Below are 115,343 nucleotides of genomic sequence, written 5' to 3'. Positions count from 1 at the left end.
GGACAGGGTGATCCGGGCACCGCCGGGCTGGGTGCGCGCGGCGACCGCGGTGCGGGTGCTGAGTGCCGCGTCCACCAGGGCGCGGGCGCCGGGCTGGTCGATCCGGTCCAGGTCGGGGACGCGTGCCGTCTCCTCCGCCGCGGCGGTGCGGCGGCGCCACTCGGCGTAGTGCACGGCGTGCGCGAGGGCGCGCACGGCCCGCTCGGGCGCCCCGTAGGCCGGGATCCCACCCGGGCGCAGCCGGGTCGGCAGGTCGGTCAGGGCCAGGTGGGCCAGCACCAGGGGCTTGCCCAACTCCCGCGCCCGCTCGCCCGCTTCGAGCAGGGCGGTGGCGATCTCCGGGTCGTCCGAGCCCATCTCGGGGTCGTCCGGGCCGGTCAGCCGGCCGCCCATGAAGGCGTGCGCGGAGGTGCCGATCGGCGGGATGGCGACGGCGATCACCGCGTCCACGGCCGGGTCGCTGAGCGCGACGTCCAGGGCGATCCGGAAGTTCTCCCCGGTCGCGGCGGTGGTGAGGTCGACCGGCGTGCGCGGCCGCAGCCCGGCGCTCAGGCAGGTGTCGTAGGTGAGCAGGCCCAGCGAGTCGGAGTTGCCGACCACGGCGACCCGGTCGCCCGGCGGCAGCGGCTGCTGGGCGAGCAGCTCGCCGGTGTCGAACAGCTCGGTGATGGTCGCCACCCTGGTGACCCCGGCCTGTTCGAACAGCGCGTCCACGGTGGCGTCCTGCAGGCCGGTGGCGGTGGCCGGGACGGCGTGGCCGGGCGGCAGGCTGCCGGTGTGGCGGGCACCCTTGACCACCACCACCGGCTTGGCCGTGGCCAGCCGGCGCGCGATCCGGGTGAACTTGCGCGGGTTGCCGAAGGACTCCAGGTAGAGCAGCACCACCTCGGTGGCCTCGTCCTCGGCCCAGTACTGCAGGAAGTCGTTGCCGGAGACGTCCGAGCGGTTGCCGACCGAGGCGAAGGAGGAGACGCCGAGGCCGCGCCGGTGGGCGGACTCCAGCAGGGCCACGCCGATCGCCCCGGACTGGCAGAAGATCCCGAAGCCGCCGCGGTCCGGCAGGTGCGGGGCGAGCGAGGCGTTCAGCGGGCGGTCGGGGTCGGTGTTGATCAGGCCGAAGGCGTTCGGGCCGACCACCCGCATGCCCGCCGCGCGGGCCTGGCGGACCAGGGCGCGCTGGCGGTCGCGGCCCTCCGGGCCGGTCTCGGCGTAGCCGGCGGTGACCACCACCAGGCCCTGCACGCCGTGCGCGCCGCACTCGGCGACGGCCGCCGGGACGACGCTCTCGGGGACGGCGATCACCGCGAGGTCGACCGGCCCGGGAATGTCCAGAATCGAGCGGTGCACCGGGACGCCGTCCAGTTCGGTGCCGGGCGGGGCGCTGCGGTTGACCGCGTAGACGGTGCGCGGGGCGTCCTTGGACTCGTACCGGCTCTCGAACTCGGTGTCGAAGCTGCCGAGCAGGTCGCGCAGCAGGGCCCGGCCGACGGTCTGCGGATTGCGGGAGACGCCGATCACGGCCACCGAGCGCGGGGTGAGCAGCCGCTGCACCGAGCGGGCCTCGGCGCGGTGCTCGCGGGCTCGCATCACGGCGAGTGAGCGGTCGGTCTGTTCGAGGTCGAACTCCAGGTGCACCACGCCGTCGGCGAAGCTGCGGTGCTGGGTGTAGCCGGCGTCGGTGAAGACCTTCACCATCTTGCGGTTCTCCGGCAGCACCTCGGCCTGGAAGCGGCGGATGCCCCGCTCCTGGGCCACCGCCGCGATGTGCTCCAGCAGCGCGGAGGCCACGCCGCGGCCCTGGTGGGCATCCTGGACCAGGAAGGCGACCTCGGCGTCGGTGCCGTCGTCGGAGGGGCGGCCGTCGGCGTCGATCCGGTCGTAGCGGACGGTCGCGATGAAGTGGTCCCGGACCACCACGGCGAGGCCGACCCGGTTCACGAAGTCGTGGTGGGTGAAGCGGCGGACGTCCTTGTCGGAGAGCCGCGGGTAGGGGGCGAAGAAGCGGAAGTACTTGGACTGGTCGGAGACCTGTTCGTAGAACTCCACCAGCCGCCCGGCGTCGCCGGGGGTGATCGGCCGGATCCGGGCCGTGCCGCCGTCGCGCAGCAGGATGTCGGCTTCCCAGTGCTGCGGATAGTCGGGTTGCGCGGGGTTCGCCACCGCGGGGTCTTCCACATTCGTCAGGTTATCCGGCGGCGGGCCGAATGGCGCCGGGCGCGCGCTCACGGCAGGGTGGACAGGGCCACTGGCCGGGCCTTATGCCCCGAAAAGAAACAATCACAAGTCCCGAACGCGGCGCCTCGCCGGGGTTGCCTGCGTGCAACACTGGTCTAGACAACACGGTCGTTCCCCCCGCTCGCCCGAGCACGGCCGTGACCAGCTTCACCGGAAAGGCACGTCTCATGGCTGAGCGCCGCGTCACCATCGGTTGGGCCGAGGGCCTGCACGCCCGTCCCGCCTCCGTCTTCGTCCGGGCCGTCACGGCCACCGGCGTGCCGATCACCATCGCCAAGCCTGGCGGCAACCCCGTGAACGCCGCCTCCATGCTCGGCCTGCTCGCCCTGGGTGCCCAGAGCGGCGACGAGGTCATCCTGGCCTCCGACGCCCCCGGCGCCGACGAGGCCCTCGACCGCCTCGCCAAGCTGGTCTCCGAAGGCCTCGACGAGCTCCCGGCCGCCGCCTGAGCCCCCGCGCGCCACGCGTGACCTGACCGAGGCCCCCGGGATCGCCCCCGGGGGCTTCGGCCGTTTGTCAGCCCTTCACGCAGATCACCTGCTTGAGGTGCGCGACCACCTCGACCAGGTCCTTCTGCTGCTCGATGACCTTCTCGATGTTCTTGTACGCGCCCGGGATCTCGTCCACCACTCCACTGTCCTTGCGGCACTCCACGCCCTTGGTCTGCTCGGCCAGGTCGCGCGTGGTGAACCGCTTCTTCGCCGCGGTGCGGCTCATCTTGCGGCCGGCGCCGTGCGAGGCGGAGTTGAACGACGCCGCGTTGCCCAGGCCGCGGACGATGTAGGAGCCCGTCCCCATCGAACCCGGGATGATCCCGAGGTCACCGGAGCCGGCCCTGATCGCGCCCTTGCGGGTCACCAGCAGGTCGACGCCGTCGTACCGCTCCTCCGAGACGTAGTTGTGGTGGCAGCTGATCACCTCGTCGAAGGTGACCTGCGCCTTGTCGAACTCGCGGCGGACGACGTCCTGGAGGAGCGCCATCATCAGGGCGCGGTTGTGCTTCGCGTACTCCTGCGCCCAGAAGAGGTCCTGGCGGTAGTCGGCCATCTCCGGCGTCTTCGCGAGGAAGACCGCGAGATCCCGGTCGACCAGCCCCTGGTTGTGCGGCTGGGCGCGGGCGACGCTCATGTGGTGCTCGGCCAGCTCCTTACCGATGTTGCGGGAGCCGGAGTGCAGCATCAGCCAGACCGCATCGGTCGTATCGACACACAGTTCGATGAAGTGATTTCCTCCACCGAGCGTCGCCATCTGCTGCATCGCCCGCTCGCGGCGCCACTTGACGTCCTCCGCGATGCCGTCGAAGCGCTGCCAGAAGTCGTCCCAGCCCTCCGCGCGGAAGCCGGGCAGCGTGGCCGGGTCGACCGGGTCGGTGTGCAGGCCGCGGCCGACCGGGATGGCCTGCTCGATCTTGGAGCGCAGGGCGGAGAGGTCGTCCGGGAGGTCCTCGGCGGTGAGGGAGGTCTTCACCGCGCTCATCCCGCAGCCGATGTCGACGCCGACCGCCGCCGGGCAGACCGCGTCCTTCATAGCGATGACGGAACCGACCGTCGCGCCCTTGCCCAGGTGGACGTCCGGCATCACGGCGAGGCCGTGCAGCCACGGCAGGGAGCTGATGTTGCGCAGCTGCTGGAGGGCCGCGCCCTCGACCGTCGCCGGGTCGGTCCACATCCGGATCGGGACGCGGATGCCGGGTACTTCGGTGTACGACATGGGTGAACGACCTCCAGAGGTCGGGTGGTTCGGGAAAGGTATGCCGCGCGAAAGAGGATCCCGGCGCGGCTCGGGGAAGTTCAGGGGGCGACTGCGCTCAGGCGGCCAGGGCGGAGCAGGGGAGATACGGCCTCGGGGAGCGCCGTCGTATGGCTTGCTCGACCCGCATGGTGACCGCCTCCCTTCGCTGCTCGCAGTTCGCACGTGTTGTGCGTCGGGGAACATCTATCCACGGAACGGGCCGGGCCCGCAACGGATTTAAGAACGCGTCCGGCCCGGCGGAGCGAAGGCGCTCCACCGGGCCGGAGGGGACAGCGGAAGGCGTCAGCTGACGACGGTGACCTCGCCGATCCCGAGCGCCCGCACGTCCGCCTCGATCGCGGCGGCGTCGCCGACCAGGACGGTGACCAGGCGGTCCGGCGGGAAGGCCGCGACCACGGCCTCGGTGGCCGCTGCGGTGGGCAGTTCGGCCAGCTGCCGGTAGACCTCGGCCTGGTAGTCGTCGGGGAGGTACTGCTCGACCTGGTCGGCCAGGGTGCCGGCGACCGAGCCCGCGGTCTCGTACTTGAGCGGCGCGACGCCGACCAGGAACTGCACGGCCTCGTCGCGCTCGGCGTCGGTGAGGCCCTCGGCGGCGAGGGTGCGCAGGATGGTCCAGGTGTCGGCGAGCGCGGGGGCGGTGGAGGCGGTGTCCACCGAGCCGCTGATGGCGAGCAGCGAGCGCCCGCTGCCGTCGGCGGCGGAGCGCAGCGGCTGGGCGAAGGCCCGGACGCCGTAGGTGTAGCCCTTCTCCTCGCGCAGGACGCGGTCGAGGCGGGAGGTGAGGGTGCCGCCGAGGCAGTAGGTGCCGAGGATCTGGGCGGCCCAGACCGGGTCGTGGCGGTCGGGGCCGATCCGGCCGATCAGCAGCTGGGTCTGGACGGAGCCGGGGCGGTCGACGATGAGGACGCGGCCGCGGTCGTCCCCGGTGACCGGGGCGTGGGTGGAGGGCTCCGCCGCGGTGCCGGTCCAGGTGCCGAGGGTGCTCTCCAGCAGGGCGGGGAGGTCGACGCCGGTGAGGTCGCCGACCACCACGACGGTGGTGGTGGCGGGGCGCACGTGGGCGTCGTAGAAGGCCTTGACGGCCGCGCGGTCGATCGACTTGACGGTGTCGGCGGTGCCGCTGCGGGGCCGGGAGAGGCGGTCCGCGGCCTCGAAGAGCTCGGCGTAGAGGGCCTTGGCGGCGCGCCGGGCGGGGTTGGCCTGCTCGTGGACGATCTCGTCGAGGCGGTTGGCGACGAGGCGCTCGATCTCCTCGGCCGGGAGGGCGGGGGCGCGCAGGGCGTCGGAGAGCAGGGTGAGGCCGCGCTGGAGCCGGGAGGCGGGGACTTCGAGGGCGACCCGGATGCAGGGGTGGTCGGCGTGGGCGTCGAGGGTGGCCCCGGCGCGCTCCAGCTCGCCGGCGAACTCCTCGGCGGTGAGGGTGTCGGTGCCCTCGTTGAGGGCGCGGGCGAGGATGGCGGCGACGCCGTCGAGGCCCTCGGGCTCGGCGGCGAGCGGGGCGTCGAGGAGGACCTCGACGGCGACCAGCTGCTGGCCGGGCCGGTGGCAGTGCAGCACGGTGATGCCGTTGCCGAGGGCGGTCCGCTCGGGGGCGGGGAAGGCCCAGGGGCCGGGGGTGCCGGGCTGGGGCTGGGGGTGGAAGGTCATCGCGGGGACGTAGTCGGTGCTCATACGGCGGCACCCTCCTCTTCGGAAGCGGCGTCGGAAGCGTCGTCGGCGGCGGTCGCGGTCGGCTCGTAGACGAGGACGGCCCGGTTGTCGGGGTGGAGCCGGGCCTTGGCGACGGCCTGGACCTCTTCGGCGGTGACGTCGAGGACCTTGGGGAGGGCGTCGTTCAGCAGCTTGGGGTCGCCGAACAGGACGGCGTAGCGGCAGAGTTCGTCGGCGCGGCCGGCGACGGTGGTGAGCCGGTCGAGCCACTCGCGCTCGATCTGGGCCTGGGCGCGCTCGAGTTCCTCGGGGGTGGGGCCCTCGGCGGCGAATCGGGCGAGCTCCTCGTCGACGGCGGCGTCGATCTGGGCGATGGTGGCGTCGCCGGAGGTCTTGACGTCGAGCCAGCCGAGGCTGGGGGCGCCGGCGAGGCGCAGCAGGCCGAAGCCGGCGGCGACGGCGGTGCGGTCGCGGCGGACGAGCCGGTTGTAGAGGCGGCTGGACTCGCCGCTGCCGAGGATGGTGAGCGCGAGGTCGGCGGCGTCGGCCTCGCGGGTGCCGTCGTGCGGCAGGCGGTAGGCGGCCATCAGGGCGCGGGAGGGGACGTCCTCGGCGAGTTCCTGGCGCAGTTCGCGGCCGATGGTGTCGGGGAGTTCGCCGGAGCGCGGGGGCTGCTTGCCGTCGTGCGCGGGGATGGAGCCGAAGTACTTCTCGACCCAGGCGATGGTCTGCTCCGGGTCGATGTCGCCGACCACGGAGAGCACCGCGTTGTTGGGCGCGTAGTAGGTGCGGAAGAACGCGCGGGCGTCCTCCAGGGTGGCGGCGTCGAGGTCGGCCATGGAGCCGATCGGGGTGTGGTGGTACGGGTGGCCCTCGGGGTAGGAGAGCGCGGTGAGCTTCTCGAAGGCGGTGCCGTACGGGACGTTGTCGTAGCGCTGGCGGCGCTCGTTCTTGACGACGGCGCGCTGGTTCTCCATGGACGTCTCGTCGAGGGCGGCGAGCAGCGAGCCCATCCGGTCGGCCTCCAGCCAGAGGGCGAGCTCCAGCTGGTGGGCGGGCATGGTCTCGTAGTAGTTGGTGCGCTCGAAGCTGGTGGTGCCGTTGAGCGAGCCGCCGGCGCCCTGGACGAGCTCGAAGTGCCCGTTGTTGGAGACGTTGGCGGAGCCCTGGAACATCAGGTGCTCGAAGAGGTGGGCGAGGCCGGTGCGGCCCTTGACCTCGTGGCGGGAGCCGACGTCGTACCAGAGGCAGACCGCGGCGACCGGGGTGAGGCGGTCCTCGGAGAGGACGACGCGCAGGCCGTTGGCCAGGCGGTGCTCGGTGATGGCGATGCCTCGGCTGGAGGCGGGGGCCGGGTTGGCCATGCGCTCGGGTCCTTCCCGTCGTCGATGTCGGGGTTCGTGTGGCGTCCCCCATTGTGGTGCAACGCGTGGGGGGCGTGTTTGTGTCCGCGCGGAAGCGGCGTTCGCCAGGGGCGGAAGAGGGCCGCTGACCGGGAGTGTCGGCGCGAGGGTCCACAATGGGGGCGCCGTGCCCTGTCGGTCGCACCCGGTTGACGGGTCGCGGCGGCAGGACGGTGAATCAGGGAGCCGGGGCGGCGAAGCCCGTCCGGTGACCGGACCGGACGGCCGACGTCCGGCCGACGACACAGCCAGCGACACGTAAGGGAGCCCCGCCGCGATGGCCCGCCGCAGTTCGCAGACCCCGCCGCCCGGAGACTTCGAGGAGCGGATCCTCGACGTCGACGTCGTGGACGAGATGCAGGGCTCCTTCCTGGAGTACGCCTACTCGGTGATCTACTCGCGTGCGCTGCCCGACGCGCGGGACGGTCTCAAGCCGGTGCACCGCCGGATCCTGTACCAGGCCAACGAGATGGGCCTGCGTCCGGACCGGGCGCACGTCAAGTGCGCGCGCGTGGTGGGCGAGGTGATGGGCCGGCTGCACCCGCACGGCGACCAGTCGATCTACGACTCGGTGGTGCGCATGGCGCAGCCGTTCTCGATGCGGCTGCCGCTGATCGACGGGCACGGCAACTTCGGTTCGCTGGGCAACGACGACCCGCCGGCGGCGATGCGGTACACCGAGTCGCGGCTGACGGCGGCCTCGATGGCGATGGTGGAGTCGATCCACGAGGACACCGTCGACTTCGGGCCGAACTACGACGGCAGCGAGCAGGAGCCGCTGGCGCTGCCGGCCGCGTTCCCGAACCTGCTGGTGAACGGCGCGACCGGCATCGCGGTGGGCATGGCGACGAACATGCCGCCGCACAACCTGTCCGAGGTGGTGGCGGCGGCCCGGCACCTGATCAAGCACCCGAGCGCGGACCTGGACACGCTGATGCGGTTCGTGCCCGGTCCGGACCTGCCGACGGGCGGGCGGATCGTGGGCCTGTCGGGCATCCGGGACGCCTACGAGTCGGGCCGCGGCACGTTCAGGATCCGGGCCACCACGACGATCGAGAACGTCACGGCGCGCCGCAAGGGCATCGTGGTGACCGAGCTGCCGTACAACGTCGGCCCGGAGAAGGTCATCTCGAAGATCAAGGACCTGGTCAACGCGAAGAAGCTGCAGGGCATCGCGGACGTCAAGGACCTGACCGACCGCGAGCACGGGCTGCGGCTGGTGATCGAGGTGAAGAACGGCTTCGTGCCGGAGGCGCTGCTGGAGCAGCTCTACAAGCTGACGCCGTTGGAGGAGACCTTCGGCATCAACAACGTGGCGCTGGTGGACGGGCAGCCGCTGACGCTGGGCCTCAAGGAGCTGCTGGAGGTCTACGTCGACCACCGCTTCACGGTGGTGCGCCGGCGCAGCGACTTCCGCCGCCGCAAGCGGGAGGAGCGGCTGCACCTGGTCGAGGGCCTGCTGGTGGCCCTGGTGGACATCGACGAGGTCATCGCGGTCATCCGGTCGAGTGACAACGCCCAGCAGGCGAAGGAGCGCCTGATGGAGCGCTTCTCTCTGTCGGAGACGCAGACCGGCTACATCCTGGACACCCCGCTGCGCCGGCTGACCAGGTTCGACCGGGTGGAGCTGGAGCAGGAGAAGGAGAAGCTGAACGCGGAGATCGCGGAGCTGACCGAGATCCTGGAGTCGGATCCCCGGCTGCGCAGCGTGGTGTCGTCCGAACTGGGCGCGGTGTCCAAGCAGTTCGGGACGGAGCGGCGCACGGTGCTGCTGGAGGCGGGGGCGGCTCCGTCGGCGGCGCTGACGGTGCCGCTGGAGGTGGCGGACGACCCGTGCCGGGTGCTGCTGTCCTCGACGGGGCTGCTGGCGCGGACGGCGGACGGCGAGCCGTTCGAGCTGTCGGAGAAGCGGGCGAAGCACGACGTGATCGTGTCGGCGGTGCCGGCCACGGCGCGGGCGGACGTGGGTGTGGTGACGTCCGCGGGCCGGGTGCTGCGGCTGCCGGTGATCGACCTGCCGGCGCTGCCGCCGATGCCCTCGCCGACGCTGGCGGGCGGGGCCGCGGTGGAGGAGTTCCTGCGGCTGGAGGCGGGCGAGCGGGTGCTGGCGCTGACCACGCTGGACGAGTCCTCGCCGGGGCTGGCGCTGGGCACGGTGCAGGGTGTGGTGAAGCGGGTGGTGCCGGAGTGGCCGGCGAACAAGGACGAGTTCGAGGTGATCGCCCTCAAGGACGGCGACGAGCTGGTGGGCGCGGTCGAACTGCGCACCGGCGAGGAGGACCTGGTCTTCATCACCTCGGACGCCCAGCTGCTGCGCTACCCGGCGGGGCAGGTCCGTCCGCAGGGCCGTCCGGCGGGCGGCATGGCGGGCATCAAGCTGTCGGACGGCGCCCGGGTGCTGTCGTTCACGGCGGTGGACCCGGGTGCGGACGCGGTGGTGGTCTCGGTGGCGGGCGCCTCGGGCACGCTGTCGGGTGAAGAGCAGACGTCCTGGAAGGTCACCCCGTTCGAGCAGTACCCGCGCAAGGGCCGGGCGACCGGCGGTGTGCGCTGCCAGCGCTTCCTGCGCGGCGAGGACGGCCTGGTGTTCGCCTGGGCGGGTGCCGCCCCGGCCCGGGCCGCCGGTGCCAAGGGCGTGCCGGTCGACCTGCCGGAGCGGGACCCGCGCCGGGACGGTTCGGGCACCCCGGTGACGGCGCCGATCACGGTGGTGGCCGGCCCGGCATGACGGCCGGCCCCGTGCCGGCCCCGTGCCGGCCCCGTGCCGACTCCGTGCCGACCCCCGTGCTGACGGGAGCGGAGGGCGGGGTGCCTGCGGGCGCCCCGCCCTCCGGCGTGTCCGCGGCCGTCCCGCCCTCGGGTGGGAGGGCTCCGGGCCTGGTCGCGGGCGCTCCGCGACCCCCGGGCCGGGCCGCCGCCGGGGGTAGCCTTGCCCGGGTGAGCACCTGTGCGACCCTCTCGCGTGAACTTTCGGAGCCGTTGACCGCGACGGCGGCGGTGGCGACCACCTGGCTGCTGTTGGAGCAGAACGGCCCCTGGGGCGCGAAGGCCCTGGGCGAGAGCCACCTGGACGGGGCGGTCGGCCGCGCGCTGGAGGCCGCCGCCGCGGGTACCGGCGTACGGGTCGCCCTGATCCGGCGGCCCGGCCGGCACGCGGACTGCCTGCCGACGGCGCGGCACGAGGTGGTGGTGGCGCACGCGGTGCCGGGCCGGGGCTGGGTGCGCCGGGCGCAGGTGGCGGATCCGGCGGAGCTGCTGGAGCTGGACTTCGCGGCGCTGGGCGTCGGTGACCACAAGGGTTTCGGGCTGGAGCACGTCGGCGGCCCGCTGGCGCTGGTGTGCACCAACGGACGCCGGGACCGCTGCTGCGCGTTGCTGGGCCGTCCGCTGGCGGCGGAGCTGGCGGCGGCCGGGCACAGCGAGGTGTGGGAGGTCACCCACCTGGGCGGGCACCGCTTCGCCCCCACGATGCTGGTGCTGCCGTACGGCTACGCGTACGGGCGGCTGACGCCGGAGAGCGCCAAGGAGGTGCTGGCCGCGACGGCGGCCGGGCACATGGTGCCGGAGTGGTCGCGGGGCTGCTCGGGCTGGGAGCGGCCGGGCCAGGCGGCCGAGCACGCGGTGCGGCTGGCGATCGGCGAGACCGGGGTGGACGCGCTGACCGTGACGCAGCGGCCGGACGGCCCGGGCCGCTGGCTGGTGGGGGTGATCCACCGGGACGGCCGGGCCTGGGAGGTGGACGTGATCGAGTCGGTGAGCGAACCGGCGCGTCCGGAGAGCTGCGGCAAGGCGGCGGGGACGCCGTCGCGGATGGACGTGCTCTCCGTACGGGGGATCTGAGCAGCACGGCGGCCCCGCGCCCGTGGGGGTGGGCGCGGGACCGCCGCGGGCGGTGGGATCAGCCGGCCGCCTTGCCGACGAACTCCGTGGTGTACGTCCTGGACAGGTCGATCGTCCCCTCCTTGCCCTTGACGTCCGGGTGGAAGGCGGCGAGCACCGCGAGCACGGTCCTGGGCCCGTCGGCGGGCATCACCCCGTCGGTGGTGAACATCGGCAGGGTGGACTTGATGGCCGCCGCGTACTGCTCGGCGCCGCCCTGCGCGTAGTCGGCGGGCATCTTCGCGGCGATCTCCTCGGGGCTGTGGGTGGACATCCACTTGAGGGTCTTCACGAAGGCGTTGGTGAGCTTCTGGGTGGTGTCCTTGTTCTTCTCGACCCACTCGGTGCTCATGTAGAGCGAGGAGGACGGGTAGAGCCCGCCGAGTGCCTGGCGCGAGCCCTCGGGGGTGCGCATGTCGTAGAGGATCTTGCCGAGGCCCTTGTCCAGGACGGTGGCGACGGTCGGGTCGGTGGTCATCCCGGCGTCGATGCTGCCCTGCTGGAGGGCGGCGATGAAGGTCTGGCCGGCGCCGACCGCGATCGGGCTGAAGTCGCTGACGGAGGCACCGTTCTTGACCGCGAGGTACTTGGTGAGGAAGTCGGTGGAGGAGCCGATGCTGGTGACGCCGAGCTTCCTGCCCTTGAAGTCGGCGCCGGACCTGATGGCATCGGCCTGCTTGGTGGAGACCAGTTCGACCTCACCGGAGGCCTGGGCGAACTGGACCACGGACTCGACGTGCTTGCCCTTGGCCTGGAGGTCGATGGTGTGGTCGTAGAAGCCGACGGCGCCCTGGACGTCGCCGGCCAGCAGTGCGGTGGTGGCGTTGACGCCGGCCGGTTCGGTGAGCAGTTCGACGTTGACACCGGCCTCGGCGAAGTAGCCGAGCCGCTGGGCGAGCATCGCGGGCAGGTAGATGACCTTGTCCAGGCCGCCGACCATGATCTTGACCTTGGGGCCGTCGACCTGCTGCCCGGCCGGGGCGGCGCCGTGGGCGGAGGTGGCGGCGTCGTTGGCACAGGCGGTGAGCGGGAGCAGCAGGGCGGCAGCGGCGAGGGCGGCGGCAACGGATCTGCGCATCGTGGGGGAACCTCTCGGTACGTACGGGCGGGGGGAGTTCAGCGGCCGTCGCCCGCGTCGGCGGGCTTCCAGCGGAAGAGCCGCTTCTCGGCGAAGGTCAGCAGCCCCTCGGTGAGCAGCGCGACGACGGCGAGGATGGTCATGGCGGCGTACACCCCGGCCGCGTTGAAGGTGCCCTGGGCGGCGGCGACCAGCAGGCCGAGGCCCTTGGTGGCGCCGATGTACTCGCCGACGATCGCGCCGATCAGCGCGAAGCCGAAGCTGACGTGGAGGCTGGTGAAGATCCAGGTGGTGGCGGCGGGGATGACCACCTGGAGGGTGACCTTGCGGTTGTCGGCGCCCAGGATGCGGGCGTTGGCGACCAGGTTGCGGTCGACCTCGCGGGCGCCCTGGAAGGCGTTGAAGAACACCGGGAAGAACACCAGGACCACCGCGGAGGCGACCTTGGAGGCCGGGCCGAGGCCGAACCAGATCAGGAAGATCGGGGCGAGCACGATCCGCGGGATGGCGTTGAGGACCTTGATGTACGGCCCGAACACGTCGGCCAGGAAGCGGATCCGGCCGAGCGCGATGCCCAGCAGCACACCGCCGACCACGCCGATCACCCAGCCGGTGAGGGCCTCGTACAGGGTGTAGCCGATCTGCTCGCCGAGCGAGCCCTGGGCGGTGCCGTGGGTGGTCCACTGCCAGATCTGGTCCCAGATCCTGGACGGCTGCGAGAAGTTGAACGGGTCGATGACCTCGGTGCGGGCGCACACCTCCCACAGGCCGAGGAAGGCGACCAGCACCCCGATCCTGGCCGCGTAGACGGTCAACTTCCGGTTGCGGGCGGCCCGTTCGCGGGCCTCGGTCCTGGTGGTGGCGGCCGGGGGCGTCCCGGCGGCGGTCGAAGCGGTCTCGGACGCGGTCTCAAGCGGCACGACCCGCTCCTCTCTCCCGGGTGATGCGCACCTCTTCGCCGAGCGAGGCCCAGATCTCGCGGTACAGCTCGACGAACCTCGGTTCCAGCCGGACGGCCTCCACGGTGCGCGGTCGTGGCAGGTCGACGGTGAAGACCTCCTTGACGGTGGCCGGGCCGGCCGTCATCACGACGACCCGGTCGGCGAGCGCGATGGCCTCGTCCAGGTCGTGGGTGACGAACACGACCGAGGAGCCCGTACCGGCCCACAGCTCCAGCAGCTGGTCGGACATCAGGGCGCGGGTCTGCACGTCCAGCGCCGAGAACGGCTCGTCCATCAGCAGGATGGCCGGGTCGTTGACGAAGGTCTGGGCGAGCGCGACGCGCTTGCGCATGCCGCCGGACAGCTGGTGCGGGTAGCGGTCCTCGAAGGCGGCCAGGCCCACCCGGCCCAGCCAGTCCCGGGCCCGCTCCTTCGCCTCGGCGGCGGGCACGCCGCGGAAGCGCGGCCCGGCCATCACGTTGGACAGCACGGTGCGCCAGGGGAAGACGGCGTCCTGCTGGAAGACGAACCCGACCTGGGGGTCGATCCCGCGCACGGGCTCGCCGTACACCCGGACCTCGCCCTCGGTGGGCTCCTCCAGGCCGCTGACCAGGGTCAGCGTGGTGGACTTGCCGCAGCCGGTGGGGCCGACGACGGCGACGAACTCGCCCTGGGCGACGGTCAGATCGAGATCACGGACGGCGGTGTGCAGCGCACCGGAGGGGGTGCGGAAGCGTTTCGTCGCGCCGGTCAGCTCGATCGCCGGGGTATCGGTCATTCATTCCTCCCGGGTCAGTGCTTGCCCCGGAAAGGTAGGAGCGGGCCCGGCCCCGACGGGAGCCTTCTCCGCGTAGTGCGACTTCTCCGCATTGAGGGGTGTTCTGCTCCTTTTGCTTCCGCTACAACTGCGGGGACGTGGCTGACAGAAACACGTCGGAAACATAAGGTGTCCCGACCGCGCCCCTGCCGGACCCCGCCCCCGTGTCCGCGGGCCCCGTCACACCCAGCCGCCGAGAGGAGGCCCGGATGAAGCTCCCCCACTGGCCCCGCCGGGTCTTCGCCCAGCTCCTGCTGAGCCAGACCGTCGTCACCGTCGGCGTCACCGCCCTGACCGCCGGGCTGTTCCTGGCCCCGGTCAGCAGCGAACTGGACCACGACGCCATGCAGCGGGCGCTGTCCATCGCCCAGGCCACCGCCACCGACGAGGCCATCGCCCGGGCCGCCGACACCCGCGACGTCGTCACCGCGCAGCGCAACGCCGAGCAGATCCGGCTCGCCACCGGCGCCAGCTTCGTCGTGGTCACCGACCTGGACGGCATCCGCCTCTCGCACACCGACCCGGGCCGGATCGGCCAGCGGGTCAGCACCGACCCGGAGCCGGCGCTGGCCGGCCGCAGCGTCACCGCGATCCAGCAGGGCACCCTGGGCCGCACCGCCCGCGGCAAGGTGCCGCTGCGGACGGCGGACGGCCGGATCGTCGGCGAGGTGTCGGTCGGCATCAGCGACGACTCGATCCGCCGCCGGCTGCTCAAGATGCTCACCGGCATCCTGCTGTGCGCCGCCGCCGGCCTGAGCGCCGGCACCGTCGCCACCCTGGTCCTGGCCCGCCGGCTCAAGCGCCGCACCCACAACATCGCGCTGGCCGACATCTCCGCCCTGCTGGTCGAGCGCGAGGCGATGCTGCACGGCATCCGCGAGGGCCTGGTCGCGCTGGACGAACGGGGCCGGATCCGGCTGGCCAACGACGAGGCCCTGCGGCTGCTCGACCTGCCCGAGGACTGCACCGGCCACCCGATCGCCGCGGTGCTGCCGCCGGGCCGGCTGGCCGACGTACTGACCGGGCGGATCACCGGCACCGACCTGCCGGCCGTCCGGGACGACCGGGTGCTGGTGGTGAACCGGACGACCACCGCCGAGGGCGCCGTGGTGACGCTGCGCGACCGCACCGAGCTGGAGTCGCTGGTCCGGGAGCTGGACACCACCCGCAGCCTCACCGAGGCGCTGCGCGCCCAGGACCACGAGCACGCCAACCGGATGCACACCCTGCTCGGCCTGCTCGAACTCAGCCGCCACGAGCAGGCGATGGCCTTCATCTCGGAGCAGTCCGGTTCGCACGCCGTGGTCGCCGCACGGATCGCCGAACAGGTGCAGGACCCGCACGTGGCTGCGCTGCTGGCGGGCAAGACGGCGGTGGCCGGCGAACGCGGGGTGCGGCTGGTGCTCGCCCCGGCGGCGCACCTGCCGGACGCGGTGGTGGACGCCCGGGCGCTGGTGACGGTGCTCGGCAACCTGATCGACAACGCGGTGGACGCCCTGGTGCCCGGCGGGGGCGGGCGGCTGGAGGTGACGCTGGCGGCGGCCGGCTCCACCCTGCTGCTCCAGGTCGCGGACAGCGGCCCGGGCGTGCCGGAGGAACTGCGCGAGCAGGTCTTCGAGGAGGGGTGGACCAGCAAGGACGCGCCCGCGCACCGTCCGCGCGGGCTGGGCCTGGCGATGGTGCGGCGGCTGGTCGAACGGACCGGCGGCCGGATCGTGCTCGACACCGGCCCGCTCGGCGGCGCCCGGTTCACCGTCGAGCTGCCCGAGGCCCTGCTCACCACTCAGCTCGTGGAGGCCTGATGATCGACGTACTCGTGGTGGACGACGACTTCCGGGTCGCGGACGTGCACGCCGCCTACGTGGCCAAGGTGCCGGGCTTTCGGGTCACCGGCACCGCCCACTCGGCCGGGGAGGCCCTGGCCGCGCTGGAGCGCCGCCCGGTGGACCTCCTGCTGCTCGACCACCACCTGCCGGACGAGACCGGCCTGGCGCTGGTCCGCCGGCTGCGGGACCGCCAGGTGGCCTGCGACGTGATGATGGTGACCGCCGCCCGGGACGTCTCCACCGTGCACGCCGCGATGCAGCACGGCGCCCTGCAGTACCTGGTCAAGCCGTTCACCTTCGCCGGGCTGCGGGACAAGCTGGTCTCCTACGCCCAGCTGCGGCACGCGCTGGCCGCCCCGGCCCGGGAGGCCGGCCAGGACGAGGTGGACCGGCTGTTCGCCACCCTGCGCAGCGCCGCCGCGCCCGCCGGGACGCTGCCGAAGGGCCACTCGGCGCCCACCACCGACCTGGTGCTGGGCGTCCTGCGCCGGGCGGGGCGGCCGCTGTCCGCCCAGGAGGTCGCGGACGCCACCGGGCTGAGCCGCTCGACCGCCCAGCGCTACCTCAAGCAGCTGGAACGGGACAGCCGGCTGCGGCTGACCCTGCGCTACGGCGACACCGGCCGCCCCGAGCACCGCTACGGGCTGGCCGTCCGGGCCTGACCGCACCGGGGCGCCTCCAAGGGCTTGGCAAACGACGGACCCCCGACCGGCCCGGGAACGGCGGAACCCCGGCGGGCCCAGGTCCGCCGGGGTTCCCTCTGGTCACGGCGGCTACGCCGCCCCCGCACCGGTGAGGGCCCGCACCTCCAGCTCGGCGAAGCGGTCCGGGTCCGCCGGTTCGGGAGAGGTGAGCGTCCCGATCCAGCCCGCCAGGAAGCCGAGCGGGATGGAGACGATCCCGGGGTTCTCCAGCGGGAACCAGTGGAAGTCGACACCGGGGAACAGCGCCACCTTCGATCCGGAGACCACCGGCGAGAAGAACACCAGCACGATCGCCGGAACGAGCCCGCCGTACACCGACCAGACCGCCCCCCGGGCGGTGAACCGCGACCAGAACAGGCTGTACAGCAGCACCGGCAGATTCGAGGAGGCGGCCACCGCGAAGGCCAGGCCGACCAGGAAGGCGACGTTCAGCTGCTGGGCGTAGAGGCTGATCACGATCGCCGCCGCGCCGATCCCGCCGGCCGCGAACCGGGCCACCACCACCTCCTGCTGCTCGCTCGGCTTCTCCGCGGTGCGCTCCGTGCCGCGCCGGCCCGGCCGGTTCCGCCAGGCACCGGCCCAGATGTCGTGGGCGAAGGCAGCGGAGGAGGCCAGGGTCAGCCCGGCGACCACGGCGAGGATGGTGGCGAAGGCGATCGCCGAGATCAGCGCGAACAGCACCACCCCGCCGGTGCTGCCGTTGCCGCCGCCGAGCACCAGGGCGAGCAGCGGGACGGCGGTGTTCCCGGCCGCGTTGGCGTGCCGCACCTCCGCGGAGCCGACCAGCGCGGTGGCGCCCAGGCCGAGCGCGATGGCCATCAGGTAGAAGCCGCCGACCAGGCCGATCGCCCACATCGTGGAGCGGCGGGCGGCCCGTGCGGTGGGCACCGTGTAGAAGCGGGACAGGATGTGCGGCAGCCCGGCGGTGCCGAGCACCAGGGCCAGTCCCAGGCTGAAGAAGTCCAGCCGGCTGGTGAAGGTGGCGCCGTACTTGAGCCCGGGTTCGAGGTAGCGCTGACCGGCGCCGCTGTGCCGGGCGGCCTGGCGCATCAGCTCGAACAGGTCGCCGTGGAAGCGGACCACCAGCAGCACGGTGAGCAGCACCGATCCGGCGATCAGCAGGAAGGCCTTGACGATCTGGATCCAGGTGGTGGCCCGCATCCCGCCGATGGTGACGTAGACGATCATCAGCGCGCCGACCGCGATGATCGTCCAGGTCCGGGCCTGAGCGCTGTTGGTACCGAGCAGCAGGGCGACCAGCGAGCCCGCGCCGACCATCTGGGCGACCAGGTAGAGCAGGGTGACCACGACGCTGGCGCCACCGGCCGCCGCCCGTACCCGGCGGCGGCGCAGCCGCAGCGCGAGCACGTCGGCGAGGGTGTACCGGCCCGCGTTGCGGACGAGTTCGGCGACCAGCATCAGCACGACCAGCCAGGCGACCAGGAAGCCGATGCTGTAGAGCACGCCGTCGTAGCCGTACAGGGCGATCAGCCCGGCGACGCCGAGGAAGGAGGCGGCGGACAGGTAGTCGCCGGAGAGCGCGAAGCCGTTCTGCAGCGGGGTGAAGTCGCGTCCGCCGGCGTAGAAGTCCTCGGCGGCGCTGCCCTGGCGGCCGACCCAGAGGGTGATCCCCAGGGTGACCAGGACGATCACGGCGAACAGCACGATCGCCAGGCCGTGGTGCTGACCGGCCGGGGCGACGGGGGGCGGGGTGGCGGTGGTCAGCACGCCGGTGGTGGCGGTCATCGCAGCTGGTCCTGGGTGTCCCAGCGCAGGCCCAGGGCGGCGCGGTCGCGCTTGGTCCGGGCGTTGCGGGCGTAGAGCCAGGTGAGCAGGAAGGTAGAAGCGAACTGGAGCAGGCCCAGCACCCAGGCCACGTTGAGCGGGCCGGCCACCGGGCTGCGCATCACGCCGGGCGCGGCGGCCTCGGCGGCGACGTACATCAGGTACCAGCCGAGGAAGGCGCCGCTGGTCGGGAAGACGAACGAGCGGTAGCTGCGGCGGATGTCCTGGAAGGCCGCACTGGCCTGGACGCTCCGGTAGACCTCGGTGCTGTCGGTGGTGCTCACGGCCACTGCCGGCGCCTGCGGCACCACGGGCGGGGCCGACGGCGCGGCCACGGCCGGTACCAGCGGCGGTACGGCGGGTGGCGCGACCGGCCGCGCGGCGCGGGGCGGGGCGGGCGGCGCGGCCACCGGCTCGGGCGCGGCGGCCGACCGGGCGGCGGCCGGACGGGTGGGAACCGGCTGGCCCGGTACGGCCGTTCGGCGGGGGGCGGCAGTCGGCTCGGACGCAGTGGCGGCGGCCGCCGGAGCGGCCCACCAGTCGAATCGCTGCCCCTGGCCGGGACTGCTGGTCTGCTGCTGTGGCACTGCTGCTCCTGGGCGCGGGCCGGGCGTTCTGACCCGAACCATCATGGAGCCCGCCGGACACCGTCCCTGACCATCGCAGATACGTTCACTCAATGAGGTGATCGATCATCTGACGGACACTCATCCGACTACTGCTGCGTACCGGTGATTCCGTGCCGGAAGGCGTACGCGACCGCCTGCGCGCGGTCCCGCACCGCGGTCTTGGCGAACAGGTTGTTGATGTGCGTCTTCACCGTCGCCTGGCTGACGAACAGCCGCTGGGCGATCTCCGCGTTGGAGAGCCCCTCGGCGATCAGCGCGAGCACCTCGGCCTCCCGCACCGTCAACCCGTCCGGCAGCTCGCCGCCCCTGGCGGCCGACCGCTCCGGGCTCGGCGCGCTCGGCGTCGCGGACTTCGCCGGGCCCTCCGAAAGCCGCTCCAGCAGACGGAGTTGGACCTGCGGGGAGAGTCCGGCCGCACCCGCGCGGACGTCCGCGATGGCCTTGGCGATCTGCTCGCCCCCGGCGTCCTTGGTGAGGTAGCCGCGCGCCCCGGCCTGCAGCGCCGGGAACAGCGACTCGTCGTCGGCGTAGGTGGTGAGCACCACGACCTCGGTCCCCGGGTGGGCGGCCCGGATCCGCCGGGTCGCCTCGACGCCGTCCATCCGCGGCATCCGCAGATCCATCAGCACCACGTCCGGGTGGTGCCGCTCCACCAGGGTGACGGCCTCCTCCCCGTCCGCCGCCGCGCCGACCACCTCGATGCCGGGCAGCAGGCCCAGCAGCATCACGATGCCCTCGCGCACCACCGTCTGGTCGTCCGCCACCAGCACCCTGATGGCCCCGCCGTTCATGCCGGCACCCGCAGCAACACCCGCCACCCTCCGTCCTCCGGACCCGCCAGCAGGGCGCCGCCGAGCAGTTCCGCGCGTTCGCGCATCCCCAGCAGACCGTACCCGCTGCCGCTCTCGGCCAGTTCACCGTCGGCCAGCTCACCGTCGGACAGCTCACCCGTCGACTGGCCGCGCGGTGCCCGGGTGTTGCGTACCTCCAGCTCCACCACGCCGTCCAGGTAGCGCAGTTCGACCGAGCAGCGGGCGCCCGGCGCGTGCTTGCGGACGTTGGTCACCGCCTCCTGTGCCGTACGCCGCACCGCCAGCCCGGCCTCGGCGGCCAGCGGCCGGGGCGTCCCGGTCACGGTGAGCGCGGCCCGCTCGCGCTCGGCCAGCTCCACCAGGAACTCCCCGACCGGGGTGAGCTCCCCGCGCAGCGCCGACAGCGCCTGCCGGGTCTCGACCAGCCCGTCCTGGGCCATCCGCCGGGCGGCCACGACCCGTTCACGGACCTGCGCGCGGTCCGCGCCGGCGTCCAGCATCAGCCGGGCCGCCTCCAGGTGGACCAGCTGCGCGGAGAGGCTGTGGGCCAGCACGTCGTGGATCTCCCGGGCGATCCGGGCCCGTTCGGCGAGCGCCGCGCTCTCCGCCTCGGCGGCCCGCACGGCGCGCTCCTGGACCAGCAGCCGACGGGCGGTGCCGCGGGCCTCGATGTCCAGCCGCAGCAGGAAGCCGACCAGCAGCGAACCCCCGACGGTGGCGGCCACGCTGAGCCAACTCGCCGGGGAGGCCGCCGTGTACGAGGCCAGCGCGGCCGCCGCGGTGAGCAGTGCGGGCGCGGGCGGCAGCCGGATCAGGGCTGTGACGGCCAGCCCGATCCAGAGGAAGTCGGCCAGCGTGTAGGCCAGTCCCCGGTTGGCGAGCCAGCCGGCGCCGATCAGGGCCGCGCTCAGCAGATAGGAGGCCGCCGGGTGCTGTTCCCGGGTGGCCCGCAGGTACACCGCGCAGAGGGCGACGGCCGCGACCAGCCCGGCCGCCGCGGCCGCCACCGCCCAGCCGGCGTACTTGCCGCCGGAGAAGGTCCCCCAGCCGATGACGACCACCAGGACGACCCGGCCGAACAGGGTGAGGACCCGCCGCGGTCGGCTCTCGGCCTCGCGCTCCAGCCCCTCCCGGGACTGCCAGCGGGTCCAGTACCACCCGGGCAAGACTGCCTCCTCGGTGCTCACGGCGGCGGATCAGTTCAGTACGGCGGTGGCCCGCGCGGGCTCCAGCGACCGGGCCCTCCAGTTGACCACGAGCGAGCGGACCAGCAGCAGGACCGCCATGCCGAGCATCAGCGAGCTGCCCGCCTGGTGGACGCCCAGGGCCGAGCCGGCCGCGTACAGGCCGATCCGGACGACGATCATGCCGCCCCAGGCGGCCAGGGTGGCCTTGGTGCCCTTGACCATGACGTTGCCGTCGGCGGCCCGCCAGATCCGGACGGTCCAGCCCCAGACCGTCCCCATCGCGAGGGTGGTGACCAGCCCGGCGGCGAGCAGGACGCCCGACAGCACGGTGTGCTGGTGGTCGATGACCTGCGGGTCGCGCAGCGCGAGCACGCCCAGGACCAGCGGGAGCAGCCAGAAGCGGCGTTCGGTGTCCAGTCGCTGGACGCGCATCTGGCGTCCGACGACCAGAACCACCACCGCGGCGATCACGAGGAGGTTGGCGAGGGATCCCATCGGATTCTCCGTCCCGGGAGAGGCGTGTTGCTGACCTCTCCGACGCTACGGATCCGGCGCTCCCCGCTGATCGGAGCCGGGGTGGACCCCGGGTGGAACCGACGGTGCGGGGGCCCTCCACCCGTGGGTGGAGGGCCCCCGTCGTCCGGCCGCGTCAGGCGTCGATGCGCGAGCGGTCCAGAGTGGCCGCCGAGTCCACGATGAACTCCTTGCGCGGGGCGACGTCGTTGCCCATCAGCAGGTCGAAGATCTTCTCGGCCTGCTCCAGGTCGCCCAGGTTGATCCGGCGCAGGGTGCGGTGGCGCGGGTCCATGGTGGTCTCGGCCAGCTGGTCGGCGTCCATCTCGCCCAGACCCTTGTACCGCTGCACCGGCTCCTTCCACCGCTGCCCCTTGCGCTGGAACTCCAGCAGGGTGGAGCGCAGCTCGGCGTCGGAGTAGGTGTAGTGGTACTTCTCCTGGCCGCGCTTGGGGTTGGTGAGCTCGATCCGGTGCAGCGGCGGGACGGCGGCGAAGACCCGGCCCTGCTCGACCATCGGCCGCATGTAGCGGTGGAAGAGGGTCAGCAGCAGGGTGCGGATGTGCGAGCCGTCGACGTCGGCGTCGGCCATGAAGATCACCCGGCCGTACCGGGCCTGGTCGATGTCGAAGGTGCGGCCCGAGCCGGCCCCTATCACCTGGATGATCGCGGCGCACTCGGCGTTCTTGAGCATGTCGCTCACCGAGGCCTTCTGCACGTTGAGGATCTTGCCGCGGATCGGCAGCAGCGCCTGGAACTCGGAGTTGCGGGCGAGCTTGGCGGTGCCGAGGGCGGAGTCGCCCTCGACGATGAACAGTTCGCTGCGGTCGACGTCGTCGCTGCGGCAGTCGGCCAGCTTGGCGGGCAGCGAACTGGTCTCCAGCGCGGTCTTGCGGCGCTGGGCCTCCTTGTGCTGCCGGGCGGCGACCCGGGTGCGGGCGGCGGCGACGACCTTCTCCAGCACGGCCCGGGCCTGCTGCTTCTGGTCCTTCTTGGCCGAGGTGAGGAAGGCCTTGAGCTCCTTGGCGACGACGGCCGCGACGATCCGGTTGGCCGCCGAGGTGCCGAGCACCTCCTTGGTCTGGCCCTCGAACTGCGGCTCGGCGAGCCGGACGGTGACCACGGCGGTGAGGCCCTCGGTGGCGTCGTCCTTGGTGATGTCGTCCTCGGCGACGCGCAGCAGCTTGGCGCCGCGCAGCGCCTCGTTGACGGTCTTGGCCAGCGAGCGCTCGAACCCGGTGACGTGGGTGCCGCCCTTGGGGGTGGCGATGATGTTGACGAAGGAGCGCAGGGTGGTGTCGTAGCCGGTGCCCCAGCGCAGCGCGATGTCCACGCCGAGGTGGCGGGTCACCTCGGTGGGGGTCATGTGGCCGAGCTCGTCCAGGACCGGCACGGTCTCCTTGAAGGTGCCCTCGCCCTGCAGGCGCACCACGTCGCTGACCGGCTTGTCGGGGGCCAGGAACTCGCAGAACTCGGCGATGCCGCCGTCGTAGTGGAAGACCGACTCCTCGACCTGCTCGCTCTCGGTGAGCCGCTCGTCACGCACGACGATGGTCAGGCCGGGGACGAGGAAGGCCGTCTGCCGGGCGCGGTTGTGCAGGTTCTCCAGGGAGAGCTTGGCGTCCTTGAGGAAGATCTGCCGGTCGGCCCAGTAGCGGATCCGGGTGCCGGTGCGGGTCTTGGGCACCTTGCGGGTCCTGGTGGTGCCGTTGGCGGGCTCGAAGGGCGCGTCCGGGCTGGCCTCGGTGAAGATGCCGGGAGTACCGCGGCGGAAGCTGATCGCGTGGGTGTGGCCGCCGCGGTCGACCTCGACGTCCAGCCGCGCGGAGAGCGCGTTGACGACCGAGGCGCCGACGCCGTGCAGACCGCCGGAGGCCGCGTACGAGCCGCCGCCGAACTTGCCGCCTGCGTGCAGCTTGGTCATCACGACCTCGACGCCGGACAGCCCGGTCTTGGGCTCGACGTCCACCGGGATGCCGCGGCCGTTGTCGCGGACCTCCACCGAGGAGTCCGGGTGCAGCAGCACCTCGATCCGGTCGCAGTAGCCGCCCAGCGCCTCGTCCACCGAGTTGTCGATGATCTCCCAGAGGCAGTGCATCAGGCCGCGGCTGTCGGTGGAGCCGATGTACATGCCGGGTCGCTTGCGGACGGCCTCCAGGCCCTCCAGGACGAGCAGGTGCCGCGCGGTGTAGTTGGAACCGTCGTCGCCGGCCAGCAGCGCGGACGGCACGGTCGTTTCGGCACTCACGCGGCACTCTCCTCGGTGAAGTTCTGTCTCATCGGTCACATCCGGACGCATCCGGACCAACCGCCAGTGCAGCACGCCGCACCGACAGTCGTCGCTCTGTGTGCTCGCGCCCCTGCGACGGGTGCACAGCACGGCGGGCCGGCCCCGCGCAGCTTGTACGCGCTGCGCGAACAAGGATCGCGCCCGGGCGTGGGTCCCGGGGGCGCCATCTCCTCCCGGTACCACCGGTCCTGGCGGATCGTGGGGTCCGGCACAGGCTCCGGAACTGCCGTTATGCAGGCTACCCGGGCCCGGGACGGGGCTTATGCTCCAACCCGGCAGAGGATTATGCTACGCGGACCTCGAACCCCGTCCCGATCGGACGTTCGAGCGCAGGGCGGATCCCGGGATTCGGCACGCATGAACCACCGACGCCCGGGGCACCTCCTCATCAACACAGCAGAATCCTCAGAGAAGAAAAGCCACGAGCGGGAACGTTTTCGGCCTGGTTGGATGTTGACCCTGGTACGACAGCTCGTCGAGCTAGAGAAGAGGCGACGTGACTACTGTTCTGACACCTGCGAGCCCGCTCACCGCGGCTGACCGCTGCGACCGATGCGGCGCCCAGGCCTACCTGCGCGTCGTACTCGCCAGCGGCGGAGAGCTGCTCTTCTGCGCCCACCACGGCCGGAAGTTCGAGCCCGAGCTCAAGAAGATCGCCGTGGAGATACAGGACGAGAGCGGCCGTCTCAGCACCGGCACCACCGCGGCGGCCACCGACGAGGAGCGCTGATCCCAGGCGCCACCATCAGCAGCCAGCGTCGAGCTGTGTCCGGCCGCGCACCGCGCGCGACCGGGGAGCCGGGTGGTCGACCCCTTCGGGGGCCGACCACCCGGCTTCGCTGTTCTCCCGACCGTTCCCCCTCGTTCGCCGCCGCCCGGACCACGGGGCGCCCCGGCCCCGGCCGAAACGGCGTCAGAACGTCACCGCCCCATCACCCTCGGCGATGATCAGAGCGCGGAGCGCACCGCGTCCGTGACCGAGGACACCCTGGTGTAGACCCCGGGGTGGGCCGCCTCGGCGCAGCCCGTCCCCCAGGAGACCAGCCCGACCAGTCGGCCGGCCACGATCAGCGGGCCGCCGCTGTCGCCCTGGCAGGCGTCCTTGCCACCCTTCTCCTCCCCCGCGCAGACCATCCCGCGGGCGTCGAACTTGCCCTCCGGCCCGCCCGGGTAGGCGTGGGCGCAGGTCTGGTCGGCGACGATCGGCACGTCCACCCGGCGCAGCACCGGCGAGTAGTCGCCGCGCCCGCTGGTGTCGCCCCAGCCGTAGACCTGCGCCGCCGTCCCGGCCGCGTACGGCGCGCTCTCGCCCTGGCCGACCAGCTCGACCACCGGCCGGGAGCCCTGCGACGTGTCCAGGGTGAGCACCGCGACGTCGTTCATGTTCGCGGCGAAGTTGTAGTCGGGGTGGATCCAGATCCGCTGGACGGCCACCTCGTGGCCGGCCGAGCCGCGCATGTCGTCCCGGCCGACGATCACCTTGAGCCCCGGGCGGTCGACCCGGCCCTTGGCCTCGTCGTAGAAGCAGTGCGCGGCCGTCACCACCTTGGTCGGGGTGACCAGCGCGCCCCCGCAGAACTGGCCGGAGCGCCCGCTGCCGAACTGCTGGCGGCTGGCCAGCGCCACGATCCACGGGTGGTCGGCGGTGCTCACGGTGGCGCCCCCGACGACCCGGCGCTGCGCCTCCGCCGGGCCGGCCGCACCGAGCGCCGACAGCGGCACCGGAACGGCGGCGAGCAGCGCCAGCAGCGCGCCCCGTCGCCGCAGGCGGCGGCCGGTCCGGGCGGCGGCCGGGACGGCGGCCGGAACTGCGGCCGGGGCGACGGCCCGGTCGCTCCGGCGCGGGACGGGGGTCGGCAGATCGGCTCGGTCCGGGACGGTCAGCACCGTGACTCCACAAGGCTCGGCAGCAGGCAACCGGCACAGCGTAGGTGATCGACTACACTGGGCGACCACTTCCCGACGTGCCGCCACCCGGACGAGCGACAAGCGCCACCCGGACGCTGACGCACCGCCCCCGAACGGCCCGAAGGCCCGGAACCGTGGGGTTCCGGGCCTTCGTCACGTACTGCCGCCAGCCGGGCCTGCCGACCGGTCGTTGCCGCCGATCAGTCCAGGTAGTCGCGCAGCACCTGGGAGCGGGACGGGTGGCGCAGCTTCGACATGGTCTTCGACTCGATCTGGCGGATGCGCTCACGGGTGACCCCGTACACCTTGCCGATCTCGTCGAGCGTCTTCGGCTGGCCGTCGGTCAGGCCGAAGCGCATCGAGACCACGCCGGCCTCGCGCTCGGACAGGGTGTCCAGCACCGAGTGCAGCTGCTCCTGGAGCAGGGTGAAGGAGACCGCGTCGGCCGGGACGACCGCCTCGGAGTCCTCGATCAGGTCACCGAACTCGCTGTCGCCGTCCTCGCCGAGCGGGGTGTGCAGCGAGATCGGCTCGCGGCCGTACTTCTGGACCTCGATGACCTTCTCGGGGGTCATGTCGAGTTCCTTGGCCAGCTCCTCCGGGGTGGGCTCGCGGCCCAGGTCCTGGAGCATCTGGCGCTGGACGCGGGCCAGCTTGTTGATGACCTCGACCATGTGCACCGGGATGCGGATGGTGCGGGCCTGGTCGGCCATGGCGCGGGTGATCGCCTGGCGGATCCACCAGGTGGCGTAGGTCGAGAACTTGTAGCCCTTGGTGTAGTCGAACTTCTCGACCGCACGGATCAGACCGAGGTTGCCCTCCTGGATCAGGTCCAGGAACAGCATGCCGCGACCGGTGTAGCGCTTGGCCAGCGAGACCACCAGGCGGAGGTTGGCCTCCAGCAGGTGATTCTTGGCCCGGCGGCCGTCCTCGGCGATGATCTCCAGCTCGCGCTTGAGCTTGGGGGCGAGCTTGTCGGCAGCCGAGAGCTTGTCCTCGGCGAACAGGCCGGCCTCGATGCGCTTGGCGAGCTCGACCTCCTGCTCGGCGTTGAGCAGCGGGACCTTGCCGATCTGCTTGAGGTAGTCCTTGACCGGGTCGGCGGTGGCACCGGCGACGGCGACCTGCTGGGCCGGCGCGTCGTCCTCGTCGTCGTCGGAGAGGACGAAGCCCTGCGACTCCTCCTCGGGCTCCGCCTCCTCGCCCGCCTTGTCGCCGGGCAGCGCGACGTCCTCGAGCAGCTCCTCCTCGCCGATGAGCTCCTCGTCGCCCTTGCCGGCCTTGGCGCTGGTGGTCTTCTTGGCGGCGGTCTTCTTGGCGGGCGCGGCGGTCTTCTTGGCCGCGGCCTTCTTGGCCGGTGCGGCCTTCTTCGCCGCAACGGCCTTCACCTCGGTGACGACCGTGGTCGTCTCCACGACGGTGATGTCGGCGGACACGGTGGGGGCGGGCGCCGCGGCGGCGGCGACGGCCGGAGCCGCGACGGGAGCGCCGGGGGCGATCCGCACGGGCGGCTTGGTCGGGGCCGACGGAGCGGCCGGGGTCCGGGTGGTGACAGCCTTGGTGGCGGTGCGCTTGGTGGGGCTCTTGGCGGCAACGCTCTTGCGCTTGGCGCCGGCCGGCTCGGCCGCGCTGACCATGAGGTCCACGCCCTCCTCAATCAGCACCTGATTGAGGCTGCGCATGACGTTCTTCCACTTGGTGACCGGGATCTGGTCCGCCTCGAACGCCTGGCGCACGTCGTCACCGGCGATCTGCCCCTGGGCCTTGCCCCGCTCGATGAGCGCCAGCAGAGCCGCGGACTCGGCGATCTCGGGGGGAAGCGAACGGGATGTGCTGGCCGACACGAACAACCTCTCGGACGATGAGTGGACTCGAACCCGTACCGGCCGCCCGAGCGGGCGGGGAAGGAGATCGCGCGTCGGACGCGCGGTGTCGATTCCGACCGACTCGGGCTTGAGGACTGGGTTTGCAGGACGGCAGCAGCGCCGCGGACCAACACAGCATTCTGACATGTTGGAGTATTCCGGAGCTGCTTCCGCTCAGGACACATCGCTGCTACTCGTCAAGTGTTACGCATGGCCTTGGTGTCGCGGGTCACACCGTTCGGTGCCCTCGACCCCGGGCCGGTCATCCATCATCGCGCACTCGCGCCGGAGTTGATTGTCATGCTCGGGGCAGTGGCGGTGCACGGGCAGAACTCGGGCGGCGCACGGGCAGAACACGGGCGGCGCACGGGCGTCCACGCGAAGGCCCTCCGGTTGCGCCGCGTGGTGCGGCGGCCGGAGGGCCCTGGCGGAGCGGCCCGCACCCGGCGGGCCCGCTCGCGGAGAACAGCCCGCTCAGTGCTCCCGGGGAGCGGGGACGGAGGGCTCCAGCTCGGGGTGGACGGTGAGCAGCGCGCGCATCGCGGCCTCACCCGCGGTGCCGTCGCCGGTGCCCAGCGCGTCCACCAGCCGGGCGTGCAGGTTGACCGAGGACTCGGAGGGCCGCTCACAGGAGATGGTCGGACCGCCCGAGACCTGCAGCGCGCAGGAGACGATCCCGGACAGGTGCTCCAGCATCCGGTTGCCGGCCATCTGCAGGACCAGCCCGTGCAGCTCGGCGTCGGCCCGGGTGTAGGTGGACAGGTCGGCCTGGGCGGCGGCGTGGCCCATGATCTCGACCAGCTCGACCAGCCGCTGCTGGACGTCCTCCCGGCCGTGGCCGGCGGCGAGCCGGGCGGCCAGCGGCTCGATCGCCCAGCGGAGCTCGAACAGCTCCCGGCGCTGCTCGTCCCGCTGCGGCCCGAAGGCCCGCCACTCGATGATGTCCGGGTCCAGCAGGTTCCAGTCGCTGACCGGGCGGACCCGGGTGCCGACGTTCGGGCGGGCGCTGACCAGGCCCTTGGCCTCCAGCACGCGCAGCGACTCGCGGACGACGGTCCGGGACACCTCGAACCGCTGGCCGATCTCCTCGGGCACGAGCGGACGGTCGGCGCCGAGGTCGCCGGAGACGATCATCTGGCCGAGCTGCTGGACCAGCTGGCCGTGCAGGCCGCGACCACGGCTGCTGGTGGTCTTGCGGCCGACCCGGCCGATGTCGGACTCGGCGCCCTCCCAACGGGGCGCCGGCGGCGTCGGCCGGTCGGCGTACGAGAAGCGGTCCAGGTCGCCGGGGCCGTGGATCGGCCCGTCGGCGGAACGGGCGGGGGTCATGGTGGGGTGCGCAAGGGTACTCACGCCTCCTTTGTCGGCGATCGGCAGGCGCAGCTTGAGAATTCTCGTGAAAAGCACACGAAAGGGTGATCGACCGTGACTGGATAATTGACTTCTTATCAGGAAGAACCGCGCATTGCGGTCACTGCTGGTCGATCTTGGTGGTTCGGGACGGCGCACCACCCCGGGACGGGCGGTGCCGGTCCACGGGGTGGGGCATCGGGGTGGGGCATTGGGGTGGGCGCCGGGTGGGTCAGAGCGCGCGGCGGCGGGCCTGGACGAGCAGGGCGGCCAGCAGCAGGGCCCCCGCAGGGGCTGCGACCGCCGCGAGCAGCGCCGGGTCCGTCAACGCCCCGCCCCCGGCCGCCGCCTCGCGCGTTCCGCCGTACACCCAGCCGTAGGCCCACTCGACGCCGGACTGGAAGGGCAGCAGCTCCGCCGCCCGGGTCGGCCACGGACGGCCGGTGCGCCGCAGCAGCAGGGCGACACCGGACTCCAGCAGCGGCGGCAGCGCGCACAGCAGCAGCACCCCGGCGGCGGCGCTGCGGGTCAGCGAGGCGGTCAGCACACCGGTCCAGGCGGCCACCACGGTCAGCAGGACGAAGGCCAGCAGCGCGGCCGGCACCCCGTGCCCGATCGCCGGGGCCAGCGGGGCGAACAGGCCCGGCAGGCCGGCCGGCCCGCCCAGCCCGACGGCGCCCAGCGCCGCGGACGCGCCGCCGGACAGCGCGCCCGGATCGGTCCGGGCCGCCACCGTCACGCCGTCCGGCAGCGCGAGGTGCACGGCCACCAGGTCGACCAGCAGGGTGGCCAGCGCCAGCAGCGCCGCCACCGGGCCGACCACCAGCAGCTTGGCCAGCAGCAGCCGCACCCGGCGCCCGTACGCCACCTGCGAGGCCGCCAGCCCCGGGTGACGCACCTCGTGGCCGTACGAGAGCGCGCCCAGCACACCGGCGCCGAGCGCCGCGAAGGGCAGCAGGATCAGCGGGACGGCGGCGGTCAGCAGTCGCACCCCGGCCGGGCCGCCCAGCGGGCCGGGCGGGGCCTGGCTCGCCAGGACGGCGGCCACGACCGCGTCGCAGAGCAGGACGGCGGCGAGCAGCAGCCAGGTGGAACGCAGGCCGCGCAGGCGGCGCAGCTCGTAGGCCAGGACACGCACGGTTCACTCGCTCCGGTGGTCGTCGGGGGTGGCGGGGGCCGCAGGGGTCGCGGGGGCGGCGGAGGCGGCGGGGCTGTTGCCGGGGGTGACCCGGCCGAGGCGGACGGTGTCGTCGGTGAGCAGGTCGGCGCCGCTCCCGATGGCGGGCCGCGGCTCGGGCGTGCGCACGGTCACGGGCTCGGTCTGGGTCACTGCCTCGGCCACGGAGGCGGTCGCGGCCGCGGAGGCGGAGGCGGTGCGGACCGGCTCGGCGAGGGGCTCGGGGGCCTGGGCGGGCCGGTCGCGGAAGAGCCGCTCCACGGCGACGGTGGGGGCGGACGCGGGGGTCGGCTTCCGGGTGGTGGCGGCGAGGACGGGCAGGGCGGCCGTCACGGCGGCGACCGGGAGCGCCCTGGTGCTCCGGACCGCGTCCTCGCGGGAACGGCCCTCCGAGGCGGGCTCCGGCACAGCGGCTCCGGGGAGCACGGGCTCGCCCGGGGTGGGGTCGGCGGCGGTGGGGTCGGCGGCGGGCCGATGGACCGGGCCGGGGCCGGGCTCGGGGCCGGGCTCGGGGCTCGACGCAGGGCTCGACTCGGGGCCGGGTCGCGGGGCCTCGGCGCCGGTCCCCGCCTCCGGCTGGAGAAGGAGCCGACCCGAGCGGCCGGAGGCCGTCGGCAGGGCGGCGCGGGGCACCGGCTGCTCGACCACCCGGTCGGCCAGCTCGTGCAACAGGATCCCGTGGCGGTAGGCGAGTTCACCGATCTCGGTGCGGTCGATGCCCGCCACCGCGATCCCCGCGCCGCCGTCCCGGCGAACCTCGGCGCCCTGACTGACCAACAGATCCGCGAGCCGTGCCATCTGCGGCCCCCGGACGGCCACTTCGGGGCTCAGCCTGGTCCGGCAGAACTCCGCCACCGGCTGGTCGGCCAGCATCCGGCCGCGGTCCAGGGTCACCACCCGGTCCGCCAGGTGGGCCGCCTCCTGCGGGGTGCGGGTGGTCACCAGCACGGTTCCGCCCGCGACGGCGAAGGAGCGCAGGAAGGAGTGGAACCACTCGACGTTGCGCGGGGACAGGCCCTCAGTCGGCGCGTCCAGCAGCAAGGTGCCGGGATCGCCGAGCAACGCGGCCGCCAGCGAGAGGCGGCGGTGCATCCCCGGGGAGAAGGTGCGCAGCCGCTGTCCGGCGACGGCGGCCAGCCGGGTCTGCTCCAGCAGCTCGTCGACCCGACGGGTCGGGACGCCGACCGCCGCGGCCAGCATCCGCAGGTGCCCGCGCGCCTTGCGGCCCGGGTTCCCGGCCACCGCCGCGGCCCCTTCCCCGGGGCCCGGCAGCAGCACACCGATCTCGCGCTCGGGGCGGCGGATCCGGCGGTAGGTGCGGCCCTCGAAGAGCGTGATGCCCTGGCCCCGTTCGAGTTCGAGCATCAGCCGCAGCGCCGTGGACTTGCCCGCCCCCTCGTCGCCGAGCAGTGCGGTCACCATCCCGGGCCGGGCGTCGAAGGTCAGATCGAGCACCGCGGGCGGGGCGCCCTTGCGATGGACCTTGGTCAGTCCGGTGATCTGGATCATCGCTGGCTGCTCCCATGCCCTCGGTCGACCTGCTCGACGCCAGCACATTAGGGGTCAGCGCCGCCGATTCCGGGCATTACCGAACCGCCACGGGCCCACCGACTGCCCACCTCACCCGATCAGGGGACAATCCGATCCTGCGATTCACCGGGGCGGCGGCTACGACGGGCCGCCGGCTTTGCCCCTTCCCGGGTCGGCGGCCGGAGCATCGGTGGTCAGGAATTCCGCGGCACCGGGCGGCAGTGGCTGGCCGACGCACTCCCCCTGGTACTCCTCGACGGCGGTCTTGCCCGCGACGGCGATCTGGGCCAGCTGCTCCTGCTCCGCGCTCAGCCGCTCCTCCGCGGAGGCGATGGCCTGCGGGTCGGCGTGAGCGGCCTTGAGGGCGGCCAGCTGCTTCTCGGTGCGGTCGGTAGCGGCGGTGAGGTTCTTGAACTCCTCCACGCGGCTCTCGATGATGCGTCGCTGCCGGGCACAGTCGTCGATGGCCATCAGGGGGCTCCCACGGTTCGAAGGCCTCCGGTCCGGTGCCCGGAGCGTCCACGGCCACTGTGCGCCGGTGGCGCCGCACCGGCCTCCGGGCCTGGGCCGTTCGGCGACCGCGGAAGGAAGCGGGGCGGGGCGGGGGCAGGGGTGAGCCGGGTCCGGGGGGAGCCGGGTCCGGAGTGGCCGGTCGGGGTCGTCGGGGCTCAGGAATCGGGGCGGAGCATCGGCGGGTTGAGGACGGTCGCCCCGCCGGCGGTGAAGAGCTGCGCCGGGCGACCGCCCTGACGAGTGGTCGTGCCCCCGGAGGGAAGGAGGAAACCGGGAGTGCCGGTGACCTTGCGGTGGAAGTTGCGCGGGTCGAGGGCGACGCCCCAGACGGCCTCGTAGACGCGGCGCAGCTCGCCCACGGTGAACTCGGTCGGGCAGAAGGCGGTGGCCAGGGAGGAGTACTCGATCTTGGAGCGGGCGCGCTCCACACCGTCGGCGAGGATCAGGCCGTGGTCGAAGGCCAGCGGAACTCCGTCGGCCGGGCTCCCGCCGAGGAGTTCGCCGACCGGCGCCCAGCGGGCGCTGCTGGCGTCACCGCCGGCCCGGGGGGTCGGGAGGTCGGGGGCGAGCACCAGGTAGGCGACGCTGACCACGCGCATCCGGGGGTCGCGCTGCGGGTGGCCGTAGGTGGCGAGCTGCTCCAGGTGGGCACCGGCCGCGCCGGGGCCGACCGCCTCGTGGCCGGGGGCGGAGTGGGCGCGCAGGCCGGTCTCCTCGGCCAGCTCGCGGGAGGCCGCCTCGGCCAGGCCCTCGTCCGGCCGGACGAAGCCGCCGGGCAGCGCCCAGTACCCCTGGTAGGGCGGCTCACCCCGTCTGACCAGCAGGGCGCAGAGCGAGTGGTCGCGCACCGTCAGAACCACCAGGTCAACCGTGACAGCGAACGGGGGGAAGGCCGACGGATCGTAGCGCGACATGGCGACGATCATAGTCGTCTCTCTGACGATAAGCACAGGCCCGTGCGCGGAGCGCACAGCCACCGCACCCCCGGTCGTCCGACACGGTTCGCGCACGGGCGGACCCGGCGAACGGGCCCAGCGGGTGGTGGCAGGGGCTGGTGTCAGCGGGCGACCAGTTGCAGGTGCGCGGAAGCCTCCTCCACCATCGCCACTCCGATCCGGCTCACCCGCACCGAGAAGGGCTCCCCCGCCACCCGCAGGCCGGTCAGTTCGAGTTCGCCGAGCGGGGCGGTGCTGGCCGGGCGGACCAGGACCCGGCCGCCGGGGACGTCCGGCCGGACTCCGGCGAGTGCGAACACCGCGTGAACGGCTCCGGCCGCGGAGACCGCCGCCGGGCGGCAGGCGGCCGGGTGCGGCACCGGTGGGCAGCCGGGGGTGCGCTGCTCGCCCGCGTACATCTCCGGTAGCCGTCCCTCGAAGTGGGCGGAGGCGGCGAGCAGGCCCTCCAGGAGGGCGCCGGCCTCGTTCTCGTGGCCGGCCTCAGCGAGCCCGGCGATCGCCAGCGCGGTCTCGTGGATCCGCACCGCGCCGCCGCGGTGGCCCAGCGGGTTGAAGCGGGGCGACTTGGCACTGAGGGTACGCAGGCCCCAGCCGCTGTCCAGCTCGGGCGCGACCAGCCGCTGGGCGAGCAGCCGGGTGTGCTCGCGGTCCAGCAGGCTCTCGTGCCGGCCGCCGTCGGCGGCGAGCCCGGTGTCGAGCAGGTGCACCAGGGAGGCGGCGACGGCGGGCAGCGGCTGGCCGCCCGGGGCCAGCCCGGCGGCGGGGCGGCCGCCGGAGAGGTCGTCGATCCAGAACCGCTCGCGGAAGCGTCCGCGCAGTTCGGCGGCCCAGGCCCGCCATTCCCCGGCGCCCGGCCTGCCGAAGGCCTCCAGCAGCTCGGCGCCGTGCAGGGCGGCGCGGTGGGCCTGCGCCTGCACCTCGGCGCGGGCGGCGACCGGCTGGGCGGCGCGGTCCTCCGCCGGGCGGCCGAGGTCGGTGACGAAGCCGTCGACCAGGCCCTCGCGCAGGGCGGCCAGGGCCCGCTCGGCGGACGGGAGCAGCTCGACCACCTCCGCCCGGGGCAGCCCCCAGCGCCAGGCCTCGGCCAGCACCGTGACGAACAGCAGGGTGGCCTCGGTGGCCGTGCAGGTGGGCGGCAGCTCGGGGCCGCCGTGCCGCAGGGCCCCGGGGAACAGGCCCTCGGTGCGTCCGGGGGCGGGGGCGAGCTGCTGGCGGCGGGCCAGCGCGCGCAGGGTGCCGGCCGCGAGCCGGGTGCCGAGCGGGAGGGTCAGCCGGGCGGCCCAGAGCGCGTCGGCCGGGGCGAGTCCGAAGCGCCAGGGCGCGCCGGAGGCCGGGTAGAGGTCGGTCGGGCGGTCCGGGTCGGCGAACAGCAGCCCGCCGAGGGCGTCCAGGGAACGGTCGACCAGCAGCGTGGCGCGCGGGTCGTCGCTGCGCACCTCCGGTTCGGCCCAGGGCAGCGGGACGCCGGTGCCGCGCCCGCCCGGCGGGCGCGGGCCGCCGGGGACGCTCTCCAGTTCGGCCCGCAGCTCGACCGACCAGCGGGCGCCGGGCTGGACCTCCAAGTCCCAGCGGAGCACCCCGGCCCCGGCGAGGACGGCGTGCGGCGAGGGCTTGGCCCCGACCACGGCGCTGTGCACCGGGCCGGACCAGCGCAGCCCGGCGGACTGCACCTGGCCGGGCAGGTCGGGCGGGCGGTGCCCGGCGGCGATCTCGGCGACCGGGCCCAGGTCGGTGCCGAGGGCGATCTCCAGCGGCAGCCGGGCGGGCCGGGCTCCGGTGTTGCGCACCGTGACGGTCTCCACGCCGTCCGCGTGGCGCAGCCGCTCGACCGTGAGCGCTGGGTCCGGGTCGAGATCGCCGGGGAGGCGGACCGCGCCGAGGAAGCGGGCCTGGGCGGCGCTGGTCAGGGTGCCCTGGAGTGGCAGCGGCTCCATCCCTCCCAGCCGCAGCTCCATCCGGGCCAGCACCCGGACGCCGTTGCGGTAGAAGCCGTGCAGACCGTGGCCGCGCAGCTGGCCGTCCGGCCCGGAGGCGGCCATCGCCGGGGCGTTGACGCAGAGCAGCACGTGGTGGACGGCCGGGGGCTGGGGGCGCGGCGGGGCCGCCGGCCGGCCGGAGCCGACGGGTGCGCCTGCGGGCCCGGCCGCCGGGAACTGGTCGGGACGGCCGACCGGTCTGGGCGCGCCGACCACGCTCTCGGCCGGCATGGCCTGCAGTGGCCTCATGGCGGTCACCGGACTCTCCTCCCCTCGGCGGTCCGGTGGCTGTCAGGCCGGTGGGCCGCGAGCATGCTCGATCACCTGCTGGTGGTGCCCGGCCGACGGGCTCGCTCCCGTCGGCGGTGGTGCCGTGTCTGGCCGTACCCGACGGTGGGCCGTGCCATGCGGCGTGCGGTACCGGTCCGGTACCGGCGCTCCGCGCCGTTCGCGTCGGGCGCCCCCGGTCGTGCCCGGTACGCCGTCACCTCCGGGCCCCCGGGCTGCCGGTGACGCCCCGCCCGTGCCACCCCGTCTCCGCGACCGCCGGACGCAGGGCCCCCGGGGGGTGAACGCCGCGCACCGCCGCCAGGTCACGCCCGCCGGGGCTGCCGCTGGTCGCGCCCGGCCGCCGGACGGTCGCGCCGCCCCTGCCGGGCCGTCACCGGAGGACTTCCCAGGGACTCGGAGCCGCCCCCGGCCCGAGCCGCACTCCGGGGCCGGGGCGCCGCAGGCCGACCGGTCCGGTGGGCGGAGGCGGTCGAACCGGTGCTCGACCGCGGTCAGGATACGGTGCGGGGGTCGCGGCGCCCGTAGCCGGTGACCCCGTGAACCGCGACGCAACCGCTGTGACCAGCAGAGACCGAGGAGTTGCATGTCCACCGTCAGCCGACTGCCCGGGATTGTCACGACCGACCACGTCTTCGAGGTCCCGCTCGACCACGCCTCCCCGGAGGGCGAGCAGATCGAGGTCTACGCCCGCGAGGTGGTGGCCTCCGGCCGCGAGCGGGACGACCTGCCCTGGCTGCTGTTCCTCCAGGGCGGCCCCGGCGGCAAGGCCGCCCGCCCGCTCGGCCGGGACGCCTGGCTGGAGCGTGCCCTGGACGACTACCGGGTGCTGCTGCTCGACCAGCGCGGCACCGGCAGGTCCACCCCCGCGACCCGGCAGACCCTCGCCCGGCGTGGCGGCCCGCAGGAGCAGGCGGACTACCTCGCTCACTTCCGCGCGGACGCCATCGTCCGGGACGCCGAGCTGATCCGCCACCGGCTGCTCGGCGCCGACCGGCGCTGGAGCGTGCTCGGCCAGAGCTTCGGCGGCTTCTGCACCCTCACCTACCTCTCCTTCGCTCCCGAAGGCCTGACGGAGGCCTTCATCACCGGCGGCCTCTCCGGCCTCGGCAGTTCGGCGGACGACGTCTACCGCGCCGCCTACCCGCGCGTCGTCCGCAAGAACGAGGACCACTACGCCCGCTTCCCGCAGGACGTCGAGGCCGTCCGGCGGATCGCCGCCCACCTGGCCGACTCCCCCGCCACGCTGCCCGACGGCGGACTGCTCACCGTCGAGGCCTTCCAGGTGCTCGGGATGATGCTCGGCGGCGGCAGCGGCTCCGGAGCCCTGCACTACCTCCTGGAGGAGGCCTGGGTGGAGGGCCCGGCCGGGGCCGAGCTCTCCGACACCTTCCTGGCCGGCGTCCAGGCCCGGCTCTCCTTCGCCGAGGGCCCGCTGTACGCCGTGCTGCACGAGTCGATCTACGGCCAGCGCTCGGTGGACCAGGGCGGCACCGCCTGGTCGGCGGAGCGGGTCCGCAAGGAGTTCCCGCAGTTCGACGCCCGGGCAGCGCTGGCGGGCGACGCCCCGGTGCTGTTCACCGGGGAGATGATCTACCCCTGGATGTTCGACACCGATCCGGCGCTGCGCCCGCTCAAGGAGACCGCGGACCTGCTCGCCGCCCGCACCGACTGGCCCGACCTCTACGACCCGGCGCGGCTGGCCGCCAACACCGTGCCCGTCGTGGCGGCGGTGTACCACGACGACATGTACGTGGACACCGCCGACTCGCTGGAGACCGCCCGCGCGGTGCGCGGCCTGCGGACCTGGATCACCAACGAGTGGGAGCACGACGGCCTGCGGGTGAGCGGCGGCAAGGTGCTGGACCGGCTGATCAAGATGGCGCACGGGGAGGCGTAGCACCCTCCCGACCGGTGGGGCGGCGGGCGGTTCAGTGCGCACGGCGGGCTCCTCTCACCGCCTGTCGGGCACCGCGGCAGCGGTGCAGGCCGGTACCGGACCGGACGGCGGCGGAGGCGCAGGCCCCGACCCGGCCGAGGCGCACGCCCCGGGTGGGCCGTGCCCCGGCCGCCGGCCCGCAGCCCGGGGCCGGGAGCAGGGCGACCGAGCCCCGGGGCCGACCGGCCGACCCCGGCTCGCCGGACCGGTCGGGACCGCCCGGGCCCTGATCGTCCGGGGCCGGCGTCGGGGTCGAGGTCGGGGCGGCGGCCGCGGAACCGCCCTTCCGCCGCCCGCCCCGGCGCCGTCGGCGCGCCCCGCCCGTCGGACCGGAGCGCGGCCCGGGCTCGCCGTCCGGGGCGCGCTCGGCGCCCGGCGGTGCCCCCGGCCCGTCGTCGGTCGCGGGCCCGGAGCCGACCCCGCGCCGCGCCGCCGCCGTGCGCTCCTCGCGCCGCCGTCGCTGGGCCTCGACGGCGGACAGCAGCGCCCCGGGCGACATGCCGTCGTTCATCGACTCGTACAGCAGCTCGGCCAGCAGGTAGCCCGGCGAGAGCCGCAGCACGTGGCCGAGCACCACCCGGGAGGTGGCCGTGTCCCCCGCGACCCAGGACGCCCAGGCCAGCAGGGTGAGCGGGGCCACCGCGCAGCCCTCGTACGGCGGGACGGCCCGCCGGGCGAGGAAGCGCCAGAGCCGCTCGGCGGGGGCGAGCTCGGCCGGCCGGACGAACTCGACGCCGCGGTCCCGGGTGAGGCGGTCCCGCAGGGCGAACAGCAGCCGGGCCGCCCGCTCCTCGTCGAGCTCCCGGGCACCGGCCGCGAACTCGGCGAAAGCCTGCTCCAGCAGTGCGAGGCCCTGCTCCCGGGAGACCGACCCGGCGAGCGACTCGGCGCGGGCGAGCGCCCCGCGCTGCGCGGCGTCCGCCGGCGGGCCGACCGGGGCCAGCGCGCCGACGATCGCCTTCCGGCTGCCGCGCGGCACCAGGCCGGCCACCGTCGCGGCGGCGGCCGCCGGGCCCGGATCGGGCCCGCGCCGCACCGGGTTGCCCGCCGGATCGCAGCAGCCCTCCCGGCGACAGAGGAAGGACCACCAGCGGCCGTCCGAGACGCACAGCGACTCCTTGACGGCCACTCCCCGGCGCCCGAAGGCCGCGCGCAGTTGGTCGGCCAGCGGCCGCAGTTCGCCCACCGCGGGCGGGGCGTGCGCCGTGACCCGATCCTGGCAGAGGTAGAGGAGCACCTCGAACGGCCGGCTGCCGTGCCGCTCGGAGAGGGCGACCAGCAGGGCGGCCGTCTCCTCGGCCGCCGCCGGCCAGTCCGCGGGCGAGGCCGGGAGGTCCGCCCGGATGACCCCGCCCTGGTGGAGGTCGGGGCCCTGGAGACCCACCGCGACGATGCTGTCGTCGGGGTAGAACCCCAGGAGGTAGGGCAACAGCTCGGCCATGTCGGCCGGACCGCGCATGAGGACGGGCCGCTGCTCGGAAGCCGGGCCCAGGGACAGGGTGACGTGTTCGTTGTTCATCTCGTTCATGGCCGCAAGCGTGGCCGCAATGCGAGAACGACTCCGACACTTTCTCTTTTCCTGTGGATAACTCGGCCCCCGAATTTTCCTTCGCTCGATCGGAGCACACGACGGCCACTCCGGAGAGTGAATTTCAGCGGCCGTTCAGCGGATCAACGGATGAAATACACCCGGCCTTCCCCTCCGCCGTCCCACCCGCATTCGCCCCTTGTCGGCGGCATGGGGTTACATCGAGGCCATGCAGCAGCCCGAGTTCCACACCACCGCCACCGCCGACCGCGCCGAGGTCCGGGCGCGGGCCGAGGCCGTCCTGCGCGAGCTGGCCGGCCCCGCCGCCAGCCTGCGCGAGGACCAGTGGACGGCGATCGAGGCCCTCGTGGTCGACCACCGCCGCGCACTGGTCGTCCAGCGCACCGGCTGGGGGAAGTCCGCGGTCTACTTCATCTCCACCGCCCTGCTCCGGGCCCGCGGCGCCGGGCCGACGGTGATCGTCTCCCCGCTGCTCGCCCTGATGCGCAACCAGGTCGAGTCGGCGGCCCGGGCCGGGATCCACGCCCGCACCATCAACTCGGCCAACACCGAGGAGTGGGAGGAGGTCCAGGCCGAGGTCGCCGCCGGGAAGGTCGACGTCCTCCTGGTCAGCCCCGAGCGGCTGAACAACCCGGACTTCCGCGACCAGGTACTGCCGAAGCTCGCCGCCTCCACCGGCCTGCTGGTGGTCGACGAGGCCCACTGCATCTCCGACTGGGGCCACGACTTCCGCCCGGACTACCGCCGGCTGCGCACCATGCTGGCCGACCTGCCGCCCGGCGTCCCGGTACTGGCCACCACCGCCACCGCCAACGCCCGGGTCACCGCCGACGTCGCCGAGCAGCTCGGCACCGGCAGCACCGACGAGCACGCCCTGGTGCTGCGCGGCCCGCTCGACCGGGAGAGCCTCACGCTGGGCGTGCTCGCGCTGGCCGACCCGGCGCACCGGCTCGCCTGGCTGGCCGACCACCTCGACCGGCTCCCCGGCTCGGGCATCGTCTACACCCTGACGGTGGCCGCCGCCGAGGAGGTGACGGCCTTCCTGCGCGAGCGCGGCTTCCCTGTGGCCTCCTACTCCGGCCGCACCGAGGACGCCGAACGCCGGACCGCCGAGGCCGACCTGCTGGCCAACCGGGTCAAGGCGCTGGTCGCCACCTCCGCGCTCGGCATGGGCTTCGACAAGCCCGACCTCGGCTTCGTCGTCCACCTGGGCTCGCCCAGCTCCCCGATCGCCTACTACCAGCAGGTCGGCCGGGCCGGCCGCGGAGTGGACCGGGCCGAGGTGCTGCTGCTGCCCGGGCGCGAGGACGAGGCGATCTGGCGCTACTTCGCCTCGCTCGCCTTCCCGCCGGAGGAGCAGGTGCGGCGCACCATCGACGCGCTCGCCGAGGCCGGCCGCCCGCTCTCCACCGCCGCCCTGGAGCCCCGGGTGGACCTGCGCCGCGCCCGGTTGGAGACCATGCTCAAGGTGCTGGACGTGGACGGCGCCGTCCGCCGGGTCAAGGGCGGCTGGACGGCCACCGGGCAGAGCTGGGCGTACGACGCCGCCCGCTACGCCAAGGTCGCCGCCTCCCGGGAGGCGGAACAGCGGGCGATGCGCGAGTATGCGGCGACCACCGGCTGCCGGATGGAGTTCCTGCGCCGCCAGCTGGACGACGAGCAGGCCGTGCCCTGCGGGCGGTGCGACAACTGCGCGGGGCCGCTGCACACCCCGGAGGTCTCCGCGGAGGCACTGGCCGCCGCCCGGGCCGCACTCGGCCGCCCGGGCGTGAGCTTCGAACCGCGCCGGCTCTGGCCGACCGGGATGGACGCACTCGGGGTGCCGTTGAAGGGCCGGATCCCGGCGGGCGAACAGGCGGAGACCGGCCGGGCACTCGGCCGGCTGTCCGACATCGGCTGGGGCACCCGGTTGCGCACCCTGCTCGCCGACCAGGCGCCGGACGTGCCGGTGCCCGGCGAGGCGGTGGACGCCCTGGTGGCGGTGCTGGCCGACTGGGCCCGCGGCCCCGGCGGCTGGGCCGGGCCCGCGACGGCGGAGGGCACCCGGCTGGAGCGGCCGGTCGGTGTGGTGACCATGGCCTCCTCGACCCGCCCGCAGCTGGTCGGCAGTCTCGGCGCGCGAATCGCCGAGGTCGGGCGGCTGCCGTTGCTCGGCCGGATCGAGTACGCCGGCGGGCTGCCGCCGCACGGGGCCCGCAGCAACAGCGCCCAGCGGCTGCACTCACTGGCCGGGTCGCTGGTGCTGCCGCCGGAGCTGGAGCAGGCGGTGGCGGCCGCCGGCGGACCGGTGCTGCTGGTGGACGACCTCGTGGACTCGGGGTGGACGGTCACCGTGGCCGCCCGGCTGCTGCGCCGCGCGGGGGCCGGCGCGGTGCTGCCGTTGGTCCTGGGGGTGCAGGGGTGAGCGGGCGGCGGGTTGCCCTCGCCCCCGAGGCCGCCATCACTCGAATGGCCTAACAGAAAGGAGTCGCCAGGGCGATTTCGATCACATCGGAGATCCGACCGGAGAAAGGAGGGCCCAGCGCGCCGACAACGGTTCGACATGCCCTTCGCGTGATGTGGATCAAGGTCGGGCGTCACCCGAACCCCACTCGGGCCGACCTGGAACATATCCGGCAGAACATGGGCTATCGGGTGGCGTTCATCATTTCATCGTTGCCGCTCTGGCCCCGTTGCCCTGAGAATTGGGAGGTACCCGAAATCCGGTCCGCTGGGCCCGCCCTTCGGCGTACCCAGGCACCCGCCTGCCCACGGGCCAGGAAGGAGGATCGTGATCAACGGTATCGACCGAGGTCAGCATCCCCTCTCCGGAGGTTCGGCGCCCAGACGGCTGCTGGACCTGGAGACCTGGACCGCCTCGGGGATCCCGTTGCTGCGCGATCCGCGCGAGTTCGTCCTGGAGCTGCACCAGCGTCACCTGCCCCAGCCGGGCACGGTCGTGGTGGCGGTCCTGGACGCGCTCCACCACCTGGCAGCCTCGGCCTCGTTCACGCCCTGGCCGCACGACACCGACGGCTGGCAGCACCGGAACGCCCTGCTGACGCACCTGCGCCGGGTCACCCCGCACGACCTGCGCCAGCCCGAGCCGACCCGGACGGCCGTGCTGCTGCGCTGTCGCGACGGTGCGCCCGGCTGGACGGAACAGGACGGCGCCTGGATGTGGGCCTTGCGGGACGCGGCCGGGCTGCACGGGCTGCGCTGCGGCTCGTACATCGGGCTCACCGCGACGGGCTGGCAGATCCTCGGCGACGGGCGGGGCGGGCGCAATCCACACGCGGGTTCGTGGGCGGACGGGCCGCTGCACATCGTGACGGAGCTGCCGCCGCGGTCGGTGCTCGACGACGCCCCGCGCAGCCAGCGGGCCCGGCAGCAGGCCGCCGAACAGGCCAAGCGGGCCGACGCCCCGCAGCGCTCACCGCAGGCCGAGCCGCCGTGGATCCCGGCGCGGGTCGCGGCCGTGGATCCGGGCCGGCGCACCGGCACGCGCTGACCGGCACTCACTGACCGGCAGCGCTGGCCGACACGTGGTGACCGGTCCGAGCCGCCGGCCACGGGCCGCGAGCAGTACGGACGGGCAACGCGGACGGGCAGTACGAACGAGCCCGGGCCCGGCACCGTACGGCACCGGGCCCGGGGTGAGGACGACGGTCGGAGCTTCGGTCAGGCCTTGACCGGACGCCCGGGTGCGGCTGCGGACGCCCCCGTGACGGCCGGGCCGGCCTCCCCGCACACCAGCAGCAGGGTGTTGGCGCGGCCGAGCGCGTCGGCGTACGCCTCGGTGGCCCGGGCGGGCGAACCGCCGTTGACCACCAGCACGACCACATCGCGGCGGACCGGCCTGGTCAGCGCCGCGTCCGCGTAGAACACGTCGCCGCCCTCGGCGAGTTGCGCCCAGTAGCGCTCCTCGCCGAAGGACAGCTCGTGCTGCTGCCAGGGGTGGGCGTCGCCGACGGTCAGCACCAGGATCTGGCCCGGGTCGCGGCCCGAGTCCAGGAGCAGATCGACCGCGTCGTCGGCGCGTTCCAGCGCCTGTGCCGGGGTGGCCGCGATGCGCTGGACCTCGACCTGCGACGCGGCCGGGGCCGTGGCCGGGGCCGGAGCCGTGGCCGGGCGGCGCGGTGCCGGACCGGGCTTGGGGATCAGGCGCGACGGTCCCGGACGGTCGGCACGCGGCGGTGCCGGACGCGGGGGCGCCGGGCGCGGGCCGGGCACCGGGAGCGGCGCGGCGGCGGTGGTGGTGGGTGCGGTGGTGGGTGCGCCGCCGCTGGCAGGCGCGTGGAGGGCTTGTGCGTCCGACTCGCGGGGGAAGGGAACGCCGGGGCCCGGGAGGCTCTCGTGAATCTCCGGCTCCTCGGGGAAGACAGGCATACCCGGATATCTATCAAATGCCGGTCGAACGCGCACGGGCGCCCCACCCATTGGGCACGGGACCTCCGTCACCCCCACCCCGGGCAATTCCAGACGGACCATCAGAAACCGAGCGTCAACTGTTCGTCGGCGGATCCCTGACCGGCGCCGATGACGTCCCGGCCGCGCTTGAGGTGACGCCACTTGGGCAGTGCGTCCAAGTACGCCCAGGAGAGCCGGTGGTGCTCGGTGGGGCCGAACTCGTCCAGCGCGGAGCGGTGCACCGGGGACGGATAGCCGGCGTTGTCCGCGAAGCCGTATTCCGGGCAGTTCTCGCCGAGTTCGGCCATCAGCCCGTCACGGTGGACCTTGGCGAGCACCGAGGCGGCGGAGACGCAGATGCAGGACTGGTCGCCCTTGATCACCGTGCGCACCCGCCACGGGCCGCCGAGGTAGTCGTGCTTGCCGTCCAGGATCACCGCGTCGGGTTCGACCGGCAGCGCCGCCAGCGCGCGGACGGCGGCCAGCCGCAGCGCCGCCGTCATGCCGAGCTCGTCGCACTCCTGCGGCGAGGCGTGACCGAGCGCGTACGCGGTGACCCAGTCGGCGAGCACCGGCGCGAGGGCCTCGCGGCGAAGCTCGGTGAGCAGCTTGGAGTCGGTGAGCCCCTCCGGCGGCTTGCGCAGGCCGGTGACGGCGGCCCCGACGGTGACCGGTCCGGCCCAGGCGCCGCGTCCCACCTCGTCCAGCCCGACCACGACCTTGGCGCCGGCCCGGCGGAGCGAGCGTTCGACGGAGTGCGTCGGCGGGACGATGGGCATCACGGACTCCGTTCGGCAGTGCAGCCCCCTCCGATGGGGCGCTCTCCAGCCTAAGCCCGCCTACGGAGGCCCCCGACCGGCTACGTCCGGCGGACCATCGGGACCAGCACGTCGTCCACCAGCCGGACCGCGAAGTCCGGGGCCAGGGCCTGCTCGGAGACCTTCACCTGGAACATCAGCATCGCGGGGACGACGTCGGCGACCAGCGGGGTGACCGCGTCGGGGCGGACGTCGCCCCGCTCGACGCCGCGGCGGAGGATGTCCAGGATGGCGTCCTTGGTCGGCCCGACCACCCGCTGCACGATGAAGTCCTTGAACACCTCGGCCTGTTGCTGGGAGAGCTCGGCCATCAGCGCGTGCAGGGCGGCGCCCGCCCGGGAGCAGATCTCGTCCGTGAACAGCTCGATGAGCTGCAGCAATTCGGCCCGGGTGGACCCGAGGTCGGGGATGCCGCAGGGGCGTGGCAGAGTGGCGTCCAGGGCGTCGAGGACGAGTTCGTCCTTGGACGCCCAGCGCCGGTAGAGCGCGGCCTTCCCGGTCCGCGCCGCGCCGGCGACGCCCTCCATCGTCAGCCGCGCGAATCCGCCGGAGGTGAGCTGGTCGAGCGCGGCCTCGAAGATCGCGTTCTCCAACTCCTTCCCCCGGCGCCGCACCGGCCGGGCCAGCGCCTCGCGGACGGCCTGGACCGGGCAATAGCGCTCAGACCCCTCTCCCGGCGCTCCCGACACCGGCTGCACTCCCGGCACCACCGGTACGCCCGACACCGCCGGTACGCCTGGCGCCACGGAAACCCCCGGCGCCACCGGGAGCACGCCGGACGGCAACGGCACGGCGGAGCCCCCGGACGTCCGGTCCGCCGCCGGGCGCCATGTCAACCGATCCATTGCCACCATCCTTAAGGAACGCTTGCGTTCACTATCGAGCCCAGGCTATCGTCCAGATTAGTGAACGGCATCGTTCCTTCCCAGCCTGCGCCGAAGCGCAGCGGCGCGTTCGGGCCGGCGGATCCGCTGCGGCCCCGGACACGCGAAGCACCACCGATGCACCACCGTTGCACCGCCGACGCACCGCAGTTCCCGCGCACCGAGCGCACCACCACACCCACCGCATCCACCACACCCATCGCACCGACCGCACCGCGCGCACAGCCAGCAGGGGGCACAGTTCGTGGCTATCTCCGACACGCTCAGCAAGAACTCACCGCCGAAAACCGGCCAGGGCCGGGGGAAGAACATCACCCTGGCCGTCATCGCGGCCACCCAGCTCATGGTGGTGCTCGACGCGACCATCGTGAACATCGCGCTGCCGCACATCAAGGACGCGCTGAACTTCTCGACCACCGACCTGTCCTGGGTCATCAACGCCTACACGCTGACCTTCGGCGGGCTGCTGCTGCTCGGCGGCCGGGCGGGCGACATCCTCGGCCGCCGCCGGGTGTTCATCTTCGGCACCCTGCTGTTCGGCCTGGCCTCGCTGCTGGGCGGCTTCGCCCAGGACAGCACGCTGCTGCTGGCCGCCCGCGCGCTCCAGGGCATCGGTGGCGCGATCTGCTCACCCACCGCCTTCGCCCTGATCGCCACCAACTTCGAGGAGGGGCCGGAACGCAACAAGGCGTTCGGCGTCTTCTCGGCGGTGGCCGGTTCGGGTGCCGCGATCGGCCTGCTGGCCGGCGGTCTGCTGACCGAGTACCTGGACTGGCGCTGGGTGTTCTTCGTCAACGTGCCGATCGCCGTGCTGATCGCGATCGCCGCGCCGCGCTACATCGCCGAGTCCGAGCGCCACCCGGGCCGCTTCGACCTGCCCGGCGCCTTCACCTCGACCCTCGGCCTGGTCGGCCTGGTCTACGGCTTCATCCGGGCCGCCTCGGACGGCTGGTCGGACCCCCTGACGCTCGGCTCCTTCGCCGCCGGTGCGCTCCTGCTGGCCGCCTTCATCGTGATCGAGCGGCGCACAGACCAGCCGATCACCCCGCTGCACCTGTTCGCCGACCGCAACCGCACCGGCGGCCTGGTGATGATGCTCTGCCTGGCCGCGGCCATGTTCGGCATCTTCTTCTACGTCGTCCTGTTCGTGCAGGGCCCGCTCGGGTACAGCCCGCTCAAGGCCGGTGTCTCGTTCCTGCCGATCAGCGTGTCGATCATCATCGCCGCTCAGCTCGCCTCGGCCTTCCAGGCCAAGTACGGCCCGAAGCCGTTCATGGTGGGCGGCGCGCTGCTGGTCACCATCGGCCTCACCTGGCTGACCCAGATCCACAAGGACAGCGGCTACCTGGACGGCGTGCTGGCCCCGACGGTGATCTTCGGCCTCGGCATGGGCCTGATCTTCGTCCCGGTGATGCTGCTCTCGGTCGCGGGCGTCCCCGGCGAGGAGACCGGCGCCGCCTCCGGCCTGCTCAACTCGATGCAGCAGATCGGCGGTTCGCTCGGCCTGTCGATCCTGACCACGGTCTTCGCGCACTACGCCGTGCCCGAGTTCCAGGCGCAGCTGCCCGCCTTCATGCACACGGCCGCACCGGACCAGCTCGCCTACTTCCAGGAGAAGCACGACTTCCCGCCGGGTTCCGAGGCCGCCAACTCGGTGCTCGCCCAGGGGATCTCGCACGGCTTCATCGTCGGCGCGGTGCTCGCCGGGGTCGCGCTGCTGGTCGCGATCCTCGTCATCAAGGCGAAGGCGAGCGACCTGCCGAGCGGCGACAGCGCCGGCATCGCGATGCACTGATCCGCACCGGCCCCCGCAGGGGCGGCGGAACCGCAAACGGGCCGGCCGGGAGCAGCACGCTCCCGGCCGGCCCGCAGCACTTCCGAGCCGTACCCGGCCCGACCCGGTGCCCGCTACCTGACCCCGGTGCCCGCTACCAGCCCCGCTCGGGCTCCAGCCCGGCCCACTCGCAGGGCCCCCGGCCCGACCTCGGCCCCTCCACCAGCGGCCGCTCCGTCAGGACCTGCCGGGCCCCGGCGACCGAGCCGCCGGCGGCGTACCAGGGCCGGGTGTCCTGGTCCAGGTCCCGCCGGATCAGTTGCAGCGCGCAGGACCGCTCCGGCTCGGGCAGCCGGTCCAGGGCGGGCACCGCGTCCGCCGAGAGGTCACGGACGTTGCGCAGGTCGATCTGCTCCGACCGCTCGTACCGGGCCACGTTCTGCTCCGCGACGATCGCGTCCGGCCCCATCAGCCCGTACACGGCGACAGTGAGCATCCCGCTGAGGACGACGGCGCGCGGCAGCCGGCCCCCGCCCCGCCGGGTGAGGCCGGCGGCGAGCAGCAGCAGGAACACGGTGCCCAGCCAGATCTCGACCACCAGCACCCACAGCCGCAGCCTGGTGAGCCCGGAGGCGTCCACGTAGAACCACATCCGGCCGAGCGCCGAGGCGACCACGACCAGCGCGAGCAGGCAGAGCAGTCCGAGCAGGATCCTGGCCAGTCGGCGGTCCCCCGGGGTGGTGCGCGGGGCCCAGCGCTTGGCGACGGCCACCACGACCAGGGTCAGCACGGTGATCACGCTCAGCTGCCAGAAGCCCTGCCGGGCGTAGGCGGAGCGGCTCATCCCGGTGTTGGCCAGCACGGCGTCCGCGCCGCCGAGCACCACGACCGCCTGGATCACCGCGAAGGCGCCGAACAGCAGGTCGAGCGCGACCAGCGGCAGGGCCCATTCCAGCCGCCGCCGTTCGCGGCCCGGGCGGACCTCCAGCCGGTCCCAGCGGCGCGGTCCGGCGGCGATGTGCGCGAAGCCGAGGGCGGCGAGCGTTCCGAGCCCGAACAGCGCGCCGCGCCCCGGCAGTTGGTGGACGTCGAAGCTGGGGACCAGGCCGGTCAGCAGGTCCGCCATGGCGGCGTCCGCGCCGGCGAACAGCAGGCCGAAGACGGTCAGCAGGACGGCGGCGACGGCGAGCGCCTTGAGCACCGGGACGACCCGTCCGGCCCCCGGCAGCGGCCGGCCCTCCAGGCTGTCCCAGATCCAGCTCACGCCCGGGATCAACTGCCAGACCAGGGCGGGCAGGGCGAGCAGCACCCCCGCCCAGCGGCGCCCGCCGTGCAGGGCGAGCGAGGCCAGCCCCAGCGCGCAGCCGGAGGCGAGCAGGGCGGGCCAGCCCGCGTCCCAGCGGGCCGGGACGGCGAGCAGGGCGAGGGCCAGCAGGCTCCAGACGAGCGTCCAGGGCCGGATCCGGCGGCCGGCCGTACGGGCGACCAGGCCGGCGACGACGGCCGTGGCGGCGCCGCAGATCAGCAGGTTGGCGCCGACTCCGTCGTACAGCAGCCAGGCCGTCAGCAGACCCGCGAGCAGGGCGAGCAGGAGGACCCGGGGGGTGGCGGCCGCGTGCCGTTCGGGGTCGGTGGCGCGCAGCCGGCCGGGCGGCGGGGGCACGGGGGCGCTCGGCGAGCGGTACGGGGCGCCGGGCCGGTACATGTCGAACGGCGAGTCCGGGGCGGCTTGCGCGTCCGGCTCGGCCGACGGGCCGTACTCGACCGACGGGCCGTACTCCGCCGACGGGCTGTGCTCGGCCGACGGGCCGTGGTCGATCGACGGGCCGTGCTCGGCCCCCGGCTGCGGATCGGACGGGGCAGGCGTGGACGGGCCTGGCATGAGTCACCCTCGGTGGTCGGCGGGCATGCGGAAGCCGTCCTCCGGGCGGTCCGCGGGGCGGGCGCTCTCGACGCCCTGCCGCAGCCGACTGTAGACGATTCTGAACAAGTTCAAAAGTTGGTTCTGAACGCGTTCAGAAGCCTCTCGGGCCCGCTGGCACCAAGGCGCACCGCCGGAGCCGCCCGCCCTACCCCTTGACCGAGCCCGCCAGCAGTCCGCGGACGAAGTACCGCTGCAGGCCGAAGAAGACGATCAGCGGCACGGTGATCGACAGGAACGCCCCCGCCGTGAGCAGCTCCCAGCGCCCGCCCAGCGACCCGGACAGCTGCGCCAGCCGGACCGTCATCGGCGCCACCTCCGGCGTGCCGCCGGCGAAGGTGAGCGCGACCAGCAGGTCGTTCCAGACCCAGAGGAACTGGAAGATCGCGAACGAGGCCAGCGCCGGGGCGCACAGCGGCAGCACGATCGAACGGAAGATCTTGAAGTGCGAGGCGCCGTCCACCACCGCCGCCTCCATCAGGTCGCGCGGCAGCTGGGCGATGAAGTTGTGCAGCAGGAACACCGCCAGCGGCATCGCGAACATGGTGTGCGCCAGCCAGACCGGCGCGTAGCTGCCCTTGAGGTCCACCGCGGGGATCAGCGTCAGCGCCCCCAGGTGCGCACCGCCGGAGAACAGCCGCAGCAGCGGGATCAGCGCCATCTGGAGCGGCACCACCTGGAGTGCGAACACCGTGAAGAACACCGTGTCGCTCCCGCGGAACCGCACCCACGCCAGCGCGTACGCCGCCATCGCCGCGAGCACCAGCGGGAAGAAGGTGGCCGGGATGCTGATCGCCAGCGAGTTCACCAGGAAGGGCATCAGGCCAGTGGAGCCGCCGGAGCCGCCCTCGAACAGCACCGCGTGGTAGTTGCCGAGGCCGAAGTCCGGATGGAGCAGGGCGTTCCACCAGCCGTCCTTCGTCACGTCCTGCTTGGGGCGCAGCGAGGTCACCAGCAGGCCGAGGGTCGGGACCGTCCAGAGCACTGTCACGGCGATCACGAACAGCGAGGCCAGGGGGCTGCTGAAAGCCTTCCGCACGGGGCTCCCCCCGGCCGGACGGCGGCTGACGGCTTTCGCCTCAGGAGTGCTCACCGCACCTCACGCTCCCTCCGCAGCTGGACGATGTTGTAGGCCACCAGCGGCAGCACCGCGAGGAACAGCAGGACCGCGAGGGCGCCGCCCCGCCCGTCGTTGAACTGCACGAAGGACTGCGAGTACATCTCGTTGGCCAGCACCTGGGTGCCGAAGTTGCCGCCGGTCATGGTGCGGACGATGTCGAAGGCCTTCAAGGTGATGATCATGACGGTGGTCAGGACGACCATCACCGTGGTGCGGATCATCGGCACGGTGACGTGCCAGAACAGCCGCGCCCCGGTCGCACCGTCGAGCCGGGCCGCCTCCACCACCTCGTCCGGGATCGCCTTGATCGCCGCCGAGAGCACCACCATCGCGAAGCCGGTCTGCACCCAGACCATCACCGCCATCAGCAGGAAGGTGTTCAGCGGCTGGCTGAGCAGCCAGTTGGGCGGGTCCGACCAGCCCACCGCGTGGGCGAGCTGGCTGAGCAGGCCGATCTGCGGCTGGTCCTTGCCGCGCGCCTCGTAGACGAACTTGAAGATGATCGAGGCGCCCACCAGCGAGATCGCCATCGGCATGAAGATCAGCGACTTGTAGACCGACTGGCCGCGCATCCGGTCCACCAGCAGCGCCAGCACCAGGCCGAGACCGGTCGCCACCAGCGGCGCGACCACCAGCCACAGCAGGGTGTTGAGCAGCACCTTCCGCACCGAGTCGGTGGTGAACGCCCAGCCGAAGTTCTCGCCGCCGACGAAGGTGCTGCCGTCCGCGCTGTGCAGGCTCAGGTAGACCGTACGGATCAGCGGCGCCACCAGGCCGACCGCCAGCAGCAGCACCGCCGGGCCCAGGAAGACCAGGACGGCCAGCGGGCGGGCCAGCCGGCCCCGGGCGCGTCCGGCCACCAGGAAGACCACCAGCAGGACGCCGAGGAAGCCCGCGATCGCGCCGAAGCTGTTGCCGAACTTGATCGCCGCGTCGCCCCAGGCGCCGACGGCCAGGGAGCCGGCGGCCGGCGGGGAGCCGGTTACGGGCATGGCTGCACGTCCCTTCGGTTCGTCCAGCAGGAAGGGGAAGCGGGGTCAGGGAGCAGGTGAGGAAGCAGGTGACGGGGAGGAGGGGCGGGCGGTGCGGGTGGGTGGCCCCGCACCGCCCTCGGCGGGTGGTCCCGGACATCCGGCCGGGCGGACCGCTTCGACGGCTGCCTCGGCGGCCACCTCGGCAGCTGCCCCGAACGGCTACCTCAGCGGGCTACTTCGGCCAGGCGGCGTCGATGTCGGCCGCGACCTTCTGGATCGACTGCCCCTCGGCGAACCAGGCGGTCAGCGACTTCCACTCCTGCCCGGAGCCGACGGCCGCCGGCATCATGTCGGAGGCGTCGAAGCGGAAGGTGGCGCTCGGGTCGGTCAGCGCCTCCGCGGAGAGCTTGTCGATCGGATCCGTGTACAGGGACTTGTCCACGCCCTGGTTGGCCGAGACCCAGCCGGTCGCGGTCCTCACCCGGCTGCTCGCCCAGTCCGAACTGGACAGGTAGTTCTGCACCGCCTGCGCCTCGGGCTTGCTGGAGAAGGCGGCCAGGAACTCGCCGCCGCCCTCGACCGGGTTGGCGATCGCCGGGTTGACGGCGGGCAGGTGGAAGGCGAAGACGTCGCCGTCCGGGGCGACCTTGGTGCCCTTGGGCCACTGCGCCTCGTAGAAGGAGGCCTGCTGGAGCATCGCGCACTTGCCGGTGAGGATCGGCGCGCCCGCGTCCTGGAAGGTGGTGGTGGCGATCGACTTGACGTCGCCGTAACCGCCGTTGACCCAGGCCGGGTTCAGCATCCAGTCGGCGACCGTCCGCATCGCCGTGGCGATCTTCTGGTCGGAGAACTTCACCTGGTGGCCGACCCACTGGTCGTACACCTCACCGCCGTACGTGCCCAGGACCACCTCCTCCAGCCAGTCGGTGGCCGGCCAGCCGGTGGCCGTGCCGGAGGCGATGCCCCCGCACCAGGGCTTCGGGCCGCCCGCCTTGGCGATCCGGTCGCTGAGCGCCATGAGGTCCGCCCAGGTCTTCGGCACCTCGTAGCCGGCCGCCTTGAAGGCCTTCGGCGAGTACCAGACCAGGGACTTCATGTTGGCACTCATCGGCGCCGCGTAGAAGGTGCCGTCGACCGAGCCGTAGGTCTTCCAGACCGGGCTCCACTTGTCCTGGTTGGCGACGGTCTGGGCGGGCGGCTTGACCACCTTGCCGCTCTTCACCATCTGCGCCAGCAGGCCCGGCTGGGGGATGATCGCGAAGTCCGGGGCGTTGCCGCCGGCCACCCGGACCGGCAGCTGGGACTCGAAGTCGTTGGACCCCTCGTAGCTGATCTTGATCCCGGTGCACGAGCTGAACTCGGCCCAGGACTTCTCCAGGTTGTCCGACTCCGGACTGAGGATCGAGGCGAACATCGTCACCGTGGTGCCCGAATGCCCGGCGTACGGCTGGTACTTGGCGCAGTCGCCGGTCAGCGTCCGGGCCGCCCCGTCGCCGCCGCCCGAACCGCCGGAGCTGTTCGAGCAGGCCGCGGTCAGGGCCAGCGCCGCCAGCAGGGCGGGTACGGCCACCGTTCGACGGCGTGAACTCGCGGACGGCGCGTTCGGGTTGAGGGTCAATGCGGTCCTCCTCGCCAGGGCGTGCTGCCTCGGGTGGGCTGCCTCGGGTGGACTGAACGACATTGCGCTGTACCGGAGATGGGCGTGCAGGGATCGCTGGGCGAGCGGGCGAACGAACGGACGGACGGACGAGCGAACGGACGGACGGACGAGCGAACGGACGGACGGCCGAACCGGTCCGACGACGTTAACGCAGCCTTCCGCCGCCGCCAAGGTCCATGGTCGACCTTCCCCCACACCGGTGCCCCGATCATCACGTCCGAAACCGGCGACCGCCCTCCGGGGGCCCGCGGGCATGCCCCACTAACCCCTGCGACCCCGCCCGGAATCCGGACGAGGCCACGCATCTGACGAGCCGTCAGCAGATGCCGGTCGGGCCGGTCACCAGAGCCGGACGGGCAGCTCCTGCAGGCTGTTCACCACCAACGACGGGCTCGGCCGCAGCTCGCCGTCCGGCACGGTCAGTGACAGCCCGGGGAAGCGCTCGAACAGCGCCGGCAGCGCGACCGCCGCCTCCAGCCGGGCCAGCGGCGAGCCGGGGCAGACGTGTGGACCGTGGCCGAAGGACAGGTGCCGGGTCGGGTCCCGGGTGATGTCGAACAGCTCCGCCGTCACCCCGTGCTGCAGCGGGTCCCGGCCGATGGCGTTGTACGAGACCAGCACCGGGTCGCCCGCCGGGATCACCAGCTCGCCGACCTCGATCGGCTCGGCGGCGAAGCGGAACAGGAAGTTGCTGGTCGGCGGGGTCCAGCGGAGCGACTCCTCGACCACCGCGTCCCAGGAGACCTCGCCCGCGCGCACCAGCGCCAGCTGGTCCGGGTGCGCCAGCAGCGCCCGGACCGCGTTGCCGATCAGGTTGACGGTGGTCTCGTGGCCGGCCGCGATGATCACCCGCAGGGTGGCCGCCGCCTCCGCGTCGGTGAGCGCCCCGCCCTCGGTGTCCGCCGCCAGCAGCGCGCTCGCCAGGTCCTCGCCCGGCGCCGAACGGCGCTGCGCCACCAGGCCGTTGACGAAGGCGTTCAGCCCGGCGACGGTCGCCTGGATGCCCTCCGGGTCGGGCTTGACCCCGAAGAACCGCTCGTACAGGTCGCGCAGCAGGCCGTGCTCCGACTCCGGAACGCCCAGCAGCGAGCAGATCACCGTCATCGGCAGCGGGAAGGCGAAGGCCGACTTGAGGTCGACCAGCGGCTCCCCGGCCGCCAGGGCGTCCAGCAGCGCGTGGGTGATCTCCTCCACCCGCGGGCGCATCAGCTCGACCCGGCGCGGGGTGAAGGCCTGGGCGACCAGCGCCCGCAGCCGGCGGTGCTCGGCACCGTCCGTGGTCACCATGCTCGGGCCCGGCACCGCCAGGCCGATCAGCGGCCAGGTCTTCGGCACCTCACCGCGCTGGTAGGCCGCCCAGTGCCGGGCGTCCTTGACCAACCGGGCGTCGGTCAGCAGGTCGCGCGCGGCCGCGTGCCGGGTCACCGCCCAGGCGGCGACCCCGCCGGGCAGCACGACCGGCACCGCCGGACCGGCGGCCCGCAGCAGGGCACCCTCGGCGGCGTTGTCGCGGGCCAACGGGTCGAGGGCGATCGGGGCCGGGGCCGGGGCAGCGGTCATCGGCGGCAACTCTCCTTGACGTAAGGGGTCTTCGAACGGTTGTGCACGTCCTGTGGATCCTGACCGGCCCGACCAAGATCCGCAAGACCTCCCCAGGGCGTGGGCTAGTACCCCGGGCTGAACGAGACCGGCAGCGCGACCAGTCCGCGCACCCAGGCCGAGGGCCGCCACACCAGCGCGTGCTCGGCCACCGCCAGCCGCAGGTCCGGCAGCCGGTCCAGCAGCACCTCGATCGCGGTGGTGGCGATCACCTCGGCCGCCTCCTGGGCCGGGAACGGGCAGCCGTGCTCGCCGTACGAGTAGCTCATGTGCGCCCGGTTCCCCTCGGCCGGACGGCCGTCGGCCTGGCGCACCGACGGGTCCGCGTTGGCCCCGGCGAAACCCAGCAGCAGCATGTCGCCCTCGGCGATCCGCTGGCCGCCGAGCTGGGTGTCCCGCACCGCCCAGCGCCCGGCGAAGATCTGGACCGGCGTGTCCTCCCAGAGCGCCTCGTTGAGCGCCTGGCTGATGCTGCGCCGCCCGCCCGCCAGCGACGCGGAGAACCGCTCGTCGGTGAGCATCAGCCGCAGCGCGTTGGAGATCCAGTACGAGCTCGGCTGGTGGCCGGAGATCAGCAGCACCCGCAGGTCCCGCATCACCTCGTCGTGGGTCAGCCCCGCCGGGTGCTCCAGCATCCGCGAGGCCACGTCGGCCCCCGGGCGCTCGGACTTCTCCTCCACCAGCGCGAGCATCAGCTCCAGCAGCCGCTGGGCGCCGGCCGGGGCGTCCGCACCGCCGTCCAGCATGGCCAGCAGCGCCGCGATGAGCTGCGGCGCCTGGTCCTCGTCCAGGCCCAGCACCCGGCACAGCACCAGCAGCGGCATCCGGTGCGCGTACTCGGCGACCAGATCGGCCTCGCCGCGCCCGGCGAACTCGTCGATCAGCCCGTCGGCGATCTCCTCGGCGTGCTTGCGCAGCTCGTACGGGTCGATCCCGGCCAGCGCGTCGGTGACCGCCCGGGACCGCCGGACGTGCTCCTCGCCCTCCGCGTACAGGATCGACGGCACCGGGGCCATCATCGGCTTCAACGGCCAGTCCGCGGGCAGCGTCTGCCACGCGTGCCAGCGGCTGGAGTCCCGGCCGAACAGCTGCGGTTGGCCGGTGACCTGCTGGAGCTCCCGGTAGCCGATGACCAGCCAGGCGGGCACGCCGCCGGCCAGCTCGACCGGGGCGACCGGGCCGTGGGCGGCGCGCAGCTCGCGGTAGAGCTGGGCCGGGTCGGTCTGGAAGCGCGGCCCGTACAGCGGCGTGGCGCCGGTGTGCGCCGGGCAGCCCGGGGGCGGGGTGACGGCGGGCTCGGTCACGGGGTGCTCTCCTCGTAGATCGCGTCGGGTGCTCCGGGGACGGTCGGCTCACCCGGCTCGTCGGGCCCGGAGGCCGCATCGGGCCCGAACGCCGTACCGGGTTCGCCGTGTTCGCCGGGTTCGGCCAGCGCCGCCGCGTCGGCCCCGGCGAGGGCGGCCAGGTGGTGGACCAGCGCGATCAGCACCCGCTTGCCGGACTCCCGGTCACGGGCGTCGCAGTCCACCAGCGGGACCTCCGGCGGCAGGTCCAGCGCCTCCCGGACCTGCTCCAGGGTGTGGCCGGGCTCGCCGAAGTTGTTGCGGGCCACGACGAACGGCGTGCCGTGGTGCTCCAGCCGGTCGATCGCGTACCAGGAGTCCTCCAGCCGCCGGGTGTCCACCAGCACGACCGCCCCCAGCGCACCGCTGAACAGCCGGTCCCAGAGGAACCAGAAGCGCTCCTGCCCGGGCGCGCCGAACAGGTACAGCACCTGGCGCTCCGACAGGGTGATCCGGCCGAAGTCGAAGGCGACGGTGGTGGAGCGCTTGCCCCAGCTGCCGGCCGGGTCGATGCCCTCCCCCGCCCGGGTCATCACCTCCTCGGTGTTCAGCGGGCGGATCTCGCTGACCGAGCCGACCAGGGTGGTCTTGCCCACCCCGAACCCGCCGACCACCACGATCTTCAGCGCGTTGTCGGCGGTCGCCCGCAGCGGGGTGCGCGCCGCGGGCCGGAGGTCCTGGAGGTCAGAGCCGTTGGAGGCCATGCAGCACCTGCTTCAACGTGTCGAGATCGGGCAGCCGGGCCTTGTTCGGCGCGAACCTGGGGTGCCGGGCGGTGACCGCCCCGGCCTCCAGCAGGTCGCCGAGCAGGATCTTCACCACCGAGACCGGCAGCGACAGTTCCGCCGCCACCTCCACCACGGCCGTCGGGGCCTCGCACATCCGCAGGATCCGGACGTGCTCCGACTGCATCCCCGGCGCCGGCTGTCGCTCCGCGACGATCAGGGTGACCAGGTCGAAGGCGACCGAAGGGGCGCGGCTGCGACCCCCGGTGATGGTGTAGAGGCGGTCCGGGTCGTCGTCCCGGCCCGGCAGCACCGGCCCGGCGTTCATATCCCGGCGCTCTCGCCCGCGGCGGCCGCGCCGGACTCCGCGGCCGCCTCCCGGGCGGGCGCGCTGAGGTGGACGCCGATCTGCTCGATCAGGCCGTGCATGTTGTGGCCGACCACGCCCACGTCCGCCTCGTCGTCCGTGACCACCGCGAGGTGCGCGCCCTCACCGGCCGCCACGATGCACAGGATGCCGCCGTGGAACTCGGTCATCGACTGCCGGACGCCGCCGCTGCCGTCCCCGAACTCGATCGAGGCGCCGTGCGCCAGGCTCTGCAGCCCAGAGGCGATCGCCGCCAGCTGGTCGGCCTGGTCGGCGCTCAGCCCGGCGGTGTGGCAGAGCTTGAGGCCGTCGGCGGACAGCACCAGGGCGTGCAGGGAGCCGGGGGTTGCCGCCAGCAGGTTTTCCAACAGCCAGTCGAGGTCGCGGTCGGTGGCGCTGCTCATCGGGAGTCCTTCTCGGTGACGGGGGAAGCGTCGGGCGTGGTCTCGGAGTCCGCGGTCGGCGCCGTCCCGGGGGCGGGCAGCGCCGGCTGGGCGGCCCGGCGGAAGGCCCCGAACCGGGCGGCGGCGCGCACCGCGTCGGTCCGTACGGGCTTCGCGGCCGGGGCCGCCGCCGGGGTGGTGGTGGCCAGCGTCTGCCCGCGGCGGCGCTGCGGCAGGCCGCTGTCGGTCATCCGGGTCGGCCCGGACGGGGTCTGGGCGGGCGCGGCGGGCGCCGGGACCGCCGTGGCGGCCGGTACCGCGGCCGGTGCCGTAGTCGGTACCGCGGTCGGGGCGGCGCTCGGCGCGGCGGGCACGGGCGGCAGCGAGGCGGGCGCCGGGCGGGCGGGAGTGAGCGCGGGGCGCACGGACTCCACGGCCGGCCCGGAAGCCGCCCCGGAAGCCGTCACGGGCGCGGCCGCCGGGGCGGGCGCCGGAGCCGGGTGGGTGACCACCTGCTGCGGGATCAGCATCACCACCCCGGTGCCGCCGCGGGCCGACGGCCGGAAGGAGATCTGCAGCCCGTGCTTGCGGGCCAGCACGCCGACCACCGCGAGGCCCAGCCGGGTGCCGGCGGACAGCGTGGCGAGGTCCAGCGGCTCGGCGGAGACGGCGCGTTCGGCCCGGCGCAGCCAACTGTCGCTCAGGCCCAGCCCGCTGTCCTCGACGGTGACCGCCAGACCGGCCGGCACCTCCTCGACGTAGACGTGCACCTCGGCCGGCGGGGCGGAGAAGTTGGTGGCGTTGTCCAGCAGTTCGGCCAGCGCGTGCATCACGCCCTCGGCCGCGAAGCCGGCCACCGCGGCGGTGCTGGCGTTGTGCAGCCGCACCCGCTGGTAGGCACCGATCCGGCCGAGCGCACCGCGCAGCACCGACTCCACCGCGATCGGCTTGGCCCAACGGCGGCCGGAGCGGGCACCGGTGAGCACCGCGATGCTGTCCGCCATCCGGCCCGCCTGGGCGGTCGAGTGGTCCAGCCGCAGCAGGTCGCCGAGGACCTCCTCGTCGTGCCGGTGCTGCATCTCGCGCAGTTCGGCGTGCATGCTCGTGGCCAGCGCCTGGACCCGGCCGGCGGCGGTCGCGCAGACCGCGAGCGCGGCGGCCCGCAGCCGCTCGCCGCGGCCGACCTCCTCGCCGACCGCCCGCAGCAGCGCGTACTGGGGGTGCCGGCGGTGGGCGGCCAGCGCACTGTCCACGGACGCGCCCCCGCGCAGCTTCTTCACCAGCTCGGGCAGCACGCCCTCGGGGATCCGCTCCAGTTCGGCCCGCTCGGCGGCGGCCCGCTCCCGCTCCGCGTCGGCCGCGGCCCGCTCGGCCGCCAGTTCGGCCCCCAGCCGGGCCAACTCGGCCTGCGCGGCGGTGAGGTCCGCCTCGACCCGGGCGTGCTCGGCCCGGGCGGCGTCCCGTTCGGCGAACGCGGCGGCGGCCCGGTCCTGGGCGGCCGTCTCGGCCTGCCGGGCGGTGCCGGCGGCGACCAGCGCGGCCCGGGTCTCCTGGTGCTGGGCGGCCAGGTCCCCGGTCAGCCGGCGGGCGCGCTCGGCGCCGCTCGCGGCCAGGCCGACCACGATCAGCCAGAGCACCGCCACGGCGGCCACCGCGAGCGCGGTGAGCGGTTGGTGCGCGCCCAGGGCCCGGCCGATGCCGACCGGCGCGGCGACCAGCGCCAGCAGCACGGCGGCCGCGGTCAGGGCGACGGTGCGCGGCGCGGAGCGGCGGCGCGGCCGACCGTCGGGGCTGGTGGCTTCTCTCATCGGGGCGGTCCTCGGCAACGTCGGCGGGCGGCGGCGCGGGCGGCGGGTCGGCGACGGTCGCGGCCGCCGACAGCTGGTCGGGCGCATACCAGACCGCCCGGTGGCGTCGCGAAACGTCTCCGGGCGGCTGATCGGTTCACGCTTTCGGCTGATCATATCGATTCAGACATTGCCCTCAACCCGCTAGTTGACGGTCAATCTCCTTCATTCACGCCGAGTACACCGCACGGCGACACCTTCCACCCCTTCCCGGCACCGCCGCTCAGGCCAGTTCCGCCTCCACCGCCTGCCGCACCTCCGCCGTGTCCAGCCCGTGGTCGGCGACCACCAGCACCCCGAGCCCCTCCCCCTCGCGGAGCACCCCGAGCAGCAGGTGGCCCGCCCCGATCTCCTTCGACCCCAGGCGCAGCGATTCCCGCAGGGAGAGCTCCAGCGCCTTCTTCGCCGGGGCCGAGAACCGGATGTGCCCGGCCGTGGCGCCGCCGGAGCGGAACCGGCCCCAGCGCTTGCGCCCCTCCTCCGGCGGGGCGTCCAGCGCCCCCTCCCCGAAGGCCGCCTCGACCGCCTCCCGCACCGCGTCCAGGTCGACCCCGATCGTGGCCAGGACCTCCCGGTCCCCCCTCCCCCGCAGGCGTCGCACCGCCTGCCGCGCCGCCTCCTGGTCCAGGCCGGCCCCGATCAGCACGGCCAGTGCCGGGTCCTGCGACTGCTCCAGGATCCCCAGCAGGAGGTGCTCCGTCCCGACCCGGTCGTCCCGCAGCTGCCTCGCCTCCTCCTGGGCGATGACCACGGCCCGCCGGGCCCCCTGAGTGAACCGTTCGAACATCGCTCAGCCTCCGTCCTCGCCCTTGCCGGGCCCCCGCCGTGCGTGCTTCTTGTGCACCGCCTGCCTGGTCACCCCGAGGCAGACCGCGATGTCCTGCCAGGACCAGCCCTGTGACCGGGCGTTGCCCACCTGGAGGGCCTCCAGACGGTCCGCCAGATCACGCAGGGCGCGGACCGCCCGGAGCCCCACGGCGGGGTCACGACTGCTCGCGGCGGCCGCGAGCTCTCCGCTCTCGCTCATGACGTCAACTCTGGTTGACACTCTCAGGAATGTCAACCCTGGTTGACAACTTCGTCAAGGTCGACCGACGGGCCCCCGGCTCAGCCGAACCGCCGCTCCAACGCCTCCTCGAAGGTCCCCCGCCCCACCGCCCGCTCCGGCGTCGTCAGCCCACCCGCCCGCAGGGCCCGACCCGCCGCCCCCGGCACCCGCAGCGGCAGCACCGGCCGCCGCCGCCCCGCCGCCCGCAGGTAGGCCTGCGCCAGCTCCCGGTACGACCGCACCCGCGGCCCGCCCACCTCCGGCGCGAACCCGGCCGGCTCCCGCCCCACCAGGTCCACCAGCCGCTCCGCCACCTCCCGGACGTCCACCGGCTGCACCTCGGCACCGCTCGCCACCGGGAACACCGGCAGCCGCGCGCTCAGGTCGAAGGCCTTGAGCAGCAGGTCGTGGAACTGCGTCGCCCGCAGCACCGTCCACCCCAGCCCGGACTCCCGCACCAGCCGCTCACAGTCGAGCTTCGCCCGGTAGTACCCGAGCGGCACCCGGTCGATCCCCACGATCGACACGTACACCAGGTGCCGCACCCCGGCCCGCCGGGCCTCAGTCACCAGCCGCCCGACCCCCGCCACGTCCTTCCGCCCCTGCGTGGTCGCGCAGTCCAGCACCGTCTCCACCCCGGCCACGGCCGCCGCGATCCCCGCCCCGCCCACCAGGTCCCCGACCACCCACTCGACCCCGTCACCCGTCTCCCGCGCCCGCCGGCTCAACCCCCGCACCGCCACCCCGCGCGCCACCAGCAGCCGCACCACCTCCCGGCCCAACGTCCCCGTCGCCCCGGTCACCAGCACCGTCCCCGTCACCACGCCGCTCCTCTCACCCAGCACTGTCACCCCCTACGACCGACCACCACCCCCGGTTCGTGACATCGGCGCCCCGGGACAACGAGAAGAGGCGGGGCGAGGACGTAAAAGTCCTCGCCCCGCCTCAGCGACGGCTCGCCCCGTCTCAGCGGTGGCTCACCCGCGCGGGGTCAGCGCTGCGGTCAGCTGCAGCCGCTGGTGGAGCCGCAGCCCTCGCAGAGGTAGCAGCTGCCGGCGCGGCGCATCTTGGTGCCGCAGGAGAAGCAGAGCGGCGCGTCGGCGTTGAGGCCGAGCTGGATCTCCATCAGCTCCGTGGAGTTGTGGGCCTGCTTCGGGGCCGCCTTGGGCGCCTCCACGGCCGGGGCGGGGGCCGGGGCCGGCTTGGCCGCGGCGACCGGGGCGGACTGGGCGAGGGACTCGGTGTCGAGCTCCTCGGCCTCCAGCGGCTCGTACGAGCCGGTCTCCAGGTGGCGGGTGCGCTCCTCGACGGAGTGGATCCCCAGCGCCGAGCGGGTCTCGAACGGCAGGAAGTCCAGCGCCAGGCGGCGGAAGATGTAGTCGACGATCGACTGGGCCATCCGCACGTCCGGGTCGTCGGTCAGACCGGCCGGCTCGAAGCGCATGTTGGTGAACTTCGAGACGTAGGTCTCCAGCGGCACGCCGTACTGCAGGCCGACCGAGACGGCGATGGAGAAGGCGTCCATCATGCCCGCGAGGGTCGAGCCCTGCTTGGACATCTTCAGGAAGACCTCGCCTAGGCCGTCGTCCGGGTAGGAGTTGGCGGTCATGTAGCCCTCGGCGCCACCGACCGTGAAGGAGGTGGTGATGCCCGGGCGGCCCTTGGGCAGGCGCTTGCGGACGGGGCGGTACTCGACGACCTTCTCGACCACGGCGGCGGGGGTCTCCTCGGCCTTGGCCTCGGAGTCCTTCTTCTTGGCCGAGAGCGGCTGGCCGACCTTCGAGTTCTCGCGGTAGATGGCGAGCGCCTTGACGCCCATCTTCCACGCCTCGAAGTAGATCTCCTCGACGTCCTCGACGGTCGCCGCGGCGGGCATGTTCACGGTCTTGGAGATGGCGCCGGAGATCCAGGGCTGGATCGCCGCCATCATCCGCACGTGGCCCATCGGGGAGATGGAGCGCTCGCCCATCGCGCAGTCGAACACCTCGTAGTGCTCGGCCTTGAGGCCCGGCGCGTCGACCACGTTGCCGTGCTCGGCGATGTGGGCGACGATCGCCTCGATCTGCTCGTCCTGGTAGCCGAGGCGCTTGAGGGCGCGCGGGACGGTGCCGTTGACGATCTGCATCGAGCCGCCGCCGACGAGCTTCTTGAACTTGACCAGGGCGAGGTCGGGCTCGACGCCGGTGGTGTCGCAGTCCATCATCAGGCCGATGGTGCCGGTCGGGGCGAGGACCGAGGCCTGGGCGTTGCGGAAGCCGTTCTGCGCGCCGATGCGCAGCACGTCCTGCCAGGACTTGTTGGCCGCGAGCCAGACCGGGGCGTCCAGGTCGTCGAAGGAGACGGCGTCCAGGGAGGCGTCGGCGTGCTGCTTCATGACCCGCTGGTGGGCGGTGGCGTTGCGGGCGTAGCCGTCGTACGGGCCGACGACGCCGGCGAGTTCGGCGCCGCGGCGGTAGGCGGTGCCGGTCATCAGCGAGGTGATGGCGCCGGCCAGGGCGCGGCCGCCCTCGCTGTCGTAGGCGTGGCCGGTGGCCATCAGCAGGGCGCCCAGGTTGGCGTAGCCGATGCCGAGCTGACGGAAGGCGCGGGTGGTCTCGCCGATCTTCTCGGTGGGGAAGTCGGCGAAGCAGATGGAGATGTCCATCGCGGTGATGACCAGCTCGACGACCTTGGCGAAGCGCTCGGCGTCGAACGAGTCGTCGTCGCGCAGGAACTTCATCAGGTTCAGCGAGGCGAGGTTGCAGCTGGAGTTGTCCAGGTGCATGTACTCCGAGCACGGGTTGGAGGCGTTGATGCGTCCGGACTCGGGGCAGGTGTGCCAGTGGTTGATGGTGGAGTCGTACTGGATGCCGGGGTCGGCGCAGGCCCAGGCGGCCTCGGCCATCTTGCGGAACAGCTTCTTGGCGTCGACGGTCTCGATGACCTCGCCGGTCATCCGGGCGCGCAGGCCGAATTCGGTGCCGTTCTCGACGGCGGTCATGAATTCGTCGCTGACGCGGACCGAGTTGTTGGCGTTCTGGTACTGGACGGACGTGATGTCGTCGCCGCCGAGGTCCATGTCGAAGCCCGCGTCGCGCAGGGCGCGGATCTTCTCCTCCTCCTTCACCTTGGTCTCGATGAAGGCCTCGACGTCCGGGTGGTCGACGTCCAGGACGACCATCTTGGCCGCGCGCCGGGTGGCGCCGCCGGACTTGATGGTGCCGGCGGAGGCGTCGGCGCCGCGCATGAAGGAGACCGGGCCGGAGGCGTTGCCGCCGGAGGAGAGCAGCTCCTTGGAGGAGCGGATCCGGGAGAGGTTGAGGCCGGCGCCGGAGCCGCCCTTGAAGATCATGCCCTCTTCCTTGTACCAGTCGAGGATCGACTCCATGGAGTCGTCGACGGACAGGATGAAGCAGGCGCTGACCTGCTGGGGCTGCTTGGTGCCGACGTTGAACCAGACCGGCGAGTTGAAGCTGAACACCTGGTGGAGGAGGGCGTGGGTCAGCTCGTGCTCGAAGATCTCGGCGTCGTCCTTGGTGGCGAAGTAGCCGTGCTTCTCGCCGGCCGCGCGGTAGGTGAGCACCACGCGGTCGATGATCTGCTTGAGGCTCCACTCGCGCTGGGGGGTGCCGACGGCGCCGCGGAAGTACTTGGACGTGACGATGTTGACGGCGTTGACCGACCAGAAGTCGGGGAACTCGACGCCGCGCTGCTCGAAGTTGATGGAGCCGTCGCGCCAGTTGGTCATGACGACGTCGCGCCGCTCCCAGCGGACCTCGTCGTACGGGTGCACGCCAGGGGTGGTGTGGATGCGCTCCATCCGGAGACCGCCCTTCGGGGCCTTGCCGGCCTTGGCCGCGGCCTTCTCGGACTTCGACCCGCGTGCGGAACCGCTCGTGGTGTCTGTCACTTCTCGCTCCTCCTCCTGGGCAAACGCCCGAAGTGCCCCGAAAAATCCGGGCACCGCTGGTTCGTTCTTCCGGTGTGCGGGCAGACGGGACCCCGTCCGCTTGCGCACGGTTCGTAGTGTTCCGTGCCCCGGTTTCGGGCACGCGGGGGCCCACGCGGGGCCGGTGTGGCGCTGCCGGCCCACGGGGGCCGCACGGTGGTGACTCCTGGGCGGGCCCGCGGGGGCCCGGCGCGCCTCCTAGGGCGCGGCGGCGGGAACGGGCACGCAGGTGCCGTCCGCCTCGGGGGCGGGCCGCTCGGCGCGGATCTCCGCGATGGCGGCCTCGAAGTCCTCGAGTCCGTCGTACGCCTGGTACACGCTGGCGAAGCGCAGGTAGGCGACCACGTCGAGGTCCCGCAGCGGGCCGAGTATGGCCAGCCCGACGTCGTGGGTGGTCAGCTCGGCGCTGCCGCTGGCCCGCACGCACTCCTCGACCCGCTGGCCGAGCTGGGCGAGGGCGTCCTCGGTGACCGGGCGGCCCTGGCAGGCCTTGCGGACTCCGGTGATGACCTTCTGCCGGGAGAAGGGCTCGGTGACGCCGCTGCGCTTGATGACCATGAGCGCGGCCGTCTCCACGGTGGTGAAACGGCGGCCGCAGTCCGGGCACTGCCGACGACGGCGAATGCAGCTGCCGTCCTCGGTGGTCCGACTGTCGACGACGCGGCTGTCGGAGTGCCGGCAGAAGGGGCAGTGCACCTGGGGATCCCTCCCTGGCAGGACGTGCGGACCGGTTGAGTCTATGCGATGCGCCCCCGGCCTCGGCAAGCTGATCATGCGGCGCGACCACTAGTACTGGGCACGGAGAGGACTCTAGCCACTACATCTAGGTCTCGGGGGGAAGCGACACCCCTGGCGTGTCGGCGCCGATTAGACTTCCGGAGTCGACATCCGGTCGAACGTTTACTCGATGTACAACAAAGCCTTGATCGAGTCAGTCAACTCCCGAATAATTCACTCGAACGTGTGTTTGGCGCAACCTTTCGATAGGCGGCGCGTTGGGCTGGAAAAGGGGAGAGGACAGCCGTCGAGAGGGGCCGCCGTGAACACCGTCGAAACCAACACCATCCCGGTGCAGGAACACTCCCAGTTCAAGGTGGGGCAGCGCACCACGAATCAGCAGAGCGTGGACATCAGCATGGACCGTAGCGAAGACCACCGCCTCTCCGGCCCGGCCGTGTCCACCACGGGCCGCGTTCCCGACCAGCCGATCGAGCACTCCCCCACCATGGACGACACCCACCCCTCCCCGGCCCGCGCGATGCCCGGCCGCCCCCCCGGCATCCGCACCGACGAGGCCGGCCTCACCGAGCGCCAGCGCCGGGTGATCGAGGTCATCCGCGACTCCGTCCAGCGCCGCGGCTACCCGCCGTCCATGCGCGAGATCGGCCAGGCCGTCGGCCTGTCCAGCACCTCCTCGGTCGCCCACCAGCTGATGGCCCTGGAGCGCAAGGGCTTCCTGCGCCGCGACCCGCACCGCCCGCGCGCCTACGAGGTCCGCGGCGTCGAGGTGGCCCGCCCCAACACCGCCGAGACGGCCGGGCGGCCCTCCACCTCCTACGTGCCGCTGGTCGGCCGGATCGCGGCCGGTGGTCCGATCCTGGCCGAGCAGACCGTCGAGGACGTCTTCCCGCTGCCCCGCCAGCTGGTCGGTGAGGGCGAGCTGTTCGCCCTCACCGTGCGCGGCGACTCGATGATCGAGGCGGCCATCTGCGACGGCGACTGGGTCACGGTGCGCCGCCAGCCGGTCGCCGAGAACGGCGACATCGTGGCCGCCATGATCGACGGCGAGGCCACCGTCAAGCGGCTCAAGCGCGAGGACGGCCGGATCTGGCTGATGCCGCACAACCCGGCCTACGAGCCGATCAACGGCGACAACGCCACCATCCTGGGCAAGGTGGTCGCGGTCCTGCGCCGCCTCTGACGGCGGCACCCGGCCGCCACCGCGAGCGGCCGGCACTACGACGGGAAGGGGCTCCACCGCGTCAGCGGGGAGCCCCTCCGTCGTTCCTACGGGCGAGTGCCTTCTACACAGCGAGCCCGCTCAGCCCCGCTTCACCACCGGCCGCACCGGCGCCGCCGAGGCGTCGATCGCCGCCAGCGAGCGCCGCACCTGGTTGCGGTCCGTGGTGTACCAGAACTCCGGCATCGAGGACCGGAAGAAGCCCCCGTACCGCTTGGTCTCCACCCGCGGGTCGAGCACCGCGACCACGCCCCGGTCCTCCGCCGCGCGCACCAGCCGGCCCGCGCCCTGCGCCATCAGCAGCGCCGCGTGGGTCGCCGCGACCGCCATGAAGCCGTTCCCGCCGTGCTGTTCGACGTCCCGCTGGCGGGCGCTCATCAGCGGGTCGTCCGGCCGCGGGAAGGGGATCCGGTCCATCACGACCAGCTGGCAGGCCGAGCCGGGCACGTCCACGCCCTGCCAGAGCGAGAGGGTGCCGAACAGGCAGGTGGTGGCGTCCGAGGCGAACTCGCGGATCAACTCGCCGAGGGTGTCCTCCCCCTGGAGCAGGATCCGGTGGTCGAGCCGCTCCCGCATCGCCTCGGCGGCGGCCTGGGCGCCGCGCATCGAGGAGAACAGCCCCAGGGTGCGCCCGCCGGCCGCGTCCACCAGCTCGGCCAACTCGTCGAGCATGTCGGGCCGTTCGGGGTCGCGCCCGGGGTCCGCGAGGTGCTTGGCCACGTACAGGATGCCCTGCTTGGGGTACTTGAACGGCGAGCCGACGTCGATGCCCCGCCAGTGCGGGACGGCGTCCTCGCCGAAACCGGAGCCGGCCTCCGGGTTGTCACCGGGGGTGCGCTGGTCCGGCAGCCTGGTCTCCTTGGGCAGGCCGAGCGAGCCGGCCACGCCGTTGAAGTCCCCGCCGAGCTTGAGGGTCGCCGAGGTCAGGACGACCGAGCGCTCCTTGTACAGGCCCTCGCGCAGCAGCCCGGACACGCTCAGCGGCGCGACCCGCAGCGAGGCGGTGCCCAGCCCGTAGCGGTCGCTGCGCTCGATCCAGACGACGTCGTACTCGGAGCCCTCCAGCAGCCGGTCGGCGGTCTCGTGCAGGGTCTCGGCCGAGGCCATCGCCTGCTTGCGGACGGCGTCCTCGTCGCTGAGGCCCTTGTCCCGGGTCTCGCCGAGCGAGGTGATCACCTGCCGGGAGGCGTCCCGGATCGCGGTGACCGCGTAGGCCAGGTACTCGGGCAGCTCCTCGACCCGGCCGGGCTGGGCGGTCTCCATCAGGCCGTGGTAGTTCTCGGCGGCGGCCTGCAGGGCGTCCACGGCCTTCTCGTTGGCCAGCCGGGCGGCCCGCTTGACCGCGCGGTTGACGGCGCCGACGGTCAGCTCGGCGGTGGCCGCACCGGTGACCCGGTTGACCAGCTCGTGCGCCTCGTCGACGATCAGCAGCCCGTGCTCGGGCAGCACCGGCGCGCCCTCGATCGCGTCGATCGCGAGCATCGCGTGGTTGGTGACCACGACGTCCGCGAGCTTGGCCCGCTCCCGGGCCTTCTCCGCGAAGCACTCCTGCCCGTACGCGCAGCGGGTCGCGCCCAGGCACTCCTTGGAGGTGACCGAGAGCTGCGCCCAGGCCTTGTCCGAGACGCCGGGGCTGAGGTCGTCCCGGTCCCCGGTCTCGGTCTCGTCGGCCCAGTCGCGCAGCCGGAGCACGTCCTGGCCGAGCTTGCCGGTGGGGCCGCCGAGCGCGTCGACCGGGTCGAACAGGCCCTCGCCCTCGTCGCTCGGGGTGCCCTCGTTGGCCCGGTGCAGGCACAGGTAGTTGGAGCGGCCCTTGAGCATCGCGTACAGCGGGCGGCGGCGCAGCACCGGGTGCAGCGCCTCGACCGTACGCGGCAAGTCCCGTTCCACCAGCTGGCGTTGCAGGGCCAGGGTGGCGGTGGCGACCACCACCCGGTCGCCGTGGGCGAGGGCCGGCACCAGGTAGGCGAGGGACTTGCCGGTGCCGGTGCCGGCCTGGACGAGCAGGTGCTCGGAGTGGTCGACGGCGTCGGCGACGGCCTCGGCCATCCGCATCTGGCCGGGGCGCTCCACACCGCCGACGGCCTCGACCGCGGCGTGCAACAGCTCGGGGATCCGCGAGCGCGGAACGGCGACGGCTTCCTCGGCCTCGTCGCCGAGGTCCGTCGCGGGCTGGGATTCGGAGTCGTTCGTCATGACCCTTCCACCCTACGGGGCGGGGGCGACAATCCGGTCCCGTTGTCCGGGGCGGCTGCCGGGCAGCCGCACCTCCACGCCGACCAGGGCGTTGGGCACGGTGCCGTGCCGGACGGCGTGCGGGCGGTGCGGGCGGTCCTGGTAGCCGTCCATGAGCAGCCGGTTGCGGTTGAGGCAGAGCCGGTCGATCCGGGGCCGGAACAGGTCGAACAGGTCGAAGCGCTCGCGCAGCTCGGGGAAGCGGGCCTGGTAGCGGTGGATCTCCGCGCGCAGCAGGGCCCAGAACTCGGTCTCGGCGAGGCCCGCCTGCGCCTCCAGCAGCGGGCCGAGGTAGCGGAAGACGCCGATGAACAGTCCGGAGTGGATGAACTGGCACAGCCCCTGGGGGTTCTCCCGCAGCAGCACGTCGGCGACCTCGGGGGGCAGGGCGCGCAGCTCGGGGAGGTCCTGGTCGCTGAGGTTGACGTCGTCGACGAAGTCCTTGACCGCGAGCCGGGTCGGGGTGCCGCGGTCGTCGAAGACCACGATGGCGTTCTCGCCGTGCGGGGAGAAGACCAGTCCGTAGCGGTAGAGGAAGTGCAGCAGCGGCGGCAGCAGCGCGGCGAACAGCCGGGCGGTCCACTCGGCCGGGGTGAGGCCGGAGCGGGCGATCAGTTCGACGGCGAGGGCGCGCCCGTCGGAGCCGGTCTGCAGCAGGGCGGCGAGGGTGCGGGCGCGCTCGTCCTCGGCCAGGAAGGGGCCGAGCGGTTCGCGCCAGATCGCGCCGAGCAGTTCCTTGTACTGGTACGGCGAGTCGGGCATCTCCCGGTAGAGCGGGTGGTCGACGGTGACGGAGGCGATCTCGCCGAGCAGGATCACCCGGCAGTCGTCCCGCAGGTACGGGTCGGCGTCGCGCAGCCCGTGCAGCCAGGCGGTGACGGCGGGCGCGGCGAGGGTGCGTTCGACCGGCAGTCCGCGCCAGACCAGGGTGTTGAGGACGGACAGCGGCAGCTTGACGGTGCAGCGCTCGGGGTGGGCGGTGTTGAAGAAGGAGCGGATGGACTGCTGGGGCAGCCGTGGGTCGCCGTCCGACGCCAGCGGGACGATCTCGCCGGAGGCGATCCAGGGCGCGAACAGCGTCAGGACCGTCTCGTCCCACTGCCAGGGGTGGACGGGCAGCAGCAGGTAGTCGTCGGCGTCGGCGCCGAGCGGGGCGCGCAGCGCGGCCTCGTCGTCCAGTTCGCGGGCGTACAGCTGCTCGGGGCGTTCCAGGCCGGGCACGCCGCGGTACTCGGCGAGCCGGCGGTGGACGGCGATCCAGGGCAGCGGCCGGGGGCTGCGGGCCTCCGGGGCCCAGCGGGCGGCGTCGGTGCCGGAGAAGCCGATCCGGCCCTTGTTGGGGACGATCCACGGGTGGCCGCCCTGTCGGCCCTCCAGGGCGGGGTGGTCGAGGTCGGCGAGCTCGGCGGCGGTGAGCGCGGTGGCGAGCTGGCGGGCGTCGGCGGTGAGCGTGGCGGACAGCTCGCGGACCAGGTGGGCGGTGGTGTCGCCGCGCATCCCGAGCGCGTCCCGGGCGTACGGGAGGAAGCGCAGCGGGTCCAGGCCGTCCGGGCGGGAGCAGCGGATCGACCCGGGGTCGACCTGCCAGCTGTCGTAGGCGCCGCGCCGGGCGGCGAAGCGGTACTCGGCCTCGGGGAGCTTGAGCAGGTACTCGCCGTCGAGGGTGCCCGGGACGGGCTTGAGCAGGTCCTCGTAGGCGAACTCGCCGAGCATCTTGGCCAGCAGGGCGCGGCCGGCCCGCTGCCAGTGCCCGGCGGTGAGGTGCGGGGGCAGGTAGAGCGGCGGTTCAGCGGCCGACGGTTGCGGCACGGGACAGCTCCTGGGGGTGGGGGACGACGGGGGTCTGCTCGATCGAAGCGCTCGCGGGCACCGGCCGGGCCGCGGCCGCCGGCCCGGGCGGCGCGAAGCCGGTCCAGGCGGTGCGGCCGGGCAGCCGGTGGACGGTCCGGCCGGTGACGGCGTTGAGGATGACGGCGGCCCGGTGGGCGCCGAGGCCGAGGTCGGGGGCACCGACCCCGTGGGTGTGGAGTTCGGCGTTCTGGACGTAGAGGCCGCCGGTGAGCTCGGGCCGGGTGGCGACCCGGTGGTCGAGGTCGACCCGGTAGCGCCCGGTCTCGTCCCAGTCGATCAGGTGGGCGAGCGGTTCGAGCGCGGCCGGGCGGGCGGCGCGGTAGCCGGTGGCGAGCACCACGGCGTCGGTGCGCAGCACGTGCTCGGCACCGGAGTCGGTGTGCCGGCAGTCCAGTTCGAGCCCGCCGCACGGCCCGGGCCGGGCCGCGGTGACGGCGGTGCCGGGGGTGATCTCGACCGGGGCGGTGTCGATCGGCCGGCCGATGGTGCGCTCGTAGAGGTGGTCGTGGATCTCGGCGAGGGTCTCCGCGCTGGCGGCCTTGTGCAGCTGCCACTGGGCGCTGACCAGGGCGTCCCGGACGGGACCGGGCAGGCCGTGGAAGTAGCGGGTGTAGTCGGGGGTGAAGTGTTCCAGGCCGAGCTTGGAGTACTCCATGGGGGCGAGCGCCCGGGTGCGGGTGAGCCAGCGCAGCCGGACCCCGTCGTCCTGGTGGCGGCGGAGCAGGTCGAGGAAGACCTCGGCGCCGGACTGTCCGCTGCCGACCACGGTGATGTCCCGGGCGCCCGCGAGCCCGGCCCGGCGGTCCAGGTACTCGGCGGAGTGGAAGGCCCGCGGGTGGTCGGCCAGGGCGGCGAAGGCCTCGGGGAGCACCGGCCGGGTGCCGACGCCGAGCGCGAGGTTGCGGGCCCGTACGGTGCTGCGCCGGCCGGTCGCGGTGTCGGTCAGCTCGACCCGGAACAGCGGGCCGTCCCGGTGCAGGGCGGTGACCTCGGTGCCGAAGCGGCAGTTGGGCAGCCGGTCGGCGGCCCAGCGGCAGTAGTGGTCGTACTCGCGGCGGGGCAGCTGGAAGCGTTCGGCGAAGTAGAACGGGAACAGCCGGTCCTGGGCGCGCAGGTAGTTGAGGAAGGACCACGGGTTGGTCGGGTCGACGAGCGAGACCAGGTCGGCCAGGAAGGGCACCTGCATCCGGGCGCCGTCCACCAGCATGCCGTGGTGCCAGCGGAATTCGGGGCGCTGGTCGCAGAAGAGCGTGCGCAGCCCGGGCACCGGCTCGGCGAGGGCGGCGAGCGAGAGGTTGAACGGGCCGATACCGACGCCGAGCAGGTCGTAGGGGGGATCGTGGGGTGTCGAGGTGTCCACAGGGGTGTCCTAGGCGGGGAGTGGCGCTTCGCGGTCGCGCACCATCAGCGCTGCGCGCTTGTCGGGCAGGTCGAGTTCGGCGGCGGCCCGGAATCCGGCCCGTTCGAAGGCCCGGACCGAGCGCCGGTTGCGGACGTCCGGTTCGGCCACCACCCGTTGGCAGTCGGGCCGGTGGCGCAGGACGAGTTCGGCGACGGCGGCCAGCAGCTGGGCCCCGAGGCCGCGGCCGCGGCTGGCGGCCGGGCCGAGCAGCAGGTGCACGCCGGTGTCGTGCGGGCGGGCGGGGTAGTGCCCGGCGAGCGGGTCGAGGTCGGCGCGGTAGACCTCCCAGTAGCTCATCGGGGTGCCGTCGAGCAGTCCGAGGCAGGGCAGGCTGCTTCCGTCGCCGTCCAGTTGGGCCCGGACGTGCCGCTCGGTGACGGCGGGCGGCCCGGCGAGCTCCCAGAAGGCGTCGACCTCGGGGTCGTTCATCCATCCGGTGAGCAGCTCCAGGTGTTCCGGCAGCCGGACCGGGCCGAGCCGGAACCGGCCGGCCGGGGTGGGGACTTCGCCCCACCCGGGCAGCTCGTCGGGCATCAGGCGCCCGCCACCGGGTTGGGGATGTCCACGTACACGGACTGGGTGGCGACCGGGCCGACCAGTTCGTCGAGGCCGTTGATCCGGGTGAGCAGGTTGGCCTTGCAGGGCAGGGTGGGCGCGTCCAGCAGCAGGGCGGGCAGGGCGGAGCCGGTGGCGGCGGCCCGCGGGCCGGCCAGGAAGCGGCGCAGCCCGGCCAGCAGCACCGTCTCCTCGGCGAGGCCCTGGGAGCCGAGGGCGCCGATCAGCCCGAGCACGTGGTTGATGCCGAGGTAGTAGGCGAAGTGGTGGTCGATGACGTCGTCGGGGAGGAAGGTGTCGCTCTGTTCGCCGAGTCCGGGCAGTCGGGCGGTGAGCCGCTCGGCGGCGCTCTCCCGGTAGTAGTAGCCCTGGTTGTCGCGGTAGCGGCCGCCGCTGGGCCAGCCCTCGGCGTCCAGCAGCACGATGCTGTTCTGCTGGTGGGCCTCCAGGGCGATGCCACCGCGGCCGTCCAGCCAGAGGACGGGCAGCACGACGGCGTCCAGGTAGCGCAGGAACCATTCGGCAGCCACGGTGCGCAGCGGGCGGCCGGTACGGGCGGCGAGCGCGCGCAGGGTGTCGCCGAGGGCGGACGGCACGGTCGTGCCGGTGCCGCGCGGCTGTTCGGCGACGAACCCGGCGACGCAGAGGGCGCGTTCGGCCGGTCCGAAGGGCTGGGCGCGCAGCACGGTGTCCAGCCCGCCGGGGTCGCCGAGGTCGGGGTGGTCGACGCCGATCCAGGCGGGGTCGCGGACGATGTCGAAGCCGGGGTGGGCGGCCCGCCACTCGGCGGCGAGGCCGCTCTCCAGCAGCCGGTGCACCTCCAGGCCGCGGTGGAGCTCCTTGCGCAGGTTCTCCCGGCGGGAGTTGGTGATCCGCAGGCCGAGCGAGAGCTTGAGCATCCACGGGGTGCCGGGCCGGTAGACGGTGCGCACCGAGGAGGTGGGGTACCAGGGCTCGCCGGCCGGGCCGAGGTCGTGCAGCAGCCCGTCGGCGAGCAGCGCGGCGACGGTCGGGCGGTGGGCGAGTTCGCGGGCCTGCCAGGGGTGCAGCGGCAGGGCGGCGGTGCCGGGCGGCAGGGTGGCGTGGCCGCCGAGCAGGGTGGCGGTGATCCGGTCGGCGCTCTCGGCGACGGCGGAGCCGGCCGCGAGCAGGCCGCGGTCGACGGCGTACCAGTGGACCTGGAAGGAGCCGTGGAGTTCGGGCGAGTAGGCGGCGCTCTGGGCCGGGCCGAGGCCGTCGCGGCTCTTCGGGGTGGGGTGCAGGGGGTGGCCGAGCAGCAGGGCCTGTTCGGCGGCGAGGAAGGCGGAGCGCTCCGGCCCGCCGGGTTCGGCGGCGGTACGGCGGTGGGCGAGGATCTCGGCGGTGCGCACCACCGAGTCGGCGACCCGGGCGGCGAGGTCGGCGACCTGTCCGGGGTCGGGCCGTTCGGCGGCCGCGGCGGCGAGCAGGGCGGCGGCGGTGACGGCGTCCACCGGGGCGGCCGCGGTGCCGTCCCCGGCGGAGAGGGTGGCCGGGCCGAAGCGGTGCCAGCCGCCGGGCGACCAGTGCCGGACGGCGGCGGTGAGCCGGGCGGCCCCGCCGAGGACGTCGATCCGCAGTCGGCCGTCCGCGCCGGGGCGGGCCCCGGTCTCCCGGGCCCAGCAGCGCAACAGGGCTTCCAGGGCCGCCTGTTCGGCGGCGACGGCGGGGTCGGGGTGCAGCAGCGGGTCGGGGCCGGAGGCGGCCCGCTGCGCGGTCGGCGGCGGTACGGGCGGGGCTCCGGTGAGGGCGGTGCTCAAGGCTGCTCCTTGGTGCGCGTGGGGGTGCGGACGCGCGCGGGTGGTGGAGGGGATCGGCGGGCGCTCGCACCGTCGCGTCAGGTAAGGGTTACCTATCCCTGACGGGTGATCACAAGGACTGCTCACTCGTCCGGGTGAAGATCGGGGATAGTGCGTCACCGGGCGGGGCGGCCCTGCTGTGCCAACGAGGGGACCGGTTCCGCGTCACGGATCGATGACCTCCGGCCGCTCCCGGAACCCGGGGGCGGCCGCCGTCGTCCTGTACGGCGATGGAAGACTCCAGGGCGGCGGGCCGCCGCACCGAGGACCGACCCGACACAGTCCGACCGAGTACAGCGAGCACAGCGAGCACAGGGGGAAGCGCACCGATGCCACCGATCCACCGGTCAGCCCTGGCCGCCGCCCTGGTCGCCGGAACGCTGCTGGCCGTCAGCGCCTGCGGGCCGGACGGCCCGGCGGGCACCGACCGGACCGTCGCCGCACCGCCGCCCAGCACGGACGCGAGCGGCTCCGCCGCCCCCGGCGGCGTCATCGGCGGGATCACCCTGCCGTCCGGCCTGCCGACCAGCCTGCTGGAGGGCCTGCCGAAGACCTGGGACGACCTGAAGAAGTGGAAGTACGACGACTGGGACAAGTGGGCGTCCAAGCACGTCTTCAACAACCCGGTGGTGAAGGACTTCTGGAACCCGGACAAGATGGGCGACGCCAAGCCCGCCGACCCGGCGCCGCCGACCGCCAAGCCCGCCGCCGCCGACGGCGTGACCGACCCGGAGCCGCCGGTGGTCAAGGCCGTCCAGGTGCCCCGCCCGTACCTCAAGCAGCCCTCCGGGAAGGTGTTCTTCTCCGCCCAGGGCGGCCGGGGCAACTGCTCGGCGACGGTGATCGCCGACCCCCAGCACCCGGGCCGGAGCAACCTGGTCTGGACGGCGGCCCACTGCGTGCACGAGGGCAAGGGCGGCGACTTCTACAAGAACCTGGTCTTCGTCCCCGCCTACAACAACTCGGGCGCCTCCAGCGGCGGCAAGAAGGCCCCGCTGTCCGAGCTCGCCCCGCTGGGCACCTGGTGGGCCGACCAGATCGTCACCTCCCCGCAGTGGATGGTCGAGGGCGGGCAGACCGGTGACGCCGCCAACCAGTACGACTTCGCGGTGATGCGCGTGCACAACCAGAGCGACACCGGCAAGTCCCTGGAGGAGACGGTCGGTTCGGCCGTCCCGGTGTGGTTCGACGCGCCCCGCGACCAGCTCAGGGTCTCGGCCACCGGCTACCCGCTGGTCAAGCCGTTCGACGGCCAGGAGCTGTACAAGTGCGACGGCGGCAAGCCCGTCCGGCTGTCCTTCGACCCCAAGCGCCCGTCCATGCTGACCATCGGCTGCAACATGACCCAGGGCGCCAGCGGCGGCGGCTGGTTCGCCACCATGCCGGACGGGCGGACGGCCCTGGTCAGCAACACCTCGATCGGCACCCAGGAGCACACCTCGCTGAGCGGCCCGTACCTGGAGACGGTCGCCAAGCAGGCCCTGGACTGGATCTCCAGGAAGCAGTGACCGGCACCACCAGGGGGACTCCTCAGCTTGCGCACCATCAGCACCACCAGCACCACCGACAGCACCGGCACCACTGACACCACCGGCTACACCCGCACCACTCGCCGCACCCCCCGCACCACGGGGCGGCGGGCCGCCGTGGCCGGCGCCGCGCTGCTCGCCGCCCTGACGCTCACCGCGGCCGCCTGCGCGCCGGCCGGCCCCACCGCCCCCGCCACCCCGCCCGCGGCGCTGCCCAAGGCCGCACCGACCAGCCTGGGCGACCTGAGCGGCTGGAAGCCGACGGACTGGGCCCGCTACGTCGCCGACAGCGGCTTCGCCAACCAGGTGCCCCCGGGCTACTGGACGACGGCCCGGACGGAGGCCGCCAAGGCCCGGCCCACCCCCGAGTACGCCCCGACCGCCGCCGCACCCCCCGGCGTCGACCGGGACACCCCGCCGGCCCCCGTCCAGGCCCGGCCGCAGCCGCACCCGTACGGCCCGGACTCCGCCGTGGTCGGCAGGCTGCTGATGACCACGCCGCAGGGCGACGCGGCCTGCTCCGGCACGGTGGTCACCGACCCGCTCAACCCGGGCCACAGCAACCTGGTGTACACCGCCGCGCACTGCCTGCACGACGGCCGGGGCGGCGGCTGGGTGAAGAACCTGGTCTTCGTCCCCGCCTACAACCGGGACGGCCAGGCGGGCAACCGGGACGGCCAGCCGGCCCGCGGCAAGCCGGACGGCGAGCAGCAGGCCGCCCCGTACGGCCGGTGGACGGCGGTGCGCGCCATGGTCTCGCCGACCTGGCTCCAGGAGAGCGGGGTCGGCGCCCACGACCAGTACGACTACGGGATCGTCCGGGTACGCGGCGAGTCCGCCTCCGGCCCGTCCCTGGAGGAGGCCGTCGGCGGTTCCGTCCCGGTCTGGTTCAACGCCCCGCGCGAGCAGATCACCTCGGTGGTGGCGTTCGGCTACCCGGTGGAGCGGCCCTTCGACGGCACGGAGCTGGAGCGGTGCGACTCCCCCGCCCCGCCGGGCCGGCTGTCCTTCGACCGGTCCCGCCCGCCGATGTACGCGATCGGCTGCACCATGACCGGCGGCGCGGGCGGCGGCGGCTGGTTCATCACCAAGGACGGCAGGCCCAACCTGGTCAGCGTCAGCTCGCTCGGCAGCCGCGACCCGGCGGGCTACCGGGCCGGTCCGTCCCTCCAGGACCAGGCCAAGCAGGCCTTCGACTACTTCGCCAAGAACGTGAAGTAGCCCCCGGACGCGGAACGTCCGGGGGCCACCTCGACGAGCGGATCAGCCCTGCAGGGCCACCGCGAAGTGCTCCAGCTCGGCGGCCAGCTCGGCCGGCACCTTGGCGTGCAGCAGCGTGCCGTCGCCGGTGTGCTCGGTGGCGATCAGCTCGCCCTCCTTGTGCACCCGGGAGACCAGCGCGCCCTGGGTGTAGGGCACCAGGGCCCGCACCTCGACGGCCGGTCGCGGCAGCTCGTCGTCGATGAGCTTGAGCAGCTCCTCCATGCCGGCCCCGGTGCGGGCCGACACCACGATGGCGTGCGGCTCGCGGCGCAGCAGGCGCTGCAGCACGTGCGGGTCGGCGGCGTCGGCCTTGTTGATCACCACGATCTCCGGCACGTTCTGCGCGTCGACCGAGACGATGACCTCGCGGACGGCGGCCAGCTGCGTCTCCGGCTCGGGGTGCGAGCCGTCGACCACGTGCAGGATGAGGTCCGCGTCGGCGACCTCCTCCATGGTCGAGCGGAAGGCCTCGACCAGGTGGTGCGGCAGGTGCCGGACGAAGCCGACGGTGTCCGCCAGGGTGTAGAGCCGCCCGCTCGGGGTCTCGGCCCGGCGCACGGTCGGGTCCAGGGTGGCGAACAGCGCGTTCTCCACCAGCACGCCCGCGCCGGTGAGCCGGTTGAGCAGGGAGGACTTGCCGGCGTTGGTGTAGCCCGCGATGGCCACCGACGGCACCTGGTGGCGCTTGCGCTCCTGGCGCTTGGTGTCGCGGCCCTTCTTCATGTCGGCGATCTCCTTGCGGAGCTTCGCCATCTTCTCGCGGATCCGGCGCCGGTCGGTCTCGATCTTGGTCTCACCGGGACCACGGGTGGCCATGCCGCCGCCCGAGGAACCGGAGCCACCGCCACCCATCTGCCGGGACAGCGACTGACCCCAGCCGCGCAGCCGCGGCAGCATGTACTGCATCTGCGCGAGCGAGACCTGCGCCTTGCCCTCCCGGGACTTGGCGTGCTGGGCGAAGATGTCCAGGATCAGGGCCGTCCGGTCGACGACCTTGACCTTGACCACGTCCTCCAGGTGGATCAGCTGGCCGGGGGTGAGCTCACCGTCGCAGACCACGGTGTCGGCGCCGGTGGAGGCGACGATGTCGCGCAGCTCCTTCGCCTTGCCGGAGCCGATGTAGGTGGCCGCGTCGGGCTTGTCGCGGCGCTGGATGACGCCGTCCAGCACCTCGGAACCGGCGGTCTCGGCGAGCGCGGCGAGCTCGGCCATCGAGTTCTCCGCCTCCTCCAGGGTGCCGTCCGTCCAGACACCGACGAGCACCACGCGCTCCAGGCGGAGCTGGCGGTACTCGACCTCGGTGACGTCTTCGAGTTCGGTGGAGAGGCCGGCGACCCGGCGCAGGGCGGCGCGCTCACTGCGGTCGTACTGGTCGCCGTCGTAACTGTGGCCGAGGTCCTCGTCGATGGCCGCGAGGTCCTCGTCCATGAGGGCTTCCGCTCGCAGACCGTCGAGGCGGCGCGGGGCGTCGGCGTGGTCGCGGGCTTCGAACGTGGAGGTCATTCTGTCCTTTGGTCGCTGGATGGCTTCGGCGTGGTCCCGTGGATCCCACCGGGGCTCCTCTGCCCTGAGAACGCCGTGGACCGGCCGTGAATTCCCCACGATGGTCGCACGCCCGGTGCGGGCCGGTCACCCCCATTTCCGCCGGAGTGCCGGGTCTGCGTCCCCTCGGGGGCGTGCGGGCGGCTGACGTCGTACACCCCGGAAACCTTGAGCATCGCCCGCATCAGGGCGGGCAGCGCGCCCGGCTCGGGCAGCTCGACGGTGTAGGTGTGCCGGACCCGCAGTTCCTGCGGCGGTTCGACCTCGGCGGAGACGATGCCGACGCCCTCGGCGGAGATCGCCGCGGTGAGGTCGGCGAGCAGTCGGGGCCGGTTCAGCGCCTCGGCCCGCAGGGTCACCCGGTGCCCGGCCGCCGGGGCGTCCTCGGGCTGCCAGCGGACCTCCAGTTCGGCCCGGCCGTCGGCGCGCAGCCGCTGCCCGGCGGGGCAGGCGGTGCGGTGCACGGCCACCGCGCCGCCGCGGATCGGGTAGCCGGCCACCGTGTCCGGGGGGACGGGCGTGCAGCAGCGGGCCAGCCGCACCTGCGCCCCGGGCCGGCCGGCCACCACGACGGGGGCGGAGCGGCGCTCGCCCGCCCGGTGCGCGGGCGGGGCGGGCTGGCCGCCGGCCGGGCCGGTGCGCACCACCGGCAGCCCGACCGGGTGGTCGGCCAGCCAGCGCTCGATGGCCAGCCGGGCGGCGGGGGTACGGGCGTGCGCCAGCCACTCCGGGGACGGCCCGGACGGCTGGGCCCCGCCGCCGGGCGGGAGGCTCTCGGTGAGCACCGCCAGGACGTCCCCGTCCTGCAGCGGGGTGGACAGCGCGGTGAGCCGGCCGTTGACCCGGGCGCCGATACATCGGTGGCCGGTCTCCTCGCCGAGCAGGTAGGCGGCGTCCACACAGCTGGCCCCGGCCCTCAGCTGAAGCGTTTCACCGCTCTCCGTCACCACGGTGATCTCGCGGTCCCCGGCCAGGTCGGCGGTGAGCGCGGACCAGAAGGCGTCCGGGTCGGGGGTCTCCTGCTGCCACTCCAGCAGCCGGCTGAGCCAGCCGGGCCGGGCCGGGTCGGTGCGGTCCAGCTCGTCGGTGTCCTGGGCCGGCCCGGCCGGGGACGGGTCGCCGAGCGCGACCACCCCGGTCTCGGCCACCTCGTGCATCCGCCTGGTCCGCACCAGCACCTCGACCACCGCGCCGCCCTCCAGCGCGACGGCGGTGTGCAGCGACTGGTAGAGGTTGAACTTGGGGGCGGCGACGAAGTCCTTGAACTCCCCGGGCAGCGGCGTCCAGCAGGTGTGCAGCTCGCCGAGCACCGCGTAGCAGTCGGCGTTCTCCTCGACCACCACCAGCAGCCGCCCGAAGTCGGCCGGCTGCGGCTCCTGCGGCCGGCCGTCCCGCCCGGGCGCCGCCGCCCGCTTGATCAGCACCCGGTGCAGCGAGACGCAGTGCCGGGGCCGTACCGTCACCTCGGCGGCGACCCCGGTCTCGGCGAGCTGGCGGGCCAGCCGGCGGGCGAAGGGCTCCAGCACGGTGTCCGGCTCGGCCTCGTGACCGGCCATCAGGCCCCGGGTGCGGGCGTACTCCTCGGGGTGCAGGGTGGCGAAGACGATGTCCTCCAGCTCCGCCTTGAGGACCTGGATGCCGAGCCGCTCGGCCAGCGGGATCAGCACGTCCCGGGTGACCTTGGCGATCCGCACCTGGCTGGCCGGCTTCATGTGCCGGATGGTGCGCATGTTGTGCAGCCGGTCGGCGAGCTTGATCACCATCACCCGGACGTCGTCCCCGGTGGCGACCAGCATCTTGCGGAAGGTCTCGGCCTCGGCGGCGGCGCCGAAGTCGACCTTCTCCAGTTTGGTCACCCCGTCGACCAGGTAGGCGACTTCGGGCCCGAACCCGGCGCCCACCTGCTCCAGCGTCAACTCGGTGTCCTCGACGGTGTCGTGGAGCAGCGAGGCGACCAAGGTGGTCGTCCCGGCGCCGAGTTGGGCCAGGATCATGGTGACGGCCAGTGGATGGGTGATGTACGGCTCGCCGCTCTTGCGCTTCTGGCCGCGGTGGCTGGCCTCGGCCAGCCGGTACGCCCGGGCCAGCAGGGCGAGGTCCGCCTGCGGGTGGTGCCGCCGGTGCACCTGGACCAGCGGTTCCAGGGCGTCCGGCACGGGCGGCCGGCCGGTGGCCAGCAGGGCGGCCCGGCCGGCCCGGCCGAGCGCGGCCCGGCCGAGCTCCCCCAGGGGCCGCCTGGCCCCGGCCTGCCGTGCGGTCGTCGGCTGCCCCGTGAGGGACTGCCCGGCTTCGATGGTCATCGGCACCTCCGGCAACGTCGCCGGGCGCGACCCCTTGCGGGGGGCTGATCCTGCTACCCCTCCCAGGGGCGATCGACCCGGTGGTCCATGCTACCGAGCAGAGCACGTTCCGCGACGCCGTGATTCCCGTCTGCGACCGCTATCACCCGATCGGGGGGATTCGTCACCGTACGAATTGGGCAAACCGGGCCGTCACCGTCGGCCGATCGACTCCCACCAGCGCGGGTCGAGCCGCCCCTCCGCCACGATCACCGCCGGACCGGTCATCTCCACCCGGCCGTCCGGGTGCTCCGTGATGACCAGTCGGCCGCCCAGCACGTCCACCGTGTAGGCGACCGCCTCGCCGGTGACCGCCGGGTCCGCGCCGTCCCGGCGGATGGCCGCCACCGCGACGGCACAGGCGCCGGTGCCGCAGGAGCGGGTCTCGCCCGAGCCGCGCTCGTGCACCCGCATCGCCACGTGCCGCGGGCCGCGGTCCACCACGAACTCGACGTTGACGCCCTCCGGGTAGGCGCCCGCGGGGCTGGTGAGCGGGGCGGTGAAGAGGTCCCCGGCGTGGTCCAGGCTCTCCACGAAGGCCACCGCGTGCGGGTTGCCCATGTTGACGTTCAGGGCGGGCCAGCGCCGCTCGCCGACCGTGACCTCGATGCCGTCCGGCCCGGGCAGCCTCGCCCGGCCCATGTCGACGGTGACCTCGCCGGGCGTGCCGTCCGCGGCGTCCTCGGCGACCGTCGCGGTGAGCGCCCCGGAGCGGGTGGCGATCGCCAGCTCGCCGGGCTTCGCCAGGCCCGCCTCGACCAGGAAGCGGGCGAACACCCGCAGGCCGTTGCCGCACATCTCGGCGATGCTGCCGTCGGAGTTGCGGTAGTCCATGAACCACTCGGCCCGGTCGGCCTGGTCCGCGGCGGCCGGGTCGGCGGCCGCGCGCACCACGCGCAGCAGCCCGTCGCCGCCGATGCCCGCCCGGCGGTCGCACAGCGCGGCGACGGCCTCCGGGCCGATCTCCAGCAGGCCGTCCGGGTCCGGCACGATCACGAAGTCGTTCTGGGTGCCGTGGCCCTTGAAGAAGGGGAGACCGGCCGGCCGCTGAGGAGAGGATGCGCTCACCGCACCGATGGTACTGAGGGCGCCGGCGGGGCGGGCCGGGGCCCGGCTCAGCGCAGGTAGGCGACCCGCCACACCGCGAGCGCGCAGGCGGCCAGCGCGATCAGGGTGTAGACCACGATGGCCTTCCAGCCGGCCCGCTGCCCGGAGCCCCGGCGCGGCAGTCCCGGCCACTTGTAGCCGGCGTGCCGGGCGGCCATCGCGCCCCAGCCGACCGAGGCGGCGGTGAACAGCAGCCCGAGCATCCCGACCATGGTGGCCCGCGCCCCGGCCGAGCCGAAGGCGAGCGGGAAGGCGAACATCAGCGAGCCGAGGGTGCCGAGCAGGGCGATCGGCAGGGTCTGCCACCAGCGGAGCCGGCGCCGCGGCCGGATCTCCCGCTCGTGCACGGCGGCGTCCGGCGGGGTGCGGGTGTCCAGTGCGGGCACCGCGGCCGCGTACGAGGTCGGCGCCTCCAGCCCGGTCAGCACGGGGAGGTCGCCCCTGGTCGACTCGTCGAACTCCTCGGCCGGTGCGGTGACACTCCCGCTCTGGCCGGATTCGGGGCCGGTACCCGTCGACACGCGGCCTCCCCTGACAGTTCGACACGAGCGGACTCGCGGCCGGGCACGGTCGGCCCGCGCGGGCCGACCCTTACGGCATCGATGATGGCATGTCCAGAGGGGGCGTTCGGGCCCTGCCCGGGGTCCTCGGGTGATCCGTGGCCATCACGTGATCGGGCCGTGACCCCCGGTTCGTCCTGCACGGTCGCCTGCGCGCGCAGCTGCACCGCCGAATTGGCCGGAACAGGCCCTATGCGGCCGGAACTCCCTGACGGTCGATCAGTTCCAGGGACCGTTCCAGCAGCTCGACCGGGTCGGTCCCGGCCGGCCGGGAGAGCCAGTGGATGCGGTCGTCCCGACGGAACCAGGACTCCTGGCGGCGGGCGAAGCGCTTGGTGGCCCGGACCGTCTCGGCCCGTGCCTCGTCCTCGGTGCACTCCCCGGCGAAGTGGTCGAGCACCTGCTGGTAGCCGAGCGCCCGGGAGGCGGTCCGGCCCTCCCGCAGCCCGACCCGCTCCAGCGCGCGCACCTCGTCCAGCAGCCCGGCCTCCCACATCCGGTCGACCCGCAGGGTGATCCGCTCGTCCAGCTCGGGGCGCGACACCGCGACGCCGATCTGCACCGCCTCGTAGACCGCGGTGTTGCTCGGCAGGTTGGCGGTGAACGGCTGCCCGGTGATCTCGATGACCTCCAGGGCGCGGACGATCCGGCGCCCGTTGCTGGTCAGGATCGCCTCGGCGGCCGCCGGGTCCAGCCCGGCCAGCCGCCGGTGCAGCGCGTACGGGCCGTCCTGCTCCAGTTCGGCCTCCAGCCGGGCGCGGACCTGCGGGTCGGTGCCGGGGAACTCCATCTCGTCGATCGCGGCCCGGACGTACAGTCCGGAGCCGCCGACCAGGACGGGGGTGCGCCCGGCGGCCAGCAGCCGGTCGATCTCGGCCCGGGCCAGCCGCTGGTACTCGGCGACGCTGGCGGCCTCGGTGACGTCCCAGACGTCCAGCAGGTGGTGCGGCACTCCCCCGCGCTCGGCCACGGTCAGCTTCGCCGTGCCGATGTCCATGCCCCGGTACAGCTGCATCGAGTCGGTGTTGATCACCTCGCCGCCGAGGCTGCGGGCGATGGCGACGGCCAGGTCGGACTTTCCGGCGGCGGTCGCGCCGACGATGCTGATCACACGGGAGCTGCTCACCGCTCCAGTCTCCCAAACCGGCGCGGCACCCGGGGCCGGGCTGCCGCCCGCCGCCGACTGCGCGAGGATGTGACTGTTCCCCGGACCGCCTCCGGCCTGCCCCGCACCGGGCCGGCTTTGCGAACTCTTGACCGGTCCCGTGCGTTGTGCAGGAGACAGGGAACGAAGGAGATCACCATGGGCCTGATGGACAACCTCAAGGGCAAGGCCGAGGAGCTCAAGGAGAAGGCCAGCGAGCTCGCTGGCAAGCACAGCGACCAGATCGAGCACATGGTCGACAAGGCCGGCGGCGCGATCGACAAGGCCACCAAGGGCAAGTACAGCGACAAGATCGAGCACGGCGCCGACAAGGCCAAGGGCGCGGTGGAGGACTTCGCCCACAAGCCCAAGCCGGGCGGCGAGGCACAGCCCCCGCAGGCCTGACCGGCGAAGGGGCTACGACCAGGACGCCACGAAGTACCCGACCCCGTACGGCGCGTCCTGGTAGCCCAGCCGCGCGGCGAGGCCGGCGCCCTCGGCCGCACCGGCCAGCACCTGCCAGGGCGCCCGCCCCTCGGCCTTGAGCTCGGCGGCCAGCGCCGGGTCCAGGGCCGCCAGGGCCGCCACGTCGGCCGAGCCCAGGGCGGCGGCCAGGGCGGCGTCGAAGCCCTCGGCCCGCTCGTCCAGGTAGCCGGGGGCCTTGAGCGAGCGGCAGGCGCTGCCGTCGCCGAGCACCAGCAGGGCGACCTTGTCGGCCAGCCCGGCCAGGCCCTGGCCGAGGCCGAGCATCCGGTCGACGGGTGCGTCCGCGGGCACCGCACAGGCGTGCGTCGGCACGGTCACCCCGGCGCGCTTCAGCAGCCAGGCCCCGACGGTCAGCGAGGGCGCCAGCTCCGGCCCCTCGACCCGCCCGCCGGGCAGCTTGGCGACCAGCGGCACCCCGTAACGGTGGAAGGAGCCGGCCCCGCCCTCGGTCCACACCTCGGCCTCCGGCCCGGTGCCCACCACCACGACCAGCTCCGGTCCGGCCGCGACCAGCGCCGCCAGCGCCTCGTCGCAGGCGGCGCGCAGCCCGTCCAGCTCGGGTGCGGCCCCGGCGGCGACCTCGGGGACGAGCAGCGGCGGACAGGGGCACACGGCGGCGGCTACCAGCATGTGGATCACCTTAGCCGGAATGCCGAACGGCCCGGCCGGAGCCGGAGGGCTCGGGCCGGGCCGTGCGGTCTCACGGCACGCGGGTCAGTCGCCGCAGCAGGCGCCGCCCGCCGGGGCGGCCAGCGGCAGCTCGGCCGGGGCGCCGATCTTCGGCAGGCCGAGCATGACGCCCGCCGGCTTGCCGGCCGGCTGGGCCTGGCGCTTCTCCCAGGCGTCGCCGGCCCGGGTGCGGCGCACCGCGAGGGTCGGGCCCTCGGCCAGCAGGTGGTGCGGGGCGGCGTAGGTGATCTCGACGGTCACCACGTCGCCGGGGCGCACCGGCTCGTCCGGCTTGGTGAAGTGGACCAGCCGGTTGTCGGGGGCGCGGCCGGACAGGCGCTGGGTCCGGTCGTCCTTCTTGCCCTCGCCCTCGGCGACCAGGATCTCCAGGGTGCGGCCGACCTGCTTCTTGTTCTCGTCCCAGGAGATCTCCTCCTGGAGGGCGATCAGCCGGTCGTAGCGGGCCTGGACGACCTCCTTGGGCACCTGGTCCGCCATCTCCGCGGCGGGGGTGCCGGGGCGCTTGGAGTACTGGAAGGTGAAGGCGTTGGTGAAGCGGGCCTCGCGGACGACGTGCATCGTCTCCTCGAAGTCCTCCTCGGTCTCGCCGGGGAAGCCGACGATGATGTCGGTGGAGATCGCCGCGTCCGGCATCGCCTCGCGGACCTTGCGGATGATCCCGAGGAACCGGTCCTGCCGGTACGAGCGGCGCATCGCCTTGAGGACGCGGTCCGAGCCGGACTGCAGCGGCATGTGCAGCTGGTGCATCACGCTCGGGGTCTCGGCCATCGCGGCGATCACGTCGTCGGTGAAGTCGCGCGGGTGCGGCGAGGTGAAGCGGATCCGCTCCAGGCCCTCGATCTGCCCGGCGGCGCGCAGCAGCTTGGAGAAGGCCTCGCGGTCGCCCAGGTCGGAGCCGTAGGCGTTGACGTTCTGGCCGAGCAGGGTCACCTCGATGACGCCCTCGTCGACCAGCGCCTCGATCTCGGCGAGGACGTCGCCGGGGCGGCGGTCCTCCTCCTTGCCGCGCAGCGCCGGGACGATGCAGAAGGTGCAGGTGTTGTTGCAGCCGACCGAGATCGCGACCCAGGCCGCGTACGCCGACTCGCGGCGGGTGGGCAGCGTGGAGGGGAAGGTCTCCAGCGACTCCAGGATCTCGACCTGGGCCCTGCGCTCGACCGCGGCCCGCTCCAGCAGCGCCGGCAGGTGCCCGATGTTGTGGGTGCCGAACACCACGTCCACCCAGGGGGCGCGCTTCACGATGGACTCGCGGTCCTTCTGGGCCAGGCAGCCGCCGACGGCGATCTGCATGCCCTGGTGGCGGCTCTTGACCGGCGCGAGCTGCCCGAGGTTGCCGTACAGCTTGTTGTCGGCGTTCTCGCGCACCGCGCAGGTGTTGAACACGACCAGGTCCGGGTCGCCCTCGGGACCGGCCTTGACGTACCCCGCGTCCTCCAGCAGGCCGGACAGCCGCTCGGAGTCGTGGACGTTCATCTGGCAGCCGTGCGTGACGACCTTGTAGCTCTTCAATCCGCTCTCACCGCTCACCAGACCAGGGTACGGGCAGCCGCGGGCCGCCTTTCCCCGGATCTTCGCGGAACGGCTCCCCGAGCTTTCCACCGGCCGTTCCCCTCCCGTTCGGCCCGGGCGCCTGGCACTATCCCTGCATGACCCCCACCGATCCGTCACGACTCGGCGCCGCCGTCCGCCGCGCGGCCCGCAGCCCGCTGTGGCGGACCGTGCTGGTCCTGGTGCTGCTGGTGGCCGGGTTCGGCGGCTGGTGGCTGTCGGCGGGCCGCTCGCCCGGCTACCCGCGCGGGGAGACCCGCTTCGCGACCGGCGTCCCGCGCGGGGTCTACGACCGGTACGGGCAGCTGCTGCAGAGCCACGTCTCGCAGACCATGCCGGGGGTGCGGCTGGCCCTGGACAGCTCCGAGGGCTCGGTGGACAACCTCCGCCGGGTGGTCGACGGCCAGGACACCTTCGCCATCGCCACCGCCGACGCCGTCGCCGCCTACCAGGGCCCCGGCAAGGGCAGGCTCCGGGCGATCGCCCGGCTGTACGACGACTACCTGCAGCTGATCGTCCCGGCCGACTCCCCGGTGCACCGCACCGCCGACCTCAAGGGCCTGCGGGTGGGTGTCGGCCTGCCGCAGTCCGGGGTGAACCTGGTCACCAGGCGGCTGCTGGCCGCGGCGGGCCTGGACCCGGACCACGACATCACCCCCGTCCCCGGGGGCGTCAGCGACGGCTCGGACGAGCTGCGCGACCACAAGATCGACGCCTTCTTCTGGTCCGGCGGCCTGCCGACCAGCGCGCTCACCGACCTCTCCGACCACATGAGGATCCGGGTCGTCCCGCTGGGCGACCTCTCCGAGGCGCTGCACAAGGCCGAGGGGGACGGCGTGGCCGCCTACCGGGCGGCCACCATGCCCAAGGGCACCTACCCGAACGCCGAGCCCAAGGACGCCGTCGCCACCATGGCCGTGCCCAACCTGCTGATCACCCGGGACGACGTGGACCCGGGGCTGGTCGAGGGGATGACCAGGGCGGTGATCGACAGCCGGGACCAGATCGGCGCCCAGGTGCACGCCGCCCAGCTGGTCGACCTGCGCACCGCGGTCTACACCGACCCGCTCCCGCTGCACACGGGCGCCGCGCGCTACTACCGCTCCGTAAAGCCGTAACGGCCGTAGCAGCTTGAGCGGCCGTGGCAGCCGCAGCGGCCCTGGCAGTCCGGGGCCCTACGGCCGTTCCGGCCGCGGCACCGCCAGCGTCACCGCGAGCCCGGTCGGCCGGACCGGGGCGAAGCCCAGCGAGCCGCCGCCCGCCGCCAGCAGGGTGCGGGCGATCGACAGGCCCAGTCCGGAGCCGTCCACGTTCTGGTGCCGCGCGCTGCGCCAGAACCGGTCCCCGGCCCGGGCGAGCTCGTCCTCGGTCAGCCCGGGCCCGGCGTCGCTGACGGTCACCGCGACCTCGTCCCGGCGCACCACGACCCGCAGCCGCACCTGGCTGCCGGCCGGGCCGAACTTGAGCGCGTTGTCCAGGACGGCGTCCAGCGCCGAACCGAAGCCGATCGGGTCGGCCATCCCGATCGCCAGTGCCGGGCCGTCCCAGCGCAGCTCGATCCCGCGCTGCTCGGCGACCGGCCGCCAGCCGTCCACCCGGGCGAGGGTCAGCTGGGCGAGGTCGGTCTGCTCGGGTTCGGGGCGGGCGTGCTCGGCGGTGGCCAGCCCGAGCAGGTCGTCCAGCACCCGGGCCAGCCGGGAGCCCTCCTCCCGGACGCCGCTGAGCTCCTCCTCGTGCCCCTCGGGCAGCTCCAGGCCGAGCACCTCGACCCGCAGCAGCAGGGCCGAGAGCGGGTTGCGCAGCTGGTGCGAGGCGTCCGCGACGAAGGCCTTCTGCTGGTCCATGGCGTGCACCACGTGGTCCGCCATCTCGTTGAACGAGCGTGCCAGCCGCTGGAGTTCGGGCGGCCCGCCGCCGGGCGCGACCCGGGCGGCCATCTGGCCGGTGGCGATGTCGTGGGTGGCCCGGTCGAGGGTGCGGACGGGCCGCAGCACCCACTCGGTGAGCCGGACGGCCAGCAGCACGGCGACGGCCATCGCGGCCGCCTCGCCGCCCGCCAGCACCAGCCACTTGTGCAGCACCCGGGCCCGCAGCGCCCCGGTCGGCGACTCGCTCAGCACCACCGCGACCACGTCGCCGTCGCGCACCACGGGGGCGGCGACGGTGATCGTCCGGTCCTCGGTCCACGGCCAGACCTGCGGCGGGTTGTGGCTGCGCCGCCCGTCCAGCGCCTCCTGGAAGGCCTGGGCGCCCCAGCCGACGGCGGGCACCCCCCAGTCGCCGGGCGCGACCGCTATCGACGTGCCGTCGCGCTGGAAGATGCCGAGCCGGACGCCGTACAGGTCGTAGTAGCGCTGGACCTCGGTGACGATCGCGTGCCGCCGGCTGAGGTCGCCGGGGGCGGGCTCCGGGTCGCCCTTGCGGGCGGAGTCCAGCGAGGCGCCGGAGGTGGGCAGGTCCTGGGCGAAGCGGGCGGCGTCGTCGAGCCGGTCGACCACCACCCTGCTCTGCTCGGCCGCCGCGAACGCCGCCGCGAGCGGCAGCCCCAGGGCGGCCAGGACGCAGAGCATGAGGGCGATCAGGATGCCGAGCAGGCGGGTGCGCACGTGCGGTCAGTGCTCCGCGGGGGAGGCCGGGGTCCGGTCGGTCGCGGGGGAGGCCGGGGAGTCGGGGATCAGCCGGTAGCCGACGCCGCGCACGGCCTCGACCAGGCCGGGCAGCGCCAGCTTGTTGCGCAGCGAGCCGATGTGCACCTCCAGGGTGCGGCCGTTGCCCTCCCAGCCGCTGCGCCAGACCTCGCTGAAGATCTGCTCGCGCCGGTAGACCACGCCGGGGCTCTGGGCGAGCAGCGCCAGCAGGTCGAACTCCTTGCGGGTGAGCGGGACGTCGCGGCCGTCCACGCTGACCCGGCGGCGCTCCCGGTCGATCCGGATGCCGCGGGACTCCAGCGGGCCGCGCTGCTGCGGCACGGTGTCGGGCGCGGGCACCGCCACCGAGGACGGCTGGGCGCCGCGGCGGGCGACGGCGTGGATGCGGGCGAGCAGCTCGCCCATGTCGTACGGCTTGGTGACGTAGTCGTCGGCGCCCAGGTTGAGACCGTGGATCCGGGAGCGGATGTCGGCACGGGCGGTCACCATGATCACCGGGACTCCGCTGCCGGCCCGGATCCGGCTGCACACCTCGAAGCCGTCGCGGTCGGGCAGCCCGAGGTCGAGCAGTACGACGCGGTACGGGTCGTTGCCGTCCGGCACCAGGGCGTCCAGCGCCTCGTGCCCGCTGCGGGCGTGCCGCACCTGGAAGCCGTGCCGGCCGAGCACCGCGACCAGTGCCGCGGCCACCCGTTCGTCGTCCTCGACGAGCAGCAGTCGCATCCTGTTCTCCTCCTTCCCCCTTGTGATCACCGGACCGATCGGTCCGGGACCGGTCCTGCGCAGTATGGGCCAGTGTGCCGCCCGGCGCCAGGTTCGGCCGCGGACCGGGCCCGCGGGGGACGGCGGGCACCGACCCGGATCCCCGCTGTGACATGCCCCGTCGACACACTCGCGAACAGTGCGTACGGATCGCGTGGCCGTTTCGTGATCCTCAAGTTCCGCTCAGATCGGCTGACGGGGCACCGTCACCGCTCCTAAGGTCGCCCCACCGGGGGCTGCGGCTCCGCCGGTCGCGGCTCCCGGATTTCTTATCACCATTGCCGCCCAAGGGAGTTGGAACTTCCGGGGCAGGCAGGGTTTACCCCGGTTCGACACAGTTTAGGGAGCAGGCGCGATGTCCGAGAGCCCGGTCGAGGACTCCACCCCCGCAGCCGCCCCGCTGGTTGTGCTGAACAAGGTCAACAAGCACTACGGCGCGCTGCACGTGCTCCAGGACATCGACCTGGAGATCCGCCAGGGCGAGGTCGTGGTGCTGATCGGCCCGTCCGGATCGGGCAAGTCCACGCTCTGCCGGACGATCAACCGGCTGGAGACCATCGACTCCGGGGAGATCACCCTGTCCGGCCGCCCGCTGCCCGCCGAGGGCCGGGAGCTGGCGCGGCTGCGCGCCGAGGTCGGCATGGTCTTCCAGAGCTTCAACCTGTTCGCGCACAAGACCGTGCTGGAGAACGTCGTCCTGGCACAGGTCAAGGTGCGCAAGGTGCTCCGCGGGCACGCCGAGAAGACCGCCCGCGAGCTGCTCGACCGGGTCGGCGTCGGGGCCCAGGCGGACAAGTTCCCGGCCCAGCTCTCCGGCGGCCAGCAGCAGCGCGTGGCGATCGCCCGGGCGCTGGCGATGAAGCCGAAGGTGATGCTCTTCGACGAGCCGACCTCGGCGCTCGACCCGGAGATGGTCAACGAGGTGCTGGAGGTCATGCGCCAGCTGGCCGCCGACGGCATGACCATGGTCGTGGTCACCCACGAGATGGGCTTCGCCCGCTCCGCCGCCAACCGGGTGCTGTTCATGGCCGACGGGAAGATCGTCGAGCAGAACACCCCGGACGCCTTCTTCACCGCGCCGCGCTCCGACCGCGCCAAGGACTTCCTCTCCAAGATCCTCCACCACTGACGCCCGGCCCCCGGCCGGAACGGCCGGGACCGGTCGGGACACCTCCGAGACCACCGGGGCCGCCGTCGGCAAAGGACGCCGGCCGACCCCGCACGTGCACCAACTTCCAGACGCCAGAGCCCGGTCGACGCCGTGGCCCAGCCCCAGGAGATCAACCCTCATGAGGACTTCCCGCACCCTCGCCGTGGCGCTCTGTGCCGTCGCGCTCACCGCCACCGCCGCCTGCGGCAAGGACGGCACCCCCGCCTCCTCCTCCAACGCGGCGAGCGCCAGCAACGCCCCGGCGCTGCCGACCTACACGGTCAAGACCGACGTCAAGGTCGACTCCCCGGTCCTGGCCGAGGCCAAGAAGCGCGGCCAGCTGATCATCGGCGCCAAGGCCGACCAGCCGAACCTCGGCTGGGAGGACGTCGCCAGCGGCGACCGCAGCGGCTTCGACATCGAGATCGCCAAGATGGTCGCCGCCGACCTCGGCTTCACCCCGCAGCAGATCAAGTGGCAGACGCTGGTCTCCTCGCAGCGCGAGCCGGCCATCGCCAAGGGCCAGATCGACTTCTACGTCGGCACCTACAGCATCAACGACGAGCGCAAGAAGACGGTCTCCTTCGCCGGCCCGTACTACATCGCCGGCCAGGACTTCCTGGTGAAGAAGGACAACACCTCGATCACCGGCCCGGAGAGCATCAGCGGCAAGAACGTCTGCACCGCCACCGGCTCGACCTCGATCAAGAACATCCAGCAGTACAGCCCGAAGATCACCCAGTTCGACACCTACTCGGCCTGCGTCGAGAAGCTGCTCAACGGCGAGGTCGACGCGGTCACCACCGACGACGCGATCCTCAACGGCTACGCCTCCAAGTACGCCCCCAAGCTCAAGGTCGTCGGCAAGCCCTTCACCAAGGAGAACTACGGCGTCGGCCTGAACAAGGACGACAAGGCGCTGCGGGACGCGATCAGCGACGCCCTCAAGGCCCACGAGGACAACGGCGACTGGAAGAAGGCCTACGACGCCACCCTCGGTGCGTCCGGCTCGGCCGCGCCCGCCGTCCCCACCCTCGACCGCTACTGATCCTCCCCCGGTCCCCCGCCTCCCCGGGGGACCGGCCCCGACCAACCGATCCGACCATCTGTGAGAGGAGGGCCGCCGGATGGGGTTCCTGTTCGAGCAGGACAACTTCGCGTTGTTCCGCGACGGCTTCCTGCAGACGATCGAGCTGAGCGCGCTCAGCGCCCTGCTCGCCCTGCTGCTGGGCACCCTGCTGGCGGCCTTCCGGGTCTCCCCGGTGCCGGTCCTGCGCGCCTTCGGCACGACCTGGGTGACGCTGTTCCGCAACACCCCGCTGACCCTGCTGTTCTTCGCCGTCACCTTCGGCCTGCCGCCGCTGGGCGTGCACTTCAGCCACCTCACCTTCGCGGTGGTGGCGCTCGGCGGGTACACCGCCTCGTTCGTCTGCGAGGTGATCCGCTCCGGCATCAACACCGTGCCGCTCGGCCAGGCGGAGGCCGCCCGCAGCCTCGGCATGAGCTTCGCCCAGACCCTCACCCTGGTCGTCCTGCCGCAGGCCGCCCGGACCGTGCTGGCCCCGATGAGCAGCGTGTTCATCGCCCTGCCGAGGAACTCGGCGATCGCCGGCGCGTTCAGCGTCGGTGAGCTGTACAGCGCCCAGCAGACCTTCTCCGAGCGCGGCTACTCGATCTTCGCGATCTTCTTCTGGGTGGCCTGCGCCTACCTGCTGATCAGCGCGACGGTCGCCTCGTTCTTCCGCTTCCTGGAATCCCGACTGGCGGTGGCCCGATGAGTCTGTTCCAGCGCCAGGCTTCGGCGAGCGTCCTCTACGACACCCCCGGCCCCCGGGCCCGGGCCCGCTACCGCCTGTTCGGCGCCCTCGGGGCGGTCGCCATCGCCGGCCTGCTCTGGTACGTGGTCTCCACGCTCGCCGACAACGGCCAGTTCGACGCCGACCTGTGGGACCCGTTCCAGTACACCTTCGTCCAGCAGATGATCGTGGACGGCCTGCTGTCCACCCTCAAGGCCTTCGGCCTGGCGGCCGCCCTCTCGCTCAGCCTGGGCGCGCTGCTGGCCGCCGGACAGCTGTCCGACCACAAGCCGGTCCGCTGGACCTGCACCTCGATCGTCCAGTTCTTCCGGGCGATGCCGCTGCTGATCCTGATCGTCGCGCTCTACTACGCGTTCTTCGCCAAGGACCCGATGTGGGCCCTGGTGCTCGGTCTCACCCTGTACAACGGCGCGGTCCAGGCGGAGATCATCCGCAGCGGCGTCAACGCCGTACCGCGCGGCCAGAGCGAGGCGGCGTACGCCCTCGGGATGCGCAAGACCCAGGTGATGTCCGGCATCCTGGTGCCGCAGGCCGTCCGCTCGATGCTGCCGTCGATGATCGGCCAGCTGGTCGTCACCCTCAAGGACACCTCGCTCGGCTACATCATCACGTACAACGAGCTGCTGTTCATGGGCAAGAAGATCGCCAGCCAGCCGATGAACGCCGCGGGCTTCCCCTACATCCCCGTGGTCCTGGTGATCGCCCCGATCTACATCGTCCTGTGCCTCCTGTTGACCGCGCTCGCGCGGTGGATCGAAGCACGTGGCCGTCGCGGCGCGAACCGGCGCACTTCATCTGCTGCTTGACGGACACCCAGGCGAACTGTTGCATTGCTCTTCGTGACACCTCCCGGGAGCATCCACGCGGCATATGCGGCAGCGGTAACTGACGCCGGCCCATGGGCCGGTTCGTCCCCGGAGGTCCCCGCATGGATCCGGTGATCGTGGTCGGGGCCGGACCGGTCGGTCTGGCCCTGGCCCTCGCGCTGGCCCGGCACGAGGTGCCGACCGTCGTCCTGGACGAGGGCTCCGGGCTCTGCCCGGAGGGCCCCCGCAGCGTCGTCCTCGGCGCCGACTCCACCGCCTTCCTGACCCGGATCGGCTACTCCCGGGCCGTCTCCGACTCGGCCCTGTGGGACTCCTTCGCGGTCTGGCGCCGCCGTCAGGAGGTGCTGCGGATCGACCTCACCGACTCGCCCACCTTCCACCTCCCCCAGCACCGCCTCCAGCGCGGCCTGCGGGACGCCCTGACCGGCACCCCGCTGGTCCGGCTGGTCCCGCTGAACCGGGTGGTCGAACTCGAACAGGACCGCGACGGGGTCAGCGTCCGCACCCACGGCACCCAGGACGGCTCCAGCACCTGGTGGCGCGGCAGCCACCTGGTCGGCTGCGACGGCGCCCGGTCCGCCGTCCGCAAGCTGTTGAAGATCCGCTTCCCCGGCCGCCCCGCGGTCGACCGCAACGCCATCGCCACCGTCCGGGTCGACCTGCCCTTCGACGGCGCCCGGCTGCACCGCGAACCCCCGTGGCGCGGCGACCGCGAGGCCACCGCCCGCCCGCTGCCCGACGGCGTCTGGCGGATCGACTGGCGCCTGCCCCCCGGCCGCCCCGCCCCCACCGAACAGGTCGACCCGCACGCCACCTGGCCCGGCATCGTCACCGGCGACACCCTGCTCACCCGGGTCACCGCCACCCTCACCGGCTGGTGCGGCGAACTCCCCCGCTACGAGCTGCTCGCCGCCGCCGACCACACCGCCCAGCAGCGCCTCGCCGCCCGCTTCCGCAACGGCCGCTGCTTCCTCGCCGGCGACGCCGCCCACCTGCACGGCGCCCTCGGCATGCAGAACCTCGCCGACGGGCTGCGCGACGCCGACAACCTCGCCTGGCGGCTCGCCCTCGCCTGGCACCTCCACTCCGGCGGCCCCCAGCCCGGCGGCTCGCTGCTGGACGGCTACGAGGCCGAACGGCGCGGCGCGGTCGGCGCCCGGCTGCGCGCCGTAGACCAGGCGATGCCGCTGCTGCGCCCGCTGCGCGGCTGGCAGCAGACCCGCCGCTCGCTGCTGGTCGGCGGCTTCCGCAAGCACGCGCCGATGCTCGCCGACGGCCAGCTGGGCACCGGCCGCTTCGGCGGCGCCCCCGCCTACCCGGCGGCGCCCTCCGGCGTCCCCGGGAGGGTCCCGGTCCAGCGCGGCGCCCGCGGCACCACCTCGCTCAGCGAACTGCTGCCCGCCACCGCCCCCGGCGTACTCGTCCCGGACCTCCCGGTACTGGCCGCCGACGGCACCCCGGACCACCTGCACTCCCGGCTGGGCGCCACCTTCCTGCTGCTGCTGGTCGCCCCCGGCACCGCCGTCTGGTCGACCGAGCACTGGCTGGGCGCCGGCTTGATGCCCCGGCTCGCCGAGGTCGCCGCCGCGCTGCCGGTGCCCGCCGAGGTGCTGGTCACCGAGGAGTACCCGGGCGCCGGGCCGCACACCGTCCTGCTGATCCGTCCGGACGGGCACCTGGTCGGCGTCACCCAGGGCGCCGCCGCCGAGGACCTCCTGGCCCTCGCCGACCGCGCCCGCGGCGGCCCGGCCCCGATCGCCGGCCCGCCCGAGCCCGAGCCCGAACCCCAGCCCGGGACGGCACCGGAGCCCGAACCCCAGCAGGTCGACTCGGCGAGCTAACCGGCCACCGCCGTGGCCCGGCTCTCCCGGACCACCGTCACCCGGATCTGGCCCGGGTAGGTCAGCTCCGCCGAGACCTGCCGGGCCACCTCCCGGGCGATCAGCTCCGCCCCGAGGTCGTCCACCGTGTCCGGCCGGACCATCACCCGCACCTCGCGCCCGGCCTGCATCGCGTACACCTCGGCCACCCCGGCGTGCGAACGGGCGATCTCCTCCAGCCGGGCCAGCCGCCGTACGTACAGCTCCAGCGACTCCTTGCGCGCCCCCGGCCGTCCGCCCGAGCAGGCGTCCGCGGCCTGGGTCAGCACGGCGGTCACCGTGCGGGGCTCCACCTCGCCGTGGTGGGCGGCGATCGCGTGCACCACCTCGGGGGACTCCCCGTGCCGCCGGGCGAAGTCCGCGCCGACCGCCGCGTGGCTGCCCTCGACCTCGTGGGTGAGCGCCTTGCCGATGTCGTGCAGCAGCGCCGCCCGGCGCACCGGCTCCGGGTCCACCCCCAGCTCGGCGGCCATCATCCCGGCCAGGTGCGCGGACTCCAGCAGGTGGCCGAGCACGTTCTGCCCGTAGGAGGCGCGGTAGCGCAGGGAGCCCAGGGTGCGGACGAGTTCGGGGTGGAGTCCGCCGATCCGGGCGTCCAGCAGGGCGTCCTCGCCGGCCCGGACGCAGCGCTGCTCGACCTCCGCCCGGCTGCGCTCGTGGACGTGCTCGATCCGGCTCGGCTGGATCCGGCCGTCCTCGACCAGCTGCTCCAGGGTGAGCCGGGCGGCCTCCCGGCGGACCGGGTCGAAGCAGGACAGCTGCACCGAGGCCGGGGTGTCGTCGATGATCAGATTGACGCCGGTGACCGCCTCGAAGGCGCGGATGTTGCGGCCCTCGCGGCCGATGATCCGGCCCTTCATCTCCTCGCCCGGCAGCCGGAGGACGGTGACGGCGCTCTCCGCGGTCTGTTCCGAGGCCAGCCGCTGGATCGCCCCGGCCAGGATGGACCGGGCCCGGCGCTCGCCCTCCTCCTTGGCCCCGCGCTCGATCTCCCGGACCGTGACGGCCGCCTCCCGCCGGGCCGACTCCTCGGCCTCGCTCAGCAGTTGGGCGTGCGCCTGCTCGGCGGAGAGCCCGGCGGCGTGCTCCAGGGCCGCCGCCCGGCGGGCCGCGAGCGCCTCGACCTCGCCCCGTGAGCGCTCCAACTCGGCCGAGCGCGCGGCCAGTTCGTCCTCGCGCCGGCGCAGCCGACGGAGCTCCTCGGCCAGGTCCTCCTCGCGCCGGGCGAGTTCGGCCCGGCGGCGTTCTCCCTCGGCCAGCACCTGCCGCCGGGCGGCCTGTGAGCGCCTGACCACCAGAACGACCAGCACCGCGACCACCAGCAGGACGGCGACGGCCGACCCGACGATCGGCACCAGGGAGCCACCAGTAGCGGTGCCCGCCGAGATCCTCATGCGTGCGAGGCTAGGTGCGGGTCACGAAAGGGTCAAGACTCGGCCTGGTCCGGACCAAGAGAGCGAACCGCCACTACTCCCACTCGGGCCCCGCCGGCTCTGCGGCCGCCTCCTCCTCCAGCGCGGCGCGCACCACCCGGAAGGCCAGGCCCTCGGAGTAGCCGCGCCGGGCCAGCACGCCGACCAGCCGCCGGGTGCGGACCTGCGGGTCCAAGCCGCGGGTGGACCGCAGCTTGCGCTCGACCAGCGCCCGGGCCGCGTCCGTCTCATCGTCGTGGTCGACCTGGACAAGGGCCTGCTCGACCAGGTCGGCGGCGACGCCCTTGGTCCGCAGCTCCTGGGCCAGCGCCCGCCGGGACAGGCCCCGGACGGCGTGCCGGGACTCCACCCAGGCCGCGGCGAAGGCCGCGTCGTCGATCAGCCCGACCTCTTCCAGCCGGGTGAGCACCTGCTCGGCGACGTCCTCCGGGATCTCCCGCTTGCGCAGCGCGTCGGCGAGTTGCTTGCGGCTCTTGGCGGCGCCGGTGAGCAGTCGCAGGCAGATGTCCCGGGCGCGGGTCTCCGGATCGGTCTGCTCCTCGGCCCGCTTGCGGGAGCCGCGGGCGGTGCCCTTCTCCTCCGCCGGCACGCCCTGGTCGGAGCGTTCGCCGCGCCGCGCCCGGCGCGAGCGGGCGGGCGGGGCGGCCGCACCCCCGTGACCGGCCGCCCCGGCCCCACGCCACTCGCCGGCAGCACCCGACTCCTCGGCCGCCAACGCCGAGCGGCGTCGGCGCCGGCCGGTGGGCAGCTCGGAGGCGGCGACCAGCCCGAGCGCCTCGACCGAGGGCTCCGCCGGCTCCGGGCCGCGCACCGCCCGGACCGGAGCCCGGTCGAACTCCGGCTCGGGCTCCTCGGCGACCGCAGCGAACCAGTCCGGCGGGCCGAAGTCGTCGCCCTCGGGGTCCGCCGGGCCGCCGCCCACCATGTCGTACTGCATCAACGGCTCAGGCCTTGGCAGCCGCCGTCTTCTTCGCCGCGGCCGTCTTGGCGGCGGTCGCGGTGATCGGCTTGGCCGCGCCGTCGGCAGCCGCGGTCTCCGGCTCACCCTCGGCCGGCTCCTCGGTCTTCGGGCCGATGCCGAGCTTGCCCTTGATCTTCCGCTCGATCTCGTCGGCGAGCTGCGGGTTGTCCCGCAGGAAGTTACGGGCGTTCTCCTTGCCCTGGCCCAGCTGGTCGCCCTCGTAGGTGTACCAGGCGCCGGACTTGCGGATGAAGCCGTGCTCCACGCCCATGTCGATCAGGCCGCCCTCGCGGCTGATGCCGATGCCGTAGAGGATGTCGAACTCGGCCTGCTTGAACGGCGCGGCGACCTTGTTCTTGACGACCTTGACGCGGGTCCGGTTGCCGACCGCCTCGGTGCCGTCCTTGAGGGTCTCGATGCGGCGGATGTCCAGCCGGACCGAGGCGTAGAACTTCAACGCCCGGCCACCGGTCGTGGTCTCCGGCGAGCCGAACATGACGCCGATCTTCTCGCGCAGCTGGTTGATGAAGATCGCGGTGGTGTTCGACTGGTTCAGCGCACCGGCGATCTTGCGCAGCGCCTGGCTCATCAGCCGGGCCTGCAGACCGACGTGCGAGTCGCCCATCTCGCCCTCGATCTCGGCGCGCGGGACGAGGGCCGCGACCGAGTCGATGATCACCAGGTCGATCGCGCCGGAGCGGATCAGCATGTCGGTGATCTCCAGGGCCTGCTCACCGGTGTCCGGCTGGCTGACCAGCAGGGCGTCGGTGTCCACGCCGAGCTTCTTGGCGTACTCCGGGTCGAGCGCGTGCTCCGCGTCGACGAAGGCGACCGTGCCGCCGGCCCGCTGGGCGTTGGCGGCCAGGTGCAGCGTCAGGGTGGTCTTACCGGAGGACTCGGGGCCGTAGATCTCGACCACCCGGCCGCGCGGGATGCCGCCGACACCGAGGGCGACGTCCAGGGCCGTCGACCCGGTGGAGATCACCTCGACCGGCTCGTTGGCCTTCTCACCGAGGCGCATCACCGAGCCCTTGCCGAACTGCCGCTCGATCTGGGCGAGCGCGGCCTCGAGGGCCTTCTCCTTGTCCGTACCTGCCATGGCTTTTTCCCTCGGGTTCTGTGCTGTGCGCTTCATCGTCCTCGACGCTAGCGCGTCCCACTGACAAACGAGCCCCACCCGGCTCGCCCTGTGGAAAACTCCACGCCGGAGAGTACAAAAGAACATCTGTTCGATTCAAGCCCCGGCAGATCCGAACACACCGCGGGGCGGGCCGCCGGATCCCTCCCGACCACCCGCCCCGCCGACCGTCATCCCCCGTCGCCGCCGACCATCCGCCGCAGCCGCCGCGCCGCCTCCCGGCGCAGCTCCCGCCGGGCCCGCCGCTGCTCCCCCCGGTCGATCCGCGGGTCGGTGGCCACCTCGTACCGCCGCACGTACGTCCCGACGAAGCCCTGCAGGGTCGCCGCCGCCGGGATCGCGATCAGCGCGCCCACCGCGCCCAGCAGCGCCGCCCCCGCGATCACCGCCCCGAAGGCCACCGCCGGGTGCACGTCCACCGTCCGGGCGGTGATCCTCGGGTGCAGCACGTAGTTCTCGACCTGCTGGTAGACCACCGTGAACACCAGCACCCACAGCGCGTCCACCGGCTCCACGGTGAGCGCCACCAGCACCGGCAGCGCACCCGCCAGGTACGTCCCGATGGTCGGCACGAACTGCGACATGACGCCCACCCAGATCGCCAGCGCCACCGAGTACGGCAGGTCGATCAGCGCGAACATCACCCAGTGCCCGGCCGCCGACACCACCGCCAGCACCGCCCGCGAGTACAGGTAGCCGCCGGTCTTGGCCAGCGCGATCTCCCAGGCCCGCAGCACCTCGCCCTGCTTGGCGGGCGGCAGCAGCGAACAGACCGTCCGGCGGACCCGCGGCCCCTCGGCGGTGAAGTAGAACGTGAACAGCCCCACCGTGAAGGCCTGGAACAGCCCCCCGAGCAGGGTGGAGGACACCCCCCAGACGTTGTCGGCGGCCTGCTGGACGTAGTTCTCCAGCGTCCCCGAGTCCTTCAACAGCCGCTTCTGCAGCTCCCCCAGCGACAACTCCTGGTGGAACGTCCGGTTGACCCAGCCGATCAGGTTGTCCACCAGGTGCGGCAGGTCCCCCGCGATCTTCGCCACCTGATCCACCAACAAGGTGCCCAGCGCCGCCAGGAACCCCACCACCGCGACCCCGACCGCGACGAACACCAGGAAGGTCCCCACCCCCCGGCGCACCCCCCGCGCCGCCATCCGGTCCACCGCCGGCTCCAGCGCCAACGACAGGAAGAACGCCACCAGCAGCATCACGAACAGATCGATCAACTGCCGGAACGCCCAGTCCGCGAGCTGGAACACCCCCACCAGCACCAGGAACAGCACCATCGCCCGCGGCAACCAGGGCGGCATCCCACCCCACGACCGCTCCCCCTCGCCACCCCGCACCGGTTCGCCCCGGCCCCTCTGCTCTCCGCTCGTAGTCACCCCGACAGTCTGTCCCACCACCCGTCAGCGCAACTGCGCCGAAACCCCCTGGGTCTCACACACCACCCGCCACACGTCCTTGGCCTCCCACCCCGCCTCCAACGCCTGGCGCACCGTCCGCCCACCCAACTCACTCATCACATGATCCGCCGCGAACGACTCCGCGTACCCCTCCCCGAAGTGCGCATACATCCGTCGCCAGAACTCGGTCAGCCTCATACCCCCAGTATCCCGAACCCCCACCAACCCACCCCCAGCACCACCCCCGCACCAACCCACCCACCCCAACCCCCCACCCTCCCCCTCACCCGACCCAGGCGAGAGGGACGCGCTGCGGGAGGGGGCGGTGGAGGGGGTGGGTGCGGAGAGGGGCGTGACGGGTGATTTTCAGACCGCCAACGGCGCCCAACACCCCACCATGAGGGTCGGCGGTCCGAAAATCACCCAGCCCCCGGAGCGCCCACCCCCGGAACCGCCCCCGGACCCACCCACCCTCCCGAAAGCCCCCCAAACCCCTCAGCCCCGCGCAGCGGCCCTCACCGCGGCACAACCACCACCCCCACCCCGAAGTACTGCCGATCCCCACACCCCCGACCCCCCACCGAACACCCCCCACCCACCCCACCCGCCGCCGCCCCCGCCACCACACCCGCCAACTCCCCCGCCCCGGCCCCCGGGTGCAGCGCCGCCGCCACCGCCACCGCCCCCGTCACATGCGCCGCCGCCATCGAGGTCCCCGCCAGCGCCGCGTACTGCCCACCCGGCCAGTCCGAGACGATCGCCCCCTGCGGCCCCCCGTCCGGGTCGCCCCCCGGGGCCGCCAGCGAAACCCTGCCCCGCCCGTAGTTGGTGTAGGAGGACGGCCGCCCGTCCCGGTTGACGGCCGTGACGGTGAGGACCCCGGGCAGCTCGCCGGGAAGGCGAATGCACTCGGTGCCCAGGTGGCGAGTCAGGGCCGGCCCGGACACCCGGTCGTTGGGGCTGCGCTCGTCGGTCCGGGCCGCGCCGAGGTCCTGTCCGTCGTTGCCCGCCGAGGCCACCACCACCGCCCCCTTGCGCTGGGCGTACGCGACCGCCCGCCCGACGGCCGCGATCAGGGCCGCCTGGTCCCGGTCCTCGGGGCAGTTGTACTTCCACGGGTCGGCGAAGTAGCTGTCGTTGACGGCCTTGGCCCCGTGGTCGGCCGCCCAGAGCATCCCGCAGACGATGTTCTCCGCGTAGTACTGCCCAAGCGGCCCGAGCAACCGCACGGCGGCGATCCGCACCCCGGGAGCGACCCCGGTGACGCCCTGCCCGTCGCGGGCCGCGCCGATGATCCCGGCGACGTGGGTGCCGTGCCCGCTCTCCACCACCCCGGGGTCGGGCCGCCAGGCGCCGGTACGGGAGTCGGGGCGGCCGTCGGCACAGGAGGCCGAGGCCTTGGGGTCGACGGCGGCCCGCAGGTCCGGGTGGGTGTCGTCGACGCCCGAGTCCAGTACGGCGACCAGCACCTTCCGCATCGCCTCGACCCCCGGCGCACCACCTCCCGCACCGCCTCCCGCGGTGTCCCCGGTCCGCCCCGGCTCCGCGTGCACCATGCTCAGGTTCCACGCCGCGCCCTCCCCCGGGTCCGGAACCGTCGTCGTCCCACCGTCCCGCCCCTGAACACCCCACCCCCCACCCCCAGCCGTGCCACCCCCAACAGCCCCGACAGCCCCACCATCCCCGCCACCCCCACCACCCCTAAAACCACTAACAGCCCCAGCACCCCCGCCCACCGCATCCCCCGCCGCAAAGTCCCCCGCCCCGTCCACCGCCCGCGGCGGCCCCACCACCGGCGCCGTCCGGGTGGCCCCGACCGCCGCGATCCCGGGCCGGGCCCGCACCCGGTCCGCGAAGCCGCCGGTCGCGTACGCCAGCACCGCCCCGATCTGCGGGTACTCCTGCACCACCTGCCCGCCCGCCGCCCGGCTCTCCGCCCCGGCCAGGGCGGCACCCGCCGCATCGTCCTGCCAGGCCAGCACCAGATAGCTGAGGTACGCACGTCCGGGCCCGGAGGCGTACGGCACGGCACCGCCGAGCACCAGCGCCGTGAGCAGCATCGCCAGCAGCGCCCGGGTGGGCCCGCACACCCTGCGCCGACGGCTCCCCGGCCGCCGCCCCCCGTGAACGGCCCCGGACCGGTGCGCCTGCGCCATCCCACGCCCTCCGCTCATCGGTCCGGTCTCGGTCACGGATTGATCACGCGCCCGATTCCTCACCATATGAGCGGATCATCATTCCCGCTCCCGCAGCTACACCCACCCCAACCACCCACCCCAACCACCCACCCCGTAACACCCCGCCACCACCCCACTTGTCAGCCCCACCCGGCACCATGGGGACATGGCGCCCCCGCACCCGACCCCACCCGGCGACCCCACCCCCGCCGACTCGCCCAACCCCGGCGAAGCCGCCCCCCTGGCCGGCTTCGCCCCCGCCACCCGGGCCTGGTTCACCGGCGCCTTCTCCGCCCCCACCGCCGCCCAGTCCCAGGCCTGGCACGCCATCCAGCAGGGGACCGACGTCCTGGTGGTCGCCCCCACCGGCTCCGGCAAGACACTCGCCGCCTTCCTCGCCGCCCTCGACCGCCTGAGCAGCACCCCACCCCCCGCCGAGCCCAAGCGCCGCTGCCGGGTGCTCTACGTCTCCCCGCTCAAGGCCCTCGCGGTGGACGTCGAGCGAAACCTGCGCGCCCCCCTGACCGGCCTGCGCCAGGCCGCCGTCCGGCTGGGCCTGCCCGAGCCCGAGGTCCAGGTCGCGATCCGCTCCGGCGACACCCCCGCCGCCGACCGCCGCCGCTTCGCCACCCACCCGCCGGACATCCTGATCACCACCCCCGAGTCGCTGTTCCTGCTGCTCACCTCGGCCTCCCGGGAGGCCCTGCGCGGAGTGGACACGGTGATCCTGGACGAGGTGCACGCGGTCGCCGGCACCAAACGCGGCGCCCACCTGGCCCTCACCCTGGAGCGGCTGGACGAGCTGCTGGACCGCCCGGCCCGCCGGATCGGCCTGTCCGCGACGGTCCGCCCGGTCGAGGAGGTGGCCCGCTTCCTCAGCCCCCAGCGCGGCGCCGTCGTCGTCCAGCCGCCCGCCGCCAAGCAGTTCGACCTCTCGGTGGTCGTCCCCGTCCCCGACCTGGACGACCTGCCCGCCGCCCCCGCCACCGGCGGCGCCGCCGGCTCCGACCCGCAGCGTCAAGCCTCGATCTGGCCGCACGTCGAGGAGCGGATCGTCGACCTGGTCGAGGCGCACCGCTCGACCATCGTGTTCGCCAACTCCCGCCGCCTGGCCGAGCGTCTGTGCAACCGGCTGAACGAGATCGCGTACGAGCGCGCCACCGGCACCGCCGCCCCCGAGGCGCACGCCCCGGCCGAGCTGATGGGCGGCTCGGGCGCCGCCAGGGGCGTGCCCCCGGTCATCGCCCGGGCCCACCACGGTTCGGTCTCCAAGGAGCAGCGCTCCCTCGTCGAGGAAGAGTTGAAGGCCGGCCGGCTGCCCGCCGTGGTCGCCACCTCCAGCCTGGAGCTGGGCATCGACATGGGCGCGGTGGAACTCGTCGTCCAGGTCGAGTCCCCGCCCTCGGTCGCCTCCGGCCTGCAGCGGGTCGGCCGGGCCGGTCACCAGGTCGGGGCCGTCTCCACCGGCGTCTTCTTCCCCAAGTACCGGGGCGACCTGGTGCAGTCCGCCGTGGTCACCGAGCGGATGCGGGAGGGCCGGATCGAGGCCCTGCGGATCCCGCGCAACCCGCTGGACGTGCTGGCCCAGCAGTTGGTCGCGATGACGGCCCTGGACTCCTGGCCGGTGGACGAGCTGCTCACCGTGGTCCGCCGCGCAGCGCCCTTCGCCACCCTCCCGCAGTCCGCCTTCGACGCCGTGCTCGACATGCTGGCCGGCCGCTACCCCTCGGACGCCTTCGCCGAGTTGCGCCCCCGCCTGGTCTGGGACCGGGTGGCCGGCACGGTCACCGGCCGCCCCGGCGCCCAGCGCCTGGCCGTGACCTCCGGCGGCACCATCCCCGACCGCGGCCTGTTCGGCGTCTTCATCGCCGGAGCGGACCCCAAGAAGAAGGGCGGCGGCCGGGTCGGGGAGCTCGACGAGGAGATGGTCTACGAGTCCCGCGTCGGCGACGTCTTCACCCTCGGCACCACCTCCTGGCGGATCGAGGAGATCACCCACGACAAGGTGCTGGTCACCCCCGCCCCCGGCATCCCCGGCCGGCTCCCGTTCTGGAAGGGCGACACCCTCGGCCGCCCGCTCGAACTCGGCCGCGCCCTGGGCGCGTTCACCCGCGAGCTGGGCGCGCTCACCCCCGAGGCCGCCACCGCGCGGCTCAAGCGGGCCGGCCTGGACGACTGGGCGGCCGCCAACCTGCTGGACTACCTCGCCGAGCAGCGGACGGCCTGCGGCCACCTCCCCGACGACCGCACCATCGTGGTCGAGCGCTTCCGGGACGAACTGGGCGACTGGCGGATCGTCATCCACTCCCCCTTCGGCGCCCAGGTGCACGCCCCCTGGGCGCTCGCCCTCGGCGCCCGGCTGCGCGAGAAGCACGGCCTGGACCCGCAGGTCATGCACGCCGACGACGGCATCGTGCTCCGCCTGCCCGACGCGGACCTGCTCGCCCCCGACTTCGATTTCAGCGGCCCCTCGGAGCAAGCAAGTTCCGACGAGGCCCCGGTCGGTGCCGACGCCGCCCTGTTCGAGCCGGACGAGATCGAGCAGCTGGTCACCGAACAGGTCGGCGGCTCCGCCCTGTTCGCCTCCCGCTTCCGCGAGTGCGCCGGCCGCGCCCTGCTGCTCCCCCGCCGCAGCCCGGGCCGCCGCACCCCGCTCTGGCAGCAGCGCCAGCGCGCCGCCCAACTGCTCGAGGTCGCCTCCGAGTACGGCTCCTTCCCGATCGTCCTGGAGGCGGTCCGGGAGTGCCTCCAGGACGTCTTCGACGTCCCCGGCCTGGTCGAGCTGATGGCGGACCTCGAATCCCGCGCCGTCCGCCTGGTCGAGGTCACCACCCCCGAGCCCTCCCCCTTCGCCCGCTCCCTGTTGTTCGGCTACGTCGCCCAGTTCCTCTACGAGGGCGACTCCCCGCTCGCCGAACGCCGGGCCGCCGCCCTGTCGCTGGACTCCCGGCTGCTGTCGGAGTTGCTCGGCCAGGCCGAGCTGAGCGAGCTGCTCGACCCGCAGGTGCTCGCCGAGCTGGAGGCCGAGCTCCAACGCCTCACCCCCGAGCGCCGGATCAGGGACGCCGAGGGCGTCGCCGACGCGCTGCGCCTGCTCGGCCCGCTCACCGAGGCCGAGTTGACGGCGCGCGGTGCCGAGCCGCTCTGGCCCCTGGAACTGGAGGCCGCCCGCCGGGTGATCCAGGTCCGGATCGCCGGCGAGCAGCGCTGGGCCGCGATCGAGGACGCCGGACGGCTGCGCGACGCCCTGGGCACCCCGCTGCCGGTGGGCGTCCCCGAGGCCTTCACCGAGCCGGTCAAGGACCCGTTGGGCGACCTGCTGGCCCGGCACGCCCGCACCCACGGCCCGTTCACCGCCGCCGAGGCCGGCGCCCGCTACGGCCTCGGCACCGCCGTCGTCACCGGCACCCTGCACCGGCTCACCGCCGCCGGCCGTCTGGTCCAGGGCGCCTTCCGGCCCGCCGAGAGCCATACCGCCACCGCCGAGTGGTGCGACGCCGAGGTGCTGCGCCGACTGCGCCGCCGCTCGCTGGCCGCGCTGCGCCAGGAGGTGGAGCCCGTCCCGCCGCGCGCCCTGGCCGCCTTCCTCCCCCAGTGGCAGCAACTGGCCGGCCACCGGCTGCGCGGCCCGGACGGCCTGCTCCGGGTGGTCGAACAGCTCCAGGGCACCGCCCTGCCCGCCTCCGCGCTGGAGAAGCTGATCCTCCCGGCCCGGCTCGCCGACTACTCCCCCGGCCTGCTGGACGAGCTGATGGCGGCCGGCGAGATCGGCTGGTGCGGCGCCGGCGCCCTGCCCGGCAAGGACGGCTGGCTCAGCCTGCACCTGGCCGAGAACGCCCACCTGCTGCGCCCGGAGCCCGTCCCGCCCGCGCTCACCCCGCTGCACAGCGCCCTCCTGCAGGCCCTGGCGGGCGGCTACGGCCTCTTCTTCCGCCAGCTCGTCCAGCAGCTCCCGGAGGAGACCCCGGAGCCCGAGGTCGTGACGGCCCTCTGGGACCTGGTCTGGGCCGGTTACGTCAGCAACGACACCCTGGCCCCGCTGCGCGCCCTGCTCGGTTCCGGCCGGACGGCGGGCGCGACCGCCCACCGCGCCCCCCGGGCGACCCCGCGCGGCCGCTACGGCGGCGCCGGCCGCGCCTTCGGCCGGGCCGGCGGGGCCCTGCGCAGCGGCCCGCCGACGGTGGCCGGGCGCTGGTCACTGCTGCCCGCCTTCGCCACCGATCCGACCGTCCGGGCGACGGCCCGGGCGCAGAGCCTGCTGGACCGGCACGGTCTGCTGACCCGCGGCACGGTGGCCGCCGAACGGGTGCCCGGCGGCTTCGCCGGGGTGTACCGGGTGCTCGCCGCGATGGAGGAGCGCGGCCGGGCCCGCCGGGGCTACTTCGTCGAGGGCCTGGGCGGGGCCCAGTTCGCCATGGAGGGCGCGGCCGACCGGCTGCGCTCGGTCAACGGCCGGCTGGAGCGGGCCCGGGCCACCGAGTGGCCGGCCGCCCCGGCCGCCGAGCCGCCGCAGCTGCTGGTGCTGGCCGCCGCCGATCCGGCGAACGCCTACGGCGCCGCGCTGCCCTGGCCCGAGCCGCCCGCCGCCGCGGGTGCCACGGACGCCAAGGCTCACCGCCCGGGCCGCAAGGCGGGCGCCCTGGTGGTCCTGGTGGACGGTGAGCTCGCGCTGTACGTGGAGCGGGGCGGCAAGTCCCTGCTGGCCTGGCCGGAGGACGACGCGACCCTGGCCCTGGCCACCGGGGCACTCGCGGGGGCGGTCCGCGCGGGGGCGCTCGGCAGCGTCACGGTCGAGCGGGCCAACGGCCGGCCCGCCCTGGGCTCCGAGCTCGGCCGCGCCCTGGAGGAGGCCGGCTTCCACGCCACCACCCGCGGGCTCCGGCTGCGCCCCTGAGGCGTGTCCGGTGGATCGGGCCGGGCCCCAGGGTCCGGAACCGGAGAACGCCGGAGGCCGCGGAGTCAACGACCCCGCGGCCTCCGGCCACGTCTTTTCACCCGATCGGCGGAGGCTGCGCCTCCACCCGGCCCACGGCCTCCTCGCGCGGGCGCCGGGCCGGGCCGGTCGCGTTCCGGTCGGCATGGACCGGGATCAGACCGAGTCCCCAGCCGCCGGCCGCCAGCAGGCCGAGCACCGCACCGTCGGCGAGCTGCCCCCGGACGGCCACCGACCACCAGGCGAGCCCGCCCGCGAGTGCCACCAGGACCCAACGGGCCGGCCAGGGCACCAGCCGCCGCAGCCGTATTCGGGCCACCGCGCACACCGTCGCGAGTCTCCGCACGACCGCCCTCCTCCGCTCGCCCCGGGGTTCCTCGGGCCCGTCGTGGGACGGGCACCCGGGAGGTGCGAGGCCGGGTCAGGCAGCGACCACGTCCATCGCGGCGGCCTTGGGCGACATGTTCGCCCGGTCGGCGCCGGGGGCGGGCAGCGGAACCGGTTCGAGTACCGGCCTCAGCAGATCACCTTCGGAGAGGGTGGCCATCGCCGCAAGTTCGGCGAGCGACAGCTCGTCGCTGACCTCGCGCATGACCTCGGACATCCGGACGTCGAGTGCGTCGCAGATGGCGGAGAGCAGCTCCGAGGAGGCCTCCTTCTGTCCCCGCTCGACCTCGGAGAGGTACCCGAGCGAAACCCTGGCGGCCGCCGACACCTCGCGGAGTGTGCGGCCCTGGCGTTGGCGCTGCCGACGCAGTACATCGCCCAGTAGGCGACGGAGCAGGATCATCGGTGCCTCCCTCCTCGGACTGCGGATCGAGATGTCACGCCCCCACCGTACCGCCTTGCCCGCTTCGCGTGCGGGGACCCTGGTCGTGTTCACTCTGGGCTGCAAGGCCGTCCCCCTCCTCGTGCCGGTGTCGTACCCGGGTTCGCGGGCCCCTCGTGGTACCCGACTCGGCCCGCCCGGCCACCGTCACGCAACTCGTTCGCCACCTGGTTTCTGCCCAACCAGGCCGTTGGATGTAACACGATCCTCCAGCTGTGTCATACCCCGCGCGCCGGTTCGGCAGATCTCGGTTGGGTGGAGATCCGTCCGCGGGCCCCGTCATCGACCGAGCCGGCCGACGAGCAGCTGCAGTGCGGCGGTCACCGCACCGTGACGGATTGTGGCACGGGTGCCGGACAGCAGGGGCGAACTGACCAGAGTTCCCCCCGGACCTGCGACCGCCAGGTGTACCGTGCCCACCGGCTGCCCGTCCTGCGGCTCCGGACCTGCCACGCCGGTCGTCGCGAGCCCGTACGTGGCCCCCAGCAACCCGCGCACGCCCTCGGCCATCTGCCGGGCCACCACCGGGTGAACCGGACCGTACACGTCCAACAGGCCCTCGTCCACACCGAGCACCGAGGCCTTCACCTCGGTCGCGTAGGCGGTGACCGACCCGCGGAAGGTCGCGGACGCCCCCGGGACGTCCACCAGGGCGGCGGCCAGCAGCCCGCCGGTCAGCGACTCGGCGACGGCCAGCGTGCCGCCCTCGGCCCGCAGCGCCGCGTGCGCCCGCTCGGCCAGCCCGTACAGCTCGTGGTCCGTCACCCTTGCCCCCTCCGTCCGCTAGCGGTCCGCGCGCTCCGCGGCCGTGCCCTCGCGGCGCAGGCGCAGCGCCTGGCCGATGTAGTCCAGCGCGGTGCCGATGGTCAGCAGCACCGCCGCGGCCATCAGGACCGCCCGCCCGGTGGCCAGCCAGCCGGTCAGCGGCAGCACGTACATGCCGACCGCCGTGCCCTGGGTCAGCGTCTTGAGCTTGCCGCCGCGGCTGGCCGGGATGACGCCGTAGCGGATCACCCAGAAGCGCATCAGGGTGATGCCGAGCTCGCGGGCCAGGATCACCACGGTGACCCACCAGGGCAGGTCGCCGAGGACGGAGAGGCCGATCAGCGCCGAGCCCATGATCGCCTTGTCGGCGATCGGGTCGGCGATCTTGCCGAAGTCGGTGACCAGGCCCTTGCGGCGGGCGATCTCGCCGTCGAACAGGTCGGTGATCATCGCGATCGCGAACGCCGCCCAGGCGACCGCGCGCCACTTGGGATTGTGCCCGTCGTCGGCGAACAGCAGGGCCACGAAGACCGGGACCAGCAGCACCCGGACCATGGTGAGCACGTTGGCGATGTTCCAGACCCCCGGCGCCGGCGGAACGGCGGCCGCCGGTCTGCCCGGGTGGGCCGCGGCCGGGGCCCCGGGCCCCTTGGTCATTCCCCGGCTCCCGGAGCCTCGGCCCCCGACATCGCGGGCCGTCGCACCTGTTCCAGCGCCTCGGCGATCAGGTCGACGCCCTCGCTGGCCACCACGGTGGCCCGCCAGAACTGCCCGACCCGCGGGTCCTCGACACCGTGCAGGGTGGTCAGGCCGTCCGTCTCCGGGGCCTGGTGGGCGGAGCGGCCCTCGACCACGCCGTCCTCGATCGACTCGATCAGCACCTCGACCTCGGTGCCGATCCGCTGCTCGGCCCGCTGGGCGGTCATCTCCTCGGCGAGCCGGCTCAGCCGGGCCAGCCGGTCGGCGACGACGTCCTCGGGCAGCTTGCCGTCGTAGGTCGCCGCCTCGGTGCCGTCCTCGTCGGAGTAGCCGAAGACGCCGATCGCGTCCAGCCCGGCGTGGGTGACGAAGCGCTCCAGCTCGGCGAAGTCCTCCTCGGTCTCACCGGGGAAGCCGACGATGAAGTTGGACCGGGCGCCGGCCTGCGGGGCCTTGTCCCGGATGGTCCCGAGCAGCTGGAGGAACTGGTCGGTGGAGCCGAAGCGGCGCATCCGGCGCAGCACGGCGGGCGCCGAGTGCTGGAAGGACAGGTCGAAGTAGGGCACCACGTCGGTGGTCCCGGTCATCGCGTCGATCAGGCCCGGGCGCATCTCGGCCGGCTGCAGGTAGGAGACCCGCACCCGCTCGACGCCCTCGATCGCGGAGATCTCGCCGAGCAGCGTCTCCAGCAGCCGGATGTCGCCGAGGTCCTTGCCGTACGAGGTGTTGTTCTCGCTGACCAGGACGATCTCGCGGACGCCCTGCCCGGCCAGCCACTGGGCCTCCTGCAGCACGTCGGACGGCCGGCGGGAGATGAAGGAGCCGCGGAATGCGGGGATGGCGCAGAAGGAGCAGCGCCGGTCGCAGCCGGAGGCGAGCTTGACCGAGGCGACCGGGCTGTCGTCCAGCCGCTTGCGCAGGGTGCGCGGGCCGGAGGCCGGGGCGAGGCCGTCGGGCAGGTCGGTGATCGGCTCGGCGGCGGCCTCGGCGCCGTGGCCGGGCAGCGCGACGGACTCGGCGGCGGACTGCCGCTCGGCCGGGCTGATCGGCAGCAGCTTGCGGCGGTCGCGCGGGATGTGCGGGGCGTGGTGGCCGCCGGAAAGGATGGTCTGGAGGCGGTCGGAGATGTCGGAGTAGTCGTCGAAGCCGAGCACCCCGTCGGCCTCCGGCAGCGCGTCGGCGAGCTCCTTGCCGTACCGCTCGGCCATGCAGCCGACCGCGACGACGGCCTGGGTGCGGCCGTGCCCCTTGAGGTCGTTGGCCTCCAGCAGGGCGTCGACGGAGTCCTTCTTGGCGGCCTCGACGAAGCCACAGGTGTTGACGACGGCGACATCGGCCTCGGCGGCATCGTCGACGAGCAACCAGCCGTCGGCTTCCAGTCGCCCGGCGAGTTCCTCGGAGTCCACCTCGTTGCGGGCGCATCCGAGCGTGACAAGGGCGACAGTGCGGCGTTCAGGCATAGGCCCAAGATTAACGCGCGGCCTCCGGTGCCGTTCGCCCCGGAGGCCGCGTGCCACGGATCAGCTGATCATCGACGGCCCTCGGCGGGCCCTGTGGTCAGCCCGCCTGCGGGTCGCCGGGGGTGTACGTGACGTGCACCACCTGGCCGTCCTTGCCGAGGACGCCGAGGTCCTTGCCGTTGACGTACGCGTGCACGGCCCCGCCGTTGCCGAGCACCAGCTTGATCTGCTTGGGGTCGGTGAAGGTCTGGTCCTGGCCGTCACTGATGTTGTTCTGGAACAGCGACTTGCCGCTGCCGTCCGTCGCGGAGACCCAGCTGGTGCCCTCGGCGACCAGCTTCACGGTGACCTTGTCGGCCGGGACGGCGGCGATCGCGGCGGCGCTCGGCGCGGGCGCCGGCGGCTGGACGCTCGGCGTGACCGGGGCGACCGAGCCGGTCCCGGAGCCACTGGGCAGCGGCGCGCTGGCCGAGCCGGTGGTGCCGTGGCCGCTCTTGCCGCTGACCAGGTTGAAGCCGATCAGCGCGACCACCGCGACGATCGCGGCGACCATGGCGGCCGCCCAGTTCGGCCGGCTGCGGCCGGGGACCTTGATCGGGCCGCTGTCCATCAGCTGGGTGGCGGGGCGCTTGGAGGCCGGCGAGCCGCCGTGCGCGGCGTCGTAGCGGGCGACCAGGGCCTCGCCGTCCGCGCCGACCGCCTGGGCGATCGAGCGGATGTGCCCGCGGGCGTAGAAATCGCCGCCGCAGCGGTCGAAGTCGTCCTCCTCGATGGCATGGACGATCGGCACCCGGACCCGGGTGGCGGTACTCACCTGGTCCACCGTGAGTCCCGCCCCGATCCGGGCGGCGGACAGCACCCGGCCGATGCTCGGGGCATCGGCCGCCTGCACCACGTCGTCGGTCGGCTCGACGGACGACGGGGCGTTCTCGCGGTCGGAGGACTTGCCGATGGTCACGGGGCACGCCTTTCGAGCGGATGGCCACCTGCTGGAGAACAGTCTAGGGGCGGGGACGGATCGTTTCTCAAGCGGAACGGGCCCGAATGCGCGTGCCCGGCCCGGCCGGGCGCCGGCCCCCCGCTGAACGGTCGTCAGCGAGGGCACGCCGGGGAGGCCGGAGTGCGCTTTCCGGCCAGTGACGCCGCGTACGCACATTCGGTTCCCGGTACCGCGCCTACCCTCCTCCGAACGAGTGAACCCACCCGGAGGGCACGACCCGTCAGCCCTGCGGGCCCGGGTGCCCGGCCGCGCAGGCGTGCCCGGCCCCGCGGCCCGGCTCAGCCCCGCAGGGTCACCAGCACGCCGTCCAGCTCGTCCGGCTTCACCAGCACGTCGCGGGCCTTGGAGCCCTCGCTCGGGCCGACGATCCCGCGCGACTCCATCAGGTCCATCAGCCGGCCCGCCTTGGCGAAGCCGACCCGGAGCTTGCGCTGGAGCATCGAGGTCGAGCCGAACTGGGTGGAGACCACCAGCTCGGCCGCCTGGATCAGCAGGTCCAGGTCGTCGCCGATCTCCTCGTCGATCTCCTTCCTGGGCCCGCCCCCGACCGTCACGTCGTCCCGGTAGACGGCGGTCAGCTGGTCCTTGCAGTGCTGCACCACCTTGGCGATCTCCGCCTCGGTGACGAACGCGCCCTGCATGCGGATCGGCTTGCTCGCGCCCATCGGGAGGAACAGCGCGTCGCCCTTGCCGATCAGCTTCTCCGCGCCGGGCTGGTCCAGGATGACCCGGGAGTCGGCCATCGCGGAGGTCGCGAAGGCCAGCCGGGACGGCACGTTGGCCTTGATCAGGCCGGTCACCACGTCCACCGAGGGCCGCTGGGTGGCGAGCACCAGGTGGATGCCGGCCGCCCGGGCCAGCTGGGTGATCCGGACCACCGAGTCCTCGACGTCGCGCGGCGCGACCATCATCAGGTCGGCCAGCTCGTCGACGATCACCAGCAGGTACGGGTACGGCCGAAGCTCCCGCTCGCTGCCCAGCGGCGGGGTGACCTTGCCGGCCTTCACCGCCGCGTTGAAGTCGTCCACGTGCCGGAAGCCGAAGGCCGCCAGGTCGTCGTAGCGCAGGTCCATCTCGCGCACCACCCACTGGAGGGCCTCGGCGGCCTTCTTGGGGTTGGTGATGATCGGCGTGATCAGGTGCGGGATGCCCTCGTACGCGGTCAGTTCGACCCGCTTGGGGTCGACCAGCACCATCCGCACCTCGTCCGGGGTGGCCCGGGCGAGGATCGAGGTGATCAGGCAGTTGATGCAGGAGGACTTGCCCGCACCGGTCGCGCCGGCCACCAGGATGTGCGGCATCTTGGCGAGGTTGGCCATCACGGTGTGGCCCTCGACGTCCTTGCCCATGCCGACGACCATCGGGTGGGTGTCCTCGGCGGCCGTGCGCGAGCGCAGCAGGTCGCCGAGGTTGACCATCTCGCGGTCCCGGTTGGGGATCTCGATGCCGACCGCGGACTTGCCCGGGATCGGGCTGATGATCCGCACGTCCGGGCTGGCCACCGCGTACGCGATGTTCTTGGCGAGCGCGGTGATCCGCTCCACCTTGACGGCCGGGCCGAGCTCGACCTCGTAGCGGGTGACCGTCGGGCCGCGGGTGAAGCCGGTGACCCTCGCGTCCACCTTGAATTCGGCGAAGGTGCTCGTGAGCTGGGCGACCACCTCGTCGTTGAGGGCGCTGCGGGCCTTGGCCGGGCCGCCGCGCTCCAGCAGGTCGAGCGAGGGCAGTGCGTAGGTGATCCCCTCGCCGAGCTGGAGCTGCTCCATCCGCACCGGCGCCGGGCCGTGCTCCGCGGGCGCCCCCGGGCCGCCGCTGCGGGCGGCCGGGACGGCGGGCTCCTCCGGCGCCGCGGTGAGGTCCTTGACCTGGTGCATCATGTCCGCCACCGCCGAGGAGGCGGGCACCCCGTAGACCAGGGCGCCGTCCAGGTCGGCGGCGGCGCCGGCCGCCAGGTCGCGGGTGGCGTACGGGTCCAGCGGCTCCTGGTCCAGCGGTTCCTTGTCCAGGGAGATGCGGCGGACGGCCTCCGGCTGCCCCTCCTCGTCCTCGACGGACGGCTTGCGCCGACGGCGGCGCCGCCGGGCGGCCACCTCGTCGAGGGGGCCGTCGTCGGTGTCGAGGGTGTAGGGCAGCGCCTCGGGGTCGGCGTCCTCCGGCGGATCGGTGGACAGGTCCCGCTCCGGCGTGCGCCCCCAGCGCAGGTCGTCCTCGGGCCCCGGCTCGACCACGCCGAGCCTTATCCCCAGCCCGCGCACCCGCTCGCCGATCCGGTTGACCGGGGTCGCGGTGACCACCAGCAGGCCGAAGAAGGCCAGCAGCAGGAGCAGCGGCACCGCCAGGACCGCGCCGGCGGCGGCCATCATCGGGGTCGAGGCGGCCCAGCCGATGATCCCGCCGGCCGCCCTTATCCGGGAGGCGCCGCTGCCCATGGTGGGCGCGCCGCAGCCGATGTGGACCAGGCCGAGAATGCCGATCAGCAGGGTGCTCAGCCCGATCACGATCCGGCCATTGGCCTCCGGGAGCTCCGGGTGGCGCCAGAGCCGGATGGCGATCGCGGCCAGCAGGAACGGCACCAGCACGTCGAGCCGCCCGAACAACCCGGACACCACGGCGGTGGCCGCGCCGTTCAGCCAGCCCTCCGAGCTGAACCAGGTGCCGGCCGCGACCACCAGCGCCAGCGCGAACAGCAGCAGGCCGATGCCGTCCTTGCGGTGGTCCGGGTGGAGGTTCTTGGCGCCGTCGCCGAAGCCGCGGAAGATCGCGGCGATCGGGCTGGCGAGGGCGTTGAGGGCGCCCATCACGAGCCCCCGGCGCGGCGGGGGCGGCGGGGCCGACTTGGCCGCCGTCCGCTTCGCGGGGGCCCGGCGGGCGGCCGCCTTCTTGGCGGGCGGCTTGCCCGGGGCCTTGGCCGCGGCCTTCTTGGACGGTCCCGGACTCGGTTTGCGTGCGGCGTTTCCGGGCGTACGAGTGGCCATGGGTCAGCAGCCTACCGGGGTGCGGGACCACTGCCCACGTGGCCGAGCCCCGGCGCCGGGACGTGTCGCAGACACACCGTCACGCTGACCCGGTTTCACCCGGGCGCAGCAGCAAAACCACCCGGAGGAGTGAACATCCGGGGCTCGATCTACGGCGTACCGGGGCGCATCGCGTCGAGGGCCCGACGCAGTCCGGCGAGCTTGCGCTCCAGGTGCGCCGCGGTGGCGGCCACCCCGGCGTCCTCGGCCCCGTCCAACTGCTTGCCCAGCGCCTCCGCCTGCTCCTCGACCGCCGCCAGCCGTGCGGACAGCTCGCCGAGCAGCGCCCCGCCGAGGGCCGGCTCGCCACCGCCCGCCTCCAGCTGCAGCCGCAGCAGCGCGGCCTGCTCCTTCAACTGGCAGTTCTTGACGTACAGGTCGACGAAGACCGAGACCTTGGCGCGCAGCACCCACGGGTCGAAGGGCTTGGAGATGTAGTCCACCGCACCGGCCGCGTAGCCGCGGAAGGTGTGGTGCGGGCCGTGGTTGATCGCGGTCAGGAAGATGATCGGGATGTCCCGGGTGCGCTCGCGGCGCTTGATGTGGGCGGCCGTCTCGAAGCCGTCCATCCCGGGCATCTGGACGTCCAGCAGGATCACCGCGAAGTCGTCCGTCAACAGCGCCTTGAGCGCCTCCTCGCCGGAGGCGGCGCGGACCAGCGTCTGGTCCAGGGCGGAGAGGATCGCCTCCAGCGCCAGCAGGTTCTCCGGCCGGTCGTCGACCAGGAGGATCTTCGCCTTCTGCATCGGGGCTCGCCCTCCTGTCGCCTGCCTGCCGCCCGGTGCGGGCACTCGCGTACTGCCCACCGCTACCCCGGTCATGCTAGCCGCACCCCCTCGCCCGGCACATCGCTCCGTCGGGACCCGATCCGGAGCGGCGCACAGCCGGTGCTCCGGCGCACGCTCAGCAGCGTGTCGCCGTCCGGTCACTGTTCGCAACGCTCGGTGACCCTACCGGGTTCCCGGGCCGGTCCGCCAGCAAACCGGCCGACCGGCAGGGGGGGGGGGGGGGGGGGGGGGGGGGGGGGGGGGGGGGGGGGGGGGGGGGGGGGGGGGGGGGGGGGGGGGGGGGGGGGGGGGGGGGGGGGGGG

89 protein-coding genes (1 of these 89 running past the window's edge) are annotated in these 115,343 nt (G+C 73.7%); 21 read left to right on the top strand and 68 right to left on the bottom strand.

From position 1 onward, the window contains the following. Window positions 1-2,175, bottom strand: the 5' portion of a protein-coding gene (locus ACZ4W5_RS09155) for a bifunctional acetate--CoA ligase family protein/GNAT family N-acetyltransferase (protein WP_465653692.1). The gene continues 672 nt to the left of window position 1, outside the view; 2,175 of the gene's 2,847 nt are visible here — the first part of the coding sequence; it begins with the start codon at window positions 2,173-2,175; its stop codon lies off the left edge, out of view. 227 nt (window positions 2,176-2,402) lie between these two features. Here ACZ4W5_RS09155 and ACZ4W5_RS09150 point away from each other — a divergent pair, with 227 nt between their 5' ends. Further along, window positions 2,403-2,684 carry an HPr family phosphocarrier protein gene (locus ACZ4W5_RS09150; protein WP_465653691.1) on the top strand — a complete coding sequence of 94 codons (282 nt, stop codon included), beginning with the start codon at window positions 2,403-2,405 and terminating at the stop codon, window positions 2,682-2,684. Between the two features lie 67 nt (window positions 2,685-2,751). On the opposite strand, the gene ACZ4W5_RS09145 is transcribed toward ACZ4W5_RS09150, so the two are convergent. The 3 genes from ACZ4W5_RS09145 to ACZ4W5_RS09135 all read right to left on the bottom strand — a co-directional run bounded on the left by ACZ4W5_RS09145 (window position 2,752) and on the right by ACZ4W5_RS09135 (window position 7,001). Then, window positions 2,752-3,945, bottom strand: a complete 1,194-nt coding sequence (locus ACZ4W5_RS09145; protein ID WP_465653690.1) for an RtcB family protein — start codon at window positions 3,943-3,945, stop codon at window positions 2,752-2,754. Between the two features lie 324 nt (window positions 3,946-4,269). Beyond that, the gene (locus tag ACZ4W5_RS09140; protein WP_360237594.1) at window positions 4,270-5,658 is read right to left on the bottom strand and encodes a M16 family metallopeptidase; all 1,389 of its coding nucleotides are present in this window, start codon (window positions 5,656-5,658) and stop codon (window positions 4,270-4,272) included. Next, window positions 5,655-7,001 (bottom strand): M16 family metallopeptidase, encoded by a 1,347-nt coding sequence (locus tag ACZ4W5_RS09135; RefSeq protein ID WP_360237592.1) that lies wholly within the window; start codon window positions 6,999-7,001, stop codon window positions 5,655-5,657. The genes ACZ4W5_RS09140 and ACZ4W5_RS09135 overlap by 4 nt, the downstream gene beginning before the upstream one ends. Before the next feature lie 316 nt (window positions 7,002-7,317). On the opposite strand from ACZ4W5_RS09135, the gene ACZ4W5_RS09130 reads away from it, so the two are divergent. Next, on the top strand, window positions 7,318-9,768 hold the full coding sequence (locus ACZ4W5_RS09130; RefSeq protein WP_465653689.1) for a DNA gyrase/topoisomerase IV subunit A: 2,451 nt from the start codon (window positions 7,318-7,320) through the stop codon (window positions 9,766-9,768). Between the two features lie 209 nt (window positions 9,769-9,977). Then, window positions 9,978-10,880 carry a sucrase ferredoxin gene (locus ACZ4W5_RS09125; RefSeq protein ID WP_465653688.1) on the top strand — a complete coding sequence of 301 codons (903 nt, stop codon included), beginning with the start codon at window positions 9,978-9,980 and terminating at the stop codon, window positions 10,878-10,880. Window positions 10,881-10,938: 58 nt separating this feature from the next. Here ACZ4W5_RS09125 and ACZ4W5_RS09120 read toward each other — a convergent pair whose 3' ends face one another. From ACZ4W5_RS09120 to ACZ4W5_RS09110, 3 genes are read right to left on the bottom strand one after another with little or no spacing between them, the layout of a single operon-like run. Continuing rightward, on the bottom strand, window positions 10,939-11,997 hold the full coding sequence (locus ACZ4W5_RS09120; RefSeq protein ID WP_465653687.1) for an ABC transporter substrate-binding protein: 1,059 nt from the start codon (window positions 11,995-11,997) through the stop codon (window positions 10,939-10,941). A gap of 38 nt (window positions 11,998-12,035) precedes the next feature. Continuing rightward, window positions 12,036-12,917: an ABC transporter permease gene (locus ACZ4W5_RS09115; protein ID WP_360237584.1), complete on the bottom strand. Its 882-nt coding sequence runs from the start codon at window positions 12,915-12,917 to the stop codon at window positions 12,036-12,038. Beyond that, entirely contained in the window at window positions 12,907-13,716 is an 810-nt protein-coding gene (locus tag ACZ4W5_RS09110; protein WP_465653686.1) for an ABC transporter ATP-binding protein, read from the bottom strand. The genes ACZ4W5_RS09115 and ACZ4W5_RS09110 overlap by 11 nt, the downstream gene beginning before the upstream one ends. 248 nt (window positions 13,717-13,964) lie before the next feature. On the opposite strand from ACZ4W5_RS09110, the gene ACZ4W5_RS09105 reads away from it, so the two are divergent. Together ACZ4W5_RS09105 and ACZ4W5_RS09100 are read left to right on the top strand one after the other, a co-directional pair. Next, window positions 13,965-15,557, top strand: a complete 1,593-nt coding sequence (locus tag ACZ4W5_RS09105) for an ATP-binding protein (RefSeq protein WP_465653685.1) — start codon at window positions 13,965-13,967, stop codon at window positions 15,555-15,557. Then, the gene (locus ACZ4W5_RS09100) at window positions 15,557-16,243 is read left to right on the top strand and encodes a response regulator (RefSeq protein ID WP_360237578.1); all 687 of its coding nucleotides are present in this window, start codon (window positions 15,557-15,559) and stop codon (window positions 16,241-16,243) included. Before ACZ4W5_RS09105 ends, ACZ4W5_RS09100 begins: the two co-directional genes overlap by 1 nt. A 111-nt stretch (window positions 16,244-16,354) precedes the next feature. Here the strand turns inward: ACZ4W5_RS09100 and ACZ4W5_RS09095 are convergent, their stop codons facing one another. From ACZ4W5_RS09095 to ACZ4W5_RS09070, 6 genes are all read right to left on the bottom strand, one after another. Continuing rightward, window positions 16,355-18,031, bottom strand: a complete 1,677-nt coding sequence (locus ACZ4W5_RS09095; RefSeq protein WP_360237575.1) for a solute symporter family protein — start codon at window positions 18,029-18,031, stop codon at window positions 16,355-16,357. Next, the gene (locus ACZ4W5_RS09090; RefSeq protein ID WP_465653684.1) at window positions 18,028-18,657 is read right to left on the bottom strand and encodes a DUF485 domain-containing protein; all 630 of its coding nucleotides are present in this window, start codon (window positions 18,655-18,657) and stop codon (window positions 18,028-18,030) included. The genes ACZ4W5_RS09095 and ACZ4W5_RS09090 overlap by 4 nt, the downstream gene beginning before the upstream one ends. 128 nt (window positions 18,658-18,785) lie before the next feature. Next, entirely contained in the window at window positions 18,786-19,490 is a 705-nt protein-coding gene (locus ACZ4W5_RS09085; RefSeq protein ID WP_465653683.1) for a response regulator transcription factor, read from the bottom strand. Beyond that, window positions 19,487-20,677 (bottom strand): sensor histidine kinase, encoded by a 1,191-nt coding sequence (locus ACZ4W5_RS09080; protein WP_465653682.1) that lies wholly within the window; start codon window positions 20,675-20,677, stop codon window positions 19,487-19,489. The genes ACZ4W5_RS09085 and ACZ4W5_RS09080 overlap by 4 nt, the downstream gene beginning before the upstream one ends. Before the next feature lie 30 nt (window positions 20,678-20,707). Beyond that, entirely contained in the window at window positions 20,708-21,193 is a 486-nt protein-coding gene (locus tag ACZ4W5_RS09075) for a DUF1453 domain-containing protein (RefSeq protein WP_402489655.1), read from the bottom strand. 154 nt (window positions 21,194-21,347) lie between these two features. Then, a complete protein-coding gene (locus ACZ4W5_RS09070) occupies window positions 21,348-23,459 on the bottom strand; it encodes a DNA gyrase/topoisomerase IV subunit B (RefSeq protein ID WP_360237565.1) in 2,112 nt (703 codons plus the stop codon). 538 nt (window positions 23,460-23,997) lie between these two features. Here ACZ4W5_RS09070 and ACZ4W5_RS09065 point away from each other — a divergent pair. Continuing rightward, window positions 23,998-24,231, top strand: coding sequence for a DUF7455 domain-containing protein (locus tag ACZ4W5_RS09065; protein ID WP_360237563.1), 234 nt, complete (start codon window positions 23,998-24,000; stop codon window positions 24,229-24,231). A 218-nt stretch (window positions 24,232-24,449) separates the two neighbouring features. On the opposite strand, the gene ACZ4W5_RS09060 is transcribed toward ACZ4W5_RS09065, so the two are convergent. From ACZ4W5_RS09060 to ACZ4W5_RS09025, 8 genes are all read right to left on the bottom strand, one after another. Continuing rightward, window positions 24,450-25,388, bottom strand: a complete 939-nt coding sequence (locus ACZ4W5_RS09060) for a S1 family peptidase (RefSeq protein WP_465653681.1) — start codon at window positions 25,386-25,388, stop codon at window positions 24,450-24,452. A 221-nt stretch (window positions 25,389-25,609) separates the two neighbouring features. Next, window positions 25,610-27,259 (bottom strand): RNA polymerase sigma factor, encoded by a 1,650-nt coding sequence (locus tag ACZ4W5_RS09055; RefSeq protein ID WP_402489660.1) that lies wholly within the window; start codon window positions 27,257-27,259, stop codon window positions 25,610-25,612. 489 nt (window positions 27,260-27,748) lie between these two features. Continuing rightward, complete coding sequence (locus ACZ4W5_RS09050; protein ID WP_360237557.1) at window positions 27,749-28,681, bottom strand: FadR/GntR family transcriptional regulator; 933 nt, start codon at window positions 28,679-28,681, stop codon at window positions 27,749-27,751. A gap of 175 nt (window positions 28,682-28,856) precedes the next feature. Continuing rightward, a complete protein-coding gene (locus tag ACZ4W5_RS09045) occupies window positions 28,857-29,762 on the bottom strand; it encodes a hypothetical protein (RefSeq protein ID WP_465653680.1) in 906 nt (301 codons plus the stop codon). 3 nt (window positions 29,763-29,765) lie between these two features. Continuing rightward, entirely contained in the window at window positions 29,766-31,310 is a 1,545-nt protein-coding gene (locus tag ACZ4W5_RS09040; protein WP_465653679.1) for an ATP-binding cassette domain-containing protein, read from the bottom strand. A 159-nt stretch (window positions 31,311-31,469) separates the two neighbouring features. Next, window positions 31,470-31,802, bottom strand: a complete 333-nt coding sequence (locus ACZ4W5_RS09035) for a hypothetical protein (RefSeq protein WP_360237551.1) — start codon at window positions 31,800-31,802, stop codon at window positions 31,470-31,472. A gap of 197 nt (window positions 31,803-31,999) precedes the next feature. Beyond that, entirely contained in the window at window positions 32,000-32,758 is a 759-nt protein-coding gene (locus ACZ4W5_RS09030; protein ID WP_360237549.1) for an NUDIX hydrolase, read from the bottom strand. Window positions 32,759-32,901: 143 nt separating this feature from the next. Then, a complete protein-coding gene (locus ACZ4W5_RS09025) occupies window positions 32,902-35,025 on the bottom strand; it encodes an amylo-alpha-1,6-glucosidase (protein WP_465653703.1) in 2,124 nt (707 codons plus the stop codon). Between the two features lie 625 nt (window positions 35,026-35,650). Between ACZ4W5_RS09025 and ACZ4W5_RS09020 the strand changes: the two genes are divergently transcribed. Further along, complete coding sequence (locus tag ACZ4W5_RS09020) at window positions 35,651-36,964, top strand: alpha/beta fold hydrolase (protein ID WP_465653678.1); 1,314 nt, start codon at window positions 35,651-35,653, stop codon at window positions 36,962-36,964. 31 nt (window positions 36,965-36,995) lie between these two features. Here ACZ4W5_RS09020 and ACZ4W5_RS09015 read toward each other — a convergent pair whose 3' ends face one another. After that, on the bottom strand, window positions 36,996-38,531 hold the full coding sequence (locus ACZ4W5_RS09015; RefSeq protein ID WP_465653677.1) for a DUF4192 domain-containing protein: 1,536 nt from the start codon (window positions 38,529-38,531) through the stop codon (window positions 36,996-36,998). Window positions 38,532-38,760: 229 nt separating this feature from the next. On the opposite strand from ACZ4W5_RS09015, the gene ACZ4W5_RS09010 reads away from it, so the two are divergent. Beyond that, window positions 38,761-40,956, top strand: a complete 2,196-nt coding sequence (locus tag ACZ4W5_RS09010) for a RecQ family ATP-dependent DNA helicase (RefSeq protein WP_465653676.1) — start codon at window positions 38,761-38,763, stop codon at window positions 40,954-40,956. Window positions 40,957-41,322: 366 nt separating this feature from the next. Further along, entirely contained in the window at window positions 41,323-42,042 is a 720-nt protein-coding gene (locus ACZ4W5_RS09005) for a hypothetical protein (RefSeq protein ID WP_465653675.1), read from the top strand. Between the two features lie 170 nt (window positions 42,043-42,212). On the opposite strand, the gene ACZ4W5_RS09000 is transcribed toward ACZ4W5_RS09005, so the two are convergent. The 3 genes from ACZ4W5_RS09000 to ACZ4W5_RS08990 all read right to left on the bottom strand — a co-directional run bounded on the left by ACZ4W5_RS09000 (window position 42,213) and on the right by ACZ4W5_RS08990 (window position 44,448). Further along, window positions 42,213-42,920, bottom strand: a complete 708-nt coding sequence (locus ACZ4W5_RS09000) for a hypothetical protein (protein ID WP_465653674.1) — start codon at window positions 42,918-42,920, stop codon at window positions 42,213-42,215. 101 nt (window positions 42,921-43,021) lie between these two features. Continuing rightward, window positions 43,022-43,720: a ribonuclease HII gene (locus tag ACZ4W5_RS08995; protein ID WP_360237537.1), complete on the bottom strand. Its 699-nt coding sequence runs from the start codon at window positions 43,718-43,720 to the stop codon at window positions 43,022-43,024. Window positions 43,721-43,800: 80 nt separating this feature from the next. Continuing rightward, window positions 43,801-44,448: a TetR/AcrR family transcriptional regulator gene (locus ACZ4W5_RS08990; protein WP_360237535.1), complete on the bottom strand. Its 648-nt coding sequence runs from the start codon at window positions 44,446-44,448 to the stop codon at window positions 43,801-43,803. A 538-nt stretch (window positions 44,449-44,986) separates the two neighbouring features. On the opposite strand from ACZ4W5_RS08990, the gene ACZ4W5_RS08985 reads away from it, so the two are divergent. Continuing rightward, entirely contained in the window at window positions 44,987-46,438 is a 1,452-nt protein-coding gene (locus ACZ4W5_RS08985; protein WP_465653702.1) for an MFS transporter, read from the top strand. A gap of 133 nt (window positions 46,439-46,571) precedes the next feature. Here ACZ4W5_RS08985 and ACZ4W5_RS08980 read toward each other — a convergent pair whose 3' ends face one another. The 15 genes from ACZ4W5_RS08980 to nrdR form a co-directional block, all read right to left on the bottom strand. Continuing rightward, complete coding sequence (locus tag ACZ4W5_RS08980) at window positions 46,572-48,299, bottom strand: DUF4153 domain-containing protein (RefSeq protein ID WP_465653673.1); 1,728 nt, start codon at window positions 48,297-48,299, stop codon at window positions 46,572-46,574. A gap of 187 nt (window positions 48,300-48,486) precedes the next feature. Beyond that, window positions 48,487-49,377 (bottom strand): carbohydrate ABC transporter permease, encoded by an 891-nt coding sequence (locus ACZ4W5_RS08975; protein WP_465653672.1) that lies wholly within the window; start codon window positions 49,375-49,377, stop codon window positions 48,487-48,489. 50 nt (window positions 49,378-49,427) lie between these two features. Further along, window positions 49,428-50,450, bottom strand: a complete 1,023-nt coding sequence (locus tag ACZ4W5_RS08970) for a carbohydrate ABC transporter permease (RefSeq protein ID WP_360237529.1) — start codon at window positions 50,448-50,450, stop codon at window positions 49,428-49,430. 214 nt (window positions 50,451-50,664) lie between these two features. Further along, window positions 50,665-52,050 (bottom strand): ABC transporter substrate-binding protein, encoded by a 1,386-nt coding sequence (locus ACZ4W5_RS08965; protein WP_360237527.1) that lies wholly within the window; start codon window positions 52,048-52,050, stop codon window positions 50,665-50,667. Window positions 52,051-52,431: 381 nt separating this feature from the next. After that, window positions 52,432-53,652, bottom strand: coding sequence for a cytochrome P450 family protein (locus tag ACZ4W5_RS08960; protein ID WP_465653671.1), 1,221 nt, complete (start codon window positions 53,650-53,652; stop codon window positions 52,432-52,434). Window positions 53,653-53,756: 104 nt separating this feature from the next. Then, on the bottom strand, window positions 53,757-54,995 hold the full coding sequence (locus tag ACZ4W5_RS08955) for a cytochrome P450 (RefSeq protein ID WP_465653670.1): 1,239 nt from the start codon (window positions 54,993-54,995) through the stop codon (window positions 53,757-53,759). Continuing rightward, window positions 54,992-55,738: a GTP-binding protein gene (locus ACZ4W5_RS08950; RefSeq protein ID WP_465653669.1), complete on the bottom strand. Its 747-nt coding sequence runs from the start codon at window positions 55,736-55,738 to the stop codon at window positions 54,992-54,994. Before ACZ4W5_RS08950 ends, ACZ4W5_RS08955 begins: the two co-directional genes overlap by 4 nt. Further along, entirely contained in the window at window positions 55,719-56,087 is a 369-nt protein-coding gene (locus tag ACZ4W5_RS08945; protein ID WP_360237519.1) for a DUF742 domain-containing protein, read from the bottom strand. Before ACZ4W5_RS08945 ends, ACZ4W5_RS08950 begins: the two co-directional genes overlap by 20 nt. Further along, window positions 56,084-56,530 (bottom strand): roadblock/LC7 domain-containing protein, encoded by a 447-nt coding sequence (locus ACZ4W5_RS08940; protein WP_465653668.1) that lies wholly within the window; start codon window positions 56,528-56,530, stop codon window positions 56,084-56,086. Before ACZ4W5_RS08940 ends, ACZ4W5_RS08945 begins: the two co-directional genes overlap by 4 nt. Then, entirely contained in the window at window positions 56,527-58,317 is a 1,791-nt protein-coding gene (locus tag ACZ4W5_RS08935; RefSeq protein ID WP_465653667.1) for a sensor histidine kinase, read from the bottom strand. The genes ACZ4W5_RS08940 and ACZ4W5_RS08935 overlap by 4 nt, the downstream gene beginning before the upstream one ends. 262 nt (window positions 58,318-58,579) lie before the next feature. Continuing rightward, on the bottom strand, window positions 58,580-59,143 hold the full coding sequence (locus tag ACZ4W5_RS08930; RefSeq protein WP_465653666.1) for a Clp protease N-terminal domain-containing protein: 564 nt from the start codon (window positions 59,141-59,143) through the stop codon (window positions 58,580-58,582). A 3-nt stretch (window positions 59,144-59,146) separates the two neighbouring features. After that, window positions 59,147-59,383, bottom strand: a complete 237-nt coding sequence (locus ACZ4W5_RS08925; protein ID WP_350513675.1) for an RNA polymerase subunit sigma-70 — start codon at window positions 59,381-59,383, stop codon at window positions 59,147-59,149. An 80-nt stretch (window positions 59,384-59,463) separates the two neighbouring features. Next, complete coding sequence (locus tag ACZ4W5_RS08920; RefSeq protein ID WP_465653665.1) at window positions 59,464-60,225, bottom strand: SDR family oxidoreductase; 762 nt, start codon at window positions 60,223-60,225, stop codon at window positions 59,464-59,466. A 182-nt stretch (window positions 60,226-60,407) separates the two neighbouring features. After that, window positions 60,408-63,293, bottom strand: coding sequence for a vitamin B12-dependent ribonucleotide reductase (locus ACZ4W5_RS08915; protein WP_465653664.1), 2,886 nt, complete (start codon window positions 63,291-63,293; stop codon window positions 60,408-60,410). Window positions 63,294-63,530: 237 nt separating this feature from the next. Continuing rightward, window positions 63,531-64,028, bottom strand: a complete 498-nt coding sequence (gene nrdR, locus ACZ4W5_RS08910; protein WP_360237507.1) for a transcriptional regulator NrdR — start codon at window positions 64,026-64,028, stop codon at window positions 63,531-63,533. A 529-nt stretch (window positions 64,029-64,557) separates the two neighbouring features. Between nrdR and lexA the strand changes: the two genes are divergently transcribed. Further along, the gene (gene lexA, locus ACZ4W5_RS08905; protein ID WP_188299320.1) at window positions 64,558-65,253 is read left to right on the top strand and encodes a transcriptional repressor LexA; all 696 of its coding nucleotides are present in this window, start codon (window positions 64,558-64,560) and stop codon (window positions 65,251-65,253) included. A 120-nt stretch (window positions 65,254-65,373) separates the two neighbouring features. Here the strand turns inward: lexA and ACZ4W5_RS08900 are convergent, their stop codons facing one another. Genes ACZ4W5_RS08900 through ACZ4W5_RS08880 form a run of 5 tightly spaced genes read right to left on the bottom strand, consistent with a single transcriptional unit; the run spans window position 65,374 to window position 73,113 of the window. Next, window positions 65,374-67,488: an ATP-dependent DNA helicase gene (locus tag ACZ4W5_RS08900; protein WP_402489710.1), complete on the bottom strand. Its 2,115-nt coding sequence runs from the start codon at window positions 67,486-67,488 to the stop codon at window positions 65,374-65,376. A gap of 12 nt (window positions 67,489-67,500) precedes the next feature. Next, window positions 67,501-69,336, bottom strand: coding sequence for an IucA/IucC family protein (locus ACZ4W5_RS08895; protein WP_465653663.1), 1,836 nt, complete (start codon window positions 69,334-69,336; stop codon window positions 67,501-67,503). Next, window positions 69,314-70,738, bottom strand: a complete 1,425-nt coding sequence (locus tag ACZ4W5_RS08890; protein ID WP_465653662.1) for a lysine N(6)-hydroxylase/L-ornithine N(5)-oxygenase family protein — start codon at window positions 70,736-70,738, stop codon at window positions 69,314-69,316. Before ACZ4W5_RS08890 ends, ACZ4W5_RS08895 begins: the two co-directional genes overlap by 23 nt. Before the next feature lie 9 nt (window positions 70,739-70,747). Continuing rightward, window positions 70,748-71,422 carry a GNAT family N-acetyltransferase gene (locus ACZ4W5_RS08885; RefSeq protein ID WP_465653701.1) on the bottom strand — a complete coding sequence of 225 codons (675 nt, stop codon included), beginning with the start codon at window positions 71,420-71,422 and terminating at the stop codon, window positions 70,748-70,750. Then, window positions 71,314-73,113: an IucA/IucC family protein gene (locus ACZ4W5_RS08880; protein ID WP_465653661.1), complete on the bottom strand. Its 1,800-nt coding sequence runs from the start codon at window positions 73,111-73,113 to the stop codon at window positions 71,314-71,316. Before ACZ4W5_RS08880 ends, ACZ4W5_RS08885 begins: the two co-directional genes overlap by 109 nt. A gap of 368 nt (window positions 73,114-73,481) precedes the next feature. On the opposite strand from ACZ4W5_RS08880, the gene ACZ4W5_RS08875 reads away from it, so the two are divergent. After that, the gene (locus ACZ4W5_RS08875) at window positions 73,482-74,660 is read left to right on the top strand and encodes a trypsin-like serine peptidase (RefSeq protein WP_360237497.1); all 1,179 of its coding nucleotides are present in this window, start codon (window positions 73,482-73,484) and stop codon (window positions 74,658-74,660) included. A 27-nt stretch (window positions 74,661-74,687) separates the two neighbouring features. Continuing rightward, window positions 74,688-75,902, top strand: a complete 1,215-nt coding sequence (locus ACZ4W5_RS08870; protein ID WP_465653660.1) for a trypsin-like serine peptidase — start codon at window positions 74,688-74,690, stop codon at window positions 75,900-75,902. 42 nt (window positions 75,903-75,944) lie between these two features. On the opposite strand, the gene hflX is transcribed toward ACZ4W5_RS08870, so the two are convergent. The 5 genes from hflX to miaA form a co-directional block, all read right to left on the bottom strand. Next, window positions 75,945-77,447, bottom strand: a complete 1,503-nt coding sequence (gene hflX / locus ACZ4W5_RS08865; protein ID WP_360237493.1) for a GTPase HflX — start codon at window positions 77,445-77,447, stop codon at window positions 75,945-75,947. Beyond that, entirely contained in the window at window positions 77,444-79,786 is a 2,343-nt protein-coding gene (locus ACZ4W5_RS08860; RefSeq protein WP_360237491.1) for a RelA/SpoT family protein, read from the bottom strand. Before ACZ4W5_RS08860 ends, hflX begins: the two co-directional genes overlap by 4 nt. Window positions 79,787-79,978: 192 nt before the next feature. Further along, window positions 79,979-80,893: a diaminopimelate epimerase gene (gene dapF, locus ACZ4W5_RS08855; RefSeq protein WP_465653659.1), complete on the bottom strand. Its 915-nt coding sequence runs from the start codon at window positions 80,891-80,893 to the stop codon at window positions 79,979-79,981. Between the two features lie 47 nt (window positions 80,894-80,940). Beyond that, the gene (locus ACZ4W5_RS08850; RefSeq protein ID WP_360237487.1) at window positions 80,941-81,453 is read right to left on the bottom strand and encodes a hypothetical protein; all 513 of its coding nucleotides are present in this window, start codon (window positions 81,451-81,453) and stop codon (window positions 80,941-80,943) included. A gap of 229 nt (window positions 81,454-81,682) precedes the next feature. Then, window positions 81,683-82,618 carry a tRNA (adenosine(37)-N6)-dimethylallyltransferase MiaA gene (gene miaA, locus ACZ4W5_RS08845; RefSeq protein WP_360237485.1) on the bottom strand — a complete coding sequence of 312 codons (936 nt, stop codon included), beginning with the start codon at window positions 82,616-82,618 and terminating at the stop codon, window positions 81,683-81,685. Between the two features lie 177 nt (window positions 82,619-82,795). Between miaA and ACZ4W5_RS08840 the strand changes: the two genes are divergently transcribed. Beyond that, window positions 82,796-83,041 carry an antitoxin gene (locus ACZ4W5_RS08840; RefSeq protein ID WP_360237483.1) on the top strand — a complete coding sequence of 82 codons (246 nt, stop codon included), beginning with the start codon at window positions 82,796-82,798 and terminating at the stop codon, window positions 83,039-83,041. 12 nt (window positions 83,042-83,053) lie between these two features. Here ACZ4W5_RS08840 and ACZ4W5_RS08835 read toward each other — a convergent pair whose 3' ends face one another. Both ACZ4W5_RS08835 and miaB read right to left on the bottom strand, forming a co-directional pair. Beyond that, entirely contained in the window at window positions 83,054-83,752 is a 699-nt protein-coding gene (locus tag ACZ4W5_RS08835) for a class III extradiol ring-cleavage dioxygenase family protein (protein WP_465653658.1), read from the bottom strand. Window positions 83,753-83,836: 84 nt separating this feature from the next. Next, window positions 83,837-85,339 (bottom strand): tRNA (N6-isopentenyl adenosine(37)-C2)-methylthiotransferase MiaB, encoded by a 1,503-nt coding sequence (gene miaB, locus ACZ4W5_RS08830; RefSeq protein WP_360237479.1) that lies wholly within the window; start codon window positions 85,337-85,339, stop codon window positions 83,837-83,839. A gap of 119 nt (window positions 85,340-85,458) precedes the next feature. On the opposite strand from miaB, the gene ACZ4W5_RS08825 reads away from it, so the two are divergent. Continuing rightward, window positions 85,459-86,478: a TAXI family TRAP transporter solute-binding subunit gene (locus ACZ4W5_RS08825; RefSeq protein ID WP_465653657.1), complete on the top strand. Its 1,020-nt coding sequence runs from the start codon at window positions 85,459-85,461 to the stop codon at window positions 86,476-86,478. 57 nt (window positions 86,479-86,535) lie between these two features. Here ACZ4W5_RS08825 and ACZ4W5_RS08820 read toward each other — a convergent pair whose 3' ends face one another. Both ACZ4W5_RS08820 and ACZ4W5_RS08815 read right to left on the bottom strand, forming a co-directional pair. Beyond that, entirely contained in the window at window positions 86,536-87,966 is a 1,431-nt protein-coding gene (locus ACZ4W5_RS08820) for a sensor histidine kinase (protein WP_360237475.1), read from the bottom strand. A gap of 6 nt (window positions 87,967-87,972) precedes the next feature. Next, window positions 87,973-88,731: a response regulator transcription factor gene (locus ACZ4W5_RS08815; RefSeq protein ID WP_465653656.1), complete on the bottom strand. Its 759-nt coding sequence runs from the start codon at window positions 88,729-88,731 to the stop codon at window positions 87,973-87,975. Window positions 88,732-89,125: 394 nt separating this feature from the next. Between ACZ4W5_RS08815 and ACZ4W5_RS08810 the strand changes: the two genes are divergently transcribed. From ACZ4W5_RS08810 to ACZ4W5_RS08790, 5 genes are all read left to right on the top strand, one after another. Further along, window positions 89,126-89,899: an amino acid ABC transporter ATP-binding protein gene (locus ACZ4W5_RS08810; protein WP_360237471.1), complete on the top strand. Its 774-nt coding sequence runs from the start codon at window positions 89,126-89,128 to the stop codon at window positions 89,897-89,899. 160 nt (window positions 89,900-90,059) lie between these two features. Continuing rightward, window positions 90,060-90,968, top strand: coding sequence for a glutamate ABC transporter substrate-binding protein (locus ACZ4W5_RS08805; RefSeq protein ID WP_360237469.1), 909 nt, complete (start codon window positions 90,060-90,062; stop codon window positions 90,966-90,968). Window positions 90,969-91,047: 79 nt separating this feature from the next. Further along, on the top strand, window positions 91,048-91,698 hold the full coding sequence (locus tag ACZ4W5_RS08800) for an amino acid ABC transporter permease (protein ID WP_360237467.1): 651 nt from the start codon (window positions 91,048-91,050) through the stop codon (window positions 91,696-91,698). After that, window positions 91,695-92,543, top strand: coding sequence for an amino acid ABC transporter permease (locus ACZ4W5_RS08795; protein WP_360237465.1), 849 nt, complete (start codon window positions 91,695-91,697; stop codon window positions 92,541-92,543). Before ACZ4W5_RS08800 ends, ACZ4W5_RS08795 begins: the two co-directional genes overlap by 4 nt. A 122-nt stretch (window positions 92,544-92,665) precedes the next feature. Then, window positions 92,666-94,405, top strand: a complete 1,740-nt coding sequence (locus tag ACZ4W5_RS08790; protein WP_465653655.1) for an FAD-dependent monooxygenase — start codon at window positions 92,666-92,668, stop codon at window positions 94,403-94,405. On the opposite strand, the gene rny is transcribed toward ACZ4W5_RS08790, so the two are convergent. The 6 genes from rny to ACZ4W5_RS08760 form a co-directional block, all read right to left on the bottom strand. Then, complete coding sequence (gene rny, locus ACZ4W5_RS08785) at window positions 94,402-95,838, bottom strand: ribonuclease Y (protein ID WP_465653654.1); 1,437 nt, start codon at window positions 95,836-95,838, stop codon at window positions 94,402-94,404. The two genes, ACZ4W5_RS08790 and rny, sit on opposite strands and share 4 nt — an antisense overlap. A gap of 73 nt (window positions 95,839-95,911) precedes the next feature. Further along, window positions 95,912-96,814 carry a regulatory protein RecX gene (locus ACZ4W5_RS08780; protein WP_465653653.1) on the bottom strand — a complete coding sequence of 301 codons (903 nt, stop codon included), beginning with the start codon at window positions 96,812-96,814 and terminating at the stop codon, window positions 95,912-95,914. Between the two features lie 7 nt (window positions 96,815-96,821). After that, a complete protein-coding gene (gene recA, locus ACZ4W5_RS08775; protein ID WP_360237457.1) occupies window positions 96,822-97,937 on the bottom strand; it encodes a recombinase RecA in 1,116 nt (371 codons plus the stop codon). Window positions 97,938-98,146: 209 nt separating this feature from the next. After that, entirely contained in the window at window positions 98,147-99,280 is a 1,134-nt protein-coding gene (locus ACZ4W5_RS08770) for an AI-2E family transporter (protein ID WP_360237455.1), read from the bottom strand. Between the two features lie 99 nt (window positions 99,281-99,379). Continuing rightward, window positions 99,380-99,574, bottom strand: coding sequence for a DUF3046 domain-containing protein (locus ACZ4W5_RS08765; protein ID WP_360237453.1), 195 nt, complete (start codon window positions 99,572-99,574; stop codon window positions 99,380-99,382). A 317-nt stretch (window positions 99,575-99,891) separates the two neighbouring features. Further along, window positions 99,892-100,932, bottom strand: a complete 1,041-nt coding sequence (locus ACZ4W5_RS08760) for a S8 family serine peptidase (protein ID WP_465653652.1) — start codon at window positions 100,930-100,932, stop codon at window positions 99,892-99,894. Between the two features lie 787 nt (window positions 100,933-101,719). On the opposite strand from ACZ4W5_RS08760, the gene ACZ4W5_RS08755 reads away from it, so the two are divergent. Then, window positions 101,720-106,447 carry an ATP-dependent helicase gene (locus ACZ4W5_RS08755; protein WP_465653651.1) on the top strand — a complete coding sequence of 1,576 codons (4,728 nt, stop codon included), beginning with the start codon at window positions 101,720-101,722 and terminating at the stop codon, window positions 106,445-106,447. 97 nt (window positions 106,448-106,544) lie between these two features. Here ACZ4W5_RS08755 and ACZ4W5_RS08750 read toward each other — a convergent pair whose 3' ends face one another. From ACZ4W5_RS08750 to ACZ4W5_RS08715, 8 genes are all read right to left on the bottom strand, one after another. Beyond that, window positions 106,545-106,832, bottom strand: a complete 288-nt coding sequence (locus ACZ4W5_RS08750) for a hypothetical protein (RefSeq protein WP_465653650.1) — start codon at window positions 106,830-106,832, stop codon at window positions 106,545-106,547. 75 nt (window positions 106,833-106,907) lie between these two features. Then, a complete protein-coding gene (locus tag ACZ4W5_RS08745; RefSeq protein ID WP_030290911.1) occupies window positions 106,908-107,276 on the bottom strand; it encodes a helix-turn-helix domain-containing protein in 369 nt (122 codons plus the stop codon). A 318-nt stretch (window positions 107,277-107,594) separates the two neighbouring features. Then, the gene (locus ACZ4W5_RS08740; protein WP_465653649.1) at window positions 107,595-108,080 is read right to left on the bottom strand and encodes a CinA family protein; all 486 of its coding nucleotides are present in this window, start codon (window positions 108,078-108,080) and stop codon (window positions 107,595-107,597) included. Window positions 108,081-108,098: 18 nt separating this feature from the next. Beyond that, window positions 108,099-108,737: a CDP-diacylglycerol--glycerol-3-phosphate 3-phosphatidyltransferase gene (pgsA, locus tag ACZ4W5_RS08735; RefSeq protein WP_360245498.1), complete on the bottom strand. Its 639-nt coding sequence runs from the start codon at window positions 108,735-108,737 to the stop codon at window positions 108,099-108,101. Continuing rightward, complete coding sequence (rimO, locus tag ACZ4W5_RS08730) at window positions 108,734-110,239, bottom strand: 30S ribosomal protein S12 methylthiotransferase RimO (protein WP_360245495.1); 1,506 nt, start codon at window positions 110,237-110,239, stop codon at window positions 108,734-108,736. Before rimO ends, pgsA begins: the two co-directional genes overlap by 4 nt. Before the next feature lie 97 nt (window positions 110,240-110,336). Further along, complete coding sequence (locus tag ACZ4W5_RS08725) at window positions 110,337-111,197, bottom strand: helix-turn-helix domain-containing protein (RefSeq protein ID WP_360245492.1); 861 nt, start codon at window positions 111,195-111,197, stop codon at window positions 110,337-110,339. A gap of 320 nt (window positions 111,198-111,517) precedes the next feature. Beyond that, window positions 111,518-114,214, bottom strand: coding sequence for a DNA translocase FtsK (locus tag ACZ4W5_RS08720; RefSeq protein WP_465653648.1), 2,697 nt, complete (start codon window positions 114,212-114,214; stop codon window positions 111,518-111,520). A gap of 149 nt (window positions 114,215-114,363) precedes the next feature. Continuing rightward, the gene (locus ACZ4W5_RS08715; RefSeq protein ID WP_360245486.1) at window positions 114,364-114,999 is read right to left on the bottom strand and encodes a response regulator; all 636 of its coding nucleotides are present in this window, start codon (window positions 114,997-114,999) and stop codon (window positions 114,364-114,366) included. Between the last annotated feature and the right edge of the window lie 344 nt (window positions 115,000-115,343).

This window comes from Kitasatospora sp. NPDC029367 (assembly GCF_055569135.1).
The sequence above is the reverse complement of the archived record's forward strand: the minus strand, read 5'-3'. Positions and strand labels throughout refer to the sequence as shown.

What these genes read in the sequence shown, in the direction of transcription:
- ACZ4W5_RS09135 (WP_360237592.1), bottom strand. Translation starts at nt 7,001, where the DNA reads ATGGCCAACCCGGCCCCCGCCTCCAGCCGAGGCATCGCCATCACCGAG.
- ACZ4W5_RS08795 (WP_360237465.1), top strand. Translation starts at nt 91,695, where the DNA reads ATGAGTCTGTTCCAGCGCCAGGCTTCGGCGAGCGTCCTCTACGACACC.
- recA (WP_360237457.1), bottom strand. Translation starts at nt 97,937, where the DNA reads ATGGCAGGTACGGACAAGGAGAAGGCCCTCGAGGCCGCGCTCGCCCAG.
- ACZ4W5_RS08720 (WP_465653648.1), bottom strand. Translation starts at nt 114,214, where the DNA reads ATGGCCACTCGTACGCCCGGAAACGCCGCACGCAAACCGAGTCCGGGA.
- ACZ4W5_RS08995 (WP_360237537.1), bottom strand. Translation starts at nt 43,720, where the DNA reads ATGCCCATCGTCCCGCCGACGCACTCCGTCGAACGCTCGCTCCGCCGG.
- lexA (WP_188299320.1), top strand. Translation starts at nt 64,558, where the DNA reads ATGGACGACACCCACCCCTCCCCGGCCCGCGCGATGCCCGGCCGCCCC.
- ACZ4W5_RS08940 (WP_465653668.1), bottom strand. Translation starts at nt 56,530, where the DNA reads ATGAGCAGCGCCACCGACCGCGACCTCGACTGGCTGTTGGAAAACCTG.
- ACZ4W5_RS08800 (WP_360237467.1), top strand. Translation starts at nt 91,048, where the DNA reads ATGGGGTTCCTGTTCGAGCAGGACAACTTCGCGTTGTTCCGCGACGGC.
- ACZ4W5_RS09030 (WP_360237549.1), bottom strand. Translation starts at nt 32,758, where the DNA reads ATGTCGCGCTACGATCCGTCGGCCTTCCCCCCGTTCGCTGTCACGGTT.
- ACZ4W5_RS09130 (WP_465653689.1), top strand. Translation starts at nt 7,318, where the DNA reads ATGGCCCGCCGCAGTTCGCAGACCCCGCCGCCCGGAGACTTCGAGGAG.
- ACZ4W5_RS08815 (WP_465653656.1), bottom strand. Translation starts at nt 88,731, where the DNA reads ATGCGACTGCTGCTCGTCGAGGACGACGAACGGGTGGCCGCGGCACTG.
- ACZ4W5_RS09035 (WP_360237551.1), bottom strand. Translation starts at nt 31,802, where the DNA reads ATGGCCATCGACGACTGTGCCCGGCAGCGACGCATCATCGAGAGCCGC.
- ACZ4W5_RS08935 (WP_465653667.1), bottom strand. Translation starts at nt 58,317, where the DNA reads ATGAGAGAAGCCACCAGCCCCGACGGTCGGCCGCGCCGCCGCTCCGCG.
- ACZ4W5_RS08810 (WP_360237471.1), top strand. Translation starts at nt 89,126, where the DNA reads ATGTCCGAGAGCCCGGTCGAGGACTCCACCCCCGCAGCCGCCCCGCTG.
- ACZ4W5_RS08925 (WP_350513675.1), bottom strand. Translation starts at nt 59,383, where the DNA reads ATGAGCGAGAGCGGAGAGCTCGCGGCCGCCGCGAGCAGTCGTGACCCC.
- ACZ4W5_RS08825 (WP_465653657.1), top strand. Translation starts at nt 85,459, where the DNA reads ATGACCCCCACCGATCCGTCACGACTCGGCGCCGCCGTCCGCCGCGCG.
- ACZ4W5_RS08900 (WP_402489710.1), bottom strand. Translation starts at nt 67,488, where the DNA reads ATGACGAACGACTCCGAATCCCAGCCCGCGACGGACCTCGGCGACGAG.
- ACZ4W5_RS08715 (WP_360245486.1), bottom strand. Translation starts at nt 114,999, where the DNA reads ATGCAGAAGGCGAAGATCCTCCTGGTCGACGACCGGCCGGAGAACCTG.
- ACZ4W5_RS08840 (WP_360237483.1), top strand. Translation starts at nt 82,796, where the DNA reads ATGGGCCTGATGGACAACCTCAAGGGCAAGGCCGAGGAGCTCAAGGAG.
- ACZ4W5_RS09100 (WP_360237578.1), top strand. Translation starts at nt 15,557, where the DNA reads ATGATCGACGTACTCGTGGTGGACGACGACTTCCGGGTCGCGGACGTG.
- ACZ4W5_RS08860 (WP_360237491.1), bottom strand. Translation starts at nt 79,786, where the DNA reads ATGACCATCGAAGCCGGGCAGTCCCTCACGGGGCAGCCGACGACCGCA.
- ACZ4W5_RS08805 (WP_360237469.1), top strand. Translation starts at nt 90,060, where the DNA reads ATGAGGACTTCCCGCACCCTCGCCGTGGCGCTCTGTGCCGTCGCGCTC.
- ACZ4W5_RS08745 (WP_030290911.1), bottom strand. Translation starts at nt 107,276, where the DNA reads ATGATCCTGCTCCGTCGCCTACTGGGCGATGTACTGCGTCGGCAGCGC.
- hflX (WP_360237493.1), bottom strand. Translation starts at nt 77,447, where the DNA reads ATGACCTCCACGTTCGAAGCCCGCGACCACGCCGACGCCCCGCGCCGC.
- pgsA (WP_360245498.1), bottom strand. Translation starts at nt 108,737, where the DNA reads ATGACCAAGGGGCCCGGGGCCCCGGCCGCGGCCCACCCGGGCAGACCG.
- ACZ4W5_RS08770 (WP_360237455.1), bottom strand. Translation starts at nt 99,280, where the DNA reads ATGCCGCCCTGGTTGCCGCGGGCGATGGTGCTGTTCCTGGTGCTGGTG.
- ACZ4W5_RS08765 (WP_360237453.1), bottom strand. Translation starts at nt 99,574, where the DNA reads ATGAGGCTGACCGAGTTCTGGCGACGGATGTATGCGCACTTCGGGGAG.
- ACZ4W5_RS09145 (WP_465653690.1), bottom strand. Translation starts at nt 3,945, where the DNA reads ATGTCGTACACCGAAGTACCCGGCATCCGCGTCCCGATCCGGATGTGG.
- ACZ4W5_RS08950 (WP_465653669.1), bottom strand. Translation starts at nt 55,738, where the DNA reads ATGGCCTCCAACGGCTCTGACCTCCAGGACCTCCGGCCCGCGGCGCGC.
- ACZ4W5_RS09150 (WP_465653691.1), top strand. Translation starts at nt 2,403, where the DNA reads ATGGCTGAGCGCCGCGTCACCATCGGTTGGGCCGAGGGCCTGCACGCC.
- ACZ4W5_RS09105 (WP_465653685.1), top strand. Translation starts at nt 13,965, where the DNA reads ATGAAGCTCCCCCACTGGCCCCGCCGGGTCTTCGCCCAGCTCCTGCTG.
- ACZ4W5_RS08980 (WP_465653673.1), bottom strand. Translation starts at nt 48,299, where the DNA reads ATGCCAGGCCCGTCCACGCCTGCCCCGTCCGATCCGCAGCCGGGGGCC.
- ACZ4W5_RS09000 (WP_465653674.1), bottom strand. Translation starts at nt 42,920, where the DNA reads ATGCCTGTCTTCCCCGAGGAGCCGGAGATTCACGAGAGCCTCCCGGGC.
- ACZ4W5_RS08930 (WP_465653666.1), bottom strand. Translation starts at nt 59,143, where the DNA reads ATGTTCGAACGGTTCACTCAGGGGGCCCGGCGGGCCGTGGTCATCGCC.
- ACZ4W5_RS08755 (WP_465653651.1), top strand. Translation starts at nt 101,720, where the DNA reads ATGGCGCCCCCGCACCCGACCCCACCCGGCGACCCCACCCCCGCCGAC.
- ACZ4W5_RS08790 (WP_465653655.1), top strand. Translation starts at nt 92,666, where the DNA reads ATGGATCCGGTGATCGTGGTCGGGGCCGGACCGGTCGGTCTGGCCCTG.
- ACZ4W5_RS09140 (WP_360237594.1), bottom strand. Translation starts at nt 5,658, where the DNA reads ATGAGCACCGACTACGTCCCCGCGATGACCTTCCACCCCCAGCCCCAG.
- ACZ4W5_RS09010 (WP_465653676.1), top strand. Translation starts at nt 38,761, where the DNA reads ATGCAGCAGCCCGAGTTCCACACCACCGCCACCGCCGACCGCGCCGAG.
- ACZ4W5_RS09120 (WP_465653687.1), bottom strand. Translation starts at nt 11,997, where the DNA reads ATGCGCAGATCCGTTGCCGCCGCCCTCGCCGCTGCCGCCCTGCTGCTC.
- rimO (WP_360245495.1), bottom strand. Translation starts at nt 110,239, where the DNA reads ATGCCTGAACGCCGCACTGTCGCCCTTGTCACGCTCGGATGCGCCCGC.
- ACZ4W5_RS09025 (WP_465653703.1), bottom strand. Translation starts at nt 35,025, where the DNA reads ATGAGGCCACTGCAGGCCATGCCGGCCGAGAGCGTGGTCGGCGCGCCC.
- ACZ4W5_RS08780 (WP_465653653.1), bottom strand. Translation starts at nt 96,814, where the DNA reads ATGCAGTACGACATGGTGGGCGGCGGCCCGGCGGACCCCGAGGGCGAC.
- ACZ4W5_RS09110 (WP_465653686.1), bottom strand. Translation starts at nt 13,716, where the DNA reads ATGACCGATACCCCGGCGATCGAGCTGACCGGCGCGACGAAACGCTTC.
- ACZ4W5_RS09095 (WP_360237575.1), bottom strand. Translation starts at nt 18,031, where the DNA reads ATGACCGCCACCACCGGCGTGCTGACCACCGCCACCCCGCCCCCCGTC.
- ACZ4W5_RS08835 (WP_465653658.1), bottom strand. Translation starts at nt 83,752, where the DNA reads ATGCTGGTAGCCGCCGCCGTGTGCCCCTGTCCGCCGCTGCTCGTCCCC.
- ACZ4W5_RS09015 (WP_465653677.1), bottom strand. Translation starts at nt 38,531, where the DNA reads ATGAACGAGATGAACAACGAACACGTCACCCTGTCCCTGGGCCCGGCT.
- ACZ4W5_RS09075 (WP_402489655.1), bottom strand. Translation starts at nt 21,193, where the DNA reads ATGGGATCCCTCGCCAACCTCCTCGTGATCGCCGCGGTGGTGGTTCTG.
- ACZ4W5_RS09020 (WP_465653678.1), top strand. Translation starts at nt 35,651, where the DNA reads ATGTCCACCGTCAGCCGACTGCCCGGGATTGTCACGACCGACCACGTC.
- ACZ4W5_RS08960 (WP_465653671.1), bottom strand. Translation starts at nt 53,652, where the DNA reads ATGACCGCTGCCCCGGCCCCGGCCCCGATCGCCCTCGACCCGTTGGCC.
- rny (WP_465653654.1), bottom strand. Translation starts at nt 95,838, where the DNA reads ATGAGGATCTCGGCGGGCACCGCTACTGGTGGCTCCCTGGTGCCGATC.
- ACZ4W5_RS09040 (WP_465653679.1), bottom strand. Translation starts at nt 31,310, where the DNA reads ATGATCCAGATCACCGGACTGACCAAGGTCCATCGCAAGGGCGCCCCG.
- ACZ4W5_RS08875 (WP_360237497.1), top strand. Translation starts at nt 73,482, where the DNA reads ATGCCACCGATCCACCGGTCAGCCCTGGCCGCCGCCCTGGTCGCCGGA.
- ACZ4W5_RS08970 (WP_360237529.1), bottom strand. Translation starts at nt 50,450, where the DNA reads ATGCCCGTAACCGGCTCCCCGCCGGCCGCCGGCTCCCTGGCCGTCGGC.
- ACZ4W5_RS08945 (WP_360237519.1), bottom strand. Translation starts at nt 56,087, where the DNA reads ATGAACGCCGGGCCGGTGCTGCCGGGCCGGGACGACGACCCGGACCGC.
- ACZ4W5_RS09085 (WP_465653683.1), bottom strand. Translation starts at nt 19,490, where the DNA reads ATGAACGGCGGGGCCATCAGGGTGCTGGTGGCGGACGACCAGACGGTG.
- ACZ4W5_RS08985 (WP_465653702.1), top strand. Translation starts at nt 44,987, where the DNA reads ATGGTGGTGCTCGACGCGACCATCGTGAACATCGCGCTGCCGCACATC.
- ACZ4W5_RS08760 (WP_465653652.1), bottom strand. Translation starts at nt 100,932, where the DNA reads ATGGTGCACGCGGAGCCGGGGCGGACCGGGGACACCGCGGGAGGCGGT.